Origin of the sequence: Nannocystis sp., from assembly GCF_016714285.1 — a bacterium.
Taxonomy (GTDB): Bacteria; Myxococcota_A; Polyangia; order Nannocystales; family Nannocystaceae; genus Nannocystis.
In genome coordinates, this window is the sequence record NZ_JADJNN010000006.1 from 114,885 (window position 1) to 197,459 (window position 82,575).

Annotated in this window: 66 protein-coding genes and 1 pseudogene (1 of these 67 cut by a window edge); 48 read left to right on the forward strand and 19 right to left on the reverse strand. The window is 71.0% G+C overall.

Annotation, left to right across the window (positions count from 1 at the left end; all coding sequences use genetic code 11):
- From IPJ59_RS14690 to IPJ59_RS14705, 4 genes are all read left to right on the forward strand, one after another.
- Positions 1 to 854: the end of a contractile injection system tape measure protein gene (locus IPJ59_RS14690; protein ID WP_293272197.1), read on the forward strand. 1,018 nt of this gene lie to the left of the window's left edge; 854 of the gene's 1,872 nt are visible here — the last part of the coding sequence; the start codon falls outside the window, past its left edge; the stop codon is at positions 852 to 854.
- Entirely contained in the window at positions 851 to 2,197 is a 1,347-nt protein-coding gene (locus tag IPJ59_RS14695) for an ATP-binding protein (protein ID WP_293262539.1), read from the forward strand. Before IPJ59_RS14690 ends, IPJ59_RS14695 begins: the two co-directional genes overlap by 4 nt.
- Positions 2,198 to 2,285: 88 nt before the next feature.
- Entirely contained in the window at positions 2,286 to 4,289 is a 2,004-nt protein-coding gene (locus tag IPJ59_RS14700) for an eCIS core domain-containing protein (protein ID WP_293272198.1), read from the forward strand.
- A 221-nt stretch (positions 4,290 to 4,510) separates the two neighbouring features.
- Positions 4,511 to 5,011, forward strand: a complete 501-nt coding sequence (locus IPJ59_RS14705; RefSeq protein ID WP_293262545.1) for a hypothetical protein — start codon at positions 4,511 to 4,513, stop codon at positions 5,009 to 5,011.
- Here the strand turns inward: IPJ59_RS14705 and IPJ59_RS14710 are convergent.
- The gene (locus tag IPJ59_RS14710) at positions 4,910 to 7,177 is read right to left on the reverse strand and encodes a hypothetical protein (RefSeq protein ID WP_293272199.1); all 2,268 of its coding nucleotides are present in this window, start codon (positions 7,175 to 7,177) and stop codon (positions 4,910 to 4,912) included. The genes IPJ59_RS14705 and IPJ59_RS14710 overlap by 102 nt on opposite strands.
- A gap of 2 nt (positions 7,178 to 7,179) precedes the next feature.
- Positions 7,180 to 8,145 (reverse strand): hypothetical protein, encoded by a 966-nt coding sequence (locus IPJ59_RS14715; protein WP_293262551.1) that lies wholly within the window; start codon positions 8,143 to 8,145, stop codon positions 7,180 to 7,182.
- Positions 8,146 to 8,358: 213 nt separating this feature from the next.
- Here IPJ59_RS14715 and IPJ59_RS14720 point away from each other — a divergent pair, with 213 nt between their 5' ends.
- From IPJ59_RS14720 to IPJ59_RS14740, 5 genes are read left to right on the forward strand one after another with little or no spacing between them, the layout of a single operon-like run.
- A complete protein-coding gene (locus IPJ59_RS14720; protein WP_293272200.1) occupies positions 8,359 to 9,777 on the forward strand; it encodes an OmpA family protein in 1,419 nt (472 codons plus the stop codon).
- Complete coding sequence (locus IPJ59_RS14725; protein ID WP_293272201.1) at positions 9,777 to 11,786, forward strand: CHAT domain-containing protein; 2,010 nt, start codon at positions 9,777 to 9,779, stop codon at positions 11,784 to 11,786. The genes IPJ59_RS14720 and IPJ59_RS14725 overlap by 1 nt, the downstream gene beginning before the upstream one ends.
- A gap of 52 nt (positions 11,787 to 11,838) precedes the next feature.
- Positions 11,839 to 13,011, forward strand: coding sequence for a hypothetical protein (locus IPJ59_RS14730; protein WP_293272202.1), 1,173 nt, complete (start codon positions 11,839 to 11,841; stop codon positions 13,009 to 13,011).
- Between the two features lie 10 nt (positions 13,012 to 13,021).
- Positions 13,022 to 14,743, forward strand: coding sequence for a helix-turn-helix domain-containing protein (locus IPJ59_RS14735; RefSeq protein ID WP_293272203.1), 1,722 nt, complete (start codon positions 13,022 to 13,024; stop codon positions 14,741 to 14,743).
- A 20-nt stretch (positions 14,744 to 14,763) separates the two neighbouring features.
- Positions 14,764 to 15,663, forward strand: a complete 900-nt coding sequence (locus IPJ59_RS14740) for an LIC_10091 family protein (protein ID WP_293272204.1) — start codon at positions 14,764 to 14,766, stop codon at positions 15,661 to 15,663.
- Between the two features lie 86 nt (positions 15,664 to 15,749).
- On the opposite strand, the gene IPJ59_RS14745 is transcribed toward IPJ59_RS14740, so the two are convergent.
- The 3 genes from IPJ59_RS14745 to IPJ59_RS14755 form a co-directional block, all read right to left on the reverse strand.
- Complete coding sequence (locus IPJ59_RS14745; protein ID WP_293272205.1) at positions 15,750 to 16,346, reverse strand: hypothetical protein; 597 nt, start codon at positions 16,344 to 16,346, stop codon at positions 15,750 to 15,752.
- 157 nt (positions 16,347 to 16,503) lie between these two features.
- Positions 16,504 to 19,164, reverse strand: a complete 2,661-nt coding sequence (locus IPJ59_RS14750; RefSeq protein WP_293272206.1) for a hypothetical protein — start codon at positions 19,162 to 19,164, stop codon at positions 16,504 to 16,506.
- Positions 19,165 to 19,179: 15 nt separating this feature from the next.
- On the reverse strand, positions 19,180 to 20,124 hold the full coding sequence (locus IPJ59_RS14755) for a hypothetical protein (RefSeq protein ID WP_293272207.1): 945 nt from the start codon (positions 20,122 to 20,124) through the stop codon (positions 19,180 to 19,182).
- 169 nt (positions 20,125 to 20,293) lie between these two features.
- On the opposite strand from IPJ59_RS14755, the gene IPJ59_RS14760 reads away from it, so the two are divergent.
- A complete protein-coding gene (locus IPJ59_RS14760) occupies positions 20,294 to 20,836 on the forward strand; it encodes a nucleotidyltransferase domain-containing protein (RefSeq protein ID WP_293262578.1) in 543 nt (180 codons plus the stop codon).
- 45 nt (positions 20,837 to 20,881) lie between these two features.
- Here IPJ59_RS14760 and IPJ59_RS14765 read toward each other — a convergent pair whose 3' ends face one another.
- Genes IPJ59_RS14765 through IPJ59_RS14775 form a run of 3 tightly spaced genes read right to left on the reverse strand, consistent with a single transcriptional unit; the run spans position 20,882 to position 24,043 of the window.
- Entirely contained in the window at positions 20,882 to 22,351 is a 1,470-nt protein-coding gene (locus tag IPJ59_RS14765; RefSeq protein ID WP_293262581.1) for a formylglycine-generating enzyme family protein, read from the reverse strand.
- Positions 22,352 to 22,355: 4 nt separating this feature from the next.
- Positions 22,356 to 23,822, reverse strand: coding sequence for a sodium:solute symporter family protein (locus IPJ59_RS14770; RefSeq protein WP_293262584.1), 1,467 nt, complete (start codon positions 23,820 to 23,822; stop codon positions 22,356 to 22,358).
- Positions 23,823 to 23,824: 2 nt separating this feature from the next.
- Positions 23,825 to 24,043 (reverse strand): hypothetical protein, encoded by a 219-nt coding sequence (locus IPJ59_RS14775; protein WP_293262587.1) that lies wholly within the window; start codon positions 24,041 to 24,043, stop codon positions 23,825 to 23,827.
- Between the two features lie 65 nt (positions 24,044 to 24,108).
- On the opposite strand from IPJ59_RS14775, the gene IPJ59_RS14780 reads away from it, so the two are divergent.
- The 3 genes from IPJ59_RS14780 (at position 24,109) to IPJ59_RS14790 (ending at position 26,677) form a co-directional block, all read left to right on the forward strand.
- Complete coding sequence (locus IPJ59_RS14780) at positions 24,109 to 24,585, forward strand: peroxiredoxin (RefSeq protein WP_293262590.1); 477 nt, start codon at positions 24,109 to 24,111, stop codon at positions 24,583 to 24,585.
- 242 nt (positions 24,586 to 24,827) lie between these two features.
- Positions 24,828 to 25,247, forward strand: coding sequence for a hypothetical protein (locus IPJ59_RS14785; RefSeq protein WP_293262592.1), 420 nt, complete (start codon positions 24,828 to 24,830; stop codon positions 25,245 to 25,247).
- A gap of 131 nt (positions 25,248 to 25,378) precedes the next feature.
- Entirely contained in the window at positions 25,379 to 26,677 is a 1,299-nt protein-coding gene (locus IPJ59_RS14790) for a ComEC/Rec2 family competence protein (protein WP_293262595.1), read from the forward strand.
- An 8-nt stretch (positions 26,678 to 26,685) separates the two neighbouring features.
- Here IPJ59_RS14790 and IPJ59_RS14795 read toward each other — a convergent pair whose 3' ends face one another.
- The gene (locus IPJ59_RS14795) at positions 26,686 to 28,227 is read right to left on the reverse strand and encodes a YifB family Mg chelatase-like AAA ATPase (RefSeq protein WP_293262598.1); all 1,542 of its coding nucleotides are present in this window, start codon (positions 28,225 to 28,227) and stop codon (positions 26,686 to 26,688) included.
- Between the two features lie 127 nt (positions 28,228 to 28,354).
- A complete protein-coding gene (locus IPJ59_RS14800; protein ID WP_293262601.1) occupies positions 28,355 to 28,660 on the reverse strand; it encodes an SCP2 sterol-binding domain-containing protein in 306 nt (101 codons plus the stop codon).
- Positions 28,661 to 28,874: 214 nt separating this feature from the next.
- Between IPJ59_RS14800 and IPJ59_RS14805 the strand changes: the two genes are divergently transcribed.
- The 11 genes and pseudogenes from IPJ59_RS14805 (at position 28,875) to IPJ59_RS14855 (ending at position 41,093) form a co-directional block, all read left to right on the forward strand.
- Entirely contained in the window at positions 28,875 to 29,744 is an 870-nt protein-coding gene (locus IPJ59_RS14805) for an SDR family oxidoreductase (RefSeq protein WP_293272208.1), read from the forward strand.
- A 20-nt stretch (positions 29,745 to 29,764) separates the two neighbouring features.
- The gene (locus IPJ59_RS14810) at positions 29,765 to 31,390 is read left to right on the forward strand and encodes an acyl-CoA carboxylase subunit beta (RefSeq protein ID WP_293272209.1); all 1,626 of its coding nucleotides are present in this window, start codon (positions 29,765 to 29,767) and stop codon (positions 31,388 to 31,390) included.
- 21 nt (positions 31,391 to 31,411) lie between these two features.
- A complete protein-coding gene (locus IPJ59_RS14815; RefSeq protein ID WP_293272210.1) occupies positions 31,412 to 32,566 on the forward strand; it encodes an acyl-CoA dehydrogenase family protein in 1,155 nt (384 codons plus the stop codon).
- 29 nt (positions 32,567 to 32,595) lie between these two features.
- The gene (locus tag IPJ59_RS14820) at positions 32,596 to 33,423 is read left to right on the forward strand and encodes an enoyl-CoA hydratase/isomerase family protein (RefSeq protein ID WP_293272211.1); all 828 of its coding nucleotides are present in this window, start codon (positions 32,596 to 32,598) and stop codon (positions 33,421 to 33,423) included.
- A gap of 19 nt (positions 33,424 to 33,442) precedes the next feature.
- Positions 33,443 to 35,481, forward strand: a pseudogene (locus IPJ59_RS14825) (acetyl/propionyl/methylcrotonyl-CoA carboxylase subunit alpha).
- An 18-nt stretch (positions 35,482 to 35,499) separates the two neighbouring features.
- On the forward strand, positions 35,500 to 35,745 hold the full coding sequence (locus IPJ59_RS14835; RefSeq protein ID WP_293272213.1) for an addiction module protein: 246 nt from the start codon (positions 35,500 to 35,502) through the stop codon (positions 35,743 to 35,745).
- Positions 35,746 to 35,803: 58 nt separating this feature from the next.
- Entirely contained in the window at positions 35,804 to 35,968 is a 165-nt protein-coding gene (locus IPJ59_RS37760; RefSeq protein ID WP_366524592.1) for an addiction module protein, read from the forward strand.
- 306 nt (positions 35,969 to 36,274) lie between these two features.
- Positions 36,275 to 37,141 carry a beta-keto acid cleavage family enzyme gene (locus tag IPJ59_RS14840; RefSeq protein WP_293272214.1) on the forward strand — a complete coding sequence of 289 codons (867 nt, stop codon included), beginning with the start codon at positions 36,275 to 36,277 and terminating at the stop codon, positions 37,139 to 37,141.
- Between the two features lie 106 nt (positions 37,142 to 37,247).
- On the forward strand, positions 37,248 to 38,402 hold the full coding sequence (locus IPJ59_RS14845) for an acyl-CoA dehydrogenase family protein (RefSeq protein ID WP_293272215.1): 1,155 nt from the start codon (positions 37,248 to 37,250) through the stop codon (positions 38,400 to 38,402).
- Between the two features lie 35 nt (positions 38,403 to 38,437).
- The gene (locus IPJ59_RS14850; protein WP_293262625.1) at positions 38,438 to 40,234 is read left to right on the forward strand and encodes an AMP-dependent synthetase/ligase; all 1,797 of its coding nucleotides are present in this window, start codon (positions 38,438 to 38,440) and stop codon (positions 40,232 to 40,234) included.
- Between the two features lie 55 nt (positions 40,235 to 40,289).
- Positions 40,290 to 41,093, forward strand: a complete 804-nt coding sequence (locus IPJ59_RS14855) for an SDR family oxidoreductase (protein WP_293272216.1) — start codon at positions 40,290 to 40,292, stop codon at positions 41,091 to 41,093.
- A gap of 5 nt (positions 41,094 to 41,098) precedes the next feature.
- Here IPJ59_RS14855 and IPJ59_RS14860 read toward each other — a convergent pair whose 3' ends face one another.
- Positions 41,099 to 42,199 (reverse strand): hypothetical protein, encoded by a 1,101-nt coding sequence (locus IPJ59_RS14860; protein ID WP_293272217.1) that lies wholly within the window; start codon positions 42,197 to 42,199, stop codon positions 41,099 to 41,101.
- Between the two features lie 227 nt (positions 42,200 to 42,426).
- Here IPJ59_RS14860 and IPJ59_RS14865 point away from each other — a divergent pair, with 227 nt between their 5' ends.
- The 4 genes from IPJ59_RS14865 (at position 42,427) to IPJ59_RS14880 (ending at position 44,980) form a co-directional block, all read left to right on the forward strand.
- Positions 42,427 to 42,726 (forward strand): STAS domain-containing protein, encoded by a 300-nt coding sequence (locus IPJ59_RS14865; RefSeq protein WP_293272218.1) that lies wholly within the window; start codon positions 42,427 to 42,429, stop codon positions 42,724 to 42,726.
- A 412-nt stretch (positions 42,727 to 43,138) separates the two neighbouring features.
- Positions 43,139 to 43,708: a hypothetical protein gene (locus IPJ59_RS14870; RefSeq protein WP_293262640.1), complete on the forward strand. Its 570-nt coding sequence runs from the start codon at positions 43,139 to 43,141 to the stop codon at positions 43,706 to 43,708.
- A gap of 19 nt (positions 43,709 to 43,727) precedes the next feature.
- Positions 43,728 to 44,402, forward strand: coding sequence for a hypothetical protein (locus IPJ59_RS14875; RefSeq protein ID WP_293272219.1), 675 nt, complete (start codon positions 43,728 to 43,730; stop codon positions 44,400 to 44,402).
- A gap of 53 nt (positions 44,403 to 44,455) precedes the next feature.
- Positions 44,456 to 44,980 (forward strand): hypothetical protein, encoded by a 525-nt coding sequence (locus tag IPJ59_RS14880; RefSeq protein WP_293272220.1) that lies wholly within the window; start codon positions 44,456 to 44,458, stop codon positions 44,978 to 44,980.
- 4 nt (positions 44,981 to 44,984) lie between these two features.
- On the opposite strand, the gene IPJ59_RS14885 is transcribed toward IPJ59_RS14880, so the two are convergent.
- The 4 genes from IPJ59_RS14885 to IPJ59_RS14900 form a co-directional block, all read right to left on the reverse strand.
- Positions 44,985 to 46,580, reverse strand: coding sequence for a glycoside hydrolase family 10-like protein (locus IPJ59_RS14885; protein WP_293272221.1), 1,596 nt, complete (start codon positions 46,578 to 46,580; stop codon positions 44,985 to 44,987).
- A 38-nt stretch (positions 46,581 to 46,618) separates the two neighbouring features.
- A complete protein-coding gene (locus IPJ59_RS14890) occupies positions 46,619 to 48,460 on the reverse strand; it encodes a UbiD family decarboxylase (protein WP_293272222.1) in 1,842 nt (613 codons plus the stop codon).
- Positions 48,461 to 48,524: 64 nt separating this feature from the next.
- Positions 48,525 to 49,484, reverse strand: a complete 960-nt coding sequence (locus IPJ59_RS14895) for a hypothetical protein (protein WP_293262656.1) — start codon at positions 49,482 to 49,484, stop codon at positions 48,525 to 48,527.
- 147 nt (positions 49,485 to 49,631) lie between these two features.
- Positions 49,632 to 50,540: a hypothetical protein gene (locus IPJ59_RS14900; RefSeq protein WP_293262659.1), complete on the reverse strand. Its 909-nt coding sequence runs from the start codon at positions 50,538 to 50,540 to the stop codon at positions 49,632 to 49,634.
- Between the two features lie 297 nt (positions 50,541 to 50,837).
- On the opposite strand from IPJ59_RS14900, the gene IPJ59_RS14905 reads away from it, so the two are divergent.
- The 4 genes from IPJ59_RS14905 to IPJ59_RS14920 all read left to right on the forward strand — a co-directional run bounded on the left by IPJ59_RS14905 (position 50,838) and on the right by IPJ59_RS14920 (position 55,622).
- On the forward strand, positions 50,838 to 51,704 hold the full coding sequence (locus IPJ59_RS14905; protein ID WP_293262662.1) for a nitrilase-related carbon-nitrogen hydrolase: 867 nt from the start codon (positions 50,838 to 50,840) through the stop codon (positions 51,702 to 51,704).
- A 30-nt stretch (positions 51,705 to 51,734) separates the two neighbouring features.
- Complete coding sequence (gene hydA, locus IPJ59_RS14910) at positions 51,735 to 53,108, forward strand: dihydropyrimidinase (protein ID WP_293272223.1); 1,374 nt, start codon at positions 51,735 to 51,737, stop codon at positions 53,106 to 53,108.
- A 180-nt stretch (positions 53,109 to 53,288) separates the two neighbouring features.
- A complete protein-coding gene (locus IPJ59_RS14915; RefSeq protein WP_293262668.1) occupies positions 53,289 to 54,275 on the forward strand; it encodes a hypothetical protein in 987 nt (328 codons plus the stop codon).
- Between the two features lie 111 nt (positions 54,276 to 54,386).
- On the forward strand, positions 54,387 to 55,622 hold the full coding sequence (locus IPJ59_RS14920) for a hypothetical protein (protein ID WP_293272224.1): 1,236 nt from the start codon (positions 54,387 to 54,389) through the stop codon (positions 55,620 to 55,622).
- Positions 55,623 to 55,633: 11 nt separating this feature from the next.
- Here the strand turns inward: IPJ59_RS14920 and IPJ59_RS14925 are convergent, their stop codons facing one another.
- Positions 55,634 to 56,560 carry a DMT family transporter gene (locus IPJ59_RS14925; RefSeq protein WP_293262674.1) on the reverse strand — a complete coding sequence of 309 codons (927 nt, stop codon included), beginning with the start codon at positions 56,558 to 56,560 and terminating at the stop codon, positions 55,634 to 55,636.
- Positions 56,561 to 56,644: 84 nt separating this feature from the next.
- Between IPJ59_RS14925 and IPJ59_RS14930 the strand changes: the two genes are divergently transcribed.
- From IPJ59_RS14930 to IPJ59_RS14955, 6 genes are all read left to right on the forward strand, one after another.
- On the forward strand, positions 56,645 to 57,163 hold the full coding sequence (locus IPJ59_RS14930; protein WP_293262677.1) for a GNAT family N-acetyltransferase: 519 nt from the start codon (positions 56,645 to 56,647) through the stop codon (positions 57,161 to 57,163).
- A gap of 93 nt (positions 57,164 to 57,256) precedes the next feature.
- On the forward strand, positions 57,257 to 58,165 hold the full coding sequence (locus tag IPJ59_RS14935; RefSeq protein ID WP_293272225.1) for a class I SAM-dependent methyltransferase: 909 nt from the start codon (positions 57,257 to 57,259) through the stop codon (positions 58,163 to 58,165).
- Positions 58,166 to 58,246: 81 nt separating this feature from the next.
- Positions 58,247 to 59,746 (forward strand): CoA-acylating methylmalonate-semialdehyde dehydrogenase, encoded by a 1,500-nt coding sequence (locus tag IPJ59_RS14940; RefSeq protein ID WP_293272226.1) that lies wholly within the window; start codon positions 58,247 to 58,249, stop codon positions 59,744 to 59,746.
- Positions 59,747 to 59,760: 14 nt separating this feature from the next.
- Positions 59,761 to 61,104: an aminotransferase class III-fold pyridoxal phosphate-dependent enzyme gene (locus IPJ59_RS14945; RefSeq protein WP_293262686.1), complete on the forward strand. Its 1,344-nt coding sequence runs from the start codon at positions 59,761 to 59,763 to the stop codon at positions 61,102 to 61,104.
- Between the two features lie 1,232 nt (positions 61,105 to 62,336).
- Complete coding sequence (locus IPJ59_RS14950; RefSeq protein ID WP_293272227.1) at positions 62,337 to 64,844, forward strand: protein kinase domain-containing protein; 2,508 nt, start codon at positions 62,337 to 62,339, stop codon at positions 64,842 to 64,844.
- 5 nt (positions 64,845 to 64,849) lie between these two features.
- Complete coding sequence (locus tag IPJ59_RS14955) at positions 64,850 to 65,917, forward strand: PEGA domain-containing protein (protein WP_293272228.1); 1,068 nt, start codon at positions 64,850 to 64,852, stop codon at positions 65,915 to 65,917.
- A 73-nt stretch (positions 65,918 to 65,990) separates the two neighbouring features.
- Here the strand turns inward: IPJ59_RS14955 and IPJ59_RS14960 are convergent, their stop codons facing one another.
- Complete coding sequence (locus IPJ59_RS14960; protein WP_293262697.1) at positions 65,991 to 67,508, reverse strand: cytochrome P450; 1,518 nt, start codon at positions 67,506 to 67,508, stop codon at positions 65,991 to 65,993.
- Between the two features lie 165 nt (positions 67,509 to 67,673).
- Here IPJ59_RS14960 and IPJ59_RS14965 point away from each other — a divergent pair, with 165 nt between their 5' ends.
- From IPJ59_RS14965 to IPJ59_RS14985, 5 genes are all read left to right on the forward strand, one after another.
- Positions 67,674 to 68,381: a hypothetical protein gene (locus tag IPJ59_RS14965; protein WP_293262700.1), complete on the forward strand. Its 708-nt coding sequence runs from the start codon at positions 67,674 to 67,676 to the stop codon at positions 68,379 to 68,381.
- A gap of 6 nt (positions 68,382 to 68,387) precedes the next feature.
- Entirely contained in the window at positions 68,388 to 69,083 is a 696-nt protein-coding gene (locus tag IPJ59_RS14970) for a hypothetical protein (protein WP_293272229.1), read from the forward strand.
- An 800-nt stretch (positions 69,084 to 69,883) separates the two neighbouring features.
- Positions 69,884 to 70,537, forward strand: coding sequence for a c-type cytochrome (locus tag IPJ59_RS14975; protein ID WP_293272230.1), 654 nt, complete (start codon positions 69,884 to 69,886; stop codon positions 70,535 to 70,537).
- 215 nt (positions 70,538 to 70,752) lie between these two features.
- Positions 70,753 to 72,357 carry a fibrinogen-like YCDxxxxGGGW domain-containing protein gene (locus tag IPJ59_RS14980; RefSeq protein ID WP_293262709.1) on the forward strand — a complete coding sequence of 535 codons (1,605 nt, stop codon included), beginning with the start codon at positions 70,753 to 70,755 and terminating at the stop codon, positions 72,355 to 72,357.
- 272 nt (positions 72,358 to 72,629) lie between these two features.
- Positions 72,630 to 73,667 carry an ice-binding family protein gene (locus IPJ59_RS14985; protein WP_293262712.1) on the forward strand — a complete coding sequence of 346 codons (1,038 nt, stop codon included), beginning with the start codon at positions 72,630 to 72,632 and terminating at the stop codon, positions 73,665 to 73,667.
- Positions 73,668 to 73,675: 8 nt separating this feature from the next.
- On the opposite strand, the gene IPJ59_RS14990 is transcribed toward IPJ59_RS14985, so the two are convergent.
- Together IPJ59_RS14990 and IPJ59_RS14995 are read right to left on the reverse strand one after the other, a co-directional pair.
- Positions 73,676 to 74,305 carry a DUF4215 domain-containing protein gene (locus IPJ59_RS14990; RefSeq protein WP_293272231.1) on the reverse strand — a complete coding sequence of 210 codons (630 nt, stop codon included), beginning with the start codon at positions 74,303 to 74,305 and terminating at the stop codon, positions 73,676 to 73,678.
- Positions 74,306 to 74,311: 6 nt separating this feature from the next.
- Positions 74,312 to 74,944: a DUF4215 domain-containing protein gene (locus tag IPJ59_RS14995; protein WP_293272232.1), complete on the reverse strand. Its 633-nt coding sequence runs from the start codon at positions 74,942 to 74,944 to the stop codon at positions 74,312 to 74,314.
- 174 nt (positions 74,945 to 75,118) lie between these two features.
- Here IPJ59_RS14995 and IPJ59_RS15000 point away from each other — a divergent pair, with 174 nt between their 5' ends.
- From IPJ59_RS15000 to IPJ59_RS15020, 5 genes are all read left to right on the forward strand, one after another.
- Positions 75,119 to 75,982 (forward strand): protein kinase domain-containing protein, encoded by an 864-nt coding sequence (locus IPJ59_RS15000; RefSeq protein WP_293272233.1) that lies wholly within the window; start codon positions 75,119 to 75,121, stop codon positions 75,980 to 75,982.
- Positions 75,983 to 76,599: 617 nt separating this feature from the next.
- The gene (locus IPJ59_RS15005; protein WP_293272234.1) at positions 76,600 to 77,016 is read left to right on the forward strand and encodes a hypothetical protein; all 417 of its coding nucleotides are present in this window, start codon (positions 76,600 to 76,602) and stop codon (positions 77,014 to 77,016) included.
- Positions 77,017 to 77,467: 451 nt separating this feature from the next.
- Positions 77,468 to 77,689, forward strand: coding sequence for a hypothetical protein (locus IPJ59_RS15010; RefSeq protein WP_293272235.1), 222 nt, complete (start codon positions 77,468 to 77,470; stop codon positions 77,687 to 77,689).
- A gap of 7 nt (positions 77,690 to 77,696) precedes the next feature.
- Positions 77,697 to 77,852, forward strand: coding sequence for a hypothetical protein (locus IPJ59_RS15015; protein ID WP_293272236.1), 156 nt, complete (start codon positions 77,697 to 77,699; stop codon positions 77,850 to 77,852).
- A 365-nt stretch (positions 77,853 to 78,217) separates the two neighbouring features.
- Entirely contained in the window at positions 78,218 to 78,379 is a 162-nt protein-coding gene (locus IPJ59_RS15020; RefSeq protein ID WP_293272237.1) for a hypothetical protein, read from the forward strand.
- Positions 78,380 to 82,575 lie beyond the last annotated feature (4,196 nt).

Here is an 82,575-nt window from a genome sequence, read left to right on the forward strand (position 1 = left end):
CAGCACCGGCCGGACCCGCCGAGCCGCACGCCCACGAGCTCGAGCCAACGCCACCCACCGAACGCACCCGCGAGCTCGAGCCAACGCCACCCACCGAAGCCACCCGCGAGCTCGAGCCAACGCGACCCAGCGAAATCCCCCGCGAGCTCGAGCCAACGCCACCCACCGAGCTCGAGCCAACGCCAACCACCGAACCACCCGAACATCGCTCGCCCGCAGTCGCGGTGAACGAGCCCGACCCGCATCACCCCCACGCCGACCCCCGCGAAACCACCGCCCCGCACGCCACGCCGCAGCTCGCCGCCCCGCGCCCCACCCGTCCGCCCCCACGTCGCCCCCGCGCGCGCCCGGACGAGCTCTACGTCGAGGACGCCGGCCTCGTGATCCTGTGGCCCTTCCTCGATCGCTTCTTCCTCCGCGTCGGCCTCCTGGACGACGAGCGCCGCTTCATCGACGAGCCCGCGAGCATGCAGGCGATCGCCCTGCTCGCGCAGCTCGCCAGCGAGGACCCCGATCCCCCCGAGTTCACGCTCCCGCTGGCCAAGCTGCTCGTCGGTCGCTCGCCGACCGACAGCTTCACGCTCGCGCGCCCGCTCGCCGGACCCCAGATCGACGAGTGCGAGCGCCTCCTCGCCGCCGTCATCGCCCACGCGACGATCCTCCGCGACATGCCCGTCGCCAGCTTCCGCGCCACCTTCCTGCGCCGCCCCGCCGCCCTCACCACCCGCGACGGCGCCTGGACCCTGCAGGTCGAGGCCCGCACCCACGACCTCGTGCTCGCGCGCTTCCCGTGGGCGTGGTCGTGGGTCAAGCTGCCGTGGATGCCAGACCCCTTGCGCGTGGAGTGGGCATGAGCGACATCCACCTCGCCGACCTCGAGCGCGAGCTCGAGTGGTTCGCCCGGGTCCTCGACCTCCGCTTCAACGTCTACTTCGCCCGCGAGCCGCGACCCGGCGCGCCGCGGACCCTCGCCGAGCTCCCGCCGCCCGAGCTCGGCGACTCCACCTCGGCCTACGCCCGCCTGCTCGGCGAGCGCCCGCTCGAGCTCGTCGAGCGGCTCGCGTTGATCCTCGCCCTCGTCCCCCACCTGCGCCCGCAGCTGCTCGACGTCTTCTCGGTCAAGAACGCGACCTTCGACCGCCGCTTCACCGAGTTCGGCGGCACCCGCAGCGACGACGACTTCGAGCCGAGCGGCGAGACCCTGGCCTTCATCCTCGACGGCGGCTCGCTGGCGGCCCGCGCCGCCGTCTTGCAGATCCTCGAGCCCGATCACCCCTTCGTCCGCCACGACATCGTCCGCGTCGTCCCCACACCCCGGGCTCCGTCGGCGATGAAGGCCGCGCTGCGGATCTCACCCGAGCTGCTCGGCCTCCTGCTCACTGGAAGGCGCTCCCCGCCCGCGCACGACCCCGAGTTCCCCGCCCTGCGCATCGACACCGCCATGACCTGGGATGACCTCGTCCTCCCGCCCAGCACGCTCCGCCAGCTCCACGAGGTCCAGACCTTCATCGCCCACGGCGACACCCTGATGCGCGCGTGGGGCATGGCGACCCGCCTGCGCCCGGGCCACCGCGCCCTGTTCCACGGCCCGCCCGGCACCGGCAAGACCATGAGCGCCGCGCTCGTCGGCAAGCTCGCCGGCCGCGACGTCTACCGCGTCGACCTCTCGCTGGTCGTCTCGAAGTACATCGGCGAGACCGAGAAGAACCTGTCCCGCGTGTTCGACCGCGCCCAGCAGCGCGGCTGGCTGCTGTTCTTCGACGAGGCCGACGCCCTGTTCGGCCGGCGCAGCGCCACCAACGACGCCCACGACCGCTACGCCAACCAGGAGGTCGCCTACCTCCTCCAGCGCATCGAGAGCTTCGACGGCATCACGATCCTCGCCTCGAACCTGCCCGACAACCTCGACGACGCCTTCGCCCGCCGCTTCGAGTCGACCGTCTACTTCCCGCTGCCGCGCCCCGCCGAGCGGCTGCGCCTGTGGACGCGGGGCTTCTCCCCGAAGGCCCGCCTCGCCCCGGACGTCGACCTCGCCGCCCTCGCCCGCGCGCACGAGCTCTCCGGCGCGTCGATCATGAACATCATCCGCCGCGTCAGCCTCACCGCGATCGCCGAGGCCGAGCGCGCCATCAGCGACAGCGACCTCCAGCAAGCGATCCGCCACGAGCTCACCAAGGACGGTCGCATCGCCGGCTAGCCGCATCCGCGCTCACCTGCGAGCGCGCGCCGCGGTGCGCCGCAGGCCCGCTCGCCGCAGACCGGGCGACCACTGGTACAATCGACCGATGGCACGTATCACGCAGCAGCGGGAGCAGACCACCACGGCCCGCCCCGACAGCCCGCGCGCCGCGAGCCGCGGCCTCGCCCTGCAGCCCCCCCCTTGCGGCATCGAGTTCGCCGACTGCCACGCCTCGCCCACCGCACCCGTCCAGGCCGCCGCGCCGGGCGGCGCGACCCTCGACGCCGCCGCCCGTACACACATGGAGCAGGCCTTCGGCGCCAGCTTCGCCGACGTGCGCGTCCACCAGGGCGACGCCGCCAGCCGCATCGGCGCCGTCGCCTTCACGCAGGGTACTGACATTCACTTCGCCGCCGGCGCCTATCGGCCCGGGACGCCCGCGGGCCTCGAGCTCCTCGGCCACGAGCTCGCGCACGTGCAGCAGCAACGAGCGGGCCGCGTGCCCGGACCTCGCGACAGCGGCGGCCTCGTCCACGAGCATGCCCTCGAGTCCGAGGCCGACGCCGCGGGCCAGCGCGCCGCGGCCGGCGAGCGCGTCAGCCTCGGCGGCGCCGGCGGTCAAGCGCCCGCCACGGCGCCGATCCAGGCCAAGCTGGCGTGGACCACGGAGAAGCTGGGCGACAAGGCCGACAAGTCGACGAAGAAGGACAAGCGATGGAAGCAGCTCATTCGCATCATGCGAAGCTATGAAAAGCTCAAGGGCGAGGCCATCGACGGCAAGCCCGCGATCGGCCCGCTCAATCAGCTGCGCGAGCAGTGCCTCGCCTGGCTCTCCACGCGCGGCGAGCTCCCATCCTACGCGAAGAACAACAAGAAAAAGAATGAGCTCACCCTGAAAGGCGCGGTCGAGCAGCTCGCCTATCGCGACATCCCGCGGGAGATCGGCGTGATCATCAGCGGGCTCAAGGAAGGCAGCACCGGCGACAAGCTCGGCGGCGGCCAGGTCGGTCAGGTCTTCCTGTCCACCTTCGGGAAGATCAACGCGGTCTTCAAGGACGACCAGCGCGCCAAGAAGATCGACTCCAAGGCACAGGTAGCGATCGCCGGCGTCGAGTCGGGGATCGACTTCAACGAGAGTCCGCTGCTGTCCAACCGCGCCGTCGCCAGCTGGCAGGTCGACCAGCTGTTCGGCGCCAACGTGACCAGCCGCAGCGAATTCGCCACGCGTCAGACCGACAAGGGCTTCCAGCACGGCACCGCGTCCGAGTTCGTCGACGGCACCGCGATCCAGGGCGGCGGCGCGTTGCCGATCTTCGAGGAGCTCGACTGGTCCGACCCGGAGCTCCAGCGCCAGCTCTCGACCCTCCAGCTCATGGACGCGATCACCGGCCAGGTCGACCGCCACGGCGGCAACTTCTTCATCACCCAGGACGGCGAAAAGACGAAGGTCGTCGGCATCGACAACGACCTGTCCTTCGGCAAGCTCAAGCTGGACGTCGACAAACCCAACTCCAACGACGACAAGTTCACCGGCTTCCCGATGTACGTCGACGAGGAGGTCGCCGAGCAGGTGCTCGGCGTGAAGGAGCACCAGCTCCGCGCCGTGCTCGCCCCGCTCCTCCCGGAGCCCGAGGTCCAGGCCGCGCTGACGCGCCTGAAGAAGGCCCAGGAGCGGCTCAGGCAGCTGAAGCAGACCGGCCACTGGCTCTCGAAGCAGCAGTGGAACAACGAGACATCCGAGAAGCACGACACGACCACCTACCTCGGCCGCGCCCGAGGCTTCGCGGAGCGGAACAAAGCGACCGGGCGTACGGTCCCCCGCGGCGACAAGCCCCTCTCGAACAGGGAGCGCAAGTCGCGGAACGAGTACCTTGAGGGCGCCCATCTCAAGCTCCAGATGTTCATCCTCAACGCCAAGGCATACAAGAAACCCCTGACGGAGGGGAAGCCCGTGGAGGGGTTCGCGGCGACCACCCCCGAGGCGCTGCTGCTGGAGGTCGCGCAGATCAAGCAGGCCTTGCTGGAGAAGTTCCCGAACCTCGGCGCCGAGACCCTGTTCCAGCAACTGGACCAGGCCATCAACACCTTCAATGAGTTCACCCCGAACTAAAGCCCGCGCCGCCCGCAGCCAGCTTCACCACCAGCTTCGGCGACCAGCCCCCGTTCGCCTAACCGCTCACCGGCCTGGGCGAGGCCTGCTCACCCGCCTCGAGCCGCGCACCCCCTGATCGCGGCGATATCATCACCTGTCTAAAAGGACATCTCATCCCAGCGCAGCGCAGCGCTTGCCGTCGCGCGGGTCCGCGGATACTCTCCGCCGCGGGAAAGCCCGTGCGAGCCATCACCAAAGACGACCGCGTCGAGATCGCGGCGACCTTCCTCGGCGCCTTCATCCTTGGCGCCTCCTTCGCCAAGGACTTCTTCATGCACGGGAAGTTCGAGGTCCGCGTATTCTTCCTCGGCGTCTCTTGCTTCGTGCTCTTCCTCGTCATCGCCGTCATCGCCGCGATCCGCATCCGTATGCTCGACCGGGCCCGGCCCGGGCTCAGCCTCGCCTGGGCGCTCTTCTTCGCGCTCGGCAACCTCGCCGCCGTCGACCTCTTCAGCCATCAGTTCCTCGGCGCGCGCATCGACGCCGACATCAAGAGCGAGACGGTCCTCTTCCTCGTCTGCTACAGCCTTGCGACCAATCTCCTGTTCGTGCTCAACCACGAGACCCTGCTCGCCGCGCTACAGGAGAAGACCCTGTACAAGTACCTCATCGCCCCGATCAACGGCATCAGCGTCGGCGCCGTGCTCACCGGCATCCTCGTCTGGCTCGCCGGCCCCTGAGCTCCGCCGCGCGTCCCGGTCGTACGCGACGCGCCCGCTCAACCCCTGAGCTCGCGCCGTCCGCCCTCGCGGTAGCGCTCGAGCCACTCGAACAGATCGTCGAGCGTCACCCCGCAGCCCGCCGCGATCGCCTGCGGCGCCTCTGCCCCGCGCAGCAGCGCCAGCACGGCCCGCTCGCGCCGCCGCGCCGCGTCCCGGCCCCTCCTCGACCGCCCCCCGCGCGCCCCCGCCGACCGCCACCGGCCCGCCGCTCGCCGCCCCGCCGCTCACCGCCACCGGCCTGCCCCCGGCAGAGACCGCCACCGCGTGCCCTTCCCTCGCGACCCCGCTGCCGCCCGCCTGCTGACCCCGCGGCGCCTCCACCGGCCTGTCCCGAGAGACAGCCCCCTCCGCCGCGACCACCGACCTGTCCCGAGAGACAGCCCCCTCCGCCGCGACCACCGACCTGTCCCGCGAGACAGGCCCATCCGCCGCGACCACCGACCTGTCCCGCGAGACAGCCTCATCGACCGCCACCGACCTGTCCCGCGAGACAGCCTCATCGACCACCGACGACCTGTCCCGAGAGACAGACATATCCGCCGCGTCCCCGCCCCCAGCCTGCCTGTCCTTCGGGACAGCATCATCCGCGCCGTCCTTCGCGGCCGCCCGCCGGCCGAGCAGCGCCGCCCGCTGCGGGTCGCGCAGGTCGATGAGCACGCTCGGCATCCCCGGCTCGCCCAGCCTGGCCCGCGCGCGCGCCAGGGGCAGGTGCGCCGCCGGATCGCCGAGCAGCAGATACCCGCGCAGGTCGTTGCGCCGCATCCACAGCTGCGCCACCTTGCGCGCGTCGCCAGCGTAGGCCTGCCCGCGCGCCGCCGCCTCGCGCTGCAGCTGGTACCCCGAGCTCAGGTCGTCGTTGGCCTCGCGGTACGCCTGCATCAGCGAGTCGAGCGCCACCCCGGCGCGGCTGCCCGACAGCAGCGCCCGCATCGCCCCGAAGATCCGCGACGCCCGGCTGCCGCGACCACCGTCCATGAACGCGAAGCTCCACGCCAGATCGACGTGCCCGATCACCGCCAGCGGCCCCTTCGGGTTGGCCAGCGCCGCCTGCGGCAGCGCGGCCAGGAACGGCGGCTCGCCGGCGCGGGGCAGGCTGCGCAGCACCTCCGCCGCCGCCCGCCCCTCGCCGCCGCTCGCCGCCAGCGCCTGCAACCACGGCAGGTACGCGCTGTCACCCGGCGTGCCCGCCCCGAAGCACGCGATCATCAGCCACACCCCGCCCGGCAGGAACGGCGCCGAGCCCAGCGACTCCGCGGACAGCGGCTCCCCGTCGAGGCCGAGGCACAGCGCGCCCTGCGTGCGCCGCTGCTGCTCCGCGCTGCGCCACCCGCGGCGCGGCGCGCCGAGCCCGTGCGACAGCGACAGCAACACGCTCGCCTCGCGCGACCCCGCCGCCTCGATCAGCGCGCCCGGACCGTCATCCGCGTAGGGCACCGTCACCGCCTCCGCCAGCTCGAGCTTGCCCGCGCCGCGCCAGCGCTCCGCCATCTCGACGCAGGGCTGGATCAGGTGGCGATAGCCCGCGCTGATCGCCGCCGTCCCGTCCTGGGCCGTGTAGTACAGCGCCCGCGGCAGCTCGCGGGCGCTCCGCTCCCACCCGATCACCTTGTCGGCGTAGGCCCCGTAGGCCGCCTCATCGTCCAGCGCCAGACGACCCACGAAGCAGCCGTGCGCCAGCGTCTGCTGCAGCTCGAGCGACACCTGCGTGAGCTCGCCGAGCAGCAACAAATAGCGCGGCCGCTCGTGCTCCGGCACCTTCTCCGCCCGCAGCACCTCGTCGCGCCAGCGGATCGCCGCCGCCGAGTCCTGCCCCGGCGGCACCCGGTAGATCCGCGGCTTGGTCCCCTGCTCCGCCCGGCGGTGCTCGATCAACCCCGCGATCGCCCCGAGCAGCAGATCGCCCACCGGCCCCTCCGGCGCGATCACCCCCCAGCGCTGCAGGTCGAGCAGGTTGGGGTCGCGGTCCGGCGCGTCGAGGAACAGCGAGCCCGCCCCGCGCGGCTCGGCCGGCGCCGTCGCGGCCGTCAGCGTCGACTCCGGCAGCCCGCGCTCGAGCACCGGCATCCGCGCCTCCGCGTCGGAGAGCAGCAGATCGATCGGTGAATCTGCGACCGTACCACTCATGACTAATTACACAGATTCCCCAGGCACTGTAACTGTGGAGCACAATCATCGGTGATCACGCACTTCTTCAGCGGCGCGCAGCCGTAGCAGGTCCCGCCGCAGTCGAGGTCCGTCTCATCCAGATCCTTGACGTTGTTGCTGCACGACGGCTGCGCCTCGCACACCCCGTCGACGCACGATTTCGAGTAGCAATCATTGTTATCGAGGCACTTCTGGTCCGGGCGGCAGGTCGCCCCGCAATCCAGCCCGCAGTCGATATCCGACTCCCCTTCATCGATCAAATTGTTGTCGCAGTGCGGCTGGAGCTGACAGCTGTTGGTGTCCTGGCAGGTCCCCTCGAAGCAATCCGGCGTCTGGATGCAGGGAAAGCCGAGCCCGCAGGTCGGCCCGCACAGCAATCCGCAATCGAGGTACCTCTCGGTCTTCGGGTCGTACACTCCATCCACGCAGCTGGCCGGCACGCACAGGCCCTTGAAATGACAGGCCTGGGACGCGCAGTCGCCCGAGCTGTTGCAGTGCAGGAAATTCTCGCAAAGCGTACAGCTCCCGCCGCAGTCGACGTCGCTCTCGTCGCCGTTCTGCTGCCCGTCCGCACAGTCGAGCCCGCCCGTGCTGCTGCTCCCGCCGCCCGTGCTGCCCCCGCTGCTGCCGCTGCTGCCGCTGCTGCTACCCGTGTCGCTGCCGCTGCTGCCGCTGACGCTGCTGCTCACACCGCCAGTCGTCCCGCCCGTCGAGCCACCGCCAGTCCCCGTCGCGCCGCCCCCGGTCGTCACGTCCCCGGTCGTCGCGCCCGCGGTCGTCGTCACGGAGCTCGTGCCGCTCGTGCTGCCGCCAGTCGCCGCCGTGACGGCGCAGACCACCCCGTGCTGCTTGGCGTGCAGCCCGTCGTCCACGCAGGGCGGCGCGCACGCGATCGCCAGCTGCGAACCCGCAGCGAGCACGAGCACCCCCCGCATCCATCCCGCCACCTCGCCATTGTATGCGCCACACCAGCGCTCGTTGGCCAGCACCCACCCACCGGCACGCTCGCGCCAGCGCCCGCGAGCGCGCCGCGCGGTCCCTGCAACATGTACGTCGCCGCACCTCATCCTGCGATCGAGCGCGAGCATCGGCCCTCGACACGGCTTGTGATGCGCATGCAAGGCCGGATAGTCTGCAGGCATGGTGGTTGGCACGGGCGCATGACGCCTGGCTGGACATACATCGGTCGTCGCGGCCTGCCCTTCGCGCTGGCCGTGCTCGTCGGTAGCCCCGCGCACGCAGCAGCGCCGCCGCCCGCCGACGCGCCGGCCCGGCCGTGGATCCGCCGGTTCCGGCCGCAAGCCCACAGCCTCGAGCCCGGCGCATTCGTCGGCACTCTCTTCCCATCGCGCAACCACGAGCTCTATCAATACGATCGCAAGTGGCAGCCCTACGCCCGCGTCGCCCCGACCTTCGGCCTGCGCCTCGCATACTTCCCGCTGCGCTACCTCGGCGCCGAGCTCGAGGGAGCGCTCGCCCCCACCACCGTCGCCAGCACACGCGCCCTCCTCTTCGCCGCCCGCGGCCACCTGATCGCCCAGCTCCCGCTCGCCAGCGTCGTCCCCTTTGTCCTCATCGGCGGCGGACTCCTCGGCACCCGCGGCGACGCCCTCGGCACCGACCTCGACCTCGTCAGCCACTTCGGCGGCGGCCTCAAGATCCACGTCCACCGCAACGTCGCGATCCGCCTCGACCTGCGCGGCACCGTCGGCTCCGGCCACGGCACCGAGACCCGCCGCGTCGTCTACCCCGAGCTCCTCCTCGGCGTCAGCGTCCCGCTCAACCTGCGCGGCCGCGACAGCGACGACGACGGCCTCTACGACCCCGGCCAGCGCGCCCGCCCCACCGACGCCTGCCCCCAGCAACCCGGCCGCCTGGGCGACCGCGGCTGCCCCGATCGCGACGACGACCGCGTCCCCGACCCCGACGACCACTGCCCCGCCGAGCCCGGTCAGGTCGATCGCCGCGGCTGCCCGAGCCTGCGCGACAGCGACGCCGACGGCGTCTACGACCCGGGCCAGGTCGACATCCCGCCGCCCGGCGGCGACCTCTGCCCCGCGCTCCCCGGCGAGCCCGCGCACATCGGCTGCCCGCCGCCCGACAGCGACAACGACGGCGAGCTCGACAGCGACGACCGCTGCCCCGACAAGGCCGAGGTGTGGAACGGCTACCAGGACGACGACGGCTGCCCCGACGAGATCCCCGTCGACCTCGCCGCGATCGTCGGCACCCTGCGCGGCATCAACTTCGCCTTCATGAGCGACCGCATCACCGCCGGCTCGCGCCCCGCCCTCGACCACGCCGCCGCCGTGATGCGCACCTACCCGTCGATCCGCATCGAGGTCCAGGGCCACACCGACAGCGAGGGCGAGGCCGCCGTCAACGAGGAGGTCTCGCGCCGCCGCGCCGAGTCCGTGCGCCAGTACCTCATCCAGGCCGGCGTCCCGGCCGAGCGCCTGCGCGCCGTCGGCCGCGGCGGCGCACAGCCGATCGCTGACAACAACAGCGCCCGCGGCAAGGCCAAGAACCGCCGCATCGAGCTGGTCCTCGTCAACGACCACGCGACAGGAGCCCCGTGATGGCCTGGCTCGAGCTCGAGCTCCACCGCAACGACCAGGAGCTGCTGCTCCGCGCCCGCGGCTCGCGCGGCGAATCGTTGCCCCCGCAACCACTCGCCGGCGGCGTCAACCTCGGCCGCGTCACCGGCTTCACCAGCGGCGTGCGCCGGGCCGTCGCCGCCGGTCAGCAGCTCCCCGAGCACGTGCTCACCGAGGCCCACGAGCTCCACGCCGCCGTGTTCCACGGGGCGATCGCCGATCTCGTCGCCCGCCTGCTCGAGGCCTCGCGTCCGGACGGCGGCCGCCTGCTCGTCCGCCTCAGCGCCTTCGACCCCGAGCTGCAGCGCGTGCCCTGGGAGGCGATGTGCCGCCCCGGCACCGCCCGCGAATTTGTCGGCGTCAGCCCCGAGCTCCTGCTCGTGCGCGGCGTCAGCTCGGGCGACCCCTTCGAGCCGCGAGAGATCCGCCGCGCCATGCGACTGCAGGCGATCGTCCCGATCGGCGAGGCCGACCGCCTGCTCGCGCTGCAGCGCGCGCTCGAGGAGCCGATCGCCGCCGGCGCGATCGAGTGGCTGCCCCCGATCGCCGGCGCCCAGGCCACCCGCGGCCGCCTGCTCGAGCTGATGCGCCGCGCCGAGGCCCCGCACATCCTCCACTGGATCGGCCACGGCGGCCTCGACGAGCGCGGCAGCCCCCGCCTCCAGCTCGCCGACGACGGCAGCGGCGACGAGTCCTGGCTGCTCGCCGAGACCCTCGCCCAGGAGCTGCGCGGCGCCGCCGGCGAGTCGCTCCGCCTCGTCGTCCTCGAGGCCTGCTCCGGCGCCAAACCAGGCGTGTTCGCCAGCGCCGCCGAGACCCTCGCCCGCAGCGGCGCCGAGGCGGTCCTCGCCCACCTCTGGCCCGTCCGCGCCGAGTTCGCCCGCGACTGCGCCGTCGAGCTCTACCGCGCCCTCACCCTCGCGCGCGACGGCGCCGGCGACGTCGCGGCCGCCACCGCCGCCATGCGCCGCGCCCTCGCCGAGCGCGGCGCCGAGGTGTTCTCCCCGGTCCTCTACCTGCGCGGCACCTCGGCCCGCGTGTTCGACCTCCGCCGCCGCCGCCTCATCGCCCCGACCACCACCCCGGCCCCCACCGCCGCCAGCGGGGCCCAGCTGCGCCCGCTCCACGCCGTCCTCGACGCCCCCTTCTCGCTCGTCCTCGGCGACGTCGGCGAGCGCTTCGCCGGCGCCGACGCCCTGCGCGCCGACCTCGAGGCCGGCCTCTCCGAGCGCGGCGAGGCGATCGCCCCCAACCTCGACCTCTCCACCCTGGCCGAGCGCTACTTCCTGCACAGCGGCCGCGGCAAGCTGCAGCGCCTGTTCCAGAAGGACATCGGCGCCGCCGTGAAGATCGCCGTGCCGAACTTCCTGCGCAGCCTCGTCAGCCGCGTCGGCCCCGGCGCCCACACCACCCTGCTGTGGCTCCCGCTGCTCGAGTGGGCCCTCGCCGAGCGCCACCCGGACCGCAACATCTACACGCTCATGCCCGGCGCCCCCGACGGCCTCGAGAGCCGCCTCGTCATGGTCCGCCCCGCCGGCGCCCGCGAGTGGCACGAAGAAGAGGCGCCGGCCGAGGACCTCGACCTCCGCCGCGACATCCTGGTCCTGCGGATCTACGGCGGCTACTCGCCCGAGGCGCAGCCGATCCTCACCACCCCGCAGCTCACCGAGGACGACCACGTCCGCGGCCTCGTCGCCCTCCAGGGCCTGTTCCCGCCCGCCTGGGAGGCCCACTTCATGGGCTGGCTGCGCATGCACCCCTTCCTCGGCGTCGGCCTCTCGATCCACGAGTGGCGCCACCGCATGCTGCTCACCTGGCTGCTCGACCAGCGCCCGCCCTCCCGCGTCAGCGTGGTCGTCACCCGCCCCGGCCGCAACGAGTCCGCGATCTGGGATCAGGGCGCCGGCGGCCTGTTCGGGCGCGGCGCCCTGCGAGCCTTCGACCTCGACCTCGACGCCCTCGCCGGGCTCTGCGAGGAGGCTGACCCATGAGCCAGGTCGAAGCACCCACGCCCCGCGCCGGCCTCTGCGAGGAGGCTGACCCATGAGCCAGGTCGAAGCACCCACGCCCCGCGCCGCCTTCCGCACCCGCGACCCCGCGGCCCTCGGCGCCCTGCTCGCCAGCCAGCTGCTCGCCTACCGCTGCAGCACCGTCTACGGCCCCAGCCCGGCGCTCGTCCGCGAGGTCGTCGAGGTCCACGCCCTCGGCCTGCTCGCGCAGCTGCACGACGTCCGCCGCGTCAGCATCCAGGCCTGGCCCGCGGGCGGCCCCTCGCTCGCCCACCTCGTCGCCGAGCTGCTGCGCCAGCTGGAGCTCGAGCCCGCCGGCGAGCCCGGCGACCTCGTCGGCCTGCGCCAGGCCCTCGCCCGCGCCCATCGCAGCTCCGATCGCCCGCTCGTCATCGTGCTCCACGACCTCGGGCAGCTCCTCGACGACGACCGCGATCGGGTCGCCGACCGCCGCCTCATCGACGCCCTCGCCGCCGCCGTCGAGCTCCCGATCCACGGCCTCCAGCTCGTGATGACCGTCGGCGAGCACGACCTCGGCGCCTTCCGCCACCTCCTGCGCGGCCGCTGGCGCCTGCTCGCCAACGACCTGCGCCTCCACAGCGACGACCGCCGCGTGCCGCTCCCCCTGCCGATCCTCGGCCCGGGCGCGGCCGCTGCCGTCGCCAGCCGCGCCCCGCTGCTCGCCGCGCTCGCCCTCGCCGGCCTCGCCCTCGTCGGCGCCATCTTCGGCCTGTCCCAGCGCAGCGCCGCCGACACCGCCCGCCAGCAGCTCGCCGCCTGTCAGGCCGCCCCCGCGATCACCTGTCCCGAAGTACAGCCCGCCGCGATCGTACCTGTCCCCAAAGACATCAAGCCGCCGGATCCCCCGCCCGAACCAACGCCCGAGCCCACGCCCGAGCCCACGCCCGAGCCACCGCCCGAGCCACCGCCCGAGCCACCCACGCTCACCCCGGTCGTCGCCCCGCCGCCGGTCAAGGTCGCCAAGACCTGCCCCGCCAGGCCCGGGGACGGCCCCTGCGCCAAGTGTGCCCGCGCGTCGTGCTGCAGCCAGCTGAACGTCTGCAACAGCAGCGCGTGGAAAAACTGCGTGCTTGACGGCAAGGTCCCCAGCGACGAGTGCCCGCCCGACGCCATCGAGAAGGACTGCCGCGGCCTCGCCCTGTGCGCCCTCGAGTATCAGTGCAACGCAGTCTGTTACGCCAAGTGAGGCCCCCCCGATGCACGCCGACGACGAGCCCGCGATCCACCTGCTCCTCAGCCACGCCGACGATCACCGCCCCACCCTCGCGGACGGCCTCCCGGGCGCCGCGATCCGCGAGCCCAGCGTCGAGACCGAGGAGCTCGCCCCGCTCTCGTTCTACGACGTCGGCGCCGCCGGCAACGACCTCGAGCAGCAGGGCTGGGGGGTGCTCGCGCCGACCGGCGATCACGGCGACGCGATGCTCGCCGCGATCGCCCCGCTCATCGCCCACCGCGCCGCCCAGCAAGACCGCCCCGTTCGCATCTACCGCGTCCCCCCGCGCATGAGCGCCAGCCAGGCCGCGCGCTGGCGCAAGCAGGTCTTCAACATCGACGAGCCCGAGGACATCCCCTACTACCAATTGCTGCTCGGCGACCTCGACGAGCTCTCCGGCGAATTACAGCAGGTCCAGAGCCTCGGCGGCTGCGTCGGTCGCCTCGCCTTCACCAGCCTCGCCGACTACGAGTCCTACGCCGCCAAGGTCCTGCGCTGGGAGCTCGCTCCACCGCAAGTCGGCCCCGCACCGGCCCTGTTCCACACCGTCCACGACGGCTCCGCCGCGACCACCCTGGGCCACCGCAGCCTCGTCGCCCCGGTCCTCTCGCTCGCCCACGACGCCCGCAGCCGCGCCCGCTTCCCCGCCGACCTCCACGAGCTCGGCGACTCCACCGACCCCAGCCCCGACGACCTGCTCGCCCACGTCGACGCCCCCGGCGGCCTCCTCTTCTCGCTCAGCCACGGCGACGGCGCCCCGCGTCAGGGCTGGCGCAGCGAGCAAGACCGCCGCAGCGGTCAGGGCGCGATGAGCTTCGGCCGCGCCGGCTCGCTCCGCGGCGCCGACCTGGCCGCCCGCCCCTTCATGCCCGGCGGCGTGTGGTTCATGTTCGCCTGCTTCGGCGCCGGCACCCCCGACCGCAGCCGCTTCCACCACTGGCTCGCCCACCTCGCCGCCCTCGGCAAGTTCCGCGGCAACGTCGACGCCGTGCTCGCCAGCCTGCCCCGCGGCGACGAGCGCCCCTTCGTCGCCGACCTCCCCCGCACCCTGCTCGCCAACCCCGAGGGCCCCCTCGCCTTCATCGGCCACCTCGACCTCGCCTGGTCCTACGCCTTCATGGAGATGGACGACAGCAAGGCCAAGCGCCCCGCCAAGTTCTACAACGTCCTGCGCGCGCTGGTCCGCGGCGACCGGGCCGGCATCGCCGCCCAGGAGCTCACCCGCTTCTACAGCGACACCAACGACGAGCTCGCCGAGCTCCACGACGCCGCCGAGGCCCAGCGCAGCGGCGGCCAGCCGACGACCAGCGACCCCCGCCTCGGCCACCTGTGGATGCTGCGCCAGGACCTCGCCGGCTACATCCTGCTCGGCGACCCCGCCGTCCAGTTGCCCCGCGGCGAGCCCCACAACCCCGTCCGCCCCGCCGACCCCAAGAACGATTCAACGCACCATTGGCCCACGACCATCACCACGGAGCCCGCGTCGAGCCCGGCCTCCCGCTCGCCCGCGCCCGCCGTTGCCACGCCGCTCGCCCTGCCCGCCCTCGAGTCGGCGATCCACGCCCTCCTCGCCGGCGACGAGCCGGCGCTCGCCGTCCACCTCCGCGAGCTCGGCCTCGACCGCCCCACCCTCGAGCGCTGGCGCGACCGCTACACCGCCGCCGGCCGCGACGCCCTCGCCCGCCACCTGCGTGACGGCGATTGATACGACATGGCCTCACGACCATGTCTTTCAGGACATGTCCAACGCGCCATCTCACCACAATCCTCGCCGCGCTCCTCGCCTGCGCCCCCGCGCCCCCCGCCCTCGTCGACGAGGCCCTCCCCGCCCCCGCGCCGCCCGCCCTCGTCGACGAGGCCCTCCCCGCCCCCGCGCGCCGCTTCCTGGTCGGCAACGAGACCGCCCACGACCTGTTCGCCCGCGAGCTCGCCGGCCGCCGCGGCGCCCTCCTCGGCGTCGGCGGCGACGCCTGTTACACCCTGATGGCCCTCGCCGACAGCGAGCGCGCCTACCTCCTCGACCACGACCCGCAGGTCGTCGCCCTCCACCGCGCGCTCGGCCCCCGCATCGCCGCCACCCCCGACCCCGAACAATTCCTCGCCGCCCTCACCACGCCCCCGAACCCCGAGCTCGCCGCCTCCTGGCCCGCCATCACCGCCCACCTCCGCCGCGTCGCCGCCCGCCCGCACACCTGGCTCTCCGACCCCGGCCTCTACGCCCGCGTCCATCGCCTGTGGCAGACCGGCGCCGTGTCCCCGGTCCTCGGCGATCTCGGCGGCGCCCTCGCGATGCCCACGATCGCCGCCCACGCCGCCCACGCCGGCCTCACATTCACCGTCGTCTATCTCAGCAACGTCGAGGAGAGCCTCCCCGACCGGCGCCGCCTCGATGAGAACCTCGCCGCCCTCCCGCGCGACCCGGACGCGCTCGTCCTCCGCACCCTCCACCGCCCCGACTGGCCCGCCGCAGATCTGTGGAGCTACCAGAGCCACGCCCTCACCGCCCTCCTCGCCCGCGACCGCGACCGCCTCGGCGACCTCGCGGCGATCCTCGCCGACGCCGCGACCCGCGGGGCCCTCACCTTCACCCCGCAGGCCCCGGCCCACTCGACGATCGCCCGCTAATCCTCCGCGAATTTCAAGGCCGCGATGCCGATCCCCGTCTCGACGCCCGCGGCCCAGCAGCGCCAGCGGCGACCTCCCGCCGTGGCTCAGGGTAGGTAGCCGATCCTGCAGGCCCGCAGCCCGACGTAGCCAGCGCCTGACTGCTTCGCCGTGAGTTCGACGTAGTGCCAGCCATCGTCCGAGACGGTCCCCCGCAGATGATCGACGGCGACCCCCTTCACGAAGTCCATCCCCTCCACGTCGTTGGCCTTCTTCGTCAGCTTCAGGGTCGCTAGCGCGAACGGCGGCGTCGCGTCCGGGTGGTCGGCGTAGCGCGCGTGAAGCAGCGTCGCCGTCACCGCGAACTCCGCGGTCGAAGCGGTCGCACTGGCCTGGCCGTTCTTCGTGAACATTGTCTGGATCGCGCAGTCGAGCCAGCGGATGCGGGCTCCGCGGGCGAGCTTCACCCGGGCGTAGGCTTGACCCTGATAGGCAAGATTACGGTCTCGGTCCCTCCAGCTAATATGGAAGCCCAGCTCGACCCCATTCCCGCTGGAGCTTGGCTTCGCCATGAGCCCGCTGACGGCGTCGGCCGACGCGAAGTCCATCGGGGTGAGGTACTCGAAGCGCAGCCCGACCGGGGGCCCTGCGAGCCCGTCGTTGGGGGCGCCCTCGGGCGGCTTCGGGAGCGGCTTCGGGTCCACGGGCGGCGCGGGCTTCGGCGACGACTGCGACGGTGGCAGCGGTGCGAAGTACGCGGCCTCCGAGGAGCTTCCCAATGGTGACAACCCGACCAATACGAGCCAGAGCTTCGACATCATCCGCCGATGCTGCACGGCCCGCGGAGGCCTGTCAACCGCACTAGGCCTCCGCGAATTTCAACGACGCGATGCCGATCCCCGTCTGGGCGAGGATCAGCGTGGTCGCGGCCGCGACCTTGGCGATCTTCAGCTGCTTGGGTTCGTCGGGGATGATCGGCAGCGCCGACACCACGCCGCCGATGATGTTCCCCGACGCCCCCAGCCACACGAGATCGATGTCCCGGTCCTGGACCGGCTTCTTCTTCTCGAGCGCCGTGTCCCGCGCGCCCATCGCGATCGCCAGCCCCAATTGCAGCAGGCCGATGCCGCCCGACACGTAGCGGAAGGCGTCCTCGATCGCCTCGTTCTCCTTGCCCTTCACCGTCAGGTACAGGCCAAAGCCCGCGTCGGCGATCCCGATCGCGGAGCCCACCACACCCACGACCCAGTTGGTGACCGCCAGGCCGTACGCCGCTGCGTCCGAGGTATCGAGGGGGAAGCCCGTGACCCCGGAGATGACCAGCCCAGCGGCTGAGCTGACCACCTTGAGGACCCGCGGCGCCGCCATCTCGTCGTCCGCGAGGTCGACGAGCGTCACCACGATCCCGATCACGACGGAGCAGACCAGGTTGACCGCCCCCGCCGCCGTCTCGTTGAAGCGCGCGACCTGCTTCGGGTCCTCGTCGCCCGCGAACGAGACCGCCGCGCCGTAGGGCCCGTGGTCGACGCCGTGGGCGAGCTTGTAGGCGACCGTGAACGGGATCGCCGCCAGCACCGACAACAGGGTCAGCAGCGTCAGCTCGCGCCCGCCGAGCACCGAGTCCTCGATGAAGTCGGTCAGGAACGGGATCTCGAGGTGCAGATTGAGCGCCTTGACGGCCACCTCGAGCAGCACGTCCACGAAGCGCAGCACCAGGTCACCGGCGACCGTCAGCACGCGGACCAACAGCTTGACGAAGGCCTTGAGCCCGACCAGCACCGCGCTCGCCCCGTCGCGGAAGAACTCCTGCACGCTGCTGAACATGTCGCCGAGGTCGAGCGCGGCCAGGCTGTCCTTGAACTCCTTCCAGATGCCCGGCCCATCGATCCCCTTCAAGGCGCCGTTCAGGTCGAAGGCCTTCGTGAACTCGGCGACCATCTGCGCGTCCGGCTTCCAGAAGCCGAACTGCTTGCTCGCGTGATCGAGGTTGTTCTCGACCTTGTCGAACAGGAACGACGTGCGCTCGTCCCGACCGGGCCCCGTCAACGTCGACCTCGGCGGCTGCGCCTGACCGCCCTGCAGCGAGGCGACCGCGCCGTCGATCGCCGCGACCAGCGTGGCCTCCAGCGACCCCGTCAGCCCGGCCCAGCGCTGGCGCACGGTCTTGATGTGCCCCGGCAGCCGCCGCAACCCCGCCTGCTGCAGCGCCAGCAGCCCGTCGGCCGTCTCGAGCACGTCGTCCCACGAGAACAGCGCCGCCAGGAACCGAACCATCTCCTCGCACTTCGCCCCGAGCCGCTCACAAAACCCGGCCATGAGATCGAGCGCCGAATCCACGCTGTCGACAATGGCGCGCACGACCTTCTGCCCGTAATCGACGACGACCTGGTAGGTCCGCACCAGCACCCCCTTGGGGTCGACGGTGTCGACCACCACCAGCAACGCGTCCCTGGCCCGGCCGAAGATGTCGTCCACGAGGCCCGCGAGCGGCTGGAGCACCGCAGCGCGGATGAATTTCTTGAGCTCCTCGGCGAACTGCTGGGCCTTCTCGGCGCGCCGCTTCCTGCGCGCCGCTCGCTCCTCCTGTTTGGCTTCGCGGAGCTCGTCGTCCATGCCCCGCAGCTCACGCTGGAGACCGCGCGTGCGGGCCGCGCCCGACGGCGGCGCGAGCAGGCCGAACGACTGCGGCTCGTCGTCGTCCGGCGCAAGCTCGGGCGCGGCGAGCAGCGTGACCTCGTTGATCGCGTCGCCGTCGGCATCACCGGCGGCGAAGCTCAGGAGCTCACCGTCCGGCGGCGGCAGCTCCCGCGCCGCGATCACCCGCTGCAGCGGCGCATCCGCGGCGCTGACCCGACCGGCCACGCCCGGACTCGACGCGGCCTCGATCGCCACCGGCGCGTCGCCACCGGAGAACGCTACCGGCCCGCTGCGATCGACCTCGAGCGTGCCGAGCCCCACCGCGCCCATGAGACCGCGGATCGTGGCCGCGAGCTCGTCGGCGTCGTCCCGCGAGACCCCCGCCTTCAGCGGCGACCTGGTCGCGTGACGACCGCTGCGCGCCGGGCGACCCGCGAGCAGGACCTCGCCGGTCACATCACCGAGCTCCTCATGCGCCTGCCGGTCAGGCGCGATCACCTCCCAGTGATCCCCGGGCATGTCGCCCGTACGCACCTTGAGCAGCGGGCAACGAAGCGCCGCTCGCCCGCCCACCCGTTGACTGATCGCGTCGATGGTGAGCCGCAGCTTGCCGGTCGGCCCGGCCTTGAACTCCACCGGCTTGCCAGGCACGACCACCAATTCCTGGCCATCCCCGCGATCGAGGCGCAGCCGCACCGGCTCGTCCGCGGCGACCTGCACCATCGCGCGCCCGCCCGCCCCTCCGTCCGCCTTCCTCGCGGACAGCACGACCTCATACACAGGCACATGGACGACCTTCCGCCCGATGTTGGAACGCAGGGTCCGTGGATCCTGCATGAGCTTGCACGCCGCCTCGACACCCGCACGACTGGCTCGCTGATCCATGATTGTCACCTCCCACTACATGCAAAGTTGCCCGACGCAATTGCCACCAAAACAGTCACCATCGAAAATACACGCCTGCTGCGGAGCACAACCGAAGCAGATCCCCCCGCAGTCGAGATCCGTCTCGCCAGGATCTTGGGCCTGGTTGAAGCACGAAGCCGGCCCATCGCACACCACGTCGTCCACGCAGACCGTGTAGCAGTCGGCGTTCGACGTGCAGCTGCTCCCCGGCTTGCAGGTCTTACCACACTCCCCCCCGCAGTCGAGCTCCGCCTCGAGCCCAGGGTCGAACATACCATTCGCGCAGTGCGGGTGCAGCTGACAGGTGTTGTTGAAGCAGTCCCCCTCCGCGCAGTCGCCCTTGCCACTGCACGGGAAGCCGAGCCCGCAGGTCGGCCCGCACAAGAGCCCGCAATCGAGGTACTCTTCGGTGTCGGGGTTATACATGCCGTCGGTGCAGGAGGCCGGCACGCACACACCGACCGCGTGGCAGATCTGCGACATACAGTCCCCGGGCCCCCCGCACTTCAGCAAGTCATCACATTGCGGGCAGCTCCCGCCGCAGTCCGCGTCGCTCTCGGTGCCGTTCATCACCCCGTCGCTGCAGGTCGGCACGCCCGTGCTGCTCCCCGTGCTGCCGCCCGTGTCACCGCTCGTCGTCGGCTCGCCGGTGCCGGTCGCGGACACGCCCCCGGTGCTGGTGTCAGCGACCGCCGTCGTCGTCGCGGTATCACCGGTGCCAGTGCCAGTGCCGGTGCCGGTGGCAGCGTCCGTGCCAGCGCCAGTGCCAGTCCCAGCGCCAGTGCTGCTGCTCCCGCCGCCGCTGCCGGTCGTCGGCGCCACGCAGCCCGCCCCACCCTGCTTCCCGTGGAGCCCGTCGTCCACGCAGGGCGGCGCGCACGCGATCACCAGCGGCGAGCACACCGCGACCACCAGCCACGACCACACACCACCAACCATGACCGCGAGTGTACAGCGCCCCGCCCCCTCGCCCGCAACGCTCGAATCCAGCCTCCATACATACGATCGGGCCGCGCAGAATCACCACCTGGACGCCCCGCCGCGCGCTCGCGCAGCGCCTCGCGGTCGCCACCTGTCCCACGAGACAGCCAACTGGCACACTCGCCGCGTGACCCGCGACCCCGGCCCCGACCCCGTCGCCACCCTCGCCTGGCTCGCCGACCTGTTCGCGCGCCACGGCGTCCCCTGGCGCGTCACCGGGGGCCTCGCCGCCCGCTGCCACGGTGCCAACCGCCCGCTCGCCGACATCGACATCGACGTCCCCGACGACGCCCTCGTCGCGCTCCAGCCCGCCCTCGCCGGCTTCGTCGTCGACCCGCCGTACCGCCACCGCAGCGCCACCTGGGACCTCCTGCTGTGCACCCTCGACCACCACGGCCAGCTGGTCGACCTCGGCGGCGGCTCGAGCTGCCGCATCTTCGACCACGCCCGCGGCGAGTGGCGCGACGACCTGTTCGCCGCGCACGAGGTCGTGCACCGCGAGCTCCTCGGCCGCGTCGTCCCGGTCATCCCCCGCGCCGCCCTGCTCGCCTACAAGCGCGCCCTGGGCCGCGACGTCGACCGCCTCGACGTCGCCATGATCGAGGCCTGCGACCACCCCGAGCGATCGAGCGAGCGCCCCGAACCGGCGTTGCCTCCGAGCAGCGATTGAGCCGCGCCTGCCAGGGACCGCTGGACTGATCTCGCGACTCGGAGCTCAGCCGCTGGTCCGCACGCAGCGGGCCAGCAGCGGCGAGTCCACGCTCGCCGCGTCCGCCTGCCACGGCGCGTCCTGGGGAACCGGCCCCGCCTGCCCGTCCGCGGGTACCTGCGCGACCGCCCCGTCCTCGCCCCAGAACGGCCCCGGTCCGCGGAAGCTCGGCGCCAGCTCCCCGAGCTCGGCGCGCAGCGGCAGGCGCCAGCCCGTGAGTGGAGGGTTGGCGCCGTCGGGCACCTGCAGCGCCGCGCAGAAGCGCCGCGCCTCCGCCTGCGTGACCGCCTCCGCCACCCCGCCGAAGATCTGCAGGTCGCCCTGCACGCGGTACAGCGGCACCGTCGCCGCCGGGCTCGGCACCGTCAGCGGCACGTCCCCCGGCCCCAGATCGGCGACGCAGCGAAACCCGAGCTTGGGGCTCACGCCCGCGATCACCCAGCCCTCGAGCTCGGCCCCCGGGAAGTGCGGCGGCAGCAGGTCCCGCGCCGCCGCCCGCTCGCCCGCGCTGAAGTGCTTGAGCACGTGCCGCGGCGGCAGCTCGACCGGCGCCGGGCAGTCGGACTGCTCGCCGCAGGCCGCCTTGCGCTCGAACTCCCGCCGGGCCACCTGCAGCGGCCCCTCCGGGTCGCGAAACTCGCCGCTGAGGAACGGCCGCAGCCCCGCGTCCGCGTCATACAGATCGGCGACCCACTCGGTCACGTTGCTGCCGAGCCCGAGGATGCCGAAGTAGCTGCTGTCCTCGCGGACATGTCCCGCGGGATAGATCGCGTTCGGGATCTGATCCTCGATCGCGTTGCCCCACGGGTACATCCGCGCGTCGACCCCGCGGGCCGCGTACTCCCACTCCGCCTCGCTCGGCAGGCGCCCGCCCGCCTGCGCGCAGTAGCTCGCCGCCTGCGCCTGCGTCACGCAGCCCTGCGGCAGCTGCTCGGCGATGTCCGCCGCAACCTCGGCGCCCGGGTCGACCTGTCCCGCAGGACAGACCGCCGGCGTGCACGCCCCTGTCGCCACGCAGCCCGCGTAGGCCTTGCGCGTGACCTCGTGCAGGTCGATCCAGAAGCTCGCCAGCTTCACGTGACGCGGCGGCTGACCCGACCACCGGACCACCGGCGTCTCGCGCGGGGCGACCCCGCCGTAGTCCCCGGGCAGCGCCCCCATCACGAACTCACCGCCCGGGATCTGCACCTGCTGCACCGTCGGCAGCTCGCGCAGCGCGAGCACCACGCACTGGCCCTGCGGGTCGCGCCCGCGACCGCGGCCGCACTCCTCCTTGGCCGGCTGCTGCTTCTTCTTCGCGTCCTCGACCGCCGGCTGGTCGGTGATCTTCGGCAGCTTGTCGACCGGCGTCGCGGGCCCGAGCGCCACGAAGGGCGGGGCCGGTTGATCGAGGTGGTCGTACGCGCCGCTGCTGCGCTCGCAGGCCGCGAGCACGAGCAGGGCGCAGACGGAGGTCATGGTTCGTTGTGCGGTCATCGGATCACTCGAGCTCGAAGCGCTGCAGGTGGGACTTTGCCATGGGCGGGGTCAGCAGCGACAGCGCCAGCATCGCGGCCAGGTTGACCGCGAGCCCGAGCACCCCGATCTGCAGGTCTTGTGGGTTGATCGCCGCGTACAGCCCCGGCGCCAGCTTGCTCGCGGCGAACAGCGCGATCACGCACCCGAGCCCGAGCCCGAGCCCCACCTCGGCCGCGACCCGGTTGGCCCGCCGCCAGTACAGCCCCAGCAGCGTGATCGGCAGGAACTGCACCGGCACCGCGTAGGCCAGCAGCAGCAGGTCGACCAGCGACCAGCTGCCCGCCAGGCTCGTCATCCACAGCCCCAGCACCCCCAGCACCACGACCGTCGCCCGCAGCGTCCAGGTCTGGGCCCGCTCGCTGAGCTGCACCCCCGCCCCCTTCATCACCACGTCGCGCACGAAGATCGACGAGCCCCCGTGCAGCAGCGCGTCGCCGGTCGACATCGACGCCGCCAGCACCGCCAGGCTGAAGCACGCCGCCATCAGCTCCCCGTTCGCCAGCTGCGGGTGACTCACCAGCCACAGCAGCACCCGCTCGTCGCGCGGCGCCCCCGGCAGCAGCAGCGCCGCGTAGCCGAGGAAGAACAGCGGCACCAGGAACAGCAGGAAGGTCGGATAGACCACCGCGCTGTGCTGCACCAGCCGCGCGCTGCGGGCCGTGAAGCACTTCATGAACACCTGCGGCCACATCGTGAACCCGAGGATCGACAGCAGCACCTCGGCGCTCCACTGCCCGTCGCTGGTCCCCGGCGCCGGCCCGGGCAGCGTCAAGTACTCGGGCCGCTCCGCGACCACCCGGTCGAACATCGCCGACACCCCGCCGAACAGCTGCTCCGGGATCGCCAGCCCCAGCCACCACACCACCACCAGCATCACGACGCCCTGCAGCACGTTGGTCCAGCCGACCCCCCGCATCCCGCCGAACATCACGTACAGCGTGACCACCGCGTAGACCAGCGCCGCCCCGGCGATCGGGTGCCACCCGAGCACCTGCTGCATCACCACTCCCGCGCCCTTGAACTGGATCACGATGTACGGCACGCACGCCAGCAGCGACGCCAGGCCCATGATCGCCGTCAGCCGCCGACTCGCGAAGCGGGCCCCGAGGAACTCCGCCTGGGTCACCAGCCCCTCGCGCGCGCCGATCCGCCGCACCTTCGCCCCGAAGAAGAAGATCGGCACGAAGGCCACCGCCCCGTAGGCCAGCGCGTAGAAGGCGTCCGATCCCTTCGCCATCACCCGCTGCGGCGTGCCCAGCAGCGCGTACGCGCTGAACACCATCGCGCCCATCACAAAATACATCAGCACCGGCCCAAACGACCGCTCGCCGGTGATGAAGTCGTCGCTGCCCCCGCTCCCGCGCCGCCCGGCCCAGATCCCCAGCACCAGCGCGAACGCCAGGTATCCGAACACCAGCGCGCTCGCCATGCTCACAAGTCCTCGCCCGCGTCGACCACCCGCGCCGCGTACAGCCCGCTCAGCGCGACCCCGTTGACCACGATGATCAGCAGCACATACACCAGCGACCACGGCAGCCCGAGCACCCGCGGCTCGATCGTGTCCCCGAGCCACGGATACAGCGGCCAGACCAGCAGCGCCGTCGTGGCGACGAAGAACAGCGGCGCCATCCGGGCGATCGTTCGCTTCACGGCCCCGTCATACCCCAGCCGCGGAGCCTTCCCAAGTCCCCGACCCTGCGCGAGACTTCGCCGGCATGCCAGCCCCCCGCAGCTCCCAGGTCGCCGTCGGCGAGGCCGCCCCCGACTTCACTCTTCGCGACCAGCGCGGCCAGCAGGTCACCCTCAGCGAGCTGCTGCGCGAGCGCTGCGTCGTCCTCTACTTCTACCCCAAGGACGACACCCCCGGCTGCACCGCCGAGGCCTGCAGCTTCCGCGACCAGTACGAGGTCCTGAAGTCCGCCGGGGCCGAGGTCGTCGGCGTCAGCTCCGACGGCGTGCACGCGCACGAGGCCTTCGTCGCCAAGTACGCGCTGCCCTTCGTGCTCCTCAGCGACCCCGGCGGCGACGTGCGCGGCAGCTACGGCATCAAGCGCAGCCTCGGCCTCATCGACGGCCGCGTCACCTTCGTCATCGATCGCCAGGGCATCGTGCGTCACGCCTTCTCGTCGCAGCTGCGGCCGAAGAAGCACGTCGACGAGGCCCTGCGGATCCTGGCATCGATCCAGCGCTGACTGCATCGGACGGACGTCCGTCCTCTGGACGTCCGCGCAAGAACCGCTGGACGCTGCGGTCACCACAATGCCGCCAGCGAGAAAATCACGTGCACTCGCGGTGGCACCGCCACGCAAGCCGGACCATGGTTGACGCGCTGCGAACGTTGCCGACGCGGCGGGCCATGGGGTCCGTGGAGCGGGTGGGGCCCATCAGGGTCATTGGGTTCGCGCAGGGAGCCACAATGAGTCTACTTGCCAACATGGAACATCTCGCCTCCGCCAGCGGTGTCGTCGCCGTCACCATCGACTCACCGCAACATCCCCGGGCCTTCCGCGGCGCCGAGGCCTGGTCACCGGTCCTCGAGGCCTCGCTCGACCTGTTCACCCGGACCGACGAGGACACGATCCGCCTCGTCATCGGTCAGCACACGATCATCGTCCAGAAGGAGCACGGCCAGACGGTCGCGGTCGTCCTGCCCACCGGGCACGCGATCGCCAAGTCGCTGCGGCGAATGATCCGCCGCCTCTCCAAGAAGGACCGCGGCCCCGTCCAGCCCCCGCGCAGCTCGGTCATCAGCGCTGGCACCACCACAGGCACCGGCTCCAGCACGGGCGAGAGCCCGAACGCAGCCCCGATCGCCGCCGCCGCTGGCAGCTCGCAGCGCTACGTGGCGGCCTGATCAGCGCTCGCTCACGGGTCGCCACACCACGCGGTAGTTGCGCACGCCGCAGCTGCCGCGTCCGCGTGTCCGAGGCGACGCGTGCTGCCACGCCGCGGCGAGGCCCAAGGACTCGGTTACAATCCCGCCCCGTGCGCCTCCCTGCCCGCCCGCCGGAGCTGGCCCCGTCCGGAGCGTCTCGCCGCTGGGACCTTCGCAGGGCCCTTCGCCACGCGGTCCCTGCCTGCGAGCTCTGGGCGTTCGCCCTGAGCGCTGCGCTCACCACAGCGACCGCCTGCGACGACGGCGACGCTGCCCCGCCGCTCGAGGTCAAGGCCGAGGGTCCCGCGCCCCGCCGCGCCCGCGATGACGACCCCACGCGCCGCCCCGAGGACACCGTCCCCGGCGACGCGATGACCTTCCATTTTATCGACATCGGCCAGGGCGACGCGACCCTGATCGAGTTCCCCTGCGGCGCCGTGCTCATCGACACCGGCGGCGAACAAAACGACCTGTTCGACAGCAACAAGGCCCTGCTCGCCTACCTCGACGGCTTCTTCGCCCGCCGCAAGGACCTCGCCAGCACCCTCGACCTGCTGCTCATCACCCACCCGCACATCGATCACAACCGGGCCGCGCTGGCCGTGCTCGAGCGCTACCGCGTGCGCGGCGTGATCGACAACGGCGCCGACGCCCCGCACAGCCACCACGACGGCACCCCGGACCCCGGCGCGACCCAGCAGATGGCCGTGCACGCGTGGCTCCGCGACCACCCGCGCGATCCCCCGATCGCCTACCTCGGCGTCGGCGCCCGCGACGTCCCACCCGAGGGCCTCACGAACCCCATCATCGACCCCGTCGCCGCCTGCGCAGCCTCGGCCGTCGACCCGAAGATCACCCTGCTGTGGGGCACCGTCAGCGAGGACCTGCGCACCTACGGCGAGAACCCCAACAACCACAGCGTCGTCGCCCGCGTCGAGTTCGGCAAGACCTCCGCCCTGTTCACCGGCGACCTCGAGCTCATCGGCCTCTCGCGCCTCGCCACCCGCTACGAGGCCCACCCCGAGCTGCTCGACGTCGACATCTATCAGGTCGGCCACCACGGCAGCAAGAACGCCACGATCCACTACCAGATGCAGCTGATGAGCCCGCGCGTCGCCGTGATCTCGATGGGCCCCTACGAGCGCGACATCCCGTGGACCGCCCGCAAGTACGGCCACCCCAACATCATCGCCCTCGAGCACCTCGCCCACCCGCACTACGGCGTCCGCGGCCGCCGCACCCCGCTCGCCGCCTGGATCGGCCTCAAGGGCGCGTGGAAGGACGAGAAGAAGGAAGTGTTCGAGCGCCGCACCATCGAGCAGGCGATCTACGCCACCGGCTGGGACGGCACTGTCACGATCACCGGCAACGCCAACGGCTGGCTCGACATCCAGACCGCCGGCCGCTGACCACCCGCTCACCCCGCGCACATCTCCGGCAGCCGCCGCAGCTGCGCCGCCTCGGCCAGATGCAGCTCCCCGACCGCCGCCTGCGGATCTTCCCCCGCAAGGTCCGCGATCGTCCGTGCGACCCTCCGCAGCCGGTGCAGCGCCCGCGGACTCAAAGCCCGCGCCTTGCCCAGCGCCAGCAGCAGCCGCTCCGCCGTCGGCGTCAACGGGCACAGCGCCTCGATCAGCCCGTCGCTCGCCGGCACGTCCGCGTTGCTGCGCCACGGCGTGCCCGCGAAGCGCCGCCGCGCCGTCGCCCGCGCCCGCGCCACCCGCTCGCGGATCACCGCGCTGCGCTCCCCCGGCTGCCGCTGCGCCAGCTCCTCCGCGCTGCTCGGCAGCACCGGCACCACCAGATCGATGCGATCCAGCAGCGGCCCCGACAGCCGCTGCTGATAGCGCTGCACCGCCGTCGCCGGGTCGACGCAGCTGCGCTCCGGATGCCCGAGATAACCACAGGGACACGGGTTCATCGCCGCCATCAATTGAAAGTTCGCTGGCAACCGCAGCGCCCCGCGGGCCCGCACGATATGCACAGACTTGTCCTCCAGCGGCTCGCGCAGCCCCTCGAGGCAGGCCCGCGGGAACTCGGGCAGCTCGTCCAGGAACAGCAGCCCGCGGTGCGCCAGGCTGACCTCCCCCGGCCGCACCGGCGCCCCGCCGCCGAGCAGCCCGGCGACGCTGACCGTGTGATGCGGCGCCCGCAACGGCGCCTGCTCGAGCAGCCCGCCCGCGATCGGCCGCCCGAGCAGCCCGTGCACCTTGGTGACCTCGAGCGCCGCCTCGCGGTCGAGCCGCGGGAACAGCCCGATCGCCCGCCGCGCGAGCATCGTCTTGCCCGCCCCCGGCGACCCGTGCAGCAGCAAGTTGTGCCCGCCCGCGACCATCACCTCGAGCGCCCGCCTCGCCAGCAAGAGCCCGCGGATGTCGCCCATGTCGCCCTCGCCCGCCGGCACGCCGCTGAGCTCGCGCTCCTCGCGTTCGTGCCCCGTCAGCTCCGCCTCCCCGCGCAGGTGCGCGACCAGCTGCGGCAACGAGTCCAGCGCATACACGATGAGCCCCGGGATCAACGCCGCCTCGTCCGCGCTGACCCGCGGGACCGCCAGCGCCACAAATCCACCCCGCCGCGCGCAGTCGGCCACCACCAGCGTGCCCGCGGCCGGGCGCAGCGTCCCGTCGAGCGCCAGCTCGCCCCACAACATCAACCCCTCGAGCCGCTGCCACGGCAGCACCTCGTGGCTCGCGAGCAGCGCGCAGGCCACCGCGAGATCGATCCCCGGGCTGTCCTTGCGCTCGTCCGCCGGCGCCAGATTCACGACCTGCTTGCGCGGGTGGATCTTGTGACCGCAGTGGCCGATCGCGCTGCGCACCCGCTCACGCGCCTCGGTCAGCGCCCCGCTCGCGCGCCCCACGATCGTCAACCCCGGGAGCCCGAGCCCGACATCAGCCTCGACCGTCACCACGGTCGCCTCGACACCCGCGATGCACGCCGCATAAGTCCTGGTCAGCACACGCGGCTCTCTTCAAGCCGTGTGCACAAACCCCACCACCAATTTTCAATCACTTACACGGACGACCTGGCCCGCCCGCTGGCCAGCGTCCCGCCCGCTGGCCACGGGCGGACACCGGAGGCGACCCTTATCGACCGCCGAACACCTTCTGCAGCTTCATGGCGGTGCCCATGTCGCCCTCGATCTTGATCTTGCCGGTCATGAAGGCCGTCATCGGATCGAGGGTGCGCGCCATGAGCTTGCCGAAGTTCTCGAGCGAGAGCTTGACCGTGCAGTCGGCCGGGAGGTCCTGGTTGTGGACGCTGTTCGGCGTGCTCTTGCCGTCGATGTAGAGGGCCTCGCCCTCGGTGAAGGCGAACTTGATCGTGGCCTTGAGGCCGGAATCCTCGCCGACCTGCGCGCGCACCTGCTCCGTGTATTGCTCGAGGCTCATGTCGCTGTTCCTTTCCCCGCGGACGGGTCTCGCCCTGCCTACCACAGCGCGCCGCAGCAGGGCGACCCGCGTAAACCCCCGGCGCGCACCGCCAAACCCCGGCGGAGCATGTGAGCCAGCGCGGGCCCCCGGTCAGGTCGCCCGCGAACGACGGCCCCCGCCACCCCTCCCACCACGCTTTACCGGCCCGCGCCGACGCGTAAGATGCACCGCCATGGCCGCCTACCGCACCGTCTTCCGCGAGGGCCTGTTCTCCGGCCGCACCATCGTCGTCACCGGCGGCGGCTCGGGCATCGGCCGCTGCACCGCCCACGAGCTCGCGGCCCTCGGCGCCCACGTCGTCCTGCTCGGCCGCAAGCCTGAGCGCCTGCTCGCCGTCGCCGCCGAGATCGCCAGCGACATCGACAGCACCGCCGTCAGCTGGCACGCCTGCGATATCCGCGACGAGGCCGCGGTCCAGGCCACGATCACCGCCATCGTCGCCGCCCGCGGCCTCATCCACGGCCTCGTCAACAACGCCGGCGGCCAGTTCCCCGCCCCGCTCATGGCGATCTCGCAGAAGGGCTTCGAGACCGTCGTGCGCACCAACCTGGTCGGCGGCTTCCTGGTCGCCCGCGAGGTCTACACCCAGACGATGTCCGCCCGCGGCGGCGCGATCGTCAACATCGTCGCCGACATGTGGCGCAGCATGCCGGGCATGGGCCACTCCGGGGCCGCCCGCGCCGGCATGGTCAACTTCACCCAGACCGCCGCCGTCGAGTGGGGCAGCTCCGGCGTCCGCGTCAACGCCGTCGCCCCGGGATGGATCGCCTCGAGCGGCCTCGATCACTACGAGGGCGCCGCCAAGGCGATGATCCCCCGCCTGCGCGCCGCCGTCCCGCTCGGCCGCCTCGGCACCGAGTCCGAGTGCAGCGCCGCGATCTGCTTCCTCCTCTCCGAGGCCGCCGCCTTCATCAGCGGCACCACCCTCCGGGTCGACGGCGCCGCCCCCAACGCCGGCCTCCTGTGGCCGATCGAGGCCCACGACAACGCCCCCGCCTACGACGGCTTCCACCGCGCCTCCCTCCCCGAGGTCCTGCGCTGACGCCCCCGCCAAGGCCCGCCATGCCCGTCCTCGCCACCAAAGTCGACCCCAGCTCCGACACCTTCAAGGCCAACCGCGAGGCCCAGCTCGCCCTCATCGCCGAGTTTCGCGCCGCCGAACAGCGCGTGCGCGACAACTCGAACCGCCAGGCCGAGAAGTTCGCCAAGCGCGGCCAGCTGCTCCCCCGCGACCGCGTCAACCGCCTGCTCGACCGCGGCGCCCCCTTCCTCGAGCTCGCCACCCTCGCCGGCTACAAGATGCACGACGACGACGGCCGGGCCGACGCCGCCGGCGGCGGCAACATCAGCGGCGTCGGCTTCGTCGCCGGCGTGCGCTGCCTGGTCGGGTGCAGCGACAGCGCCATCAAGGGCGGCGCGATCGCCCCGATGGGCCTCCGCAAGTCCCTGCGCGCCCAGGAGATCGCGCTGCAGAACCGCCTCCCACTGATCACCCTGGTCGAGAGCGCCGGCGCCAACCTCCTCTACCAGTCCGAGATCTTCGTCGACGGCGGCCGCGTGTTCGCCAACATGGCCCGCCTCTCCGCCGCCGGCCTGCCGCAGATCACCGTCGTCCACGGCTCGTCCACCGCCGGCGGCGCCTACCTCCCGGGCCTCTCCGACTACGTGATCGCCGTGCGCAACCAGGCCAAGGTCTTCCTCGCCGGCCCGCCCCTGGTCAAGGCCGCGATCGGCGAGGACGCCGACGACGAGCAGCTCGGCGGCGCCGAGCTCCACGCCACCGTCACCGGCACCGCCGAGTACCTCGCCGAGAACGACGCCCACGCGATCCACCTCGCCCGCCAGGTCATGCACCAACTCGGCCGCGCGCCGTTCAACAACCTCCACAGCGAGCCCCCGCGCCCGCACGCCCCGCCGCGCCACGACATCGACGAGCTGCTCGGCATCGTCCCTCCCGACTTCAAAAAGCAATACGACTGCCGCGAGGTCATCGCCCGCCTCATCGACGACTCCGACTTCCTCGAGTTCAAGCAGCTCTACGGCAGCGCCACCGTCTGCGGCCACGCCGCGATCGAGGGCCACGCCTGCGCCTTCATCGCCAACAACGGCCCGATCAACCCCGACGGCGCCACCAAGGCCGCCCAGTTCATCCAGCTGTGCTCGCAGAGCGGCACCCCGATCGTCTACCTGCAGAACACCACCGGCTACATGGTCGGCACCGCGGCCGAGCGCGCCGGCATGGTCAAGCACGGCTCCAAGATGATCCAGGCGGTCGCCAACGCCACCGTCCCGCAGATCACCCTGATCATCGGCGGCAGCTTCGGCGCCGGCAACTACGGCATGTGCGGCCGCAGCTACGACCCCCGCTTCGTGTTCGCCTGGCCCGGCTCGCGGATCGCCGTCATGGGCGGCGAACAGGCCGCCAAGGTCATGGAGATCATCACCCTCGCCAAGTTCGCCCGCATGGGCCTGCAGGGCGACGCCGAGGCGATCGCCACCATGGGCAAGTCGATCAAGGACAAGCTCGACGCCGAGTCCACCGCCCTCTACGCGACCGCACGCCTGTGGGACGACGGCATCATCGACCCCCGCGACAGCCGCCGCGTCCTCGCCCTCGCCCTCGCCACCTGCCGCGACGCCGAGCTCCGCCGCCTCCGCCCCAACACCTTCGGCGTCGCCCGCATGTAACCCCAGGAAAGCAGACCGACCATGCTGTTCACCGACGAGCACGAGCTTGTGCGCAAGAGCCTGCGCAGCTTCTTCGAGCGGGAGATCGTCCCCCACTGCGACGCCTGGGAGGAGGAGCGCATCTTCCCCGCCCACGAGGTGTTCAAGAAGATGGGCAACGAGGGCTTCCTCGGCCTCACCAAGCCCGAGGAGTTCGGCGGCGCCGGCCTCGACTACTCCTACGCGATCGTGCTCGCCGAGGAGCTCGGCCGCCTGCCGAGCGGCGGCATCTCGATGGCGATCGGCGTGCAGACCGACATGTGCACCCCGGCCCTCGCCCGCTTCGGCTCCGACGAGCTGCGCAAGGAGTGGCTCGCCCCCTCCATCGCCGGCGACCTCGTCGGCTGCATCGGCGTCAGCGAGGTCGGGGCCGGCTCCGACGTCGCCAGCCTCAAGACCACCGCCCGCAAGGACGGCGACGACTACATCATCAACGGCGGCAAGATGTGGATCACCAACGGCATCCAGGCCGACTGGATGTGCTGCCTCGTCAACACGAGCGACGACAAGGCCCACAAGAACAAGTCCCTCGTCATCATCCCGCTGGCCAGCAAGGGCGTCGAGCGGGCCCGCAAGCTGCACAAGCTCGGCATGTGGGCCTCCGACACCGCCCAGATCTTCTTCGACGAGGTCCGCGTCCCGCAGCGCTACCGCATCGGCGCCGAGGGCATGGGCTTCATGCTGCAGATGCTGCAGTTCCAGGAGGAGCGCATGTGGGGCGCCACCAACTCGGTCTCCGCCATGGACATGGCCGTCGCCGCCACCATCGAGTACACCCGCGACCGCAAGGCCTTCGGCAAGTCGATCCTCGACAACCAGGTCGTCCACTTTCGCATGGCCGAGCTCGCCACCGAGATCGAGGCCCTGCGCGCCCTCAACTACCGCGCCGCCGAGCTGTTCCTCGCCGGCCAGGACGTCACCCGCCTGGCCTCGATGTGCAAGCTCAAGGCCGGCCGCCTGCTCCGCGAGGTCGCGGACTCCTGCCTGCAATACTGGGGCGGCATGGGCTACATGTGGGAATCCAAGATCTCCCGCATGTTCCGCGACGCCCGCCTCTGCTCGATCGGCGGCGGCGCCGACGAGATCATGCTCTCCATCATCTGCAAGCTCGACGGCACCCTCCCCGGCAAGTCCTAAGCTGGCCCAAACGACAGGACCCTTCGGACATGTCCCCCGCGACCCTGCCTGACTGCACCACCCTGCTGCTGCGCCGCGACGGCTGGCGCCTGCACGTCACCCTGAACCGCCCCGACGCCCGCAACGCCATGTCCTTCGCCATGGTCCGCGAGCTCATGGCCGTGTTCGCCGCGATCGCCGACGACCGCTCGCTGCGCGCCGTCATCCTCCGCGGCGCCGGCGGCAGCTTCTGCAGCGGCGGCGACATCAAGGACATGGCCGCCGCACGTGGGGCCGAGCCCGGCCCCGACGGCAAGGACCCGCTCGCCACCAGCAACCGCCTGTTCGGCCGCATGCTCGAGCAGATCGAGGCCGCCCCCCAGGCCGTCGTCGCCGTCATCGAGGGCGCCGCCCTGGGCGGCGGCTTCGGCCTGTGCTGCGTCAGCGACGTCGCCATCGCCAGCGACGACGCCCGCTTCCGCCTGCCCGAGACCAGCCTCGGCGTCCCCCCGGCCCAGATCGCCCCCTTCATCGTCCGCCGCCTCGGCCTCACCCAGGCCCGCCGCCTCGCCGTCACCGGCGGCAGCCTCGACGCCGCCCAGGCCCTCGCCCTCGCCCTCGTCCACCACGTGTCCCCAAGGACAGGTCTCGACGACCTCCTCGCGCGCGTCCTGCAAGACATCGCCCGCTGCGCCCCCGGGGCCGTCGCCACCACCAAGCGCCTCGTCCTCGCCGCCGCGGGTGCCCACGGCGAAACCCTCTCCACCCTGCTCGACGCCGCCGCCGACGACTTCGCCGCCGCCGCCCGCGGCCCCGAGAGCGTCGAGGGCATGACCGCCTTCATCCAGAAGCGCAGCCCGCAGTGGGCCGAGCCCTGAAGCTCCGAGACATACGCACATGTCCACGTTTAGCACCATCCTGATCGCCAACCGCGGCGAGATCGCCTGCCGCATCATCCGCAGCGCCCACGCCCTCGGCTACCGCACCGTCGCCGTCTACAGCCAGGCCGACGCCGACGCGCCCCACGTCGGCCTCGCCGACCGCGCTGTCCTCATCGGCCCGCCGCCGGTGCGCGAGTCGTACCTGAACGTCGAGCGCCTGCTCGCCGCCGCCGCGGACGCCGGCGCCGACGCGGTCCACCCCGGCTACGGCTTCCTCTCCGAGAACGCCGAGTTCGCCCAGGCCTGCGCCGACGCCGGCCTCGTGTTCATTGGCCCGAGCCCCGCGGCGATCCACGCGATGGGCAACAAGGCCGCCGCCAAGCGCTCGATGATCGCCGCCGGCGTCCCCTGCATCCCTGGCTTTCAGGACAGCAGCGACGACGGCCAGTCCGACGATCGCCTCTACCTCGAGGCCCTCAAGATCGGCCTCCCCGTCCTGATCAAGGCCGCGGCCGGCGGCGGCGGTCGAGGCATGCGCAAGGTCAAGGCCGAGTCCGAGCTCGCCGCCGCGATCCGCTCGGCCCGCTCCGAGGCCAGCTCCGCGTTCGCCAGCGGCGAGCTGATCGTCGAGCGGGCGATCGTCGACGGCCGCCACGTCGAGATCCAGATCTTCGGCGACGCCCACGGCCACGTCATCCACCTCGGTGAACGCGACTGCTCGGTCCAGCGCCGCCACCAGAAGGTCGTCGAGGAGGCCCCCTCGCCCGCCGTCGACCCCGAGCTGCGCGCCCGCATGGGCGCCGCCGCCGTCGCCGCCGCCCGCAGCATCGACTACGTCGGCGCCGGCACCGTCGAGTTCATGCTCGACGCCAGCGGCGAGTTCTTCTTCCTCGAGATGAACACCCGCCTCCAGGTCGAACACCCCGTCACCGAATTCGTCACCGGCCTCGACCTGGTCGAGCTGCAGCTGCGCGTCGCCGCCGGCGAGCCGCTCCCGCTCACGCAGGAGCAGGTGACCATGCACGGCCACGCGATCGAGGTCCGCCTCTACGCCGAGGACCCCTACGCCGGCTACCTCCCGCAGTCCGGCCCCGTCCACGCCTGGCAGCCCGCCACCGGCGAGGGCGTGCGCGTCGACCACGGCCTGCGCGCCGGCCAACAAATCTCTCCGTACTACGACCCCATGGTCGCCAAGCTCATCGCCCACGGCCGCACCCGCGACGAGGCCCGCCGCCGCCTCATCCGCGCGCTCGAGCAGACCGTCCTGCTCGGCGTCGTCCACAACAAACAATTCCTCGCCGATGTGCTCGCCCACCCCGTGTTCGCCGCCGGCGGCGCGACCACCCGCTTCCTCGAGCAGGAGCTCCCCGAGCCGACCCGCCCCGAGCCCGACGCCCGCATGTGGGCCGTCGCCGCCGCCCTGTGGTGCTCGCTCGGCATGGTCCAGCCGCACGCCGCCTGGCGCAGCGCCGGCAAGGCCAGCTTCCCGCTCGAGCTGCGCGCCGGCGACACCCTCGCCCGCCTCAGCGTCGAGCTCCACACCGACGGCACCGTCAGCGTCGGCTTCGCCGGCGCGATCAAGGGCACCACGATCCTGTTCCCCCGCCACGCCCTCGCCGCCCAGATCCTCCACCGCGAGGGCAGCCGCGTCCGCGTCCGCGTCGACGGCGTCGAGGAGACGGCTCACGCCACCATCGCCGACGGCCGCCTCCACCTCGAGCTGCGCGGCGTCCTCCGCGAATTCGTCGAGCCCCGCCGCGCGGCGCCGAGGCCGAGTCCGATCGCGGCGGCGGCGACGGCAAGCTCCACGCCCCGACCTCCGGCCGCATCGTCGAGGTCAAGGTCGCCGTCGGCGACCGCGTCCGCCCCGGCCAGACCCTCGTCATCCTCGAGGCCATGAAGATCGAGAATGCCCTCGCGGTCGGCGTCTCCGGCACCGTCGCCGAGATCAAGGTCAGCGCCGGCGACCAGGTCCCGCAAGGCCGCCTCCTCCTCGCCGTCACCCCCGACGAGGGCCCGGACGCCGGCGGCGCCAAGAAGGCCATCGTCGCCTGAAAGTGTTAGCTTCGATCCATGACCCGCGACGCCCTCCTCGCCGAAGTCATGCGCCTCCCGATCGAGGAACGCCGCGCCCTCGCGCTCGAGGTCCTCGAGCACAGCGACGGCGAGGAAGCGATGCACCCCGACATCGAAGCCTCGCATCGCGCCGAGCTCGATCGCCGCCTCCAATTGATCGACGCCGGCCTGATGAAGTACAGTCCCTGGGACGAGGTCAGGGCCCGCTCTTCGGCCGCACGACTCCCCGCCTCCGGACTGTAGGTCGATCCAGGACCCGCGACCTCATCCTCGCCGAAGGCGTCCCTCCACCAGGATCTGCATCGCAGCCCGCGAGACCCTCGAGGACGCCGCAGCTCGCGACGCCGCCATCGACGACGCGCAGTACGCCGAGGTCCAGCGCCGACGCAAGCTCATCGACGAGGGCAAGATGAAGCTCATCCCCTGGGAAGAGGTCGAGGCTCGCATCTTCGGCTCGGATGATTGAGCGCTGCGACGGCGGTCCTCGGCATGCGATATCGACTGCTGCTGTCGGACGACGCCGATCACCAGCCCCAAGGAGACATCGAGCGGGTCGCGCGACCACACCCGCAAAGCGTCAACAATCGCGTGACGAGGTCCGCTGGACCTCGGGATTGCGAGAGGCGGCCTTGGCGCCCGGCGGCCCGATGATCGAGGCCGCCTGGGAACCGGGGCCACCCGCCCCACATTGTCGACACGGCATCGAGCGTTCACCTATCATGGACGCGAGCTGCACTCAACGCCAGGATCCGCCCGACGAACCCGAGACCCCATGACCACCGACAAGGCGATCGTCACCTGCGCCCTCACCGGCGTGCTCACCAACCCCCGGCAGCACCCCGTCCCCGTCACGCCGGAGGAGCTCGCCGTCGCCGCGAAGCAGGCCCGCGACGCCGGCGCCTCGGTCGTGCACGTCCACTTCCGCAACCAGGAGCCCGGCCTCGGCTACCTCCCGACCTGGGACCCGCAGGTCGCCAAGGCCGTGCGCGACGCGATCAAGGCCGCCTGCCCGGACCTCATCTTCAACATGACCACCGGCGTGGTCGGCGACGACATCTCCGGCCCGCTCGCCTGCATGCACGCGATCCGCCCCGAGATCGCCGCCTGCAACGCCGGCAGCCTCAACTACCTCAAGGCCAAGTCCGACGGCAGCTGGGCCTGGCCGCCGATGCTGTTCGATAACCCGGTCACCAAGATCGAGGCCTTCCTCGACGCCATGAAGGCCTGCGGCACCCAGCCCGAGTTCGAGTGCTTCGACCTCGGCATCGTCCGCTCCGTCGGCCTCTTCGTCGACGTCGGCCTGGCCCACCACCCGCACTACAACTTCGTCATGGGCGTCGCCTCCGGCATGCCCTGCGACCCCGAGCTGCTGCCCTACCTCCGCAAGCACATCAAGCCCGGCTGCCGCTGGGAGGTCACCGCGATCGGCCGCGAGGACGTGTGGCCATTGCACCGCCGCGCCGCAGAGCTCGGCGGCGACCTGCGCACCGGCCTCGAGGACACCTTCTACCTGCCCGACGGCGCGCGCGCGCCGAACAACGGCGCCCTCATCGAGGCGATCGTCGCCGCCGCCCGCGAGGCCGGCCGCGAGATCGCCAGCCCGAGCGAGGCCCGTCAGCTCCTCGGCCTCGGCGTCTGAAGCCCCGCCACACCGCGCAGTACGCCGTTTCACCGGCCTCCGCGGCGACCCCCGTCGCCGTGATCGTGCGTCCGCTGCGCGCCGAGGATGTTACGCTGCGGCCCGCATGACGCCCGCACCCGCGATCACGGACGACGAGCGCGCCGCCTTCCGCGACACCCTGCGCCGCTTCGTCGACCGCGAGCTGATGCCCCACATCGACGCCTGGGAGGAGGCCGCCGAGTTCCCGCGCGACCTGTACCTTCGGGCAGGTGAGCTCGGCCTGCTCGGCCTCGGCTTCCCGGAGGCCTACGGCGGCAGCCCCGGCGACAGCATCAGCGTGATCCACACCTGCGAGGAGCTCGCGCGCACCGGCGCCGGTGGCCTCATCGCCGGCCTGCTCAGCCACGGCATCGGCCTGCCGCCGATCGTGAACCTCGGCAGCGACGAGCAGAAGCAGCGCCTGATCCCCGATGTCCTCGCCGGCCGCAAGATCGCCGCCCTCGCCATCAGCGAACCCTCCGGCGGCTCCGACGTCGCCAATCTCCGCACCACCGCGCGCCGGGCCACCGACGCCGGGGGCGACCACTTCGTCGTCCACGGCAGCAAGATGTTCATCACCTCGGGCATGCGCGCCGACCTCATCACCGTCGCCGTCCGCACCGGCGGCCCCGGCCTCGGCGGCATCTCCCTGCTCGTCGTCGACGGCGACTCCCCCGGCCTCACCCGCACCCCGCTCAAGAAGATGGGCTGGTGGTGCTCCGACACCGCCGCCCTCTACTTCGACGAGTGCCGCGTCCCCGCCCGCAACCTGCTCGGTCAGCAAGACCACGGCTTCCTCGGCATCATGCAGAACTTCAACCGCGAGCGCCTGATGCTCGCGGCGATGGCCGTGGCCTTCGCCCAGGTCTGCTACGACGACGCCCTGGCGTGGGCCCGCGAGCGCGAGACCTTCGGCAAGCCGCTGATCACCCGCCAGGTCATCCGCCACAAGCTGGTCGACATGCTCACCCGCATCGAACCAGTCCGCTGCTGGCTGTACGATCTGGCCCGCCGCGTCGACGCCGGCGAGTGGCCGATCGCCCAGCTGTGCATGCTCAAGAACGCCGCCACCAGCTGCGTCGAGCACTGCGCCCGCGAGGGCGTGCAGATCCTCGGCGGCGCCGGCTACATGCGCGGCACCCGGGTCGAGCGGATCTTCCGTGAGACCAAGGTGCTAGCGATCGGCGGCGGCGCCGAGGAGATCATGAAGGACCTCGCCTCCCGCCAGCTCGGCTGGTGATCCCACCATAACCTCTGACAAGCAGGCAACCGCTCGTGGCCGCAGACACCATCCCCTCCCGCTTCTTCGCCCAGGGCGTCGCCCACCCCGACAGGCCCGCCACCCACTCGCGCAAGGACGGCGCCTGGCAGACCCTCTCGTGGCGCCAGTACACCCAGCTGGTCCGCCGCATCGCCCGCGCCCTCATCGCCCTCGGCGTCCAGCCCGGCCACACCACCTGTATCCTCGGCTACAACCGCCTCGAATGGTCGGCCTTCGCCCTCGGCACCCAGGCCGCCGCAGGCGCCCCCGCAGGCATCTATACCACCTGCTCGCCCAGCGAGGTGCAATACATCATCCACCACGCCGAGGCCGCCGTCGTGCTCGTCGAGAACGCCGCCCAGTTCGCCAAGGTCGCCCAGGAGCGCCACCGCCTGCCGCAGCTGCGCCACGTCGTGCTCATGCAGGGGGCCACCGTCGACGACCCCCTCGCCCTCTCCTGGGACCAGTTCCTCGCCCGCGGCGACGCCACCCCCGACAGCGCCGTCGACGAGCGCGTCCGCGACATCCCGGAGGACGCCACCGCGACCTATATCTACACCTCCGGCACCACCGGCCCGCCCAAGGCCGTGATGCTCAGCCACCTCAATGTCCTGTGGACCGCCGACTCCGTCACCTCGATGATGAAGTTCAGCCCGGACGACAGCATGCTGTCGTACCTCCCGCTGTCACACATCGCCGAGCAGCTCATCTCACTCTACGGCCCGGTCATCCTCGGCAATCAGGTCTACTTCGCCGAGTCGCTGGAGAAGGTCCCCGAGAACCTCAAGGAGGTCCAGCCGACGATCTTCTTCGGCGTGCCCCGGATCTGGGAGAAGTTCCACGCCGCCGTGCGCGGCAAGCTGGCCCAGGTCACCGGCACCAAGAAGCACCTGATCAACTGGGCCATGGGCGTCGCCCGCCGCGTCCACGCGCTGCGCAACCGCAGCGCGCCGATCCCCAGCCTGCTCGGCCTGCAATACGCGCTCGCCCAGCGCCTCGTGTTCCGCAAGCTCAAGACCGCCCTCGGCCTCGGCCGCGTCAAGGTCTGCTCGTCCGGCGCCGCGCCGATCTCCGGCGAGGTGCTCGAGTTCTTCAGCGGCCTCGACCTCGTCGTCCACGAGGTCTACGGCCAGTCCGAGGACACCGGCCCCACCTCCACCAACTTCCCCGGCAACACCCGCTTCGGCTCCGTCGGCAAGCCGATCCCCGGCGTCGAGGTCCGCCTCGGCGAGGACGGCGAGATCCTCGTCCGCGGCAAGAACGTCTTCAAGGGCTACTACAAGGACCCCGCCGCCACCGCCGAGACCCTCATCGACGGCTGGCTGCACTCCGGCGACCTCGGCTCCTTCGACGCCGAGGGCTACCTCCACATCACCGGCCGCAAGAAGGAGATCATCATCACCGCCGGCGGCAAGAACATCGCCCCGAAGAACATCGAGGCCGCCCTCAAGCAGCACCCGCTCGTCGAGGAGGCCGTCATCATCGGCGACCGCCGCCGCTTCATCAGCGCCCTCATCACCCTGCAAGCCCCGGCCGTCGCCGCCTGGCTCGCCGAGCGCGGCCACCACGGCGGCGGCGAAAGCACGGCCCCCCACGAACACCCCGCCGTGCTCGCCGAGCTGAGCGCCTGGGTCGACAAGGCCAACGAGGAATTCGCCCGCGTCGAACACGTGCGAAAGTTCCGCGTCCTGCCCCGCAGCCTCAGCGAGGCCGAGGGCGAGCTCACCCCGACACTCAAGCTCAAGCGCCGCGTCATCGACAAGAACTGGTCCGAGTACATCGAGGGGATGTACGCCGGCCCCGGCGAATGACGACATGCGCGATGCGCAGCGCCATCACCACCATCGCCGGGCTCGAGCCAGGCGCATGACCACCGTCGCCGTCATCGGCGCCTCGTCCGGCATCGGCCTCGCCTGCGCCGTCCACCTCGCCCACCGCGGCTACCACGTGTTCGGCACCAGCCGGCGACCGCCGCCTGGCCAGGTGCCGTTCGAGTTCGTCGCCATGGACGTCACCTCCGAGGCCTCGGTCGAGCACGCGCTCGCCGTGATCCTCGCGCGCGCCGGCCAGCTCGACGCGATCGTCCACAGCGCCGGCATCGGCTTCGCCGGCGCCATCGAGGACACCAGCGTCAGCGAGGCGCAGCAGCAGTTCGACACCAACTTCTTCGGCGCCCACCGGGTCCTGCGCGCCGCCCTGCCCGCCCTGCGCGCCAGCCGGGGCCGCGTCATCATCATCTCGAGCATCGGCGGCGCGATCGCCCTGCCCTTCCAGGGCATCTACTGCGCCAGCAAGTTCGCCCTCGAGGGCCTCGGCGAGGCCCTCTCGCACGAGCTCCACGGCTCCGGCATCCGCGTCGTCCTGGTCCAACCCGGCGACTTCCACACCGGCTTCACCGACGCCCGCACCATGGTCCGCGCCAGCGGCGACGCGTCGATCTATCAGCACCAACTCGAGCGAAGCCTCGCCGTCATGATCGCCGACGAGCGCCGCGGCCCCGACCCCCGCGACGTCGCCCGCGTCGTCGAGCACGCCCTCCGCGTCGCCCGCCCCCAGCTTCGCTACCCGGTCGGCATGCCGCTGCAGCGGTGGTCGATCGTCCTCAAGCATCTCCTGCCCTGGCGCCTGTTCGCGGCGATCCTCCGCATGATCTACAAGATCCGCGGCTGACCCCCTCAGCGGCGCGCCCCGGCCCGGCGCACCTCGACCACCCCGCCCAGGCGCTCGACCACCACCACCACCGCGTCGCCGACCTCCCAGCCGTCGTACTCCGGCCTCGGCACCTTCTCTGTATGCAGCGCACCGTCGGCGCCGTAGCGAAACACCACCGTGTACTCGCCCTCCTGCGTGATCCGCTCGTCATCTCCGTTTGGCGCGAGCAGGGCGAAGCGCAGCCCCCCGTGCCCCTCGCCCGCGATCACCTCGCTGCGAACGGGCGCCCACGCCTGGGTGATATAGTCGCACCAGGTCGCGTCGACCGGGCGCGTGCAATGCTTGGTCCGCGTGCGCGTCACCGATCGCGTGCACTGCTTGGGGACGCCGTGACAGGTCCGGGTGAACGACCCGTTGCCGTTGCGCTCGGTGCTGCATTCCTGGGTCTCGCCGCAGGCGTAGGATTCCCGGTCCTCGTAAGATTCGCTCCCGCAATCGTAGGTCTCGTCGTGGTGGTGTTTCGGATAACAACTCGTGATCCGGACCCCGGGGATCGCCCCCTCGCCCGCGATCGGTGGCCTGCCCGCGCTGGCCTGCACCGCCGTCTGCCAGTCCCCCGCGCTCAGGTCCTGCCAGCGCTCGAGGTGGGTCGTGTGCTGCCATTGCAGGCGCGACACGCTGCCCGCGACCTCGTGATCGATGAAGCCCCAGACCGCCAGGCCGCCGGCCCCGAGCGCGCCGCCCAGCGCGATCCGCTTGAACCACGAGGCGCGCCGCTTCGGCGGCGCCACGGGGGCGACCTCGGCCGCGACGTCCCCGGTCTTGCCGGACGACTTCGCCTGGCCGCGAGCGCCCCCGCAGCTGTGGCAGGTCGCCGCGCCGGCCCGGTTGTTCGACCCGCAGAAGCCACACGACCAGTCGGCCCCGCCGAGCGCCGCGGCCAGCACTTCGGGCGCGGTGATCGCCTCCTTCGCAAACGCGGCCTCGTCGGGCGGACGCATCGCGTCGAGCTCGTGCTGCTCCCGCGGGTCACCGCACTCGGGGCAACGCTGCTCCTCGCCGCTGATGTCACGCCGGCTGCAGCGAGTGCAGTCCCAGCGCCCCCACACCGTGACGGTCCCCATCGCCCGCAGGGTAACCCGGCCTCGCCCCGTTCGAGCCTGAATCAACGCCTCGCGCAAGCCGATACCCGGGGCGCCCCCATGGTCGAGCCTCGCGCCACAGCGCTTGTGCCCGGCAGGGCCGCGGAGCTGTGAGCGCGCGGCCGCGCCTACCTGCTGCGCCTCAAGTCTGGCGACGACCCCGAGGGCTGGTATAGACTCGGGCACTGAGTGGGGAGACGATGGCGGAGATGAAATACAATGTTGAACACACCGGCGACGAGACGATCCTTACAATCGAGGGCACGCTCGACGTTATGACGGCGCCTGAGCTCCGCACGGTTGTGGATCAGCTGGTCAATGAAAGGCGACAGTCGGTCACCCTCGAACTGTCATCCCTGCGCTTGATCGACAGCTCCGGTGTCGGCGTGATCGTCTCGCTATTCAAGCGCATCCGCGCCAACGGCGGGCAGGTCAAGATCGTCGGGCTCCGCGATCAGCCTCGGGCGATCTTCCGCCTGTTGCGCCTCGATCGCGTCTTCCCCGTGTAGCTCGGGTCAGCGGCATGATCGGCCTACGTGTGCCCGCGACGCTTGGGTACCGCCATCTCCCCGCTGGCGTGGGCTGCGGATGGCCTGGGCGGGCCTGGCGGTCAGGCGGTCGCGGAGCGGTCACCCTCGCCTGCTCCCCAGGGCCTTTCCTCATGCGGACCTGCATGGATGAGGTCGATTACCGCCCAGGTCCGCCCAACGTACTGCGATTGGTCAAGCTTCGCACCTCCGCGCCGCGACCGACGTAGGAGACGGCGAGTTACTTACCCCAGTCGAAGACATCGCCCGCGTCCGCCACGCGACGCAGCGGTCGCAAACCAGCGACGCGGAGCTGTGAGCTCGCGGATGCGCCTGCCTCCGCCAGGCTTCGCCGTGGGACCCGATCACGCGCAGGGCCCGAGACGAAATCTGTTTGACACGCCTCGGCAAACCCACCTACTGTCAGATCATGGACGACTGGTTCGGGTTACAGGGGGGCTTGGTGGCGGTGGGTCTGCTGGCGGCGGTGCCGGGGTGTAAGGACTCCGACACGGACACGACGACAGGGAACACAACGAGCACGGAGCCGGCCTCCACGGGTGACACCGGGGGCACCTCGACGGCGAACGGGACCACCGGCGACACACCGACCAGCTCGGGCACGGGCAGCGCCACCGGCAGCACGGGCGACGCCACCACCGGCGACGCCACCACCGGTGACTCCACCACCGGCGACTCCACCACCGGCGGCGTCGAGACCCCCCCGGCATGCGTCTCCTATGGGGCGAAGGTCACCGAGTGCTACGATATGGGGGCGGGCGTGATGGCCGCGAAGTACTGTGCCGACGCGCTCATGAACTACGAAGCCTCCTACGGGCCCGACTGCGTGCAGGCCTACGAGGAGTTCTTGGTCTGCCTCTCCGCGCTCAGCTGTGCGGAGTTCACAGGTCCCGATCCGGTATGCGTGGACCAGTCTGACGCGCTGGACGTCGCGTGCCCGTAGCCTCGCGCCCAGAGCCCCGATGATCTTCGTCTCCGGCACCAAGCGCAGCGGCACCTCGATGTGGATGCAGGTGCTGCAGGCCGCGGGCCTGCCGATCCTCGGCAAGGCCTTCCCGCGCGACTGGGGCACCAGTCCGCTGCACAACGGGTATGCTCGGTCGGTGCCACCCCGGAGCCCGATCCTCGCGTTGTTCGTCGCTGCCTGCGGCGCCGCCCCTGCGCCGGTCGAAACCCCACGGCCGGCGACCCCCGTCCACACGCCAGAGACACCCGCCCCCGTGCCCGAGCCGCCCGTGTCCACGCACCCACCAGCCCTGCCGACCACGCCCGCGATGCTGACCGGAACCCCGCAGAGCCGCCTGCGCATCGCCGACAACATGGTCGTGAAGCTCGACCACCCGCTGTCGCCCGCGGCCCTGGCGACCCACGGCGTGCGCTCCTATCAGGCCTTCACCGCGACCACCCCGCGCGTCTGGCTGCTGGTCTTCGAGTTCGCCAGCGAGGCCTCGCTGCGCGCGGCCACACCGGAGATCGTCGCGCTCGTCGGGGCCGATGATTCGCCGCCCTTCTATCGCCAAACCAGCCAAACGGGCGCCTGGCTGCTCGTGACCGGCTTCCCCGGCGAGAAGCCCGTGTCCCCGGAGATGGAGGCGGCCCGCGCCCGCTTCGCCTCGCAGTGGACGAGTGCACAATAGGCACTGCAACCTTTGCGTGACAGGCCGCCGCAGGCACGACCTATCGTGCACCCATGCATGGAGCAGTTCACGACGCCGCCGCCAGACGCCGCCTGGCGCTGCCGCTGGCCACTCTGCTCCTCACCGGCTGTGTCGACGCGCGAGACGACGACGCGCTCGAGCCCAACGACGACTTCACCGAGGCGACGCGCCTGAGCCCCGGGGACGCCATCGAGGGCCGCGCCAACCAGGGCAACCCCGACGTCTTCGTGGTCGCGGCCGGCCCCGACCAATTGCTGGTGTTCACGCTCGCCGATCTGCAATACGAGAATTGCCCCGCCTTTCGCGTGCACGGACCCGGCGGGCGCGAGCTGCTCGGACAGGACCCCTCCAGCAATTGCAGCGTGCCCGAGTCGGAGACGCGCCTCGAGCCCGGCGTGGTGCTACGCGAGCTCGACAACGGCGACCGCGAGATCGAGGTCCCGGCGGCGGTCGAGGGCGACTACTTCCTGACGATCATCGAGGGCAGCGAGGCCGACAACATCGCGCCATTCTCCTGGGACTATCGCGTCACCGCGATCCTGGGCCCGGCGCCCTGACAGCTCACGGCACCACGACGCGCACCCCCATACTCTCGACCCCGCCGCGGCTCGCCGCGCTGATCGCCCAGGTCCCCGACCCCGGCAGCGCCACGCTCGCCTGCGTCGCCGGCGTGATCTGCTCGATCGCCCAGCCCTCCCCCTCCGCCTTGTACACCACCCACGCGCGCAGGCTCGCCGGGTCGGCATGACTGAGCTGCGCCGTCGCGTCGACCAGCTCGACCACCGGCGGGTCCACGCTCTCGCCCAGCAGCGCCGCGATCGGCGGCGTCAGGGCCGGCTGCGCATACAGCTCGCCGGTCAGCAGATCGGTGATGCCCTCGCTGTTGTCGAGGATCGGCCCGACGTGAAAGAAGATGTTGCCCTGCGAGCCCTGATCCGCGTACTCGCGGCTGAGCTCGATCTGGGTCTGGAACTCATCCAGCGACCACTTCGCCTCGCTGCCGATCTTGCTCAGATAGTTGCCAGCGAAGATATGCCGCCCGTCGCTGGCGATGCTCGACCACCACTCGATCAGCGCCCCGTACGCCTGCGCCGTCTGGGTGCTCGGCCAGTACAGCTGCGGCGCCAGGTAGTCGAGCCAGCCCTCCTTCATCCACTTCAGCGGGTCCGAGTAAATTTCGGCGTACTGGTCGAGCCCGGAGATCCCCGGCGGCGTGCCCGGTCGGTAGATACCAAACGGCGAGATGCCCCAGCGCACGCTCGGCCGCAGCCCCGCGACCGTCTCGCCGACCCGCTTCACCATGCGATTGACGTTGTCGCGCCGCCAGTCGCCGAGCTCGAGCTGCCCGCCCCCGCCCTGATACTCCGCGTAGGTCGCGTCGTCCGGGAACGCCTCCCCGCTCGGGTAGGGATAGAAGTAGTCGTCAAAGTGCACCCCGTCGACGTCGTAGCGCGTCACCACGTCCGAGATCACCGCCACCAGCTGGTCCTGCACCACCTGCGCGCCCGGGTCCATCCACAGGAACGCGTCATACGAATACGCGTACTCGGGATATTTCTTGGAGATGTGATTGTCCGCGACCGCCGAGCCGGCGCTGGCCTTGGCCCGGTAGGGGTTGAACCACGCGTGCAGCTCGAGCCCGCGCAGGTGCGCCTCGGCGACCGCGAACTCGAGCGGATCAAAGCCCGGGTCCTCCCCCTGGGTGCCGGTGAGGTAGCGACTCCACGGCTCGATCGCCGAGGCGTACAGCGCGTCGCTCTCGGGCCGCACCTGCAAGATGATCGTGTTCAGCCCGGCCGCCGCCACCCCGTCGAAGATCTGGCGCAGCTCGTCCTGCTGCTCCGCCACCCCGAGCCCCTGCGCGCTCGGGAAGTTGATGTTGCCCACGCTCGCCACCCACACCGCCCGCAGCTCCCGGGTGTGACCGACCGGCACCAGGTCCTGCATCGGCCCGCCGCTCGTGCTCGCCTCGCCCGGGGATGTCCCTTCGGACAGGTCCCCGCTGCTCGCCGCCGGCCCGCTCGTCGGCGCCGTGCTCTGCGTCGTCGTCGGCCCCGCCGCGGTGGAGCTCCCGCCCGAACCCTCGCTCCCCGTCATCACATCATCGGAGCAGGCCCACAGCGTCGTGCTGGCCAGGATCAAGACTGCGTGTCTCATCCCCCCTGATAGCCGCGCCCGCGCGATCGGGCAAGCGCTCAGAACAAGCCGTGCAGGGGCCCGCCCGCGGCCGCCAGCGCGTCGATCCGCCGCGACACCGCGGGATCCTCGACCAGCGGCGGCGCATGCTGGCCCTTGATCCGCGCGTCGATCACCAGGCTGCCGCGGCAGCCCCAGTGCTTGTGCACGGTCTCCGCCCCGATGCCATCGACATCCACCGCCGGGTTGCTGCGGGTGAAGCACACCCACAGAAAGTTGTTCAGCGTCCGGCCCACGAACTCGCTGTCGTCCACCAGCACGACCAGCGGGAACGCATTGATCGCCGCCCGCTCGTCCAGCGCCGCACAGAACTCGCGCCCCGCCGCCGGCCGGCTCGCGTGCCCAGGCGCCCGCACGGCCAGCACACCCGGCAAGCACAGCCGCGGCGCCGTGAAGCCCTCTGGCAGGCGCAGCTCCGCCGGCACCTCCACCGGCAAGCTGCGCAGCGGCTCGCCGACCGCCGCGATCACCAGCTTCGAGCCCTCGTTAAAGCCGCTGCCCGAGTAGTCGAGCGTGTCGATCGTCGTGCGCGTGTGAAAGTGCAGGTCACGCCGCCAGTCGACCCGCGCCAGCAGGTGCCGCAGGAAGCCCGCGATGTCGTGGATATCGAGCCCCGGCGCGTCCTCGTGGGCGCAGATCAGGAGATACTTGGCGAGCGACATCTGGCCCTGCCCGAGCACCGCGCTCGCCAGCGTGAGCAGCTCCTGCGGCTGGCGGCGCGGCGCGTAGGGCACGTAGCGCTCGCTACCGATCGCCAGCAGCAGCGGGTGCACCCCGGCCGCGTCGACCGCGTGCACCGCCTTGATGCCCGGCAACACCGCCGGGATCACCGGCCCCGTGATCTCGTGGATCAGCTGCCCGAACGCGGTGTCCTCCTGCGGCGGCCGGCCCACCGTCGTGAACGGCCAGATCGCGTCGCTGCGGTGGTACACGTGCTCGACCGCCAGCACCGGGAAGTCGTGGGTCAGGCTGTAGTAGCCGAGGTGGTCGCCGAACGGCCCCTCGGGCAGACGCAGCGACGGATCGATCGTCCCCGTGATCACGAAGTCCGCGTCGCCCGCGAACGGCAAGCTGTCACCCCTGGGCGCCATCCGCACCATCCGCACCCGCCGTCCGCCGAGCGCCCCCGCGAAGGCCAGCTCGGGCAGGCCCTCGGGCAGCGGCATCACGGCGGCCACCGTCAGCGCCGGCGGCCCCCCGACGAAGATGTTGACCCGCAGCCGCTCGCCGCGACGGATCGCCGCCGCGTGGTGCACACCGATCCCGCGGTGGATCTGATAATGCAGCCCGATCTGCCGCTCCGGCTCGTAGCGCCCGCCCGACAGCTGCACGCGGTACATCCCGAGGTTCGAACGGGCGAAGCCCGGCGCGTCTGGATCCTCCGAGTAGACCTGCGGCAGCGTAATGAAGGCCCCTCCGTCATCCGGCCACGAGACCACCTGCGGCAGCCGCGAGATCGTCGTCTCGTGCGCCAGCACCGGGCCCCCGCGCCGCGCCCACGGCAGCATGCGCAGCCCGAGCAAGGGCAGCCCCGCGTAGCGAAACGGCCGCCGCGCCAGCGCGCCCGGGTCCGTGCGCAGCTCCACCAGCTTGCGCACCCCCGCCAGCGTCCCGCGGAACATGAAGCGCATCCGCTCCATGCTGCCGAACAGGTTGCTGACCATCGGAAAGGCGCAGCCCTTGACCCGCGTGTACAGCAGCGCCGGGCCGCCCGCCTGGTACACCCGCCGCTGGATCTCCGCCGCCTCGAGCCGCGCGTCGATCTCGACCTCCACCTGGCGCAGGTGGCCGTGGCGCTCAAGGTCGTCGACGCAGTGGCGGAGTGATCGGTAGGCGGTCATGCGCGCCGCGAGCATACTCGGGACGGCCGCCTCGCGCCCTCGCCCGCGACCGTCGATCCCCGCGTCAGAAGCACTGCGCCGGGATCAGCACCCCGGCGTTGAGGTCGACCTGCGGGTCGCTGCACTGCGGCAGGTTCGGCGGGCAATCCGCGTTGCTGCGGCACTCGCCGCACACCCCGACATCCAGCAGCCCCATCACGTTGGCCGTCCCGCACAGCCCCGACGCGCAGGCCTCGTCGCCGATCGGTTGGCCCTGCCCGTTGTCGCTGAGGTTGCAGCCGGCGCCGTTCGGGATGGCCCCGTCGGCCACGCACTCGAGCAGCCCGGTGAAGTTCGGGATGTCGTAGATCGGCGTGCAGTTGTGGGCCGCGGGCGGGCAATCGAGGTTGGTCTTGCACGCGCTGCAGGTCGACACGTCGAGGATCCCCTGCACCACCAGCACTGGCGCGCAATGGGGGTGCTGCGGGTCGCTGCACACCGCGTCGCTCTCGCAGCCGGCCCCTGGCTCGCCCTTGTTGCAGCGGCTGCCGATGCCGTTGACCGGGTCCGGCGGGGTACAGCCGCCCGGGCTGCAGTCGGCGTCGCCGAGGCACTCGCCGCAGAAGCCGCCGAGGATCGGCACCACGAAGCACTTGCCCGAGGCGCAGCCGCAGCCGGTCGGGTCGGTGCAGCTCGCGTTGTTCGGCAGCCCCGGCGGGTCGCCGCACAGGCTGTCCGTGTCGCTCGCCGAGGCCGTGACATCCGTGGTGCTGGTCGTCGTCGTCACCGTCGTCGGCGAGGTCGTGATCGTCGGGTCCGGCGGGCTGGTGGTCGAGGTCGAGGTCGACACGGTGGTCGGGTCGCTCGTCCCCGGCGCGCTCGGGTCGGCCGTCGTCACCGTCACGGTCACGGGCCCGCTGGTCGGCGTCCCGTCGTCCCCGCTCCCCGTGACCTCACCGGCGCTGCTGCCGTCCGCGCCGTCGCCCCCGAGCGTTCGATCGACACAGCCCGACGCCAGCAACCAGACCACGAGAGCGCGACGCATCCCGGCAGGCTCGCACACCGTCCGCCCCCGCCGCAAGGCGAGGACGGCCTGCACGAACGAAGAAGACGGCGCCCGTGAACGAGCGCCGTCTCCAGAGGCAGCTTCAGGCCACGCGCGGGCACCGGGGCCCGACGCGACCCGTCGGGCTCACTTGCTGCAGAACGCAGCGACCAGCGCCGCCGCGTTGAGGTCGACCTGCGCGTCGTTGCACTTGGGCTTGTCGACCGGGCAGTCGGCGTTGCTGTTGCACTCGCCGCACACGCCGACGTGGAGCAGATCCATGACGGTCGCGTCGCCGCAGAAGCCCGACATGCAGGCCACGTTGCCGATCGGGTCGCCGTTGCCGTCGTCGGCCAGATTGCAGCCCTCGGCGTTCGGGACGCTCGCGTCCGCGGCGCACACGTACTTGCCGGTGAACTTCTCGACGTCGTAGGTGGGCGTGCAGTTGGGCAGGGCCGGGTCGACGCAGTCGGCGTTGGTCGAGCACTCGCCGCAGGTCGCCACCTTGATGATGCCCATGACCTCGAGCAGGGTGCCGCAGTTGAGGTTGGCGGGGTCGGTGCAGACGTCGTTCGTCTCGCAGCCAGCGCCCGGCTCGCCGCCGTTGCAGGTCGAGCCGACCTTGGCGATCGGGTTCGGCACGGTGCAGCCGCCGCCGTTGCAGTCCGCGTCGTTGAGGCACTCGCCGCAGAAGCCGCCGAGGATCGGCACCACGAAGCACTTGCCCGAGGCGCAGCCACAGCCGGTGACGTCAGCGCACGTGGCGTCGTTCGGCTGGCCCAGCATCACGTCCTGGCACACCTCGCCGGTGCTCGAGGTGGGCTCGGTCGTCATCGCGTCGGTCTCACCGCCCGTGCCGGTGCCGCTGGTCTGCGGCTCGGTCGAGGTCGGCGTGGTCGGGTCGGTGGTCGTCGGGGTCTCCCCGCTGCTCGTGCTGCCGCCCTGGCCCGTCGACCCCTCCGAGTCCGAGGTGCCGTTGGTGCGGTCACCGCAGGCGGGCATGGCGATCAGGGCGAGGGCGCTAAGACACAGGGAAGCAAGCTTGAAGCGGTTCATCGGGGGTTCTCCAGGAGATCAGGGCAGAGTTTTTTGAGTGCCACGCGGCAGACGGCAGGTACCCAGGTACGGGTAGGAGGCTGTCCTCCGGGCGGGCAGGACAGCGTAGGTAGTACCGCCGGAGCCTGGCGACATGCAAGCCAGACGTCAAGCAACACGACCAACCAGGCCAGCCCCAGCCTGTCAGCGCCGCGATGAGGACACCAGGTGCCTCCCGATCGGCCTCCCGATCGCCGCTGTCTTGCTCCTGCAACCCCGCTTGGATAGAGTCGCGAGCTTGCCCCCGAGGAGAAACTCATGAGCCCGACCGTCCGCTGCGGCCTCGTCCAGTGCAGCAACCCGATCAACGACGAGAGCGTCCCCGTGGCCAGGATCCAGCAGGCGATGCTCGACAAGCACATCCCCTTCATCGAGGCCGCCGCCGCCCGCGGCGTGCAGATCCTCTGCCTGCAGGAGATCTTCAACGGCCCCTACTTCTGCCCCGGCCAGGACCGCCGCTGGTACGCCGCCGCCGAGACGATCCCCGGACCCACCACCCACCTCATGGCCGAGCTGGCCAAGAAGCTCGGCATGGCGATCGTCGTGCCGCTCTATGAGGAGCACATGCGCGGGGTCTACTACAACACCGCCGCCGTCATCGACGCCGACGGCACCTACCTCGGCAAGTACCGCAAGCAGCACATCCCCCAGACCGCCGGCTTCTGGGAGAAGTACTTCTTCCGCCCCGGCGACGGCGGCTACCCGGTGTTCCGCACCCAGTTCGCCACCATCGGGGTCTACATCTGTTACGACCGCCACTTCCCCGAGGGGGCCCGCGCCCTCGGCCTCAACGGCGCCGAGATCGTGTTCAACCCCAGCGCCACCGTCGCCGGCCTCAGCCAGTACCTGTGGAAGCTCGAGCAGCCGGCCCACGCCGTCGCCAACGGCTACTTCGTCGGCGCCATCAACCGCGTCGGCACCGAGGCCCCGTGGAACATCGGCAAGTTCTACGGCACCAGCTACTTCGTCAACCCGCGCGGCCAGATCATCGCCGAGGCCAGCGAGGACAACGACGAGCTCGTGGTCGCCGACCTCGACCTCGGCATGATCGACGAGGTCCGCCAGACCTGGCAGTTCTACCGCGACCGCCGCCCCGACGCCTACGCCGACCTGGTCCGCCCCTGATCGCATCAACCTGAACCAAAGGACAGCTCCATGCCCGGCGTCGTCATCCGCAACGGAACCATCGTCACCGCCCTCGACCAGTACGTCGCCGACATCTACTGCGAGGACGGCAAGATCACCGCGATCGGTCCGTCACTGTCGGTGCCGCAGGGCAGCGAGGTCATCGACGCCTCCGGCCAGTACGTGTTCCCGGGCGGCATCGACGCCCACACCCACATGGAGCTGCCCTTCATGGGCACCGTCTCCGCCGACGACTTCTTCACCGGCACCGCCGCCGGGGTCGCCGGCGGCACCACCACGATCCTCGACTTCATCATCCCCAACCGCAACCAGAGCCTGCTCGCGGCCCGCGACTTCTGGATGAACAACGCCAAGAAGGCCGTCGCCGACTACGGCTTCCACATGGCCGTCACCTGGTACGGCGAGCAGGTCGAGAAGGAGATGCGCCAGGTCCACGCCGAGGACGGCATCAGCTCCTTCAAGGTCTTCATGGCCTACACCGGGGCCATCGGCGTCGACGACGACGAGATGATCGGCGTCATCGACACCGCCGCCAGCCTCGGCGCCCTGGTCACCGCCCACTGCGAGCACGGCCTCGCCGTCCAGGCGCTCCAGCGCAAGTTAGTCGCCGCCGGCAAGACCACCCCGCACTACCACGCCGAGAGCCGCCCCTCGTGGGTCGAGGGCGAGGCCACCAACCGCGCCATCATGCTGGCCAAGTGCGCCGGCCAGCCGATCTACATCGTCCACCTCACCTGCCGCGAGTCGATGGAGGCCGTCGCCCGCGCCCGCGCGGAGGGCCAGCTCGTCTACGTCGAGACCTGCCCGCAGTACCTCCTCCTCGACGACCGCGTCTACGACAAGCCCGACTTCGAGGGCGCCGCCTACGTCATGAGCCCGCCGATCCGCCCGATCGGCCACCAGGACGTGCTGTGGAGCGCCCTCGGCTGCGGCCTCATCCACACCGTCGCCACCGACCACTGCCCCTTCCGGCAACACGACCAGAAGCGCATGGGCCTCCACGACTTCACCAAGATCCCCAACGGCGCCGCCGGCATCGAGAACCGCATGCCGCTCATGTACACCTACGGCGTCGCCGCCGGCCGCCTCACCCTGCAGCAGTTCGTCGACACCTGCTGCACCCGCCCCGCCAAGATCTTCGGCCTCTACCCGCGCAAGGGCGCCATCCTCGTCGGCTCCGACGCCGACCTCTTCGTCTACGACCCCACCCCCCGCAGCACCATCTCCGCCGCGACCCACCGCCACAACTGCGACCGCAACATCTTCGAGGGCTTCGCCATCCAGGGCGCCGTCACCCACACCATCGTCGCCGGCCGCCTCCAATTCAAGCACGGCGACCTCCGCGTCGAACGCGGCGCGGGTCGCTATCTCCATCGCACCTGACCAGGAAGCCAACCTGACCTTCAGGACAGCCGAACGAGGCCCGAGTCCGCCGCCGCGATTGCCGTTTCCAGAACGAGACGACGGACAATGCGCGGTAATTCGTGATGTCCACGCGCGTCGCTGCATGCGACAGTCCGCGGGATCATGACAACCCCGCGTGCTCGGCCCCTCTGGTCCCTCGTGCTCGTCCCCTGGCTGGGCCTCACGCCCCTCGCCACCGCGACCGCTGCAGCGCCGCAGCCCGCGACGTCGGCCCCGAGCACCCCGCCCGCGCCGCCGGTAGGACCACAGCCGGCCCCCGCCGCCGAGCCCGCGCCGCGCCACCGCCTCATCTACAGCAACACCCTGGTCGTCCGGGTCAACCCGCTCGGCCTCGAGGACCGCTTCGCCCTGATGTACCGCCGCCGCCTCAGCGCCCGCACCGGCAAGCTCTGGGACGACACCTACTTCGGCATCGGCATCACCCCGACCTTCGCCCCGACGATCACCCGCGTCGGCCCGACCGTGATGCTGGTCCCGCTGGCGATCCTCCAGCTGCGCGCCAGCTACTACTTCGTCGGCAACTACGGCGGCCAGAGCTTCAAGCCCCACCCCTTCGACTCGCCCACCGACGACTACGGCCCCGCCACCATCAAGGCCCGCGCCGACGCCAAGCAGGGCATCAACACCTACGGCGGCCAGGCCGAGCTCTCCGCCCTCTTCCAGGTCAAGTTCGGCCCGATCGCCCTCATCGACGAGGTGATCTTCTTCCGCAACATGATCAAGCTGCCCCCCGGCCAGGATGTCTACTACGACATCCGCCACGACATCCTGGCCCCCAACCAGGGCTGGTTCCTCAGCAACGACTCCAGCCTCGTCTACGTCAACACCAAGCTGCGCCTCAACGCCGGCGTGCGCGCGACCTACTACCACGTGTTCTATCCGGACGCGGCCTACGAACCCGGCGACGTCAAGAGCAACAGCAACAACGACCACGCCCGCATCGGCCCGCTGATCTCCTACGCCTTCAAGGACCGCCCCGAACGCCGCTTCACCAAGCCCACCCTGTTCTTCGCCGCCCAGTGGTGGGTCAAGCACCGCTACCGCACCGGCCAGGAGGTCAGCCAGGCCCTGCCCATGTTCATCCTCGGCTTCTCCTTCACCGGCGAACTGTGGCGCCGGACGTAGCCCGACCCGCAGCTCCGCACCATCGCAGGACCCAAAAGACCTGTCTCAAGAGACATACACGACATGACTTCGCTGTGTACGCACGAATGACGACGTGCGACATTTGCTTCGATGTTCCCCTCCTGGGCTCGCTGCTCCCTCTCCACACTCCTTTTCCTCCAACTCCTCGCCCCGGACGCCCACGCGCAGACACCGGCGGCACCAGCGCCCACCGCCGCGCCGACAACCGCACCAGCCCCCACCGCCGCCCCCACACCGGCACCAGCACCAGCACCCGCGCCCACCCCCGCGCCCACCAGCGAACCTGTCCCTACGGCCAGCCCCGCCGAACCTGTCCCTACGGCCAGCCCCGCCGAACCTGTCCCATCGGCCAGCCCCAGCGAACCTGTCCCTGCGGCCAGCCCCGCCGAGCCGACCCCCACCGCCTCCGCCGCGATCCCTGGCATGCCCGACGACATGCCCGATGACGTCGCCGTCCCCAAGACCGCCGAGCTCCAGCCGCGTCACCGCATCATCTACGCCAACACCCTCGTCGCCCGCTTCAACCCGCTCGGCGTCGAGGACCGCGTCAGCTTCATGTACCACCGCCGCCTCACCACGCGGCACGGCAAGCTGTGGGACGACACCCACTTCGGCATCGGCCTCACCCCGAGCTTCGCGCCCTCGATCATCCGCCTCGGCGGCACGGCCGAGCTGGTCCCGCTGGCGATCCTCCACCTCAAGGCCAGCTACTACTTCATCTCCTACTTCGGCTCGCAGGAGTTCAAGGCCCACGCCTTCGACTCGCCCAACGACGACTTCAGCTGGGAGACGATCAAGGAGCGCTCCGAGGCCAAGCAGGGCCTCAGCACCTACGGCGGCCAGGCCGAGCTCAGCGCCCTCCTGCAGTTCAAGTTCGGCCCGATCGCCGTCCGCAACGAGCTGACCTTCTTCCACAACCTGATCAAGCTGCCAGGCAAGAACGACGTCTTCTACGACCTCCGCCACGACGTCATGGCCCCGGCCCAGGGCTGGCTGCTCGGCAACGACAGCGACATCCTCTACATCAACCAGAAGATCCGCCTCACCGCCGGCGTGCGCGCGACCTACTTCCACATGTTCTACCCGGACAGCGTCTACGAGCCCGGCGACGTCAAGAGCAACAGCAACGACCACGCCCGCGTCGGCCCGCTCATCGCCTACACCTTCAAGGACCGCCCCGCCAAGCGCTTCATGCGGCCCACGCTCTACTTGCTCGCCCAGTGGTGGGTCAAGCACCGCTACCGCACCGGCCAGGAGATAAACCAAGGCATCCCCCTGCTGGTGCTCGGCTTCTCCTTCACCGGCGAGCTGTTTAAAAAAGACTGATCACCTCCCCCTCAGCGGGGGCCCGGCGCGCGCGTCAGCATCGCCGCGTAGATCGCCCCCAGCGACAGCAAGGTCCCGCTGACCTCGTAGCCGCCGAACGGCTCGGCGAACACGACGACGCCCCAGATCGTCGCCAGCACCGGCTGCAGCAGCAACAGCAGCGAGCCGGTCGCCGCCGGCACGACCGTCATCCCCCGCGAGATCGCGACCCAGCCGCCGACGTGCGCGCCGACCCCGAGCAGCAAGAGCAGCCCGAGGTCGCGCCCCCCGGGCCACGGGATCGACTCGCCCGTGACCGCCGCCGCCGCGAACAGCAGCACCGCCGCCACCGCGCAGGTCACCCAGAGATTCGCCGCCAGCGACAGCCGCCGGACCTCACGCTGGCTCGCTCGCAGACACAGGTAGTAGCCCGCGTAGAACACCCCCGTCGCCAGCCCGAGCCCGATCCCATGCAAATGCAAGGGGCTCGCCGCGATCCCCGGGATCGCCAGCAACACCACCCCGAGCAGCGCCAACCCGGCGCACAGCGCCAGCCGCCAGCTGAGGCGCTCGCCGAGCAGCAGCGCCGACAGCAGCGCGACCCAGAACACCTGCGTGTTCGCCAGCAGCGTCGCCAGCCCGGTGCCCGAGAGCAGGATGCTGCGGTGCCACACGTACAGATCGCCCGCGTAGCAAGCCCCCGCCGCGACCGCGTACAACCACGCCCGACCCGAGGCCCCCGTCGCCGCCGTCGCCGGCGTACGCCCGCGCGCGACCACCACCCACGCCCCGAGAGCCGCCGCCGCGAAGCCGCAGCGGTACGCCCCGATCGCCGAGGGCCCGAGCGAGATCCACTTCACGAACAGCGCCGTCACGCTGATCACCGCCGCCCCGATCGCCACCAGCGCCAGCGCCCGCCCGCGCGTCAGCGTGTCGTCCGATCGATCGCCCCCGGCCATCGGCGACGCGTGTACACCCGCCGTCCGCCGCGGTCCAGATGCCGCTCGCTCGCCCGCGCAGCGGCGCGCGACCCTTGCCCGGTGATGCTGCTCCGCCCGGCGACCCTGCACGACCTGCCCGCGCTCCACGGCATCGAGCGCTCGGCGACCGAGCTCTACTACGAGGCCGGCTTCTCGCCCGCGCAGATCGACCCGCGCAGCGAGGCCGAGATACGCCAGCTGCTCAAGTACACCACCGTGCTGCTCGCCTGCGACGACGACCTCCCGATCGGCTACGCCAGCTACTACACCCGCGGCCCCTTCCTCCACCTCGAGGAGATCGCCGTCCACCGCGAGCACCGACGTCGCGGCGTCGGCCTCGCGCTGGCCCGCCAGGCCCTCGCCGCCGCCCAGGCCGACCCGCAGTGCACCCACGTCTCGCTGGTCGCCTACCGCCGCGCCCGCTGGGCGATCGCCCTCTACACCCGCCTCGGCTTTGACTTCCTCGACCCCGCCAGCGCCCCCCCGCAGGCCGAGCTGCTGCAGGAGATCGTCGCCATCGAGGCCGCCGCCGGACTCGCCAGCGAGTGCCGCGTCGCCATGATCCGCCCCGCCCTGCGCTGAGTACGACGCGTCGCCACAGGCCGCCGCCGGACTCGCCAGCGAGTGCCGCGTCGCCATGATCCGCCCCGCCCTGCGCTGAGCTACCCTGCCCGTGTGCGACGCGACGCCCACGAGCAGAACCGCCGGTCCTGGAACCTCGTCATCCCGGCCCACGACAGCCACAAGCGCGACCAGGCCGCCTTCCTGCGCGCCGGCGGCCACACCCTGTTCCCCGACGAGCTCGCCCTGCTCGGCGTCGATACCGCCACATGGCCCGAGAACCATGTCCCTCCGGACATGTCCCCCGAGACAGGCCCGCTCGCCGGCCTCGATCTCCTGCACCTGCAGTGCAACGTCGGCCAGGACACGCTCTCGCTCGCCCAGCTCGGCGCCCGCGTCACCGGCGTCGACATCAGCGACGAGGCGATCGCCCGCGCCACCGCCCTCGCCGCGGCCGCCGGGCTCCCGGCGAGCTTCATCCGCGCCGACATCTACGACTTCCTCGCCGCCGCGACGCCCCGCTTCGACCTCGCCTTCGCCAGCTACGGCGCCCTGCCCTGGCTGTCCGACCTCGAGCTCTGGGCCGCCGGCGTGGCCGCGAGCCTGCGCCCCGGCGGCCGCCTCGTCCTCCTCGAGTTCCACCCGATCGCCTTCATCTTCGACGAGCAGCTGCGCCCCGCCTACCCCTACTTCGGCCGCGGCCAGCCCACCGTCAACCAGACCGGCGTCGGCGACTACGTGGCCGCCTCCGGCCCGCTGCTCGCCCCCTCCGGCTGGCAACCCGGCGTCGCCGACTTCCACAACCCCGAGCCCTGCCACGAGTTCCAGTGGACCATCGCCGACTGGGTCAGCGCGGTGCTCCGCGCCGGCCTGGTCCTCGAGCAGCTGCGCGACTACCCCCACGCCAACGGCTGCCAGATCTTCGACAACATGCGCCCCCTCCCCGGCCGCCGCTTCGCCATGCCCCCCGGCGCCCCCGACCTCCCGCTCATGTGCGGCCTGGTCGCCCGCAAACCCCGCTGAGCGACGCCGGTCGACGACTCATGCGGCGAGCAAGAGCTCTAGCCACCCGCCCCTCATCGGCAGTAAAACCCTCCAGCCGCCATGCCATCGCCCGCCCCGCCGTTCCCAGCGCGCAGCCACGACTTCGCCCCCTACGCCCCCTGCCCCAACTGGATCGCCGGCGCCTGGACGCCCGCCGCCTCGGGCGAGACCCTCCCGGTCTACAACCCGCGCCACGCCGAGGTCATGGGCCACGTCGCGCTGTCCGGCGCCGCCGACGTCGCCCGCGCCGTCGCGGCCGCCAAGGCCGCCTTCCCCGCGTGGCGCGACACCCCGCTCAAGGAGCGCGTCCAGGTCCTGTTCCGCCTCAAGGCCCTCATGGAGCGCGACCTCGACGAGCTCGCCTGGCTCGTCTCGCACGAGAACGGCAAGGTCCTCCCCGAGGCCAAGGGCGACGTGCTCAAGGGCATCGAATGCCTCGAGTTCGGCCTCTCCCTCGAAAACATGGCCCAGGGCGAACAGCTCGACGTCAGCCGCGGCATCAACTGCAGCACCACCCACGAGCCCCTCGGCGTGTGCGCCGGCGTCGTCCCCTTCAACTTCCCCGTGATGGTCCCGCTGTGGATGCTCCCGCAGGCGCTCGCGGCCGGCAACACCTTCGTCCTCAAGCCCTCCGAGGTCGTCCCCTACGGCGCCCTCAAGCTCGCCAGCCTGCTGCAGGAGGCCGGCCTCCCCGACGGCGTGTTCAACACCGTCAACGGCAGCCAGCCCGCCGTCGAGGCGCTCGTCGACCACCCGGACGTCAAGGCGATGGCCTTCGTCGGCTCCACGAAGGTCGCCAAGCTCCTCTATGCCCGCGGCGCCGCCCTCGGCAAGCGCATGCTCTGCCTCGGCGGCGCCAAGAACCACCTCCTCGTCGTCCCCGACGCCGACCCCGAGCTCACCGCGACCACCGTGGTCGCGTCCGCCTACGGCTGCGCCGGCCAGCGCTGCATGGCCGCCTCGCTCATGATCGCCGTCGGCGAGATCCAGCCGATCATCGACCAGATCGCCAGCATCACCCGCAAGCTCAAGCTCGGCGAGGACATGGGCCCCGTCATCTCGAGCGCCGCCGTCGACCGCATCCACCGCTACATCGACGGCGCCGAGCAGCTCGGCGCGAAGGTCCTGGTCGACGGCCGCCGCGTCGCCGCACCAGGCGGCAAGGGCTGGTGGGTCGGCCCCACGATCCTCGACCACGTCCGCCCCGAGATGCCCGCCGGCTGCGAGGAGATCTTCGGCCCGGTGCTCTCGATCATCCGCGCCCGCAGCGTCGACGAGGCGATCGCCATCGAGAACGCCAGCCCCTACGGCAACGCCGCCTCGATCTTCACCAGCTCCGGCGCCGTCGCCCGCCACTGCATCGAGCGCTTCCAGGCCGGCATGTGCGGCGTCAACGTCGGCGTCCCCGTGCCCCGCGAACCGTTCGGCTTCGGCGGCTGGAACGACAGCCTGTTCGGCCAGGGCGACCTCACCGGCTACGACGGCTTCCGCTTCTGGACCCGCCCGCGCAAGCTCACCTCGCGCTGGTCCCTCAGCAAAGACGCCACCTGGATGTCCTGAACATAAGGCCCACCATGACCAGCCCTTCCACCACCATGACCAGCCAAGAGATCGTCGACGACTGCAAACAATACACGATGTGGTCGTGGTCGAAGGGCAGCGCCGTCCACCCGATCGCCGTCGAACGCGCCGAGGGCGTGTATTTCTATACACCCGAGGGCAAGCGCTACCTCGACTTCAACTCCCAGCTGATGAGCGTCAACATCGGCCACTCGCACCCCCACGTGCTCGCGGCCATGAAGAAGGCGATCGACAGCCAGATGCTGTTCGTCGCCCCGAGCCTCGCCACCGCCCCGCGCGCCCGCCTCAGCAAGCGCCTCGCCGCCCTGGTCCCCGGCGACCTCAATACATTCTTCTTCACCCTCGGCGGCGCCGAGGCCAACGAGAACGCCGTGAAGGCGGCCCGCCTGTTCACCGGCCGCCACAAGATCCTCAGCCGCTACCGCAGCTACCACGGGGCAACCCACGCCGGCATGATGATGACCGGCGACCCCCGCCGCCTCGCCAACGAGCCCGGCGCCCCCGGCTTCATCCGCGTGATGGACCCGATCCCCTACAACTATTCCTTCGGCGATACCGATGAGGAGCGCACCCGCAATCACCTCATCTACCTCGAGGAGCTGCTGCAATACGAGGGCCCGCACACCATCGCGGCGATGATCATCGAGACCGTCATCGGCACCAACGGCATCCTCCCGCCGCCCCAGGGCTGGCTCAAGGGCCTGCGCGCGCTGCTCGACAAATACGGCATCCTGCTCATCTGCGACGAGGTCATGTGTGGCTTCGGTCGCACCGGCAAGATGTTCGCCTTCGAACACGGCGACATCGTCCCCGACATCCTCACCATGGCCAAGGGCCTGACCAGCTCGTACATGCCGCTCGGCTGCATGGCCGTCAGCGATCGCATCGCCCGCCACTTCCAGGACAACGTCTTCTACGGCGGCCTCACCTACAACGCCCACGCCCTCTGCCTCGCCACCGCCGAGGCCGTCCTCGACGTGATGGAGTCCGAGGACCTGGTCGCCCACGCCGCCCGCATGCAGCACGTCATGCTCGCCGAGATGGCCGCGCTGCAAAGCAAACACCCGTCGATCCGCTGCCACCGCGCGCTCGGACTGTTCGGGCTCATCGAGCTGCAAAAGGACCGCCAGGGCACGCCCATGGCCCCCTACGGCGGCTCGCACCCCGCGATCGACAAGCTCATGGGCTTCTTCAAGGAGGCGGGGCTCTACACCATCTCGCACTGGTGGAACATCATGTGCAACCCGCCGCTGTGCATCACGCCCGAGCAGCTGCGTGAGGGCTTTGCAATCATCGATCGCGGGCTCGAGATCACGGACGCGGTCGTCACCGGCTGATCCAGTGATGGGGTGCGGCGGTGCCGGCCTCGGGGGGGGGGGGGGGGGGGGGGCCCGGGGGGGGGGGGGGGGGGTGGGGGGGGCGGTCGGCGGGCGGGGGGGGGGGGGGGGGGGGGGGGGGGGGGGGGGGGGGGGGGGGGGGGGGGGGGGGGGGGGGGGTTTTGGGGGTTTTTGGGGGGGGGGGGGGGGGGGGGGGGGGGGGGGTTTCCGGGCCGGGGGGGGGGGGGGGGTTTGGGGGGGGGGGGGGGTGCCGGGGGGGGGGGGGGGGGGGGGGGGGGGGGGGGGGGGGGGGGGGGGGGGGGGGGGGGGGGGGGGGGGGGGGGGGTGGGGGGGGGGCGGGCCGGGGGGGGGGGGGGGGGGGGGGGGGTTTTTTTGGGGGGTGGGGGTTTTTTTTTTGGGGGGGGGGGGGGGGGGCCGGGGGGGGGGGGGGGGGGGGGGGGGGGGGGGGGGTGGGGGGGGGGGGGGGGGGGGGGGGCGGGGGGGGGTGGGGGGGTTTTTGGGGGGGGGGGGGGTTGTTTTTTGGGGTTTTTTTTGGGGGGGGGGGGGGGGTTGGGGGGGGGTTTTTTGGGGGGGGGGTTTTCCGGGGGGGGGGGGGGGGGGGGGCGGGTTTGGGGGGGGGGGGTTGTGTGGGTTTCCGGGGGGGGGGGGTTCCCGGGGGCGGGGGGGTGGGGGGCGCACGCCGGGCGGTGCGGCGCGGGCGGCGCGGGTGTTGGGGGGGGCTCCGCGGGCCGCGGGGCGCTTGACGCGCGCTCGCGGCCGGCTTGTCCGCGCCCCCTTCCCGCCCGCCTCGGTTGGGGGTCCGGGCTCGCGGCGCGTGCCCCGCGGTCGGCTCGCCGGCCGCGCCGGCCCGCCAGGCCTCCCCCCCGCCCCGCGCCCCCTGCGCGCCGCCCCCTCCCCCGGGCCTCGTGCCGCGGGCTCCCCCTTCTCCCTCGGCGGGGGGGGGTTTGGCGCCCGGGGGCGGCCGCCCCCCCCGCGAGCGCCGCGCCCCGCCCCTCCGCCCCGCGGCCGCCCCCCCCCCCCCCCCAGCGCGGGGCCCCCGGGGCGGGGGCGGCCCGCCCGGCCGCCGCGGCCAGTCACGCCGGCACCCGAGCGCCTCTGCAGCCCACACCCATCACAACCCGCGCTCGTCGCCGGGCTCAAGAACGAGCCCTCTGTAATCCCAGCAGTGTCCAGGCGACACACGGACCTTGCGCCCTCCTCCCGCGCTTGCGACCCTCGGAGCGTCCGTGTCCATGCGCCGAACCCAGCCCAGCGCCGCCACGGGCGACGACCTCGGAGCCACGATGGCCCCCGGCCCCGCCGCGGCCCCGGAGCTCGGCGCAACGATGGCGCCCGGCCCCGCCGCGGCCCCGGAGCTCGGCGCAACGATGGCGCCTGGCCCCGCCGCGGGCTCCGAGCTCGGCGCAACCGTGCCCCCGCGCGCCCCGCAGCGCGACGTCGGCGAAACCCTGCACGCCCCGCCGCACGCCGCCCCGCCGCCCGCCGCCCGCCACCCGGCCCGCGATCCCACCCCGCCGCCGCCCGCCGCCGGCACCGACCGCACCACCCTCCGCGAGCCCGAGGCGCTGCGCATCAGCGGCCTCGACAAGACCCAGATCAGCTCCCCCGGGGCCGCCCCGCCCCAGCTCCTCGACGAGACCATGGTCCGCGGCGGCGGCCCGCCCCGCATCGACCGCTTCGCCGTGCTCCGCACTCTCGGCGCCGGCGGCATGGGCGTCGTCTATGCCGCCTACGACGAGGAGCTCGACCGCCGCGTCGCCATCAAGGTCGTCCGCGACGACGTCGGCGCCGGCGCCCAGGGCCGCGAACGCATGAAGCGCGAGGCCCAGGCCATGGCCAAGGTCTCCCACCCCAACGTCGTCCAGGTCTATCAGGTCGGCGAACTCGACAACGGCCAGCTCTTCGTCGCCATGGAGTTCGTCAAGGGCATCAACCTCTCGGACTGGCTCTCCGCCGAGGAGCGCGGCTGGGAGGAGGCCCTCGAGATGTACCTGCAAGCCGGCCGCGGCCTCGCCGGCGCCCACCGCGAGGGCGTGGTCCACCGCGACTTCAAGCCCGACAACGTGCTCATCGGCGACGACGGCCGCGCCCGCGTCCTCGACTTCGGCCTCGCCCGCGCCGAGGGCATGCGCGCCCCCGAGGACGACTCGGCGCTGCTCCGCGTCAGCGCCCCGGCCAACGTGCTCACCAGCAACCTCACCATGGCCGGCACGATCATGGGCACCCCGGCCTTCATGTCCCCCGAGCAGCACCTCGGCCAGAACGCCGACGCCCGCAGCGACCAGTTCAGCTTCTGCGTCGCCGTCTACGGCTCGCTCTACGGCGTCGCCCCCTTCGTCGGCAACACCCTCGCCGAGCTCAGCCAGAGCGTCACCGGGGGCGAGCTGCGTCCGCCGCCCGAGGGCACGCCGGTGCCCACCTGGGTGTGGCAAGCCCTCAAGACCGGCCTCGCCACCCGCGCCGACGACCGCCACCCGTCGATGGACACCCTGCTCGCCGCGCTCACGCCCGACCAGGTCCACATGGCCACGCGCCGCCGCTGGCTGTGGCCCGCGGCGCTGGTCGGCGCGTCGACCCTGGCCGTCGTCGTCACCCTCGCGCTGGTCCGCGGCGCCGACCCCAGCGGCGCCGACCTCGAGGCGATCGATCGCCTCCAGCTCGAGGCCCGCGACGCCGCCGGGCGCATGCAGTGGGTCTACCCCACGCCGGTCGACCCGCGCGACACCGCCTACAACCGCGTCGTCCAGCTCGAGCACTTCGAGGGCCCCGCCGCCACCCCGGCCTTCGACGCCGCCGTCGGGCTCCGGGCCGAGTTCGCCGAGTCGCTGATCGTCCTCGGCGACCGCTACTTCGACGACCCGCTCTCCCGCCCCTACGCCCGCGACTACTACGTCCAGGCAATGGTCTTCGTCCCCACCGACGCCCACGCCAGCGAGCGCTCCGGGGTCACCGTCGGTCAGCTCAGCGACCTCCAGCAGCGCGCCGCCGCCGGTCAGTTCGGCGACGCCGAGCTGATCGCCGCCGAACCACTGCGCATCCTCGCCGACCCCGACCGCGTGCGCGCCCGCGGCAGCGCCCTCGCCCTCGCCCGCGACGCCGCCCGCGGCAGCGCCCTCGGCCGCGACCGCCTCACCGCCGTGTTCCGCAAGCAGGGCCTGCTCGAGCCCGGCGACGAGCTCGACCCGCCCATCAAGCAACCACCGCCCATCGTCGCCGTCGTCACCCCGCCGCCGGAGCCCGAGCCCGAGCCCGAGCCGCTCATCGTCCCCGACGACGATCTCCCGGCCCGCCTCGAGCGCGACCGTCGACTCAAGCTGAAGCCCGTCGCCGACCCGAAGCCCGAACCGCCGCCCGAGCCCGACGAGCCGGTCGCCAGCGACCCCGACGGCTCGCGCGCGCTCAGCAGCCAGGGCGACGCGGCCCGCCGACGCGGCGACACGGCCGAGGCCGAGAAGCTCTACAACCAGGCCCTCGACCTGTGGAACAGCAACGCCGCCGCCCTCATCGGCCTCAGCGACATCGCCTTCGAGCGCGGCAACTTCGACCGCGCCGTCAAGTACGCCGAGAAGGCCGTGCGCGCCGAGCCGGCCAAGTCCGACTACCTGCTGCGCCTCGGCGACGCCTACTTCAAGGTGTTCCGCTATAGCGACGCCCAGCTGCGCTACGAGCGGGCCGCCGAGCTCGGCCACCCCAAGGCCGCCGAGCGACTCACCCGCGTCCGCGAGAAGCTCGGAGGATGACCTCGATGCCGCGCCCCTGCCTCGCCGCGCTCGTCGCCCTGTCCCTGGCCCTCGGCCCGGCCGCCACCCACGCCCAGACGCCCGCCGAAACCACCACGGCGCCCCCAGGCGAGCCCGCCGCGAAGCCCGAGACGACCCGCGCCCGCCCCGACTCGCGCCTGGCGATCCTCTCGCTCACGCTGAGCGGCAGCGACGACGAGAGCCTCGCCGCCCGCCTGCTCACCCACCTCAAGCAGGGCCTCGCCCGCGGCGCCTTCGCCGTCGTCGACCCCGCCGAGGTCGAACGCCACGCCCCCGGCGGCTGCAGCGAGCCGCGCTGCCTCGCCGCCCTCCGCCGCGACAGCAAGGCCAACTTCGTGCTCCGCAGCGTCGTCACCGTCGACGACCGCGACTACCTCGTCCGCCTCGAGCTCCTCGCCGCCGAGGACGGCAGCGTGCTCGCCTCCAGCGAGGAGCGCTGCGACCTCTGCGGCCTCGCCGAGGTCGGCGCCCTGATGGAGGCCCAGGGCGCCCTCCTGCGCCGCAAGCTCGAGGACCTGGTCCAGGGCCCGCCCCGCCTCGCCATCACCAGCACTCCGCCCGGCGCCCTCGTGCTCGTCGACAGCAAGCTCGTCGGCCTCACTCCCACGGAGCAGACCCTGCTCGAGGGCCAGCACGTCGTCCAGGTCCGCCTCGACGGCTACGTCACCGACGAGCGCCGCGTCGAGCTGGTCCCCGGCGTCCGCGAGCGCCTCGAGGTCCCGCTGCGCCGCGAACCCAAGGTCGCCCGCTTCCGCGCCGCCGGCTGGGCCTCGCTGTTCGTCGGCATCCCCGCCGCCGCCGCCGGCGTCACCCTCCTCGCCCTCGACGGCCGCCCCTACACCCGCCAGTGCTCGGGCGACGACATCGACCGCGCCGGCCAGTGCCGCTACCTCTACAACACCGACTGGGGCGGCGGCATCGCCCTCGCCGCCGGCGCCGCCCTCATCACCGCCGGCGTGATGCTCCTCCTGCGCACCCGCGACCGCCCCCAGTCCCGCCGCCCCCGCGCCTTCCTCGGCCCCACCGGCGTCACCCTGGTCGGCCGCTTCTAATCCACGCACCTGTCCCTCAGGACATTGTTCATAGGCAACCGCGGCGAGCGCTGAGGCCCCAGGTGGTCCTTGATTACACTCCTGTCTCTCGGGACATCCTGGACCATTCGAACTCGACCTCGAAGGGCCGCGGCTGGAGCGTGACCGACCCCTGATAGTCGTTGTCGAGGAGCGGCTCCCCGGCGGCGACCCTGGCCCGGCGCCGGGCCAGGAGGGAGCGACAGAAGTGACTGATGTGGAGCTCCGCGAACGAGCGGCCGGTGCAAGACATGCGTCCGAGCGAGAAGCCCGCCCAGCGCCCCCCGTGGGCCGCGGTGGGGTCCACGAAGCGGGCGGGGTCGAAACGCTCGGGATCGGGGTAGGAGCTCGGATCGCGGTGGAGACCATGCAGGTGCACGAACAGGAAGGTCCCGGCGGGCACATGAAAGCCGCCTAGCTCGCGCGCCTGGTCGAGGTAGCGGCTGACCCCGATCGCCTCGGGGTGGAGCCGGAGCGTCTCCTTGATGCAGCGACCGAGCAAGGGCGTCGGCCGCGGCCGATCGAGCAGGTCGGCCCCGGCCAGCTCGGCCGCGAGCTCGTCCTGCAGCCCGGGGTCGCAACCCAGGTAGTGCAGGAGAAACAGCATGGTCCCCCCGGTCGACCCGACGGCCGGCAGCATCGCGCTGAAGATATGACGATAGATCTCGAGATCGTCGAGCAGGGCCCGCCGGTCCCCGCCGTCGGCCGCCCCGAGGCGCGCGAGGTCCCACCCAAAGTGCACGAGCGAGCGGCGGAGAAAGCCGAGCTCGGGCGCCTCGTCCTCCCACCGGTCGCCGAGCGCCACGATCCGATCGAGCGCCCGCTCGAGGATCGGTCGATAGGTCGTTCGCAGCTTCTCGACCCGCTGTGCGGCGCCTACGAAGTACAGCGAATCGAAGAAGGACTGACTGAGCAAACTCCCGGGATCGTAGTAGCGCTCCAGCGCCTCGTGGGCCTCCCGCTCGCACACGTCGACGCCGAGCCAGCAGCGGATGGCGACCCGCTGGGCGACCCGCAGGACCTCGGCGTTGATGCCGAAGCGCCGCGCCGAGCTCGCGCCCACGGCGATCGTAGCGATCCGCTCGATCGCCTCATCCCAGATCTCCCGCATCAGCGCCGAATGCCGGCGCAGCAGCGGCGGCGTGAGGTGACGAGCATACAGGCAAGCCCGCTCGGCATGAATCGGGGCGTCGCCATCGGTGCAGAAGACCGCCTTGTCGCCGAAGACCATCGGCGCGCCCTGAGGCAGGAGGAATTTTCGGCGCTCCTCCTGCGTGAGAACCTGCTCGGCGATCGCCGGGTCAGTGATCACGAGCAATCGACGGCCAAGCACCGGCGGACCGAGATAGGTCATGACAAGGGACCCGTAGGTGTCTGTCCACAACCGCATGGCCCGGACGTAGCCGAGCTCGCGAATCTCGCTCAGGTGGCCGTTGAGCCGGTCGCGCCGCGGCGGCCCCGGTGGCAGCGGGCGCCTGGCGAACGGCGTACGCCGGAGATCCTGCAACCAGTTACGGACCCCGTCCCGCAAATAGCTCGCTCCGCCCGACCGCTCGCTGACCGATGACTTCATGGATCCGACCGTATCACGGGTCTGCGATCCACGACCACGCGGGCCCGCGTGGCGATCCCAGGTCAGCGCGCCCGCGCCCTCCTGGCCACACACCTGTCTCTCGGGCCAGCCCACCCGAATTCGCCGAGCCACCCACCCGCCAGCGGTGGCACAATCCCGGCCACGATGCTCGCACGCCTCCACCTCGCCCTGCTCGCCCTCTCGCTGTCGGCCTGCGCCGCACACGAGGCCCCGGTGTCCTCGACCAGCCGCGAGCTCGAGAAGCCGCCGCCCGAGACCACCACCCCGCACGCGAACCTGAAGATCGCGATCGCATCGGTGACCCTGGAACAGAACTGCCCCGACCCGCCCGAGCCCGTCGTCCCCGCCAGCACCACCGCCGCCGAGGCCCCCGCCCAGCCGGCCCCCGGCGAGCTCGGCTCACCGATGCCGCCCCAGGCCGGCGCCCCGCTGGCGCGCGCCAAGCGGAGCGCCGACGCCGGCCCCTGGCAGCCGCCCTGCAATCAATCGACCATGCAGCTCGCCCTCAGCAACGCTGGCGACGCCCCCGGGACCCTCACCATCAAGGCCATCCGCCTGCTCGACGCCGCCAGCAAGAAGCCCCTCGGCACCCTGAACGCCCGCCGCCCGAGCCTGTGGAGCGACACCGGCAGCTACCAGAAGTGGGATCAGCAGATCCTCCCCGGCGCCACGCTCAAGACCTCCTACAGCCTCGACGAGCCCGCATGGCCCGACGTCCAGACCCAGCTCGGCAGCGCCAATCTCTACACCACGCCGTTCCTGCTCGAGCTCGAGGTCGCCGTCGATGGGGCCGTCCAGACCGTGCGCTCCAGCGAATTCCTGCGCCAGGAAGTCCACATGATCGTCACCTGAGGCCCCATGTCCACGCGCACCCCTGCCCTCCTCATCGTCCTGCTCCTCGCCGCCTGCACCCCGCACGACGGCCCCACCACCCGCGGCAACCCGCCCGCGATCGTCGCCAACCCCACGCCCGCCGACCCCCCTCCCGCCGATCACCCAACCGCGACCGCGTCCATCACGATCGCAGTCGCCTCGGTGCAGCTCGAGCAAGACTGCCCCGATCCCCCGACCCCCGCGACCGCGCCCGAGCGCGAGGCCGAACGATCGACCACCGAGCGCCAGCAGCGACGCAACCTCGGCGAGGAGGCCAAGCGCTCCGGCGACAGCCGCATGGCCTGCGCCCAGTCCTCCGTCCAGCTCTCGCTCGCCAACACCGGCGCCCTCCCAGGCACACTCCGCGTCCTCCGCGTCCGCCTCCTCGACGCGGCCCAGAAGCGCGAGCTCAGCCCCCTCCGCGCCCGTACACCGACCCGCTGGAGCGAGCGCGACGGCTACCTCCCGTGGGACGAGCAGGTGCCCGCCAACGCGTCCCTGCAGGTCGCCTACAAGCTCGGCGATCCCGACTGGGCGCAGGTCCAGCGCGTCCTCGGTGCATCCGCAAGCATCGACAACCAGCCCTACATCGTCGAGCTCGACGTCTCCGTCGACGAGCGCGAGCAGACCGTGCGCTCGCCCGAGTTCGTGCGCCGTCAGCTCGACATGGTCGAGACCTGAGCCATGCCCCGCCTCGCCCCGAGCCTCGCCCTCGCCCTCCTCGCCTGCGACCCGAACACCGCCGAAGATCGGCGCGACGCGAGCGACCCGCCGGCCCGCGCCGCGCCGCCGCAACCCGCGAGCGACCCCGCTGCCGTCCCCAGCGCGCCACGCGACGGCGTCGGCCAACCTGACGCCGCCCCTTCAGCGAGCCCTGGCTGCTCGCCCAGTCGCTCGCCCAGTCGCTCCGCTACCTCGACGACCCCAGCGCCCGCCGCCGCGCCCTCGAGCGCTCGCTGCAAAACCCCGCGAACTTCTACTCGCGTACCCGCCTCGGCAGCTACGGCCAGGTCACCCTCGGCTGGGACCTGCTGCCCGCGTGGAACCCCCGCGTCGAGCCCGTCACGCCGAGGCTGATCGCCAGCCTCGGCGCCGCGCCACTCACCCTCGCCGACGCCACCCCGCTGTGGGACGGCCAGCGCCCGACCACCCTCGCCGCCTGGGTCGCCCTCGGCGAGCGCGTCTTCTTCAGCTACCCGCTGCGCCCCGAGATCTTCGCCGAGCACGCCCTCACCCGCCCCGCCCTCGCCCGCGAGGTCGGCCTCATCAGCGCCCCGGACGGCAGCGTCCCCGGCACCGTCGCCTTCATCGACGTCGACGGCGAGCCCCGCGTCGGCATCACCTGCGCCCTGTGTCACAGCACCGTCGAGGCCGGCCACGTCGTCGCCGGCCGGGCCCGCCGCGACCTCGACTACGGCCGCCTGCGCCTCGCCTACCACCGTGACACCGGCGCCCCCCTCGACCCCGAGCTCGCGCGCCGCATGGCCAGCTGGGGCCCCGGCCGCGCCGACATCACCGAGGACGACGACGAGGACCCGGTCGCGATCCCCGACCTCTGGCAGCTCCGCGATCAGACCGCGCTCACCCAGGCCGCGACCCTGCGCCACCGATCGATCGGCGACGACGCCCCGCTGGCCCTCGCTATCCGCCAGGAGACGCAGATCCTCCACGCCAACCGCGAGCGCAGCCGACCCCCCCGCGAGCTCGCCTGGGCCCTCGCCATGTATCTCTACAGCCTCGAGCCGCCCGCGCACGCCACCATCGTTGCCGATGCATCGATCACCCGCGGCCGCACGATCTTCGAGCGCGACTGCACGAGCTGTCACAGCGACCCGAACGGCGCCGGCCCGCCGATCGCCGCCGCCGACATCGGCACCGACCCCGCCCTCGCCAACGGCAGCTCCCGCGGCACCGGCCTCTACCGCCCCGCCCCGCTCACCGCCGTCCGCGACGCCGCCCCCTATCTCCACCACGGCGTCGTCCCCACCCTCGAGGACCTGCTGGGCCCGGCCCGCCTGCGACCCACCTACACCCGCGGCGCCCACGGCCCCGGCCCGATCGCCGGCCACAGCTTCGGCACCGAGCTCGCCCCCAGCGCCCGCGCCGACCTCATCGCCTACCTGCACACCCGCTGAGCCGCAATCACGCCAGCCTGCCCGATTGACTCTGGTCGGCGCCGCAGACAACCCGCAACTACCAATATATCTCCCGATATCTCCGCGGCGCAGTATGTCGACACTTCCTGCGCCGCCCTCGCACCGCCCGCACCGCCAGCGGCCGCCCGGCCCGTGGCGATCCGCGCCGCTTGTCCCCGCCGGCGCACTGCGGTACAAGCGATCGTATGGATGGCATGTTGGGTCGGGGTGGTCTTGTCACGTCGTTGGTCATCGTCACGCTCGCGCTCGCCGCGTGCGGCGACTCGGGAGGGACCAGCAGCGCGAGCGCGTCGTCGTCCTCGGCGTCGGCGGGCAGCACGTCCACCGCCGACGGCTCGACCACCGGCTCGCCCACCACCTCGGGCACGCCCACCAGCAGCACCAGCGGTGACGACGGCTCCGGCACCGCAGCCACCCTCGACATGATGACCGACCCGGGCACCAGCGGCGTCATCATGACGACCACCGGCTCCGACGACACCACCGGCGCGCCCGCGCCCGTGTGCGGCGACGGCAACGTCGACCCCGGCGAGGCCTGCGACGAGGGCGCGAACAACAACGACCTCGGCACCTGCACCACCACCTGCAAGCTGCCGTCCTGCGGCGACGGCTTCATCCAGGCCGGCGAGGAGTGCGACGACGCCAACAAGATCGACGACGACGCCTGCGTCAGCAACTGTCAGCTCAACATCTGCGGCGACGGCCACCTCGGCCCCGGCGAGGCCTGCGACGCCCCCGGCGACCCCAAGTGCACCGATGAGTGCGCCCTCGTCACCTGCGGCGACGGCAAGGTCTCGCCCGGCGAACAGTGCGACGACGCCAACGACATCGCCACCGACGCCTGCCTGCCCACCTGCCTGATCGCCAAGTGCGGCGACGGTGAGATCCAGGAGGGCGTCGACACCTGCGACGACGGCAACAACGACAACAGCGACGCCTGCACCACCCTGTGCAAGCCGCCCGCCTGCGACGACGGCATCGTCAGCGGCAGCGAGAGCGACGTCGACTGCGGCGGCTCCTGCCAGCCCTGCGCCGAGGGCAAACAGTGCCTGGTCGGCCCCGACTGCGGCACCAAGGTCTGCAAGGTCAACAAGTGCGTGCTCGGCCTCAGCTGCCAGGACATCCACGACAACACGCCCGCCGCCAAGTCCGGCCTCTACGACGTCGACCTCGACGGCCCCGGCCCCGAGCCCAAGATGCAGGTCGAGTGCGAGATGGACACCGACACCGGCGGCTGGACCCTGGTCCAGCGCACCGTCTGGGACTCGGCCAAGACCGCCGCCCTGTTCACCGGCTACGCCGACTGGCAGAACAAGACGGTCGGCTCGGTCGCCCCCGGCGACGGCTTCCGCCTGGCTGGCAAATGGTGGGACGACCTCGCCCAGAAGAAGCGCCACATGCTGGTCCACCGCCTGCGCAAGGTCAACGGCGAGTCGTGCAGCCCGCTCTTCTACGTCGGCAGCAACGGCACCGTCGTCGTCGACGACGTGAGCGCGACGATCACCGGCCTCACGGCGACCGTCAACATGATCAACAACACGATCCTGTCGACGCAGAACAGCGGCCCGGGCCAGACCTGCGTCAACAACAACGGCGGCGCCCCCTGGTTCTACTCCGGCTGCTGCTCGACCTGCCCGACCTTCGCCGGCCAGTACTGGCCCTCCCCGCACCCGATGATCGGCTACGCGGGCGCGCCCGACCAGTTCGCCTCGACCAGCGCCACCGTATGCGGCGGCGACCCGGTCGCCACCTCGATCGGTTACTCCGGCGTCAACGAGATGTCGTACTATATTCGCTGATCGCCCCGCGATCGGCAGCTGTCCCCCGCTCCAACAACCCGCCTGCCCGCAGCGATCGCGCGCCCGCGCCAACCCTCACATGAGGCCCTGGGCGCCCGCTGCGCGCCAAGTCGCGGATCCGGCGAATCGGCGCCACGATCCGCCGACCGTGGCCCGAGAGCGGCATCGCGGCCCCCAACTTGACGACCCGGACCTGCCCCCCATGCTGGGCCGCCCGCGACCTACAACGCGACGTCTTGGTGCCGTCGCGACGATCGTCGCCGAAGGTCCATGTGCCACATTTCCTCCGCTTCCCCCCGCTCAGCCTCACCGCGATCGTCCTGCTGTGCGCGCCGCTCCTCGCGGCTTGCGGCGACGATGGCGGTCAAACAACGACGAGCAACGCCACCGGCGGCGGCAGCTCGACGAATGAGAGCAACTCGAGCGGTGATACTCCCACGACCGCCAATCTACCGACCACCGGCGGCGGGAGCCAGACCGGCGGCATGAGCACGACCAGCGAACCAGACCCAACCGAGGGCGGCGGCGCCACCGGGGACAGCACCACGAGCAATTCAGCAGCGACCGGCGACGTTACTTCGACCGGCGACGCGGGCACCACCGCTGACACCAGCGGCAGCACCGGCGACCCGGTGGAGCCTGGCAGCCCCGTCGACCTCGGGACCGCCGGCAATTACGTGCTCCTCGCCAAGACGGGGATCTCCAACGTCCCCAAATCTGCCATCACCGGCGACCTCGGCGTCAGCCCGGCCGCCGCGACCTACATCACCGGATTCAACCTCATCGCGGATCCCAGCAATGAGTTCGCAACATCCACCCAGGTCAGCGGAAAGATCTACGCGGCCACCTACAAACAACCCACGCCCACAAAGCTGACCTCGGCGATCGGCGACATGCAGCTCGCGTTCAGCGACGCGGCCTCGCGCGCGCCCGACGTCATCGAGCTCGGCGCCGGTAACATCGGCGGAATGGTCCTCCCCGCCGGCGTCTACAAGTGGGGCACCGGCCTCCAGATCCCCAGCGACGTGACGCTCACCGGCAACGCGACCGAGGTCTGGGTGTTCCAGATCGCCCAGGACCTGGTCGTCGCCAACGCCGTCGAGGTGACCCTGACCGGCGGCGCCGTGCCGAGGAACGTGTTCTGGCAGGTCGACGGCACCGTGAAGCTCGGCACCACCAGCCACATGGCGGGCGTCGTCCTCAGCCAGACCGGCATCAGCATGAAGACCGGCGCCTCGCTCGATGGCCGCCTGCTCGCGCAGACAGCCATCACCCTCAGCAGCAACACGATCTCCGAACCCGCCCCGTAGGCGCAGGCTCAGTAGTCGTAGCAGTCGTTCTGCGTCAGCGCGAGGCGGCGCACCTTGTCGCCGTCGTGGCCGCCGCAGTTGCCGGTGTACTCGCCGCCGAGGTGATACCAGGTCGCGTTGCAGCCGGCCATCACGTACTCCATCGTCGACACCCAGCCCTTGCCGTCGAGGCTGCAAGTGTCGGCGTAGGGCGCGTGGCTGCAGCCCGACCACAGCAGCTTCTTGGTGTTCGCGTCCGCCAGCGTGATCGCCTGCGCCTTGTCGCTCGACCACATCCACTTGGTCGTGGTGCAGGTCACCGCGGTCCACTTGGGATTGTTGAGGCAGGCCGCGGCAACCCTTCTTGCACATCGCGCGCTACAGCCGTCGTTGGGGTTGACGTTGCCGTCGTCGCAATCTTCCACCCCGGCCTGGACCTTGCCATCGCCGCACTTGGCCGCCACGCAGGTGCCGAGGCACGCGTCCGTGTCGACCATGTTGCCGTCGTCGCAGACCTCGCCCGCCGCCATGTTCACCAGCCCGTCGCCGCACTTGGCCGCGCTGCAGTCCTTGTCGCAGAGCTTGCTCTCGCCATTGTCGTCGCAGGTCTCGACCATCGCCTGAATGAACCCGTCGCCGCAGATGGCTGCCTGACACATCCCGGTTCACGCGTCCGTGTCGATCATGTTGCCGTCGTCACAGGCCTCGGCCGGCTGCTTGATGCCATCGCCGCAGCCCGGCAGCGCGCAGCCGTTGCTGCACGCGTCGTCGTCGACCTGGTTGCCGTCGTCGCAGCCCTCCACGCCCTCCTGCACGATGCCGTCGCCGCACTTGGCCGCCACGCAGGCGCTGGTGCACGCGTCCGTCTCGACGTCGTTGCCGTCGTCGCAGGGCTCCACGCCCTCCTGCACGAGACCGTCGCCGCAGGCCGCCGCCACACAGGCGCTGGTGCACGCGTCCGTCTCGACGTCGTTGCCGTCGTCGCAATCCTCGCCGGGGTCGACGTTGCCGTCGCCGCAGACCGGCCCCGCGCCGCTGCTCGCCTCGCCGCCGCTGCTGGCGTCGCCCGTCGTCACGGGATCCCCCGTCGTCGTCGCCCCGGACAGCGAGGTCGGTCCAGTGCTCGTCTGGCCCTCGCCCGTCGTCGGCGCCCCGCCCGTCGACTCCGCACCGCCGGTCGCCGTCACCGGCACGGTCGTGAACGCCGAATCCGAGTTCGAGTCGCGCCCACCGCTGTCCCCGCAGCCCACGAGCACCACCAGCACCACCCCACTCCACCCATATCCCCGTATTGCCATCGTCGCAGCAGACACCCACCGCCCAGCCCAGGCAAGGCTCCACGACCGACGCTCACTCACAATGCGCGCGAGCGCACCCACCTGGCGCGCCCCGCCCCGCTATACTCGCGGACCGTGGCGACCGCAGGTGGCGATGAAGCGGCGGCGACGCTGACACCCACGGCGACGACCGCGATGCTCGACACGCTGCGTCCAGCGCCCGTGCGCGCCGACGCCGTGACGGTCCACGAGCCCGGCGATCGCCCCGCCCCATCGCGTGACCCCGACGCGGAGCTCTCGCGCGGCGACATGATCGGCCGCCACATCGTGCTCGAGCGCCTCGGCGCCGGCGGCATGGGCGTGGTCTACGCCGCCTACGACCCCGAGCTCGACCGCAAAATCGCCGTCAAGCAGATCCGCAGCCCGGGCCCCGGCACCAGCGACGAAGACCGCGCCAGCGCGACCCGCCTGCTCCGCGAGGCCAAGGCGATGGCCCGCCTCACCCACCCCAACGTCATCACCGTGCACGACGTCGGCATGCTGCAGGGCGGCCAGGTCTTCATCGCCATGGAGTTCGTCGACGGCCTCACCTGCGCGCCTGGCAGCAGCGCCAGCCGTCCTGGCGCGAGACCTCGCCGTGTTTCACCCAGGCCGGCCGCGGCCTGGGCCGCCCACACGCGGCCGGGCTGGTCCACCGCGACTTCAAGCCCGAATCCGGCCGATTTTCCTTCCGAACCCCCGACGCCGCGAAATGCCGCGGATCTCCAGCCTGGACGGGGTAGGAGGGAAAATCGGCTGCCCTGGGTTGACCCTCCTTGCCTTGGAGTTACCCGTTTCTTGGCCACCGCTTGGCCACCGCCCGGCATCGCCAGCTCCCTGGCCGCACCGGATGTCCTGATCGATGGTGAGGAAGTCCTGTCGTTCGGGGTGCATCGCGGGCAACGACCGCTCGAAGGGCAACGCGTACGCCCCTCCACTCGCGGCCCTTCACGAGTTCGGAGATCCGATCGGCAGCATCCTCCTGAACGGGAACATGCTTCACCCTGGGGCCACGACTGACCCTGAAGCAGACCAGACCTGGTACATCCCGATCATCCCAACGGCACCCTTGCGCCGTTACCCGCGCACGAGCTTTGGCGCAAGCACCGTCGTGACGATCAACACCGAGTGGCATGAGCGGCATGTGATGCCGCGGAACGCAACCGTCGAACGGCGCATCGCCTGGCACCGTGCGCACCAGGAGCACTGCGCCTGCCGCCGGGTTAGCGACCGCAGTTGTCAGCGTCGGGCTCTGGCGCGATCGTCGGGCATGCGCACGCGCTGGCTCGCCTTCTCCCGCTCGCCGCTCTCGGCCTCGGCCCGACTACGAGCCGGGGCTCAGCGAGGCCGCGAGTGGGTTCCGCCGCCGGGCCCGGCGAGTAGACCCGGACCTCGCCCTCCGGCTCGCCTGGTCGTTCATGTATGATCGCCACGGGCCTGCCGATGTCGGAGGCCCACCTCGCCGCCCACCGGGCGCGTACCTAGCCTTCGGGACAGGTGTTCATCCCGGCGAACATGAGGCCCGAAACCCCATGCATTCACACACGCTTGGAACCGTTAAGTTTGCCAGGCGCGCACATGCCCCGCCTCATATGAGAACCTCTGCGGCGAGAGAGGTATGCAACATGAGTAATGCGATGCTGATCGACCTGTTTGGCCCTACGCGTTTCGAATACTCCTACCTGGGCGCCTCCGCCACAGCGACCGTTAGACTGGTCCGCGCCCTGAACACCTCACAATTCTACGACATCCAGCTGATCATTCGAATCCACTCCCTGAGCATCTCGCTCGCCACCCAGTCGTTCACCTTCGTCCTCTCGAACACCCTCCCCTGCGAATCGGACCCGCGCGAGTTCTCAGAGGACCCGACCGTGGCACAATACCTGTCGCTCGCCGTCGACACCAGTTCGCCCGCGTCGCCCGTCGCCGTCAGCAAATCTGCCACCAATCCCGGTGCCTTCCTCAAGCTCTCCCTGGTCGCTGCCCAGGGAGGCGTTGCGAGCACAACCATGTACGGCGAGTTTAGCGGTGTACTAGTCGGGCGGCCCCGCTGAAAAGCGCAGCCTGACGCTCAGATCCGGGGGAAGCCATGGCACTCGACACGAATGACTCACACTACACGTCGATCGTCACTGTCAACATCCAGAGCACCCCGAACGGAGGAGAGTCACTGGAGAAACGCGAGCCAGGCCAAGAACTCAAGGCCATCAATGGGTCGTTAGCCTTCGTCCTTTCGAACATCCTCCCCTGCGACTCGGACCCCCCGCGAGTTCTCCGTAAGCCCGGCTGGGGCACAATCCCTGGCGGTCACCGTCAACACGACTTCGCCCGCGTCGCCCGTCGCCGTCAGCAACAGCGGCACCAATCCCGGTGCCTTCCTCAAACTCTCGTTGGTCGCTACCCGGAACATCGGTGCGAGCACCATCATGTCCGGCGAAGCTAGCGGTGTGCTCGTCCGTCGCCCGCGCTGAAGAGCGCAGCCTGACGCTCAGAACTGGAGAAACCATGGCACTCTACACAAATCACTCTCGACACACCTCCATCGTCACCGTCAACATCCAGAGCACTGCCAACGCACAGGAGTCACTGGAGCAAGGCGCGAAACTCAACTTCGAGAAGCTCAAGGCCGACGTGGGGTTCCACGACCTCGTCGTCGACCCAGGCCAAGAGCTCAAGGTCATCAACGATACCGTCGCCACCGTGATCGGCGTCCGCTCCAACGGATAGCACGGCCATGTCCCAGTTCACGGCAGCGAAAGTTTGGACCGTTGACGAGTGCAACGAGTACAACGCCATCCTCGCGGCCCTGGATCGCCCGGAACATCCGCGCGAGTCTGATCCGGCGAATCCCCTGCCCAAGCTGCATTCCTTCATGGACCGCGGGCGGTGAGCCCAGGGCCCCGGAGGCGTGCAAGCTCTTCCCAGACAGCGATACCATCACCAACCCCGCTTCGTGTTCCTGCGCGAGGTCGGCGGCAAGACCTGCCCTCAAGACCTTCCTTGACAGCGTGATCCAACAGGGGAGCAAGGGCCAACACTGGGGCGGTACCTTGATCATCGACGAGGAGGTACCCCTCACCTTCCCGATCACGATCCCGGTCCGCTTCACCCTCTCCGGCGTCGGTATCAACGGAGGTGGGCGACTCAAGTTCTCGGGCAATTCGCCGGTCCGGCGATCTCATTCGCGGATGCACTGGGCGGCAGCGGCAATATCCGCGACCTGGCGATCGAGGGCCCAGGGCTCAAAGCCAGAGCATGGGCGGGATCAAGATCGGCAGCAGCCAGTTCGTCACCGATAAGGAGCCCCAGCCGCCCCAACGCTTCCGACTCCATCGGGTTCGTGTCTCCGGGTTCGGCGCCTACGGCATGCAAGGTGGCACGAACACGCCCTTCGTCGATATCGACAGCTGCCAATGATCGCCAACAAGGTCAACATCCAACTCGTCCGGAAATGCGACCACTGGCGGATCCGCGACACCATCATCACAGACGCGCCGGGTGGGGCGTCGACGTGGCCGCCGACGTACGATCAAGGGGTAAAAGCTCGGCACCGTCGTCGATCTGTTGATCTCCGGGTGTTTCTTCCGGAACAATAAGACCGGCGCGATCAGGATCCAAGCTGGAGATCCCGCGCGGCGGACCTTCGGTGTGTTTATCTTTGGCAATGGCTTCGAGGCCAACGGTGGACCCGCCGTGCACGTGGTCAGGGCCGAGGCTGGCACGCGAATTATGGCCACTTTCTGGCAAGGACGAGAGCCTGAGTCTGCCAACGGACCTGAACGCAGAGCCAGATCCTCTCGAGACACACATCGGTTTTAATCGACCCAGGCGAAGGACATGGAGGCACTCCAACCCCTGAACCTCTTGCGGGCTCCCCCATGACGCTGCGACGGCCACGAATAGCGTCCATACTGTATTCGCTGATCGCTATGGCCAGCGGGCTCCGGGCTCAACGCGTGTGACGAAGAGCCATCGCCCAAGACGGGAGAATCGGCATTGCCGTGCGCATCACCGAGGGCGAGCAATGCGAGTCCATTCCGGCGCCGCGATGGGTATTGCGCGATCGTGACGGCAACCGCATCCACGCTCTTGTGGAGCCCGATGCGGAGACGGATCCATGCGGAATCCTGGAATCGTTGTAATCCGGTAGACCCCGCCTCAAAACGCAACTTTCCCTGTGTCCGGATCATCGACCATCAAGGAAGCTTCATCAACCTTCAATACGACCCAGAGTCGGGTCAACTAGGCCCATGCCAGAGCTACACCCTCCATAAAGACTTAGCAGACCTTGGCGTCCAATACCTCAACGATCGGTGCGAGGGCACGCAATACATCTCTTCGGGCCCGTCAGGTGGATACCCCGAGTTTACCACGACACGCTCTATCTACTTTGTCGGCGACGACATATGGTATGTGTCCCAACCAGGGTGTGTAGAGGACGCCCAGATCTGGGGTGGTGACATGCTCAGGTCCTTCCAGGGCTGGGGCCAGTGCCCGATTCGACCGATCCTGACTGGGTCAAGAACCTGCTCCCGAACCCCCTACACGATGGCGGTTGAGCATGAATGAAGGCACACGTGGGGCGCTTGGTGATGCCGTTTGGTGGACTGTTGACGAGGTCAACGAGTTCGTGCGGACTTGCACGTGGACTGCGGACGAGAGCCCAACGGGGACCCCGCAGCAGATACCGGATTGCCGACGACATTGACGCCGATACATGCTGTCCAAGCCCGGAGAACTTCCCCGCTAGCACGAAACCCGGCCCTCCCGCCCGGACCCGACATCATCACTTCGGCCTGCCACGTGTTTCCGCTGAGCCGGACCCGCACGAATGACCGTTTCCTCTTCTTGCGAGATCGGCGGTCCGACTTGCCTCAAACCCCTCCCTCGACAAGCTGATCGCCGACGGTCCTTCCTCACCGCACTGGGGTGGGACCCTGGTCATCGACCAGCGTGTCATTCTGACGGATCCGATCACGATCCCGTCCGTGTTCACGCTCGCTGGAGTCGGTATCAACGGCGAGGGCCGGCTCCCTCTTCGAGGGCGATTTTGGCGCCACGCCGGCCATTACCTTTCAGGAGTTTGACCCAAACGTCTCGCCTTTTTCGGCAAATGCGTCATGCGTGACATCAGCAGGCCGAGCACTGCCAACAAGATGCGGGGATCAAGATCGGGAGCGTCCGGTACTCCGATGACAGGTGACGATTTCCACGAACGCCTTGGGGCGCTTCCAGTTCCATCGTGTGCGCGTCGCCTACGGCGATTACGGCATGCAGGGTGGCATGAACACATACACGGTATTGATCGATCACTGCGGAGTTGACCGACAATAGCACTAACATTCAGCTGGTCTTTCAGTGCAACAGTTGGCGGATCCGTGATTGTTTCATCAGTGGCGCGAAAGCCTGGGGTGTGGATGTCGGGGCAGAGATCACCATCCCCATCTGCCCCCAGGCGCCTTGCCGAACCTACAATCCGGCGTCGTTTCGGATCTGCTGATCTCGGGGTGCAGATTCATCGGCAACAAACCAGGCGCGATCCGGGTACAGCCCTGGGACATAACAAGACACTGATAGACTACGATCATCCAAGCTTGGTCGGCAAGACCACCAAGAACGTGGTCGTGTTCGGCAATTGTTTTGAGAATAACGCCACGATAGCGGTCCAGGTGGACCACGCGATTGTCCGGACCCGATGAAGCCCGATGCTGCGATCTTCGTGGAGTCCGCGCGCGCCGCGACTCGAATTGTCTCGAACTTCTTTGGCACTGGGAGAACGTATCCCTCCCCCTTGAGGAAGACCTCGCGATGAAGAGCCCTGATCTTGATTCGTTGTGGACACAGCTCGGATTTAACGTTTCCAGCGCTATGACTATCTTGAATACACTGAAGGCTCGGAGGCTGGACTCATGAGCCTTGGCAAGCGACTCACACGGCTCCTCGCTGCCGCGGCCAGTGGGGCCTCCTCTTGTTCGCCAACGCCGCCTGCGACCCCACAGGAGCCTTGAAGCGCAGGGCCAGGCACCGTGGCGCGCGAGATGTGCGACTATACGCCGGCCCCGATGGGTGTTACGTGACAAAGATGGCGCGTGTGCAGGCGCTGGTCGAGCCGCGATGCGGACCCGCGGGCGACTCGAAGGGCCAGTGCCCGCCCCTGGCCTTCGGGCCCAGCGGCAGCTTTCCTGTGTCCGCGTCATCGATCACGAGGGGCGTTACATCAATCTCTTGTACGAGTTGGCGACCGGCCCAATCGGGCCACGCACCTTGATCGACGAGGACGACCTCGACAAAGTGGAAAGTCGACCGAGCGCGCTCTGTACTTGCAGGACGGTTGTAAGGGCGAGCCATACACGCGCAGCGTCACATGGCTGACATGGCGGCCCCAGATTCACCCGTCCGCGAACCGTCGAGTATGCGGACGGCAACCTCTGCACCAGTCGGAGCTGAGCTGCTTCGACGTGGAGACCCAGTGGGAGTGGCTTGCCGAGTTACAGGAGTGTTACGTCCCCCCAGTTCTTCGATGTGTGCGTCTACAAGCCAATGGCGACGTGGGTCCATGAGCTCTGCCGAACCCTCCGTACACGCTGGAGGTCGAGTATGACTGAGCGAGGATGCGATGAATGCTCCCGGAATGACGGCTCGGCTCCCTGGGCCTGGGTGACTTCAAGGCCCCTGATCTGCCCTTCCCCGGTCCCGGAGTCCTCGGGGCCCGGACGGCATCGAGCTCCTGTCCCGGGATGTTCCGGACTCGATACCACGTCCACCAACCCGAAGTACCTGTTTCTCAAGGAGGTCGGCGGGGAAATGCCTCAAGCCCTTTCTCGACCAGGTCCTCAGCCTCGGCGAGGACGGCCCGCTGCACTGGGGCGGGACGCTCATCCTTGATGAGGTCGCTGGATCTGCGGGACCCCATCACCACTCCGCGAAACTTCACGCTCGCCGGGGTCGGAATCCACCGCAACGGCGGGTTGCGGATCCCCCGACGGACTCAGGCGGCCCGAACCCGAAGGGCCCGGCCATCACCTTTGATTCGGGCGGGAACTCCCGTCCTGCGCGACCTGAACATCGAGGCGGCGGTTGGTGGGATTACGCTGGGCAAGCCTGATGGCCTCTTTGTCGCGTCCAACACTGGGCCGATTTAATGACGGCGTACGCGTGAGCGGGCTCAACACGGCCCTCCCGCGGCGTCCTGCGACGGCGATCTACGTGAGCAACTGCTCGTTCGACGGTAACTCCTCACATCGAGCTCAAGGGTGCCTGCAAGCACTGTCGGATCCGCGATTCGGACATTCCTTCCGGCGCTGTTGCTGGCATCATTATTCGAGGCCCGGGCGCCGAGGATACGCTGATCCATGGCTGCCAATTTGAGGGTAACGGAGAGATTCTCTCCATCGGCGACCGATGCGCGATCAGCATCGGTCGACAGCTTCGGCACCTTCATTTTTGGCAACCGCTTTGAGAAACGACGCCCGTCTCGGCAAGCGGCATTCGGGCGTCCAAGACACTGGAGGTGGACATGAAGGGGTACGGCGGTTCGTCCTCAGCAACCCGACCGCCGAGGACCAACCCAGACCGGGTGACCCAACGAGCCCATGCTGGGTACTGACACGCTG

Bases quoted from the DNA above. Each gene is read 5' to 3' on its own strand.
- hydA (WP_293272223.1), top strand. From the start codon at position 51,735: ATGCCCGGCGTCGTCATCCGCAACGGAACCATCGTCACCGCCCTCGAC.
- IPJ59_RS14755 (WP_293272207.1), bottom strand. From the start codon at position 20,124: ATGGTTGGTGGTGTGTGGTCGTGGCTGGTGGTCGCGGTGTGCTCGCCG.
- IPJ59_RS14970 (WP_293272229.1), top strand. From the start codon at position 68,388: ATGTCCACGCGCACCCCTGCCCTCCTCATCGTCCTGCTCCTCGCCGCC.
- IPJ59_RS14900 (WP_293262659.1), bottom strand. From the start codon at position 50,540: ATGAACCGCTTCAAGCTTGCTTCCCTGTGTCTTAGCGCCCTCGCCCTG.
- IPJ59_RS14710 (WP_293272199.1), bottom strand. From the start codon at position 7,177: ATGAGTGGTACGGTCGCAGATTCACCGATCGATCTGCTGCTCTCCGAC.
- IPJ59_RS14810 (WP_293272209.1), top strand. From the start codon at position 29,765: ATGCCCGTCCTCGCCACCAAAGTCGACCCCAGCTCCGACACCTTCAAG.
- IPJ59_RS14880 (WP_293272220.1), top strand. From the start codon at position 44,456: ATGCATGGAGCAGTTCACGACGCCGCCGCCAGACGCCGCCTGGCGCTG.
- IPJ59_RS14735 (WP_293272203.1), top strand. From the start codon at position 13,022: ATGCACGCCGACGACGAGCCCGCGATCCACCTGCTCCTCAGCCACGCC.
- IPJ59_RS15000 (WP_293272233.1), top strand. From the start codon at position 75,119: ATGCTCGACACGCTGCGTCCAGCGCCCGTGCGCGCCGACGCCGTGACG.
- IPJ59_RS14860 (WP_293272217.1), bottom strand. From the start codon at position 42,199: ATGGGGACCGTCACGGTGTGGGGGCGCTGGGACTGCACTCGCTGCAGC.
- IPJ59_RS14840 (WP_293272214.1), top strand. From the start codon at position 36,275: ATGACCACCGACAAGGCGATCGTCACCTGCGCCCTCACCGGCGTGCTC.
- IPJ59_RS15020 (WP_293272237.1), top strand. From the start codon at position 78,218: ATGGGCGGGATCAAGATCGGCAGCAGCCAGTTCGTCACCGATAAGGAG.
- IPJ59_RS14945 (WP_293262686.1), top strand. From the start codon at position 59,761: ATGACCAGCCCTTCCACCACCATGACCAGCCAAGAGATCGTCGACGAC.
- IPJ59_RS14955 (WP_293272228.1), top strand. From the start codon at position 64,850: ATGCCGCGCCCCTGCCTCGCCGCGCTCGTCGCCCTGTCCCTGGCCCTC.
- IPJ59_RS14885 (WP_293272221.1), bottom strand. From the start codon at position 46,580: ATGAGACACGCAGTCTTGATCCTGGCCAGCACGACGCTGTGGGCCTGC.
- IPJ59_RS14765 (WP_293262581.1), bottom strand. From the start codon at position 22,351: ATGACCGCACAACGAACCATGACCTCCGTCTGCGCCCTGCTCGTGCTC.
- IPJ59_RS14700 (WP_293272198.1), top strand. From the start codon at position 2,286: ATGGCACGTATCACGCAGCAGCGGGAGCAGACCACCACGGCCCGCCCC.
- IPJ59_RS14905 (WP_293262662.1), top strand. From the start codon at position 50,838: ATGAGCCCGACCGTCCGCTGCGGCCTCGTCCAGTGCAGCAACCCGATC.
- IPJ59_RS14855 (WP_293272216.1), top strand. From the start codon at position 40,290: ATGACCACCGTCGCCGTCATCGGCGCCTCGTCCGGCATCGGCCTCGCC.
- IPJ59_RS14720 (WP_293272200.1), top strand. From the start codon at position 8,359: ATGACGCCTGGCTGGACATACATCGGTCGTCGCGGCCTGCCCTTCGCG.
- IPJ59_RS14770 (WP_293262584.1), bottom strand. From the start codon at position 23,822: ATGGCGAGCGCGCTGGTGTTCGGATACCTGGCGTTCGCGCTGGTGCTG.
- IPJ59_RS14990 (WP_293272231.1), bottom strand. From the start codon at position 74,305: ATGTGTCAGGCAGCCATCTGCGGCGACGGGTTCATTCAGGCGATGGTC.
- IPJ59_RS14975 (WP_293272230.1), top strand. From the start codon at position 69,884: ATGGCCAGCTGGGGCCCCGGCCGCGCCGACATCACCGAGGACGACGAC.
- IPJ59_RS15005 (WP_293272234.1), top strand. From the start codon at position 76,600: ATGCTGATCGACCTGTTTGGCCCTACGCGTTTCGAATACTCCTACCTG.
- IPJ59_RS14875 (WP_293272219.1), top strand. From the start codon at position 43,728: ATGATCTTCGTCTCCGGCACCAAGCGCAGCGGCACCTCGATGTGGATG.
- IPJ59_RS14980 (WP_293262709.1), top strand. From the start codon at position 70,753: ATGTTGGGTCGGGGTGGTCTTGTCACGTCGTTGGTCATCGTCACGCTC.
- IPJ59_RS14965 (WP_293262700.1), top strand. From the start codon at position 67,674: ATGCTCGCACGCCTCCACCTCGCCCTGCTCGCCCTCTCGCTGTCGGCC.
- IPJ59_RS14890 (WP_293272222.1), bottom strand. From the start codon at position 48,460: ATGACCGCCTACCGATCACTCCGCCACTGCGTCGACGACCTTGAGCGC.
- IPJ59_RS15010 (WP_293272235.1), top strand. From the start codon at position 77,468: ATGGCACTCTACACAAATCACTCTCGACACACCTCCATCGTCACCGTC.
- IPJ59_RS14805 (WP_293272208.1), top strand. From the start codon at position 28,875: ATGGCCGCCTACCGCACCGTCTTCCGCGAGGGCCTGTTCTCCGGCCGC.
- IPJ59_RS14750 (WP_293272206.1), bottom strand. From the start codon at position 19,164: ATGGATCAGCGAGCCAGTCGTGCGGGTGTCGAGGCGGCGTGCAAGCTC.
- IPJ59_RS14940 (WP_293272226.1), top strand. From the start codon at position 58,247: ATGCCATCGCCCGCCCCGCCGTTCCCAGCGCGCAGCCACGACTTCGCC.
- IPJ59_RS14920 (WP_293272224.1), top strand. From the start codon at position 54,387: ATGTTCCCCTCCTGGGCTCGCTGCTCCCTCTCCACACTCCTTTTCCTC.
- IPJ59_RS14925 (WP_293262674.1), bottom strand. From the start codon at position 56,560: ATGGCCGGGGGCGATCGATCGGACGACACGCTGACGCGCGGGCGGGCG.
- IPJ59_RS14725 (WP_293272201.1), top strand. From the start codon at position 9,777: ATGGCCTGGCTCGAGCTCGAGCTCCACCGCAACGACCAGGAGCTGCTG.
- IPJ59_RS14995 (WP_293272232.1), bottom strand. From the start codon at position 74,944: ATGGCAATACGGGGATATGGGTGGAGTGGGGTGGTGCTGGTGGTGCTC.
- IPJ59_RS14695 (WP_293262539.1), top strand. From the start codon at position 851: ATGAGCGACATCCACCTCGCCGACCTCGAGCGCGAGCTCGAGTGGTTC.
- IPJ59_RS14820 (WP_293272211.1), top strand. From the start codon at position 32,596: ATGTCCCCCGCGACCCTGCCTGACTGCACCACCCTGCTGCTGCGCCGC.
- IPJ59_RS14780 (WP_293262590.1), top strand. From the start codon at position 24,109: ATGCCAGCCCCCCGCAGCTCCCAGGTCGCCGTCGGCGAGGCCGCCCCC.
- IPJ59_RS14785 (WP_293262592.1), top strand. From the start codon at position 24,828: ATGGAACATCTCGCCTCCGCCAGCGGTGTCGTCGCCGTCACCATCGAC.
- IPJ59_RS15015 (WP_293272236.1), top strand. From the start codon at position 77,697: ATGTCCCAGTTCACGGCAGCGAAAGTTTGGACCGTTGACGAGTGCAAC.
- IPJ59_RS14930 (WP_293262677.1), top strand. From the start codon at position 56,645: ATGCTGCTCCGCCCGGCGACCCTGCACGACCTGCCCGCGCTCCACGGC.
- IPJ59_RS14740 (WP_293272204.1), top strand. From the start codon at position 14,764: ATGTCTTTCAGGACATGTCCAACGCGCCATCTCACCACAATCCTCGCC.
- IPJ59_RS14950 (WP_293272227.1), top strand. From the start codon at position 62,337: ATGCGCCGAACCCAGCCCAGCGCCGCCACGGGCGACGACCTCGGAGCC.
- IPJ59_RS14960 (WP_293262697.1), bottom strand. From the start codon at position 67,508: ATGAAGTCATCGGTCAGCGAGCGGTCGGGCGGAGCGAGCTATTTGCGG.
- IPJ59_RS14845 (WP_293272215.1), top strand. From the start codon at position 37,248: ATGACGCCCGCACCCGCGATCACGGACGACGAGCGCGCCGCCTTCCGC.
- IPJ59_RS14895 (WP_293262656.1), bottom strand. From the start codon at position 49,484: ATGCGTCGCGCTCTCGTGGTCTGGTTGCTGGCGTCGGGCTGTGTCGAT.
- IPJ59_RS14730 (WP_293272202.1), top strand. From the start codon at position 11,839: ATGAGCCAGGTCGAAGCACCCACGCCCCGCGCCGCCTTCCGCACCCGC.
- IPJ59_RS14800 (WP_293262601.1), bottom strand. From the start codon at position 28,660: ATGAGCCTCGAGCAATACACGGAGCAGGTGCGCGCGCAGGTCGGCGAG.
- IPJ59_RS14865 (WP_293272218.1), top strand. From the start codon at position 42,427: ATGAAATACAATGTTGAACACACCGGCGACGAGACGATCCTTACAATC.
- IPJ59_RS14835 (WP_293272213.1), top strand. From the start codon at position 35,500: ATGACCCGCGACGCCCTCCTCGCCGAAGTCATGCGCCTCCCGATCGAG.
- IPJ59_RS14815 (WP_293272210.1), top strand. From the start codon at position 31,412: ATGCTGTTCACCGACGAGCACGAGCTTGTGCGCAAGAGCCTGCGCAGC.